The sequence below is a fragment of the Embleya sp. NPDC050493 genome (genome assembly GCF_044458105.1).
Lineage (GTDB): Bacteria > Actinomycetota > Actinomycetes > Streptomycetales > Streptomycetaceae > Embleya.
Map to the genome: position 1 here is coordinate 229,263 of NZ_JBITHP010000008.1, position 90,843 is coordinate 320,105.

The 90,843-nt window shown below is 70.5% G+C and carries 95 protein-coding genes and 1 pseudogene (1 of these 96 cut by a window edge); 48 read left to right on the plus strand and 48 right to left on the minus strand.

Annotated features, from left to right (window positions below; genetic code table 11):
- Positions 1–295 carry the final stretch of an MFS transporter gene (locus tag ACIBM5_RS18540; protein ID WP_396007948.1) on the plus strand. Its footprint begins 1,082 nt before the window's first position, so the window shows 295 of its 1,377 coding nt (coding positions 1,083–1,377); its start codon lies off the left edge, out of view; the stop codon is at positions 293–295.
- A gap of 131 nt (positions 296–426) precedes the next feature.
- Here ACIBM5_RS18540 and ACIBM5_RS18545 read toward each other — a convergent pair whose 3' ends face one another.
- From ACIBM5_RS18545 to ACIBM5_RS18565, 5 genes are all read right to left on the minus strand, one after another.
- Complete coding sequence (locus ACIBM5_RS18545) at positions 427–1,203, minus strand: ABC transporter ATP-binding protein (protein ID WP_396007849.1); 777 nt, start codon at positions 1,201–1,203, stop codon at positions 427–429.
- A complete protein-coding gene (locus ACIBM5_RS18550; RefSeq protein WP_396007949.1) occupies positions 1,200–2,177 on the minus strand; it encodes a FecCD family ABC transporter permease in 978 nt (325 codons plus the stop codon). The genes ACIBM5_RS18545 and ACIBM5_RS18550 overlap by 4 nt, the downstream gene beginning before the upstream one ends.
- 107 nt (positions 2,178–2,284) lie before the next feature.
- On the minus strand, positions 2,285–3,283 hold the full coding sequence (locus ACIBM5_RS18555) for a FecCD family ABC transporter permease (RefSeq protein WP_396007850.1): 999 nt from the start codon (positions 3,281–3,283) through the stop codon (positions 2,285–2,287).
- Entirely contained in the window at positions 3,261–4,076 is an 816-nt protein-coding gene (locus tag ACIBM5_RS18560; RefSeq protein WP_396007851.1) for a siderophore-interacting protein, read from the minus strand. The genes ACIBM5_RS18555 and ACIBM5_RS18560 overlap by 23 nt, the downstream gene beginning before the upstream one ends.
- Positions 4,077–4,087: 11 nt before the next feature.
- The gene (locus tag ACIBM5_RS18565; protein ID WP_396007852.1) at positions 4,088–5,095 is read right to left on the minus strand and encodes an ABC transporter substrate-binding protein; all 1,008 of its coding nucleotides are present in this window, start codon (positions 5,093–5,095) and stop codon (positions 4,088–4,090) included.
- Between the two features lie 106 nt (positions 5,096–5,201).
- Between ACIBM5_RS18565 and ACIBM5_RS18570 the strand changes: the two genes are divergently transcribed.
- The gene (locus ACIBM5_RS18570; protein WP_396007853.1) at positions 5,202–6,011 is read left to right on the plus strand and encodes a helix-turn-helix domain-containing protein; all 810 of its coding nucleotides are present in this window, start codon (positions 5,202–5,204) and stop codon (positions 6,009–6,011) included.
- Between the two features lie 54 nt (positions 6,012–6,065).
- Here the strand turns inward: ACIBM5_RS18570 and ACIBM5_RS18575 are convergent, their stop codons facing one another.
- Entirely contained in the window at positions 6,066–6,551 is a 486-nt protein-coding gene (locus ACIBM5_RS18575) for a YdeI/OmpD-associated family protein (RefSeq protein WP_396007854.1), read from the minus strand.
- A gap of 266 nt (positions 6,552–6,817) precedes the next feature.
- Entirely contained in the window at positions 6,818–7,216 is a 399-nt protein-coding gene (locus ACIBM5_RS18580; protein ID WP_396007855.1) for a VOC family protein, read from the minus strand.
- A gap of 124 nt (positions 7,217–7,340) precedes the next feature.
- Between ACIBM5_RS18580 and ACIBM5_RS18585 the strand changes: the two genes are divergently transcribed.
- The gene (locus ACIBM5_RS18585) at positions 7,341–8,213 is read left to right on the plus strand and encodes a sigma-70 family RNA polymerase sigma factor (protein WP_396007856.1); all 873 of its coding nucleotides are present in this window, start codon (positions 7,341–7,343) and stop codon (positions 8,211–8,213) included.
- Positions 8,210–8,674 (plus strand): VOC family protein, encoded by a 465-nt coding sequence (locus tag ACIBM5_RS18590; RefSeq protein WP_396007857.1) that lies wholly within the window; start codon positions 8,210–8,212, stop codon positions 8,672–8,674. Before ACIBM5_RS18585 ends, ACIBM5_RS18590 begins: the two co-directional genes overlap by 4 nt.
- A 235-nt stretch (positions 8,675–8,909) precedes the next feature.
- Here the strand turns inward: ACIBM5_RS18590 and ACIBM5_RS18595 are convergent, their stop codons facing one another.
- Both ACIBM5_RS18595 and ACIBM5_RS18600 read right to left on the minus strand, forming a co-directional pair.
- Positions 8,910–9,575, minus strand: a complete 666-nt coding sequence (locus ACIBM5_RS18595; protein ID WP_396007950.1) for an SRPBCC domain-containing protein — start codon at positions 9,573–9,575, stop codon at positions 8,910–8,912.
- Positions 9,576–9,577: 2 nt separating this feature from the next.
- Positions 9,578–9,973, minus strand: coding sequence for an ArsR/SmtB family transcription factor (locus ACIBM5_RS18600; protein WP_396007858.1), 396 nt, complete (start codon positions 9,971–9,973; stop codon positions 9,578–9,580).
- Positions 9,974–10,139: 166 nt separating this feature from the next.
- On the opposite strand from ACIBM5_RS18600, the gene ACIBM5_RS18605 reads away from it, so the two are divergent.
- On the plus strand, positions 10,140–10,811 hold the full coding sequence (locus ACIBM5_RS18605) for a DNA alkylation repair protein (RefSeq protein WP_396007859.1): 672 nt from the start codon (positions 10,140–10,142) through the stop codon (positions 10,809–10,811).
- A 473-nt stretch (positions 10,812–11,284) separates the two neighbouring features.
- On the opposite strand, the gene ACIBM5_RS18610 is transcribed toward ACIBM5_RS18605, so the two are convergent.
- Positions 11,285–12,136, minus strand: a complete 852-nt coding sequence (locus ACIBM5_RS18610) for an SAM-dependent methyltransferase (protein ID WP_396007860.1) — start codon at positions 12,134–12,136, stop codon at positions 11,285–11,287.
- A 231-nt stretch (positions 12,137–12,367) separates the two neighbouring features.
- Between ACIBM5_RS18610 and ACIBM5_RS18615 the strand changes: the two genes are divergently transcribed.
- Together ACIBM5_RS18615 and ACIBM5_RS18620 are read left to right on the plus strand one after the other, a co-directional pair.
- Entirely contained in the window at positions 12,368–12,508 is a 141-nt protein-coding gene (locus ACIBM5_RS18615; protein WP_396007861.1) for a hypothetical protein, read from the plus strand.
- Complete coding sequence (locus ACIBM5_RS18620) at positions 12,505–13,689, plus strand: methyltransferase domain-containing protein (protein WP_396007862.1); 1,185 nt, start codon at positions 12,505–12,507, stop codon at positions 13,687–13,689. Before ACIBM5_RS18615 ends, ACIBM5_RS18620 begins: the two co-directional genes overlap by 4 nt.
- A gap of 307 nt (positions 13,690–13,996) precedes the next feature.
- Here ACIBM5_RS18620 and ACIBM5_RS18625 read toward each other — a convergent pair whose 3' ends face one another.
- Positions 13,997–14,464, minus strand: a complete 468-nt coding sequence (locus ACIBM5_RS18625; RefSeq protein WP_396007863.1) for a MarR family winged helix-turn-helix transcriptional regulator — start codon at positions 14,462–14,464, stop codon at positions 13,997–13,999.
- Positions 14,465–14,548: 84 nt separating this feature from the next.
- Between ACIBM5_RS18625 and ACIBM5_RS18630 the strand changes: the two genes are divergently transcribed.
- Positions 14,549–15,475: a zinc-binding alcohol dehydrogenase family protein gene (locus tag ACIBM5_RS18630; RefSeq protein ID WP_396007864.1), complete on the plus strand. Its 927-nt coding sequence runs from the start codon at positions 14,549–14,551 to the stop codon at positions 15,473–15,475.
- A gap of 183 nt (positions 15,476–15,658) precedes the next feature.
- On the opposite strand, the gene ACIBM5_RS18635 is transcribed toward ACIBM5_RS18630, so the two are convergent.
- Positions 15,659–15,817, minus strand: coding sequence for a cupin domain-containing protein (locus ACIBM5_RS18635; RefSeq protein ID WP_396007865.1), 159 nt, complete (start codon positions 15,815–15,817; stop codon positions 15,659–15,661).
- 149 nt (positions 15,818–15,966) lie between these two features.
- On the opposite strand from ACIBM5_RS18635, the gene ACIBM5_RS18640 reads away from it, so the two are divergent.
- The 3 genes from ACIBM5_RS18640 to ACIBM5_RS18650 are packed head-to-tail and all read left to right on the plus strand — an operon-like array spanning position 15,967 to position 20,421.
- Positions 15,967–17,118 (plus strand): hypothetical protein, encoded by a 1,152-nt coding sequence (locus ACIBM5_RS18640; protein ID WP_396007866.1) that lies wholly within the window; start codon positions 15,967–15,969, stop codon positions 17,116–17,118.
- A gap of 1 nt (position 17,119) precedes the next feature.
- Positions 17,120–19,918 carry a CHAT domain-containing protein gene (locus ACIBM5_RS18645; RefSeq protein ID WP_396007867.1) on the plus strand — a complete coding sequence of 933 codons (2,799 nt, stop codon included), beginning with the start codon at positions 17,120–17,122 and terminating at the stop codon, positions 19,916–19,918.
- Positions 19,915–20,421 (plus strand): hypothetical protein, encoded by a 507-nt coding sequence (locus ACIBM5_RS18650; protein WP_396007868.1) that lies wholly within the window; start codon positions 19,915–19,917, stop codon positions 20,419–20,421. Before ACIBM5_RS18645 ends, ACIBM5_RS18650 begins: the two co-directional genes overlap by 4 nt.
- A 278-nt stretch (positions 20,422–20,699) precedes the next feature.
- Here the strand turns inward: ACIBM5_RS18650 and ACIBM5_RS18655 are convergent, their stop codons facing one another.
- The gene (locus ACIBM5_RS18655) at positions 20,700–21,152 is read right to left on the minus strand and encodes an ATP-binding protein (protein WP_396007869.1); all 453 of its coding nucleotides are present in this window, start codon (positions 21,150–21,152) and stop codon (positions 20,700–20,702) included.
- A 335-nt stretch (positions 21,153–21,487) separates the two neighbouring features.
- Between ACIBM5_RS18655 and ACIBM5_RS18660 the strand changes: the two genes are divergently transcribed.
- Positions 21,488–21,817, plus strand: coding sequence for a hypothetical protein (locus tag ACIBM5_RS18660; protein ID WP_396007870.1), 330 nt, complete (start codon positions 21,488–21,490; stop codon positions 21,815–21,817).
- On the opposite strand, the gene ACIBM5_RS18665 is transcribed toward ACIBM5_RS18660, so the two are convergent.
- From ACIBM5_RS18665 to ACIBM5_RS18690, 6 genes are all read right to left on the minus strand, one after another.
- Complete coding sequence (locus ACIBM5_RS18665; RefSeq protein WP_396007871.1) at positions 21,733–22,185, minus strand: DUF5709 domain-containing protein; 453 nt, start codon at positions 22,183–22,185, stop codon at positions 21,733–21,735. The two genes, ACIBM5_RS18660 and ACIBM5_RS18665, sit on opposite strands and share 85 nt — an antisense overlap.
- Before the next feature lie 252 nt (positions 22,186–22,437).
- Positions 22,438–24,096: a catalase gene (locus ACIBM5_RS18670; protein WP_396007872.1), complete on the minus strand. Its 1,659-nt coding sequence runs from the start codon at positions 24,094–24,096 to the stop codon at positions 22,438–22,440.
- Positions 24,097–24,358: 262 nt separating this feature from the next.
- Positions 24,359–25,333 (minus strand): MSMEG_6728 family protein, encoded by a 975-nt coding sequence (locus tag ACIBM5_RS18675; RefSeq protein WP_396007873.1) that lies wholly within the window; start codon positions 25,331–25,333, stop codon positions 24,359–24,361.
- 200 nt (positions 25,334–25,533) lie between these two features.
- Complete coding sequence (locus ACIBM5_RS18680; protein ID WP_396007874.1) at positions 25,534–25,827, minus strand: DUF2795 domain-containing protein; 294 nt, start codon at positions 25,825–25,827, stop codon at positions 25,534–25,536.
- 198 nt (positions 25,828–26,025) lie between these two features.
- Complete coding sequence (locus ACIBM5_RS18685) at positions 26,026–26,829, minus strand: sigma-70 family RNA polymerase sigma factor (RefSeq protein WP_396007875.1); 804 nt, start codon at positions 26,827–26,829, stop codon at positions 26,026–26,028.
- Positions 26,830–27,217: 388 nt separating this feature from the next.
- Positions 27,218–28,462 (minus strand): PP2C family protein-serine/threonine phosphatase, encoded by a 1,245-nt coding sequence (locus ACIBM5_RS18690; protein WP_396007876.1) that lies wholly within the window; start codon positions 28,460–28,462, stop codon positions 27,218–27,220.
- A gap of 536 nt (positions 28,463–28,998) precedes the next feature.
- Between ACIBM5_RS18690 and ACIBM5_RS18695 the strand changes: the two genes are divergently transcribed.
- Both ACIBM5_RS18695 and ACIBM5_RS18700 read left to right on the plus strand, forming a co-directional pair.
- Positions 28,999–29,298 (plus strand): DUF6342 family protein, encoded by a 300-nt coding sequence (locus tag ACIBM5_RS18695; protein WP_331769545.1) that lies wholly within the window; start codon positions 28,999–29,001, stop codon positions 29,296–29,298.
- Between the two features lie 400 nt (positions 29,299–29,698).
- A complete protein-coding gene (locus ACIBM5_RS18700) occupies positions 29,699–30,796 on the plus strand; it encodes an NUDIX hydrolase (protein ID WP_396007877.1) in 1,098 nt (365 codons plus the stop codon).
- 275 nt (positions 30,797–31,071) lie between these two features.
- On the opposite strand, the gene ACIBM5_RS18705 is transcribed toward ACIBM5_RS18700, so the two are convergent.
- Entirely contained in the window at positions 31,072–31,488 is a 417-nt protein-coding gene (locus ACIBM5_RS18705) for a hypothetical protein (RefSeq protein ID WP_396007878.1), read from the minus strand.
- 612 nt (positions 31,489–32,100) lie between these two features.
- Positions 32,101–32,478 carry a DnaJ domain-containing protein gene (locus tag ACIBM5_RS18710; RefSeq protein WP_396007879.1) on the minus strand — a complete coding sequence of 126 codons (378 nt, stop codon included), beginning with the start codon at positions 32,476–32,478 and terminating at the stop codon, positions 32,101–32,103.
- Positions 32,479–32,690: 212 nt separating this feature from the next.
- On the opposite strand from ACIBM5_RS18710, the gene ACIBM5_RS18715 reads away from it, so the two are divergent.
- Positions 32,691–33,218, plus strand: coding sequence for a DUF488 family protein (locus tag ACIBM5_RS18715; protein WP_396007880.1), 528 nt, complete (start codon positions 32,691–32,693; stop codon positions 33,216–33,218).
- Positions 33,219–33,428: 210 nt separating this feature from the next.
- On the opposite strand, the gene ACIBM5_RS18720 is transcribed toward ACIBM5_RS18715, so the two are convergent.
- From ACIBM5_RS18720 to ACIBM5_RS18730, 3 genes are all read right to left on the minus strand, one after another.
- Positions 33,429–33,869, minus strand: a complete 441-nt coding sequence (locus ACIBM5_RS18720) for a VOC family protein (RefSeq protein WP_396007881.1) — start codon at positions 33,867–33,869, stop codon at positions 33,429–33,431.
- A gap of 163 nt (positions 33,870–34,032) precedes the next feature.
- On the minus strand, positions 34,033–34,485 hold the full coding sequence (locus ACIBM5_RS18725) for a DUF6098 family protein (protein ID WP_396007882.1): 453 nt from the start codon (positions 34,483–34,485) through the stop codon (positions 34,033–34,035).
- Between the two features lie 169 nt (positions 34,486–34,654).
- The gene (locus ACIBM5_RS18730; protein ID WP_396007883.1) at positions 34,655–35,107 is read right to left on the minus strand and encodes a YbhB/YbcL family Raf kinase inhibitor-like protein; all 453 of its coding nucleotides are present in this window, start codon (positions 35,105–35,107) and stop codon (positions 34,655–34,657) included.
- Between the two features lie 292 nt (positions 35,108–35,399).
- Between ACIBM5_RS18730 and ACIBM5_RS18735 the strand changes: the two genes are divergently transcribed.
- The 5 genes from ACIBM5_RS18735 (at position 35,400) to ACIBM5_RS18755 (ending at position 38,275) form a co-directional block, all read left to right on the plus strand.
- Positions 35,400–35,834, plus strand: coding sequence for an Hsp20/alpha crystallin family protein (locus ACIBM5_RS18735; RefSeq protein ID WP_396007884.1), 435 nt, complete (start codon positions 35,400–35,402; stop codon positions 35,832–35,834).
- Between the two features lie 113 nt (positions 35,835–35,947).
- Positions 35,948–36,343, plus strand: a complete 396-nt coding sequence (locus ACIBM5_RS18740) for a DUF2267 domain-containing protein (protein WP_396007885.1) — start codon at positions 35,948–35,950, stop codon at positions 36,341–36,343.
- A gap of 238 nt (positions 36,344–36,581) precedes the next feature.
- Positions 36,582–37,088, plus strand: a complete 507-nt coding sequence (locus ACIBM5_RS18745; protein WP_396007886.1) for a phosphatase PAP2 family protein — start codon at positions 36,582–36,584, stop codon at positions 37,086–37,088.
- A gap of 309 nt (positions 37,089–37,397) precedes the next feature.
- Positions 37,398–37,814, plus strand: a complete 417-nt coding sequence (locus ACIBM5_RS18750) for a phage holin family protein (protein ID WP_396007887.1) — start codon at positions 37,398–37,400, stop codon at positions 37,812–37,814.
- The gene (locus ACIBM5_RS18755; RefSeq protein ID WP_396007888.1) at positions 37,811–38,275 is read left to right on the plus strand and encodes a DUF3618 domain-containing protein; all 465 of its coding nucleotides are present in this window, start codon (positions 37,811–37,813) and stop codon (positions 38,273–38,275) included. Before ACIBM5_RS18750 ends, ACIBM5_RS18755 begins: the two co-directional genes overlap by 4 nt.
- Before the next feature lie 15 nt (positions 38,276–38,290).
- On the opposite strand, the gene ACIBM5_RS18760 is transcribed toward ACIBM5_RS18755, so the two are convergent.
- Positions 38,291–39,223 (minus strand): LysR family transcriptional regulator, encoded by a 933-nt coding sequence (locus tag ACIBM5_RS18760; protein WP_396007889.1) that lies wholly within the window; start codon positions 39,221–39,223, stop codon positions 38,291–38,293.
- Between the two features lie 366 nt (positions 39,224–39,589).
- On the opposite strand from ACIBM5_RS18760, the gene ACIBM5_RS18765 reads away from it, so the two are divergent.
- Positions 39,590–39,829 carry a hypothetical protein gene (locus ACIBM5_RS18765; protein WP_396007890.1) on the plus strand — a complete coding sequence of 80 codons (240 nt, stop codon included), beginning with the start codon at positions 39,590–39,592 and terminating at the stop codon, positions 39,827–39,829.
- 37 nt (positions 39,830–39,866) lie between these two features.
- Here ACIBM5_RS18765 and ACIBM5_RS18770 read toward each other — a convergent pair whose 3' ends face one another.
- Positions 39,867–40,349, minus strand: coding sequence for a MarR family winged helix-turn-helix transcriptional regulator (locus ACIBM5_RS18770; protein ID WP_396007891.1), 483 nt, complete (start codon positions 40,347–40,349; stop codon positions 39,867–39,869).
- A gap of 108 nt (positions 40,350–40,457) precedes the next feature.
- Here ACIBM5_RS18770 and ACIBM5_RS18775 point away from each other — a divergent pair, with 108 nt between their 5' ends.
- Positions 40,458–41,318 (plus strand): alpha/beta fold hydrolase, encoded by an 861-nt coding sequence (locus tag ACIBM5_RS18775; RefSeq protein ID WP_396007892.1) that lies wholly within the window; start codon positions 40,458–40,460, stop codon positions 41,316–41,318.
- A 98-nt stretch (positions 41,319–41,416) separates the two neighbouring features.
- On the opposite strand, the gene ACIBM5_RS18780 is transcribed toward ACIBM5_RS18775, so the two are convergent.
- Together ACIBM5_RS18780 and ACIBM5_RS18785 are read right to left on the minus strand one after the other, a co-directional pair.
- Positions 41,417–44,902, minus strand: a complete 3,486-nt coding sequence (locus tag ACIBM5_RS18780) for a DNA polymerase III subunit alpha (RefSeq protein WP_396007893.1) — start codon at positions 44,900–44,902, stop codon at positions 41,417–41,419.
- Positions 44,903–45,223: 321 nt separating this feature from the next.
- A complete protein-coding gene (locus ACIBM5_RS18785) occupies positions 45,224–45,655 on the minus strand; it encodes a YidB family protein (RefSeq protein ID WP_396007894.1) in 432 nt (143 codons plus the stop codon).
- Here ACIBM5_RS18785 and ACIBM5_RS18790 point away from each other — a divergent pair.
- A complete protein-coding gene (locus ACIBM5_RS18790) occupies positions 45,632–46,474 on the plus strand; it encodes a DsbA family protein (RefSeq protein WP_396007895.1) in 843 nt (280 codons plus the stop codon). The two genes, ACIBM5_RS18785 and ACIBM5_RS18790, sit on opposite strands and share 24 nt — an antisense overlap.
- Here the strand turns inward: ACIBM5_RS18790 and ACIBM5_RS18795 are convergent.
- The 3 genes from ACIBM5_RS18795 to ACIBM5_RS18805 all read right to left on the minus strand — a co-directional run bounded on the left by ACIBM5_RS18795 (position 46,395) and on the right by ACIBM5_RS18805 (position 50,295).
- Positions 46,395–47,831, minus strand: coding sequence for an MFS transporter (locus ACIBM5_RS18795; RefSeq protein ID WP_396007896.1), 1,437 nt, complete (start codon positions 47,829–47,831; stop codon positions 46,395–46,397). The genes ACIBM5_RS18790 and ACIBM5_RS18795 overlap by 80 nt on opposite strands.
- 166 nt (positions 47,832–47,997) lie before the next feature.
- Entirely contained in the window at positions 47,998–48,642 is a 645-nt protein-coding gene (locus ACIBM5_RS18800; RefSeq protein WP_396007897.1) for a TetR/AcrR family transcriptional regulator, read from the minus strand.
- Between the two features lie 24 nt (positions 48,643–48,666).
- The gene (locus ACIBM5_RS18805; protein ID WP_396007898.1) at positions 48,667–50,295 is read right to left on the minus strand and encodes a class I adenylate-forming enzyme family protein; all 1,629 of its coding nucleotides are present in this window, start codon (positions 50,293–50,295) and stop codon (positions 48,667–48,669) included.
- A gap of 238 nt (positions 50,296–50,533) precedes the next feature.
- Here ACIBM5_RS18805 and ACIBM5_RS18810 point away from each other — a divergent pair, with 238 nt between their 5' ends.
- Complete coding sequence (locus ACIBM5_RS18810) at positions 50,534–51,568, plus strand: hypothetical protein (RefSeq protein WP_396007899.1); 1,035 nt, start codon at positions 50,534–50,536, stop codon at positions 51,566–51,568.
- A 349-nt stretch (positions 51,569–51,917) separates the two neighbouring features.
- Here ACIBM5_RS18810 and soxR read toward each other — a convergent pair whose 3' ends face one another.
- Positions 51,918–52,385 carry a redox-sensitive transcriptional activator SoxR gene (gene soxR, locus ACIBM5_RS18815; RefSeq protein WP_396007900.1) on the minus strand — a complete coding sequence of 156 codons (468 nt, stop codon included), beginning with the start codon at positions 52,383–52,385 and terminating at the stop codon, positions 51,918–51,920.
- Positions 52,386–52,479: 94 nt separating this feature from the next.
- On the opposite strand from soxR, the gene fdxA reads away from it, so the two are divergent.
- On the plus strand, positions 52,480–52,833 hold the full coding sequence (fdxA, locus tag ACIBM5_RS18820) for a ferredoxin (protein ID WP_396007901.1): 354 nt from the start codon (positions 52,480–52,482) through the stop codon (positions 52,831–52,833).
- A 125-nt stretch (positions 52,834–52,958) separates the two neighbouring features.
- Here fdxA and ACIBM5_RS18825 read toward each other — a convergent pair whose 3' ends face one another.
- Positions 52,959–53,546, minus strand: coding sequence for an SMI1/KNR4 family protein (locus ACIBM5_RS18825; RefSeq protein WP_396007902.1), 588 nt, complete (start codon positions 53,544–53,546; stop codon positions 52,959–52,961).
- A 328-nt stretch (positions 53,547–53,874) separates the two neighbouring features.
- Here ACIBM5_RS18825 and ACIBM5_RS18830 point away from each other — a divergent pair, with 328 nt between their 5' ends.
- Positions 53,875–54,282, plus strand: a complete 408-nt coding sequence (locus tag ACIBM5_RS18830; protein WP_396007903.1) for a PRC-barrel domain-containing protein — start codon at positions 53,875–53,877, stop codon at positions 54,280–54,282.
- A 193-nt stretch (positions 54,283–54,475) separates the two neighbouring features.
- The gene (locus ACIBM5_RS18835) at positions 54,476–54,658 is read left to right on the plus strand and encodes a YegP family protein (RefSeq protein ID WP_396007904.1); all 183 of its coding nucleotides are present in this window, start codon (positions 54,476–54,478) and stop codon (positions 54,656–54,658) included.
- A gap of 299 nt (positions 54,659–54,957) precedes the next feature.
- On the opposite strand, the gene ACIBM5_RS18840 is transcribed toward ACIBM5_RS18835, so the two are convergent.
- From ACIBM5_RS18840 to ACIBM5_RS18850, 3 genes are read right to left on the minus strand one after another with little or no spacing between them, the layout of a single operon-like run.
- Positions 54,958–56,163: a cytochrome P450 gene (locus ACIBM5_RS18840; protein WP_396007905.1), complete on the minus strand. Its 1,206-nt coding sequence runs from the start codon at positions 56,161–56,163 to the stop codon at positions 54,958–54,960.
- Positions 56,163–56,729: a cupin domain-containing protein gene (locus tag ACIBM5_RS18845; protein ID WP_396007906.1), complete on the minus strand. Its 567-nt coding sequence runs from the start codon at positions 56,727–56,729 to the stop codon at positions 56,163–56,165. The genes ACIBM5_RS18840 and ACIBM5_RS18845 overlap by 1 nt, the downstream gene beginning before the upstream one ends.
- Positions 56,730–56,749: 20 nt before the next feature.
- Positions 56,750–57,802, minus strand: a complete 1,053-nt coding sequence (locus ACIBM5_RS18850) for a type III polyketide synthase (protein ID WP_396007907.1) — start codon at positions 57,800–57,802, stop codon at positions 56,750–56,752.
- A 538-nt stretch (positions 57,803–58,340) separates the two neighbouring features.
- Between ACIBM5_RS18850 and ACIBM5_RS18855 the strand changes: the two genes are divergently transcribed.
- Complete coding sequence (locus ACIBM5_RS18855; protein WP_396007908.1) at positions 58,341–58,982, plus strand: iron-sulfur cluster assembly scaffold protein; 642 nt, start codon at positions 58,341–58,343, stop codon at positions 58,980–58,982.
- 180 nt (positions 58,983–59,162) lie between these two features.
- Here the strand turns inward: ACIBM5_RS18855 and ACIBM5_RS18860 are convergent, their stop codons facing one another.
- The 3 genes from ACIBM5_RS18860 to ACIBM5_RS18870 all read right to left on the minus strand — a co-directional run bounded on the left by ACIBM5_RS18860 (position 59,163) and on the right by ACIBM5_RS18870 (position 62,863).
- Complete coding sequence (locus tag ACIBM5_RS18860) at positions 59,163–60,224, minus strand: GNAT family N-acetyltransferase (RefSeq protein ID WP_396007909.1); 1,062 nt, start codon at positions 60,222–60,224, stop codon at positions 59,163–59,165.
- Positions 60,225–60,526: 302 nt separating this feature from the next.
- Complete coding sequence (locus ACIBM5_RS18865; RefSeq protein WP_396007910.1) at positions 60,527–62,131, minus strand: MFS transporter; 1,605 nt, start codon at positions 62,129–62,131, stop codon at positions 60,527–60,529.
- 258 nt (positions 62,132–62,389) lie between these two features.
- A complete protein-coding gene (locus tag ACIBM5_RS18870) occupies positions 62,390–62,863 on the minus strand; it encodes a MarR family winged helix-turn-helix transcriptional regulator (RefSeq protein ID WP_396007911.1) in 474 nt (157 codons plus the stop codon).
- 164 nt (positions 62,864–63,027) lie between these two features.
- Between ACIBM5_RS18870 and ACIBM5_RS18875 the strand changes: the two genes are divergently transcribed.
- Together ACIBM5_RS18875 and ACIBM5_RS18880 are read left to right on the plus strand one after the other, a co-directional pair.
- On the plus strand, positions 63,028–63,846 hold the full coding sequence (locus ACIBM5_RS18875) for an IclR family transcriptional regulator (RefSeq protein WP_396007912.1): 819 nt from the start codon (positions 63,028–63,030) through the stop codon (positions 63,844–63,846).
- A 10-nt stretch (positions 63,847–63,856) separates the two neighbouring features.
- Positions 63,857–64,507, plus strand: a complete 651-nt coding sequence (locus ACIBM5_RS18880) for a TetR/AcrR family transcriptional regulator (protein WP_396007913.1) — start codon at positions 63,857–63,859, stop codon at positions 64,505–64,507.
- Here ACIBM5_RS18880 and ACIBM5_RS18885 read toward each other — a convergent pair.
- The gene (locus ACIBM5_RS18885; protein ID WP_396007914.1) at positions 64,484–65,920 is read right to left on the minus strand and encodes an MFS transporter; all 1,437 of its coding nucleotides are present in this window, start codon (positions 65,918–65,920) and stop codon (positions 64,484–64,486) included. The genes ACIBM5_RS18880 and ACIBM5_RS18885 overlap by 24 nt on opposite strands.
- A 311-nt stretch (positions 65,921–66,231) precedes the next feature.
- Here ACIBM5_RS18885 and ACIBM5_RS18890 point away from each other — a divergent pair, with 311 nt between their 5' ends.
- From ACIBM5_RS18890 to hcaB, 6 genes and pseudogenes are all read left to right on the plus strand, one after another.
- Entirely contained in the window at positions 66,232–67,080 is an 849-nt protein-coding gene (locus tag ACIBM5_RS18890; RefSeq protein ID WP_396007915.1) for an alpha/beta fold hydrolase, read from the plus strand.
- A 139-nt stretch (positions 67,081–67,219) separates the two neighbouring features.
- Positions 67,220–68,125 (plus strand): VOC family protein, encoded by a 906-nt coding sequence (locus tag ACIBM5_RS18895; RefSeq protein ID WP_396007916.1) that lies wholly within the window; start codon positions 67,220–67,222, stop codon positions 68,123–68,125.
- A 16-nt stretch (positions 68,126–68,141) separates the two neighbouring features.
- Positions 68,142–69,476, plus strand: a complete 1,335-nt coding sequence (locus tag ACIBM5_RS18900) for an aromatic ring-hydroxylating dioxygenase subunit alpha (RefSeq protein ID WP_396007917.1) — start codon at positions 68,142–68,144, stop codon at positions 69,474–69,476.
- Complete coding sequence (locus tag ACIBM5_RS18905; protein ID WP_396007918.1) at positions 69,473–70,021, plus strand: aromatic-ring-hydroxylating dioxygenase subunit beta; 549 nt, start codon at positions 69,473–69,475, stop codon at positions 70,019–70,021. Before ACIBM5_RS18900 ends, ACIBM5_RS18905 begins: the two co-directional genes overlap by 4 nt.
- A gap of 13 nt (positions 70,022–70,034) precedes the next feature.
- A pseudogene (locus ACIBM5_RS18910) lies at positions 70,035–70,355 on the plus strand (bifunctional 3-phenylpropionate/cinnamic acid dioxygenase ferredoxin subunit); the annotation flags it as partial.
- A 115-nt stretch (positions 70,356–70,470) separates the two neighbouring features.
- A complete protein-coding gene (gene hcaB / locus ACIBM5_RS18915) occupies positions 70,471–71,262 on the plus strand; it encodes a 3-(cis-5,6-dihydroxycyclohexa-1,3-dien-1-yl)propanoate dehydrogenase (RefSeq protein WP_396007919.1) in 792 nt (263 codons plus the stop codon).
- Between the two features lie 457 nt (positions 71,263–71,719).
- Here the strand turns inward: hcaB and ACIBM5_RS18920 are convergent, their stop codons facing one another.
- From ACIBM5_RS18920 to ACIBM5_RS18935, 4 genes are all read right to left on the minus strand, one after another.
- Positions 71,720–71,842, minus strand: a complete 123-nt coding sequence (locus tag ACIBM5_RS18920) for a hypothetical protein (RefSeq protein ID WP_396007920.1) — start codon at positions 71,840–71,842, stop codon at positions 71,720–71,722.
- A complete protein-coding gene (locus ACIBM5_RS18925) occupies positions 71,839–73,203 on the minus strand; it encodes an NAD(P)/FAD-dependent oxidoreductase (RefSeq protein ID WP_396007921.1) in 1,365 nt (454 codons plus the stop codon). Before ACIBM5_RS18925 ends, ACIBM5_RS18920 begins: the two co-directional genes overlap by 4 nt.
- A 352-nt stretch (positions 73,204–73,555) precedes the next feature.
- Positions 73,556–74,080, minus strand: a complete 525-nt coding sequence (locus ACIBM5_RS18930) for a hypothetical protein (RefSeq protein ID WP_396007922.1) — start codon at positions 74,078–74,080, stop codon at positions 73,556–73,558.
- An 11-nt stretch (positions 74,081–74,091) separates the two neighbouring features.
- A complete protein-coding gene (locus tag ACIBM5_RS18935; RefSeq protein WP_396007923.1) occupies positions 74,092–74,910 on the minus strand; it encodes a hypothetical protein in 819 nt (272 codons plus the stop codon).
- 285 nt (positions 74,911–75,195) lie between these two features.
- On the opposite strand from ACIBM5_RS18935, the gene ACIBM5_RS18940 reads away from it, so the two are divergent.
- A complete protein-coding gene (locus ACIBM5_RS18940; protein ID WP_396007924.1) occupies positions 75,196–76,158 on the plus strand; it encodes a TAXI family TRAP transporter solute-binding subunit in 963 nt (320 codons plus the stop codon).
- A gap of 74 nt (positions 76,159–76,232) precedes the next feature.
- On the opposite strand, the gene ACIBM5_RS18945 is transcribed toward ACIBM5_RS18940, so the two are convergent.
- Positions 76,233–77,045 (minus strand): IclR family transcriptional regulator, encoded by an 813-nt coding sequence (locus ACIBM5_RS18945; RefSeq protein ID WP_396007925.1) that lies wholly within the window; start codon positions 77,043–77,045, stop codon positions 76,233–76,235.
- 268 nt (positions 77,046–77,313) lie between these two features.
- Here ACIBM5_RS18945 and ACIBM5_RS18950 point away from each other — a divergent pair, with 268 nt between their 5' ends.
- The 6 genes from ACIBM5_RS18950 to ACIBM5_RS18975 all read left to right on the plus strand — a co-directional run bounded on the left by ACIBM5_RS18950 (position 77,314) and on the right by ACIBM5_RS18975 (position 81,410).
- Positions 77,314–78,336, plus strand: a complete 1,023-nt coding sequence (locus tag ACIBM5_RS18950) for an NAD(P)/FAD-dependent oxidoreductase (RefSeq protein ID WP_396007926.1) — start codon at positions 77,314–77,316, stop codon at positions 78,334–78,336.
- Between the two features lie 101 nt (positions 78,337–78,437).
- Positions 78,438–78,776 carry an indolepyruvate ferredoxin oxidoreductase subunit alpha gene (locus ACIBM5_RS18955; RefSeq protein ID WP_396007927.1) on the plus strand — a complete coding sequence of 113 codons (339 nt, stop codon included), beginning with the start codon at positions 78,438–78,440 and terminating at the stop codon, positions 78,774–78,776.
- A 3-nt stretch (positions 78,777–78,779) separates the two neighbouring features.
- Complete coding sequence (locus ACIBM5_RS18960) at positions 78,780–79,082, plus strand: hypothetical protein (protein WP_396007928.1); 303 nt, start codon at positions 78,780–78,782, stop codon at positions 79,080–79,082.
- Positions 79,079–79,798, plus strand: a complete 720-nt coding sequence (locus ACIBM5_RS18965; RefSeq protein ID WP_396007929.1) for a class II aldolase/adducin family protein — start codon at positions 79,079–79,081, stop codon at positions 79,796–79,798. The genes ACIBM5_RS18960 and ACIBM5_RS18965 overlap by 4 nt, the downstream gene beginning before the upstream one ends.
- Positions 79,799–79,836: 38 nt before the next feature.
- The gene (locus ACIBM5_RS18970; RefSeq protein ID WP_396007930.1) at positions 79,837–80,565 is read left to right on the plus strand and encodes a dienelactone hydrolase family protein; all 729 of its coding nucleotides are present in this window, start codon (positions 79,837–79,839) and stop codon (positions 80,563–80,565) included.
- A gap of 95 nt (positions 80,566–80,660) precedes the next feature.
- Positions 80,661–81,410, plus strand: a complete 750-nt coding sequence (locus tag ACIBM5_RS18975; RefSeq protein ID WP_396007931.1) for an IclR family transcriptional regulator — start codon at positions 80,661–80,663, stop codon at positions 81,408–81,410.
- Here ACIBM5_RS18975 and ACIBM5_RS18980 read toward each other — a convergent pair.
- On the minus strand, positions 81,358–82,146 hold the full coding sequence (locus tag ACIBM5_RS18980; RefSeq protein WP_396007932.1) for an IclR family transcriptional regulator: 789 nt from the start codon (positions 82,144–82,146) through the stop codon (positions 81,358–81,360). The two genes, ACIBM5_RS18975 and ACIBM5_RS18980, sit on opposite strands and share 53 nt — an antisense overlap.
- 95 nt (positions 82,147–82,241) lie before the next feature.
- Here ACIBM5_RS18980 and ACIBM5_RS18985 point away from each other — a divergent pair, with 95 nt between their 5' ends.
- From ACIBM5_RS18985 to ACIBM5_RS18995, 3 genes are read left to right on the plus strand one after another with little or no spacing between them, the layout of a single operon-like run.
- On the plus strand, positions 82,242–83,783 hold the full coding sequence (locus ACIBM5_RS18985) for an APC family permease (RefSeq protein WP_396007933.1): 1,542 nt from the start codon (positions 82,242–82,244) through the stop codon (positions 83,781–83,783).
- A 10-nt stretch (positions 83,784–83,793) separates the two neighbouring features.
- Entirely contained in the window at positions 83,794–85,260 is a 1,467-nt protein-coding gene (locus ACIBM5_RS18990) for a GMC family oxidoreductase (RefSeq protein WP_396007934.1), read from the plus strand.
- Positions 85,257–86,603 (plus strand): aldehyde dehydrogenase family protein, encoded by a 1,347-nt coding sequence (locus ACIBM5_RS18995; RefSeq protein WP_396007935.1) that lies wholly within the window; start codon positions 85,257–85,259, stop codon positions 86,601–86,603. The genes ACIBM5_RS18990 and ACIBM5_RS18995 overlap by 4 nt, the downstream gene beginning before the upstream one ends.
- Before the next feature lie 325 nt (positions 86,604–86,928).
- On the opposite strand, the gene speB is transcribed toward ACIBM5_RS18995, so the two are convergent.
- Both speB and ACIBM5_RS19005 read right to left on the minus strand, forming a co-directional pair.
- Positions 86,929–87,996 (minus strand): agmatinase, encoded by a 1,068-nt coding sequence (gene speB / locus ACIBM5_RS19000; RefSeq protein WP_396007936.1) that lies wholly within the window; start codon positions 87,994–87,996, stop codon positions 86,929–86,931.
- A 344-nt stretch (positions 87,997–88,340) separates the two neighbouring features.
- The gene (locus ACIBM5_RS19005) at positions 88,341–89,249 is read right to left on the minus strand and encodes a LysR family transcriptional regulator (RefSeq protein ID WP_396007937.1); all 909 of its coding nucleotides are present in this window, start codon (positions 89,247–89,249) and stop codon (positions 88,341–88,343) included.
- Between the two features lie 567 nt (positions 89,250–89,816).
- Here ACIBM5_RS19005 and ACIBM5_RS19010 point away from each other — a divergent pair.
- Entirely contained in the window at positions 89,817–90,146 is a 330-nt protein-coding gene (locus ACIBM5_RS19010; RefSeq protein WP_396007938.1) for a hypothetical protein, read from the plus strand.
- 26 nt (positions 90,147–90,172) lie between these two features.
- Positions 90,173–90,843 (plus strand): IS630 family transposase (locus tag ACIBM5_RS19015; protein WP_396007939.1); only part of this gene is annotated, 671 nt, incomplete at its 3' end.

The following is a 90,843-nucleotide window of genomic DNA, read 5'->3' on the forward strand; positions in this document are numbered from 1 at the left end:
CGGCCTGGGACTCGGCCTGGGGCTGACCCCGTCGGTCAACGTCGTGCAGTCGAGCTTCCCCGACGAGCAGCAGGGCGAGATCTCCGGCCTGTCGCGCTGCGTGTCCAACCTCGGTTCCTCGCTCGGCACCGCGGTCGCCGGCACCATCCTCGTCGCCGGGCTCTCTGCCCACGCCTACGGCGCCGCGATGATCGCACTGGCGGTTCTCGGGCTCGTCGGCCTCGCCGCCGCGATGTTCCTCCCCCGGGGCACGGCGCCAAGCACCAGCCCTGCTCCGTCGCACGCACCTCCGTGAGCCGTCTGCCATCCGACGCCGCACGGCATGCCCCGGGTCGGCCTCGGCCTGCCGCCGGGCCGGAACTCCGGTCGGGCCTCCGAGTTCGATCGGCCGCGCCCCGACGAGGCGGCGGGGCGGCGGGCGGCGAGTCAGATCGTGGGTACCACGAGGGGTGTCCCGGTCACCGGGTCGGGAACGACGATGCTGGGCAGGCCGAAGACGTCCTCCATCAGGGTGGCGTCCACGATGTCCTCGGGCGATCCGTCGGCGTGGACTCGGCCGTCCTTCATCGCCACGATGTGATCCGCGAACCGACACGCCTGGTTGATGTCGTGGAGCACCGCGACGATGGTCCGCCCGTCGTCGCGCAGCGCGGCGAGCAGGCGGAGCAACTGGTACTGGTGGGCCAGGTCGAGGAAGGTCGTCGGCTCGTCCAGGAGCACGTACGGGGTCTGTTGCGCGAGCACCATGGCGATCCACACGCGCTGGCGCTGTCCGCCGGAGAGCCGGGCGACCTGCCGATCCGCGAGGTCGACCACTCCCGCAGCGGCCATCGCCTCGTCGACCGCCCGGACGTCGGCCGCGGTGCGCACCGAGAGCAGCGAGCGGTGCGGGAAGCGCCCGCGGTCCACGAGTTGACGTACCAGGATGTTTTCCGGTGCCGCCAAGTCCTGGGGCAGGAAAGCCATTTCCTGCGCGATGTCCTTGGGGCGGTACCCGTGGACGTCGCGACCGTCGAGCAGTACCGTCCCCGCGGACGGCCGCAACAGGCGTACGAACGCCCGCAACAGGGTCGACTTCCCCGACGCGTTGGCACCGATGATCGCGGTGAAGGCGCCGTCCGGTATGTCGAGGCTGAGGTTCGCCGACACCGTGCGATCGCCGTACGTGAGGGTGATGTCCTGCGCGGTCAGGCGTGCGGTCACGGTCGTTCGACTTCCTTGAGGAGCAACAGCAGGAGGTACGTGCCGCCGATGGCCGTGGTCACCACGCCGACCGGAAGCGTCACGGGGGCGAGCACGCTCTGTGCGACCAGATCGGCGCTCGTCAGCAGTACGGCGCCGGTGAGCGCCGCCGGGACGAAGTGGATGCCCGGGGACCGGGTGACCGCGCGGCCGAGGTGCGGAGCGGCGAGCGCGACGAAGGCGATCGGCCCGGTGATCGCGGTGACCGTGGCCGTGCAGCCGGCGCCGGCCACCACCGCCGACACGCGGTATCGGTTCAGGCGTACGCCCGACGTCACCGCGATCGCGTCGCCGAGTGCGGCCTGCTGGGTCGCCCGGGCGTTCGGCACGAGCAGCACCGCCAGTATCGCGGCGGCGACGAACGCCACGTTCAGGTCGGACCAGCCCACGCCGTTGAGCGAACCGACGTTCCACATCTCGGCGGCGATCGCCACGTCCAGTTCGGCACGCAGGATGATCCACGAATTGACCGCGGTGAGCATGGCGTTCACGGCGATGCCGATGACGATGAGCCGGTGGCCGCCGAAGCCGGATCGGGTGGAGAGAGTGAGGACCACTCCGGCGGTCAGCAGACCTCCCACGACCGACCCGAGGGCCGTCGGCGTGGTCGATCCGCCGACCACGACCATCACGATCAGCGCTCCGGTGTACGAACCGACGTCGAGGCCGATCACGTCCGGGCTGCCCAGTTCGTTGCGGGTCAGGTTCTGGAACACCGCGCCGGCGCAGCCCAGCAGCGCACCGAACAGGCATGCCGCGACCACGCGCGGCAGGCGCCACTCGCGGACGACGACGGAGAGATCGCCGTGCCCGGCGAGGCCGTCGGCAACCTCCAGCGGGCTGCTCCAGGTGTCGCCCCGGCACAGCCCGGTCCCCGCGCACACCAGGAGCAGCACCAGCAGCACGGCGTTGCCCACCACCGCACGCGGCTCCAGGCCGAGGGCGCGACGGGCGCGGGCGAACGCACTCGCACGGGAGGGCGGATCCGTCTTCGAGGCCGACCCGAGGGTGTCGGTCGGCGGGAGGGTGCCCGTGGGCCCGGTCACAGGGTGGTCCCTTCATAGCGGCGCACGGCCCAGATGAGCACCGGCGCGCCGAAGAAGGCGGTGACGACGGCCACCGGGACCTCGCCGGTGGGCAGCAGCAGTCGACCCGTGATGTCGGAGGCCAGCAGCAGGATCGGCCCCAGGAGTGCGCTGTAGATCAGGAGCCACGGCACCGAACCGCCCGCCGCGCGACGCACGATGTGGGGAACCATCAGGCCCAGGAAGGCGATCGGCCCCGCGACGGCGGTCGCGGTGCCGGCCAGCAGGGTCACGACGGACAACACCGCGACGCGCGTTCGGACCACGTGGGCGCCGAGGCCGTGGGCGACGTCCTCCCCCAGGGAGAGTGTGTTCAGCGCGCCGGTGAGCGTCGACGCGCCGACCAGGGCGAAGAGGATCAGGAGTACCGGCAGCAGCAGGTGGGTCTGTTCCCGGCCCGCGAGGGAACCGACGCTCCAGAACCGGTAGTGGTCGAAGGCGTCCGGGTCCAGGATGCGCAGGGACATCGACACACCCGAGAGCACCGAGGCGAGCGCGACACCGGCCAACACCAGGCGCAGCGGCGCGGTACGACCGACCGCGTACACCAGGATGCCGGCGACCAGCGCGCCGGTGAGGGCGAGGGCCACCTGCGCGCCCTGACCTCCCGCGAGCCCTGTCGTGGCCCCGACGGTGACGGCGAAGCCGGCACCCGACGTGATCCCCAGGAGGCCCGGTTCGGCCAGGGGATTGCGGGTCAAAGTCTGGGTCAGGGCACCGGCTGTCGCCAGGGCCGCGCCCACGCAGATTCCCAGGATCGTGCGTGGTACCCGGATTTCACGGATCGTCAGGTCGGTATCGGCGCCGGAGGGATCGGTCAGTGCCCGCCAGACGTCGGCCGGCGGAATCGCCCTCGCCCCGAGGGCGAGGCTCAGGCCGCCGACCAGGACGAGCAGGGCGACCGCCCCGACGAGCAGGATGACCTTGGGCGCGTCAGTCCTCGAGACCGGCGACACCGCGCCTCCAGTAGCCGGTGAACAGGGAATCGAGGCGGCCTTTGGCCCACGCACGAAGCGGCTTGATGTCGTCGGTCTCGCCGGCGGCGAACAGGAAGCTCCGGCCGGCGGGAAGCGGCAGGGCGCGCACGGTCTCGGCGAGCCGGGACGCGCCGTCCCCTCGCGCCAGCCAGGTCACCCGTACGCCGGCGCGCTCGGCCAGCGGGTAGTGGTGCTCGTCGATGTGCTCCGTTTCGACGACGAGGTGCGCCGAGACGTCCTGCGGCGACTCCTCCAGCCACCGCGCCGCGGCCGGCAGCGCGGTGGTGTCGACCGCGAAGACGTAGTGGTCGTAGGTCTGCGGGAACGCCTTCGCCCCGGGCGGCCCGGCGATGGCCACGTCCGCGCCGGGCGCGGCGGCGACCGCCCAGTCCGAGGCCACGCCACCCGGGTGGATGACGAAGTCGATGTCGAGTTCGCCCGCCCGGGCGTCGTAGCGTCGTGCCGTGTACCTGCGGCTGGTCACCATCGGACGCGGCCAGGTCAGCGACTGCTCGTCGTCGGGCACGGGGAGGCGGAGGGTGCCGTCGGCGTCCGGGAAGACGATCTTGAAGTGGTCGTCGAACTGGTGGCTGTGGAAGCCGTCCAGACCCCGGCCGCCGACCGTCAGGCGCAACACCGACGGGGTCACGTACCGCTTGCGCAGCAGGGTGACGGTACGGATGCGGATCGGGTAGCCGATCCTGGCGATTCCTTCGCCGCCCGCGTGGTGGGCCGCGACGCGGGCGGCGGGGTTGTCTCGGGAGATGTGCACGGCGTTTCCGATCACTTGGCCAGGAGGGGGGCGAGCGCCTGGTCGACGACGTCGAGCGTCCGTTGCGCCTGGGCGTACGTCGCCGCCGCCGTGTAGCGGATCGGGAAGGCCTTGCCGGCCTTGACCGCGGGCAGGTTCTTCCACAGCGGCGAGTCGAGGACGTACCGCACGCTCGCGCTCGGGGTGCCGTCGTCCTGGACGGTGTAGGTGATCGCGTCGGCCTCGCCCAGGCTCGCCGGCAACTCTTCGATGGAGGGCGTCTCCGAGACGTCGGAGGAGCCGCCGCTCTTCTTCTTGACCTCGCCGTAGTAGTGGATGCCCATGTCCTGCGCGATGTTCGTGCCCCACGACCCGCCGAATTCGCGCTGGAAGGTGCCCTGGGAGTTCTCGGTGTAGGCGCCGAGGTGGCCGAAATCGAGGCCGCCGACGGCACCGGCGTACTTGGCCTTCAGCTCGTCGGCCCGCTTCCGGTACGCCTTGCGGGTCTCCTCGGTGTGGCCGGCGCGACCGGCGGCGTCGGCCTGGCGGGCCGACAACTCGCGCCACGCGGACGGCAGGCTCGGGCCGATGGCGACCACGGGCGCGATCGATGCGAGTCGCTTGAGGTCCATCTCGCCGAGAACGGGCTTGGGCACGCCGATGATGATGAGGTCGGGCTTGGCGGCGGCGATGGCCTCGTAGTTGGTCTCCTTGGTGGTCGCGCCGCCGATCTTGTGCAGTTTGTCGTAGGTGGCGCGCTCGGGACCGGTCATCAGTCCCAGGCCGCGCGGCCAGGTGGATATGCCGACCAGGGGAGCGTTCGCCTCGATCAGCACCGGTACCGCGTAGCCGGTCGCGATCACGCGCTTGGGGTTGACCGGGACGGTGATCTGTCCGTTGTCGCCGGTGATCACCCGCGTGGCGCCGCTCTTTCCGCCCTTGCCGCCGTCGGAATCGGAGCCGCAGCCCGCCAGGAGGGCGGTCGCGGTCACGGTGGCCAGCCCGGCGCAGGCGAGGCGGATCAGCGGATGAACGGACATGGGAATTCCTTCGGGTCGAACAGGTCCATGCGCCCCCAATCGGTCGGCGCGGGGAACTTAGGCTAGCCTCACCTGAGTCTCGTTGGTTGTGCGGAAAGGTCATCCGATGTCGATCAGAGGACAGGATGTGCGCGAGGACCCGATCGCCTGCGACTCGTTCGGATATGGGCTCGGGCAGCCCGCGGGCATCCTTCTTCTCCACTACCGCACGGCCGGTCCGCTGGGATTCGGCGCCGTCCGACAGGACCTGCTCCACCAGCTCTACTGGTCGCCCGACGGAATGCTCTCGGCCGTGCACGGCGGCCGGTCCTGCTTCACGGCGCCCGGCGAGGGCTTCTGGGTCGAGCAGGCGGTGAGCCACGAGGTGCGCGCCGCCGATCGGCAGACCGTCTTCCGGATCTGCCTGCGCGAAGTGCCGGAGTCCCTGGCCGGGTTGCGCTCCGGCCATGTGACGATCGGCCCGGAGGCGAAGCGCCTCGTCCAGGAGATCGCCACCCCCGGATACGACGAACGCCGAGCGCTGGAGGCCCGCGCGGGCATCATGCGCGACCTGGCCCCGCTTCCCGCGGACATCGCCGACCAGTGCGCGGACGGCCAGGGCTTCGCCCGCGCGGTCGCCCGGGCGATGTCCCACAACCCCGCGGATCCGACCCGCCTCGACGAATGGGCGGCGCGTCTGCACATCAGCCCCAAGACCCTCCAGCGGGACTTCCTACGCGAGTTCGGCATGTCCTTCAGCCGCCGCCGCACGCTGCTGCGGCTCGGCGTCGCCCGCGCCCTGCTCGCCGGCGAACCGGTCTCCGTGGTGGCCCGCCGGGTCGGCTACGCCAGCGTTTCCGCCTTCGTCCTCGCGTTCGCCAAGGAGTACGGCTGCCCACCCGGCCGGTACGCCCGCACCCGCCTGGTCGCAACCTGAACGTTCGGTCCTGCGCGCGGCGTTGCTCGACCGGCGGAGTCGTGCGTTCGGGTGTCAGCCCCGCAGGTCGGCGACGGCTTTTTCGATGCGTCGCCGGCGTGTCTCGGGTTTCTTCGCGCTCTCGATGGCGCGCACGTGCTCGCGTTTGCGACCGTGCGGAAGGTTGTCGTACGCGGTGCGGGCGAGGGGGTCGTCGTCCAGAGCGCGGGCGAAGTCCGCAGGCTCGACGACGACCCGCGGTTCGGTGTCCAGTTCCACCTCCACCTCGACCTCTTCGCCGATCGTGACACCTGCGGCCTGCCGGTTGGCGTTGGCGAGGCCGAGCAGGTGGCGGCCGCGCATGATCGCGACGCGACTCTTCCAGGAATGCCCGTTGACGGTGATCGTCACCGGCGGCCGCGCGCCCCCGCCGAGCGCGTCCACCACCTCGGGCGGGACTTCCAGCCCCCGCATGGGCTCGGGCGGCTCGACGACGGCGTGAAACTTCACGATTGCTCCTTGCTTGCTGTTCTCGGTCGCCGGCGGACGCGCCGCGGCCATTTGCGGAGGGCCGGGCCGTATCCGGCGGATCCTGGTGGGGTCGCGTCGCCCGACCTCCGCGCTTCGGGCCCCTCGCCGCGTGCGTCCTGCCGCACCGGAGAAACCGTCGGATGGAACCTCTGCGCGGCCGCTTCTCCGGCACGCCGAGCAGCCGGCTCCGGACGACGCGACTCGATCACCGAGGTCTCCCGAGGTCTCCCGAGGTCTCCCGAGGTCCCCGAGCCCCGAGGTCTCCCGAGGCCCACCAGGATCCACCGGACAGCGGTCTAGCCGTTGCCCTGGGCAGTGTGGCCGACGCGCCAGATGTAGCCGTCCAGATCGGCGAAGGTGCCGCCGTAGCCGCCCCACGGCAGGGCGTCGGCGGGCTTGAGGACGGTGGCGCCGGCCTTCGCGGCCTGCGCCATCATCTCGTCCACTCGCGCCTCACTGCCGAGTTCGGAGGTGAGGACCAGGCCGCTGAAGCCGTTGCCTTCCGGGTTCGTGCCCACCAGTTCGGCCAGACCTTCGCGGCCGTAAAGACCGATGGGCGAGGCGCCGTCGGACTCGAAGAACACCGAGATGCCGTAGTCGTTCTTGATCTTCCAGCCGAGCCCGTCGGTGTAGAACCGCTTGGCGGCCTCCATGTCCCGGACGCCGAGCAGGGTCGGGATCTCGTGCGATGTCATGGCGCATCTCCTTGTGTTCGCGGTGTATGTGCTGCCTGAACCGGAAGCCGAACCGCCGGATGTCACATCGGACTGGGTTCGCCGGTCAATTGGTATGACAGGCGCCGACGGAAGAATGTGACCGATGACTGAGCAGGATTGGCTGAGCGCACGGTTCGCCGAGCACCAGGACCGCTTGCGGGCGGTGGCCTACCGGATGCTCGGCTCACCGGCCGAGGCCGAGGACGCGGTCCAGGAGGCCTGGCTGCGTGTCGGCCGTGCCGACACGGACCAGGTGGAGAACCCGGCCGGGTGGCTGACCACCATCGTTGCCCGGGTCTGCCTGAACATGCTCGAGGCGCGCCGGGCCCGGCGCGAGGACTCGGCCGGGGCCCTGCCGCCCGAGCCGGACGCACCGCACCGGAGCTCGCATCCGAACATTCCGGCCACCCCCGAGGACGAGGCACTGATGGCGGATTCGGTCGGCGTCGCGCTCACGGTGGTGCTGGACACGCTCACTCCCGCCGAGCGGCTGGCATTCGTCCTGCACGACGTCTTCGCCGTGTCGTTCACCGAGATCGGCGCCATCATCGACCGTTCCCCGGCTGCGACCCGGCAACTCGCCAGCCGCGCCCGGCGGCGGGTCCAAGGAACGGCAGACGCCTCCGATGCCGCGAGATCCCCCAAGCGCGAAATGGTCGCCGCCTTCCTCACCGCGGCCCGGGACGGAGACTTCACGGGCCTGCTGGAGTTGCTCGATCCGGACGCCGTGGCCCTCGAGATCCGCGGCGCCCACGCGGTGGCGGCCTTCTTCGCCGGACGGGCTCAGGCCGCCCGCATCGCCCTGGTCGACGGCGTCCCGGCGGCCGTGTGGTGGCACCGAGGCCGACCTGAGGCCGTCTTCACGTTCACCATCAACGGCGCGAAGATCACCCGCATCGCCGTCGACACCGACCCGGACCGGCTCCGCGGCCTCGACATCGTCCTCCTTCCCACCGGCGACAAGGAGCGGCGTTGACCGGCACGAAACTCGAACTCTCGTCCTGCGCCCTCGTCGTCCACGACGTCGACGAGGCGCTGCACTTCTACCGGGACGTACTCGGCTTCGAGGCACGCGACAACGTCGGGCCCGAGGGGATGCGGCGAGTGAGCGTCGGCCCGCCGTCACAACCGGACATGCGGATCCTCCTCGAGGCACCCGGCACGGACCCGTGCGTCCCGCCGACCGACCGACAGGCGATCGAGCAGCTCGTGGCCACGGGCCTCCTGAGCCGTCTCGTCTTCACGACCGACGACTGCGACGCCACCTTCCACCGCATCGAGGCCGCGGGCGTCGAAGTCATGCAGGAACCGATCAACCAGCCCGACGGCGCCCGCGACTGCGCCTTCCTCGATCCCTCCGGCAACATCCTGCGATTCACCCAGCCGACGTACGCGGCACCCGTTCCGGGAGGCACGGGTCCGGCTCGGTGCGAGTGAGCCGGCCGGGGTGCCGCTTCCGATCTCGTGCCGGGGTTCTTGCACCGGGGGCGGGGTTCTTGTGCCGGCGTTCGTGTGCCGGGGTTCTCGTGTCGGCGTTCTCGTGCCTGCGTTCCTGTGCCGGGGGCGACCCGGTGTGATCGGCGTCCGTTTCGGGGCAGCGGATCGGAGGCATCGCGCGATATGAAGTGGGAGCGGGGAGGGCGGAGCACGCACGAGTCGAGATTCGCCGCTGTCAGGCGCCAGGAGTTCGGCCCGTGTAGAAACCGAAGGTTGCCTCGGCGGTGCGGGCCGCGACTTCTCGGTCGGCGCCTGCCGCGATGTAGGCGTCGGCCCAGCGATCGGCGGCCGCACGTGCGAACGCCTTGCCTTCGTCGGAGAGAGCCCATTCCTCGGCTTCTTCGGGCGCGATCCTGTCGTCCTGTACGCCGAGGTGCAGGGCGAGACCCAGGAGGCCCTGATCCCATCCCACGCCGGTGGCGCCCGGCCCGAAGGTGTCCCACATCTCGGCGGGCATGTCGGCGACTCGGGAAGTGTGCTCGAGCTCGAACCGCGTGCGTTCCGGCCCCAACGAAGTGAGCCGAACGCGGACCCATGAGACACCGCCCGCGAACTCCCACATCACCCGGTAGCCGGCGGTTCCGTCGGACGGCGGCGTGCAGGAGAGGATCTCACCGCTCGCATTGCCTGTGAGTCGGTACCGACCGCCGATGCGGAGGTCTCCCGATACGGGCAGGAACCAGCGCGCGATGCGCTCGGGGCTCGTCGTGGCGTCCCACACATCGTCGATGCCGGCCGGATACTCCTGGGCGATCGTCTGGATGCGCGCTGGTTCCCCATCGACCTCGCCGGTGTGCAGCGCGCGCGCCACGGCGTCGATCTGCGAAGGTACGTCGACCATGCTCACTCCTCGCCTTGCGGTGTGGGACCGTCGGAACCGACGGTTTCGCCGGAACTCGCCTGCTCGGCGGCCGACCTGCGCGCACGTTCACCACGCGCGAGTTCCGTACCGAGAGCGGCCAACGGGCCGCGCCAGAAGCGCTCGAACGGACTCAGCCATTCGCTCACCTGCCGGAGCCCCTCCGGGGCGACGGCGTACAGCCTTCGGGTGCCTTCGGGACGGACGGTCGCGAAACCCTGCTCTCGCAGCACCCGCAGATGTTGCGAGACGGCGGGCTGGCTGATGCCGAACTCCTCGCCGATGGCGGCTGATATGTGACCCGCCGGCTCTTCCCCGTCCACGAGAAGCTCAAGGATCCGTCGACGAACCGGATCGCTCAGGACCTCGAACGCGTGCATGGCATCCATATTTGCGTCTACACTTATATAAGTCAAGCATGAAGCACTGGGAGGGGGCGGCCGGATCCGGGCGCCCCGCAGGCCCCCGCATCGGTATGGCCGGTGCGCCCGCCGACCGCGCCCGTCGACATGCGCTGGAACGCGCGTGGTGAACAAGGAGACCGAGATGGCCGAGACGACACCGGCCGAGGTGATGACCGAGTTGGCCGCGCTCGACGAGCCGAAGCTACGCGAGGTCAACCGGAGGCACGGTGACGATCACGGCGTGAACCTCGGCAAGCTGCGCGCGCTCGCGAAGAAGTTGAAGACTCGGCACGAACTCGCCCTTCGGCTCTGGGAGACGGACGATTCCGCGGCAAGGCTCCTGGCGATCCTGATCTGCCGCCCGAAGGCGTTCGGGGCAGACGAACTGGACACCATGCTGCGTCAGGCGCGAACCCCCAAGGTGTGCGACTGGCTCATCGATTACGTGGTGAAGAAGAACCCGCATTCCGAAGAACTGCGCTCGGCCTGGTTCGCCGATCCGGATCCCGAGGTGGCGAGTGCCGGATGGGCCCTGACCACCGAGCGCGTGGTGAAGAAGCCCGAGGGGCTCGACCTCGCCGCGCTGCTCGACGTCATCGAGGCACGGATGAAGCACGCTCCGGATCGTCTCCAATGGGCGATGAACGAATGCCTGGGCCACATCGGGATCGAACACGCCGAGCATCGCGCCCGAGCCATCGACATCGGCGAGCGTCTGGAAGTTCTCAAGGACTACCCGACGCCGCCGAACTGCACCTCCCCGTTCGCACCCACCTGGATCACCGAGATGGTGCGCCGAAAGCACGACAGGTAGCCCGAAGAGCGCCTCGCCGGTCCAGGCCGGTTCGCCGGTCCCCGTCGGGTCGGTTGCGTCCGGAGCGCGGCTCGTGGGGACGGTGGCCGTCGTTCCGTTCGTGGCGCCACCGGGGCGGGTGGTGGGGTGCGTCGGGTCGGTGGCTCGTGTCGCGCCGAAGAGCGGTCAGGGCGGTCCGGATTTCGGGGGAGTGACGTCCCGGCCCAGGGCGTCGATGGCTGCGGTGTGCAGGTCCTCGAGGCGCGCCAGGTGGGCGCGGCGGGGCTCACCGGTGAAGGTGGCCAGGCATCGTCACGTACCCCCCGGCAGGTGCATGGCCGCGGCAGGCGCCGGCTGGGTTCACCACAGTTGTTCGGCCACCGCAGTTGTTCGGCCATCGCTCTGCCGGGTCTGCGGGCGCGGTTCCGGCTCGGGCCGTGACCGGCGCCGACGAGTAAGAAATGCTCGTCGGGGCGGGGCCGATCGCGGAGTCGTCAGAGCTTGCGGGCCACGCCGCCGTACAACCAGACCAGGTCGGGATCGTACTCGCCCGCCTCCCGGGAATCGGGGCGCCACCGCGGCAGGTTCACCAGGCCGGGGGCGAGTAACTCGAAGCCCGCGAACAACTGCTCGACCTCCGCGTGCGAGCGCAGTACGACCGGCGCGGTGGCCCGGTCGTACACCTGCGCACCGCTGTTCGCGCGGGCGGGGTCGAAGTCGGCGGAGGCGTGCGAGAGCACCAGGTAGCTACCGGTGGGCAGCGCGTCGCGCAGTTCGGCGACGATCGCCGCCGGGTCGTCGCTGTCGCGGACGAAGTGCAGGATCGCCAACAACATCAAGGCGATCGGTTCGTCGAAGTCCAACACCTCGCGTACTTCGGGGATCCGGGCGAGGGCGCCCCCGTCGCGCAGGTCGCCCTGGATGTAGGTGAGCCGTCCGCGCTCGTCGCCGGTCATCAGGGCGCGCGCGTGGACCAGCACGATCGGGTCGTTGTCGAGGTAGGCGACCCGGGCATCGGGTCGGACGGCCTGGGCGATCTCGTGCGTGTTGCCCGCCGCGGGGATGCCGGTGCCGATGTCGAGGAACTGTCGTACCCCCGACTCGGCGAGCAGCCGCACGGAGCGGCGCAGGAACGCCCGGTTGCCTCGAGCGGAGTCGGCGGCGCCGGGTGCGGCGGCCATCACCTGTTCGGCGGCGATGCGATCCGCGGCGAAGTTGTCCTTGCCGCCGAGGTAGTAGTCGTACATGCGGGCCGGGTGCGGCGTGGAGGTATCGATCTCGGGAGGAAGCACCGCCCCGATCTCGTCGCCGTGCGGAAGCCGCCAGATGTTCCCCCGGACCGACACTGCGTCCCCTTCCGCTCGGATGCGCCGTCCCCGCAGCCAACCTACCCGGCCCGCACCGAGCCTGACACGTCGTCAGTTCGAGTGTGTAGGTGCGGAGTTGCCTCGGGTCGGGGCCGCTCCACTTGTTCCCGCCGCGGGGTGATCGGTCTGCGGTGCTCCGACTTCTGCGACCTTGTATCCGTACAGTGATTTCTCTGCGACACTGAGTGTTGTCGGTTGGGGGGAGGGCGTATGCGTTTCGAGGCAATCGTCGCGAACGGTGACAAGGACCCGGACAAGAAGGATCACCCCGGGCAACCGTGGACGCCGCCGCAGGATCCGCCGTCGCCGGACGGCACGACGCCCGACGGGCCGGGCAAGCACAAGAAGTGACGCTCACCGGACGGCATTCGCGGCCCGGCCGGGCGCGCCTGCAGCGCGCGCTTCTCGACTCCGGTGTGATGCCGGCGGCCTGGTTGCCGGCCTTCGAGGCGGTGGATCGCGCGTGGTTCCTGCCGACCGTGATGTGGCCGTTCGACATGGCCGCCTCGAGCAGCGTCACCCGCGACCGCGCCGCCGACCCCGACGCCTGGTTCGCCGCGGCGGACGCGAACGTACCCGTCACCACCCAATGGGACGACGGGCGGCACACCGGCCCGGAACCCGGTCGCGTGTCGACATCCTCCGCCTCGATGCCCAGCGTGGTGATGGCCATGCTCGACGACCTCGATGTCCGTCCGGGCCACCGGGTGTTGGAGATCGGCACCGGTACGGGATGGAACGCCGCGCTGCTGGCCCACCGCCTCGGTTCCGATCGCGTGATCACCGTCGAGGTCGACCCGACGGTGGCCGCCACCGCGGAGAAGGCCCTGCACGCGCACGGCCTACACCCCACCGTGGTCACCGGCGACGGACTTCTCGGATATCCCCCGGCCGCGCCGTACGACCGGATCCTCGCCACGGCGGGGCTGCGCGAGATTCCCTACGCGTGGGTGGAACAGACCGTCCCGGGCGGGGTGATCGTCGCCCCGTGGGGAACGCGTCTGACGAACGCCGATCACGTCGTGCGCCTGGTGGTGGCCGACGACGGGCGGAGTGCGTCGGGCCGGTTCACCACGCCGGTGGAGTTCATGAAGGTCCGTTCCCAGCGCCCCGATCGCCTGGATCAGGCGGCGTATCTGCCCGACGGCTTCCCGGGCGATGCCGCCGTGTCGGTGACGACGTTGACCGTCCGCGCCGCGGGTTTCGAGGATGCGATTCGCCATCCGTTCATGGCCGTGGCCGCCCTGTCGGTCGGCGACTGCGTGCTGTTGGTGGACCGCAGGGGCGCCGCCGTCAGCGTCTGGCTGTACGGGCTCTCGGATCGCTCCTGGGCTGCGGCGTTGCTGGACGACGCGACACCGGAGAGCGTTGTGTATCAGAGCGGTTCCAGACGTCTGTGGGAGGAACTCGAGGCGGCCTACCGTTGGTGGACCGGGGCAGGTGGCCCGACCGCCGATCGCTTCGGCCTCACGATCGACCGCCGGGGCGAATACACCTGGCTCGACGTTCCGACGAACCGCCTCGGCGGATAGGAACCCGTGAGTTCTCCCTCACGGTGGACCCGGGCGCCACGCTGTCGTCGGCGCCCAACGAGGTCCGCTCAGGCGGTCGTCGGCCTGGAACGGGCCCGCGCTTTCGACGACTTCGTCGCCGACCCCGGTGGCCGATACCCCGGGGATCGTAGAGATCTCCGTGCCGGGTGTGGGCACGGCCGCGCGGTCCCGACCATCACCGAGCCGCCGTTCGGCACCGAGCGCGCGTGCGGGCGTACGTGTGCGTACGTGCGTGCGCGCCTGTCCGCGTCGGTGCGCCGGGCCGGCGCCGGCAACGGTCCCGGACTCAGGGCGTGCCGCGCGCCGGGCGCTCGGGACGCGGCGTTGCCGGCAGGGGTGGGGTGAGGAGCGGCTCGAGCAGCTGAGCGAGCTGCTCGCGCTGTTTCGGATCGAGGCGATCGGTTGCCGGTGCGAGGGTGTCCCGGAATTCCTCGTACAGGCGCTGGGTGAGGTCGCGTCCGGCGTCGGTGATCACGACGACGACGGCGCGCTTGTCGTCGGGGCCGGTATCGCGGGTGAGCAACCCGCGCCGTTCGGCGCGCGCGACGAGGCCGGACAGGGTCGACTTGTCCAGGCCCAGGAAGGCCGCGAGGTCGCTCATACGGGGGCGTCGGTCGCGCACGATGCCGAGTACGCGCAGCTGGGTGAGGGACAGGTCGTGCTCGGCGCCGATGCGGGTGAGAACACCCATGACCTGGAAGGCGCTGCGGACCAGGCCGTCGACCAGGGCGTCCGTGGAGTCGTCGGGATCCATGAGCGTCACCCTACTTGACATTGTTTGCATTACCAACAACTCTGGCAATGATTGGTAATACAAACCAACCTGCGGGAGTTCCTCATGCATGCTGCGGTCATCACGGCGTACGACGCGCCGCCCGTCTACGGCGAGCACCCCGAGCCGGTGGCCCGGGGCGAGCACGAGCTGGTGGTCGACGTCCTCGCGGCGGGCCTGCACCACCTGACCCGGGCCAAGGCGAACGGCACCCATTACTCCGCCACCGGCGTCTTCCCGCTGGTGCCCGGCGTCGACGGCGTCGTGCGCGACTCATCGGGCCGCCTGCGTTACGCGGTACTGGACGACACGAACCTCGGCACCTTCGCCGAGCGCACCGTGATCGACGCTCGCCGAAGCGTCGTCCTGCCCGACGACGTGGATCCGGTCCGGATTGCCGCCGCGATGAACCCGGGCATGTCCTCCTGGGTCGCCCTGCGTCGCCGCATCACCTTCCGCGAGGGGCAGCGCGTTCTCATCCTCGGTGCCACCGGCAGCGCCGGACGCATGGCCGTCCAGATCGCCAAGCGGTTCGGCGCCGCCCAGGTCTTCGCCGTCGGCCGCGACGCCACCGGCCTCGCGGCGCTGCCCGACCTCGGCGCGGACCGGGCGCTCACCTTCGACGAAATCGCCGCCGCAGCCGACGTCGACGTCGTCCTCGACTTCGTGTGGGGGGCTCCCGCCGCCGGCGCCATGCTTGCGATGCTTACCGCCCGTGCCGACCGCTCTGTTCCGCTGACCTGGGTCCAGATCGGCTCCATGGCGGGCGAGTCCGCCCCGATCCCTTCCGCGGCGCTGCGTGCGGCCCGGCTGAAGATCGTGGGCAGCGGCATCGGCTCGGTCTCCGCCCGTGACTTCATCGCCGAACTGCCCGAGCTGGCGAAAGCGGTGACCGAGGGCGCCATCGACGTGCGGGCCCGTGCCGTGCCGCCGGCCCGGATCGCGCAGGCATGGTCCGAGAAGACCAGCGAGCGCTTGGTCTTCGTGCCCTGAACCCTCGGCCCACCTCACGTGTTCCGGCTGCCTGCCGCCGCTCCACGCGGCGGGCGGCCGGGACATCCCGACGGGCCCAAGGACGCCAGGGGTTCGTCGTCCTGCTCCGCCGTCGGGTGGTCGAACGTTCACTTGCGGGGGTCATGCCGCTCCACCGCCCCGGGTTCGGGAACAGGCGGCCGATCAGGTTCTGCGCGAGATGATCATGATGTATTCGCAGGGAGCGTTCGTTCGGTTGGCGAAGCCGTGGTCCGCGTCGGCTTGGAAGAACAGGGAGTCGCCCGAGTTCAGGGTCTCGCTGATCCCGCCGACCGCGACGGTGAGGGCGCCTTCGAGCACCACGAGTTGTCAACCGCTCACCCGGCAGAATGCCTCCCATTTCGCCCTCGCCGACTCTCGGATCGGCATAACCTGAACAAGTCGCCATCGGTTGGTGTCGCTTGCGTTGTCATACGAGGCGCAGTCCGGCCTCGGCCTACGGGGGAGGGCTCATGCACAACGGACTCAACTGGTCGCTGTTACTCGACGGACCGAAGCTGCCCGGAGATCCGATCGCGGCGTTACAGGGCAACCGTCCCGAAGCGGAACGGGCGGAAGCATTGCAGCAGCTGGCCGACGCAGCCGCGCCGGGCGATTCGTCGGCCGTGAATCAATACGCGGCCGCGCTCTTGGCTTTCGGACGCAAAGACGACGCGGAGCGCGTGTGGCGCACATTGATCGAGCGCCGACCCGACTTTGCGTATGCGTATTTGAATCTCGCCACCAGTCATCTGATGGCAGGCCGTGCCGAGGAGTGCGCCCGCACACTGGAGGCGTGCCGCGGCCGGACCGGCATCGACACCCAGGAACGGCAACTGGTCGAGCGGCGGATCGCCGAACTGGAAGATGCTCGACAGGACACGGCCAGGCAGGTGCGATATCTGGAACTACGGGTTGCCGCGATCCGGGAGCGGTTCGAACGGGGTCTGGCGTCCGCGGAAGAACTCAAGGAGTTGGCACGCCTGCTCAGCAGCCTGGTGCAGGTTCCCGGCAGCGGTGTCACCAGCAGGGACTTCCTCGCGGCGGCACGACAAGTGCGCCGTGCGGCCGCCGACGACCCGGACGCGCTCGAGATCCTGGCGGCTGCGCTGATCGCCGCCGAAGGTTTCTCGCCCGAGTTCAACGATGTCCTCCTGGAACTGGAGAGGGTGGCCCCCCATTCGACACTGCTGGCCACCGTCCGGGAGTGGCACACCGATCCCATGCAAGCGCAGCACGCGGAGTCACGGGCGCAGCGGCTGCGTGAGGTCGGACGGCGGGCGTTCGCCGGTGACCGGAATGCCGTGGAGGAACTTCGTCTGGAAGTACAAAGATCTCCCACCAATCACGACTACCGTTTCGATCTTGTCTCCGCCGTCTACCACATGGGCGATTACGCCGAGGCACGCAGATTGACCGACGAGTGGGCCACAGATCCATCGGCAGATCACCTCGTCCACTTCCACGTGGCCCAGTTCTACTGGATCCTGGGCGCGCAGGAACTCAGCCGGCACCACTTCGGGCGCGCCTATGCCACTGCCGCCGACGAGACGGACCGCGAAGACGTGCGGCTCGCCATGCGCACGGTCGGCGCCGGCGATCCGGCGGACCTCGACCGTGGATGAGATGCCGAGGTCCGAGAGTGGCGGGGACCGGGGCGAGCGCGACTTGGCCCGGGCCCTGTTGTCCGCGATGTCGGTCCGGCACGCGGAAGGCCTGCTGACCAGGGCCGCCGGACGTTTCGACCCCGATGTGCTGCTGCGTGAACTGGACAGTCTGTGCGTCGGGTTGAAGGCCGCGGGCCGCCCGGAGGAAGCCGCCCTCGCAGAATTCCACAAAGGTACGGTCGAGGGCCTGCACGCCGCCCTGACGTACGCCTTTGAGCGGATCACCACCATGGCGCGGCGGGGCGACGGACCCCGGCCGTCGGGATACCGGGAGCCAAGCGCTGACCCCCGCGAGCAACTGGAGCGGGAGTCCAGGGAGTTGAGCGAACTCGGCGCACTGGACGCCGCGCTCGCGGTGCTGCGACGGGCCGACGCTATGCCGCCATCCGGTCCGGATGCCGTACCGAGGATCGCGGCACTGCGGATGCACCTGGCCGGCGCCCTTCGGTCGGCGGGGCGGGCCCAGGAAGCATTGGCGCTGCTCGACAAGGTCGCTTTCGGTCCGGGGACCGCGATCGCGTCCGGGGACGACGCGCTCGTCATGCAACTGCAGACCAACCGCCACTTCCTGCGTGGTCTGCTGTGCGACGACAACGCTGCGTACGAGCAAGCCAGATTCTCCTTCGGGCAGGCGATCGAGGCGGCGCGGGCGTGCGGCGACTCGGAGGCCGAATACCAGGCACGCACCGCTCTCGCCGCCTCGTACCAGAAGGCGGGCCTGATTCGGCAAAGTGTGCGCGAGGCCCGCCGGGCACTGTCCCATGTCGAGGTGAACGGAGGTCGGTTGGTCGGTGCGCTGAACAACCTCGGCCATGCCTACGGGGGAGCGGGCGAACCGAAGGCCGCACGAAGTTGCTACGAGCGGGCGCTGCGACTTCTCGAAGAGGAGGGCAGCGAAGGGCTGAGCGCGGTTCACGCCCTGATCGGCATCGGAGACCTGGCCTGCGACGCGGGAAACGAGCACGAGGCCGCCGAGGCATACTTCCAAGCGCTGGTGAAGTCCATGAGCGCCGTGACGTATGTCATGGAGGAGGGCATGTCCCTGGTGGTGACCCGCGCCGAGCGCATGGGCGCGGCCGGGGACCTACTGCTGACCACCGCCGACGCCTTTCGGGACACCCGCCCCGACCTTTTCGCCTCCGGGACCTCACGGCTGCTGTTCGGGCTGGCGCACGCGTCTCGGCACGAGCAAGCCGGACGGCACGCGGACGCAGTCGCGATACTGCGCGAACTCACCGCCCAGGGCTCGCAGCAGTCACCATCCGTGCAGATGGGGCTTCTGGCGACGGAGCGCCTGGCCCGCACTCTGATGCGGTGGACCGAGCACGCCACGGCCCGCCAGGACGCCTTCGATGGACTATGGGAGGCCCGCGAGCGGCTGGTACGGGTGCCGTCGGAACGTCGGAGCACACAGGATTGGCCCGCTCGGGTGGCGCTGCACCGAGGTGTCTACGAATCACTTCTCGACCTGCTTCTCGACCACGGAGACGAACTCCGCCTTCCCGCCGGCACTGCCGAGTCCCCACTGGAACTGGCTTTCGACGTGCACGAGGAATACAAGACTTGGACGGGGGGCACCGGCCGCGAGTCGCCCGTCCCAGCGAGGTTTCATGCGCTGCGCGGATATCTCCGCAACCACCCGGACGCCGCCGAGTGCGCCTTCGTGTCGTACTTCTGCGGCCACCAGGTCGTCACGATCTTCACGTACGTACCGGCGACGGACCGACTCACCGCCGTACGGACCCCATTGACCGAGCAGACACTGCGCCGGGCAGCGGAGCGGCTGCGCCGTGCCTTCGACGGCGATCCGGAGGCGTTCCCGCCGCAGGCGCCGCTGCCGGCCCGTCGGCCGTGGAAACGCAGTCTGGCCTTTTTCGAGGAATTGGCCGAGGGTCTCCTTGCCTTCCTGCCACATGTGGCAGGCAGGCAACTGCTGTGTGTTGCCGCCTGCGGCCCATTGCACAATCTGCCGCTTCACGCGCTGCCGCTACCCGGCGAGGACCGACCGCTGGCGGAGCGACACGCCGTCGTCCAGGTCACCAGCGCCACGATACTGCTCAGACTCGCCGATCTGCCGCCGGCGAAGGGCAGCTCCACGGTGTACGTCGCGGGGACGGCGGACCGTGACGATCCCGAGCCCGGCCGGCTGGAGCACGACGCCGAACTGGTCACGAGCTGCGGCCGGTCTGTCGTCGGCGACACGGGAATCCGGGCGACACCGGACGTGGTGGCCATCGGGCTCCGAGGCGCCTCGATCGCACATCTGGCCGGGCACGGCTGGTTCGACCCGACCGAGCCACTGGACTCGGGACTACTCTTCTCGTACGACGGGCAGCGCCCGGCTCGGCACCCGCACACCGTCGACGTGCAGACCAGGCTGGACCACGTGCTGACGGCCCGCCGGCTGGCGCGGGAGGGCCTGCGGCTCGACCTGCTGACGCTGCGGGCATGTTCGACCGCGCGTTGGGACGCACAGAGCACGGGCTATCTGGAGGGCGTCGTCCAAGCACTCCTGCACTCCGGAGTGCGCACGGTCGTCGCCACGTTGTGGGACGTCGACGACACGAGCTCGCGCCGACTCTTCGCGGACTTCTACCGCCTTCTGCTCTGCGACGACCCGGCCACGCCGGGGCAGCCGCCATGGCGGGCGTTGTGGCAGGCCCAGCGCGCCATGATGCGGCAGCCCGGCGGCCACTGGGAGACCCACCCCTATCACTGGGCCGCACTGGCTCTATTCGGTGTCTGGAGGCACACGTGACCGCAGCTGTGATTGCCGAACTCGATGAGCGCTCGCTGATCCTGGCCCTACAGGAGGTGACCGAGGATCTCACCGCCGATGTGGCACCCGAGGCCCGACCCATGGACAGGGACGAGGCCGAGGCCCTGTTGGCCGCCCTGCTGGAGGCCGGCGGGCACAACGGCACGGAGGCCGCGGACCTGAACGGGGTCGACCAGTACGCGGCCGCACGCAGGCTCCTCGTCCTCCTGGTGGAGGACCCCGCGACCGCCGACGTGGTGCGGGCCGTGGTGGCGGAGCCGCCGTCGGATACCCGGCTTGGTACCGACCTGGCCGTGCCCGCGGTGGTGGTTCTGGCCGGAGTGGTGGGGTGGCTGCAGACGAAGATCGATGTGCGGATCAAACGCAAGGACGGGAAGTCGGAGTTCGAGTTCCGGGCAACGAAGGCGGCCGCGCGCGCCGGCCTTCTGAAGGAACTGGCCGCTACGGTGGTCCGGTTGTGGAACGGGCCGCCTCAGCAGTGACGTTCCGGTCCTTCGTACCGGATCGACGTTGTGGGCGCCCCGGCTCTCTGCTACGCCCGCTACGCCGAGGCCGGGGAGTCGGTCGCCCGGGCCGCGACTCGCCGTGCGGTCAGGGCGTGACGATGGTGAAGCTCGGGTCGGGTCGGTCCAGTACGTCCAGCAGGCGCGCGAACGTCGGCCGACGTCGTCTTCGCGGTGGTGTGGTCGGGGTCGGCGAATACCATCCCGCCCGAATCCGACCGGCCGGCCGCATGGTTGCGGCTTCTTCCTCCGGTCGCTCACCGGGGTCCGTCGGCGTAACGGATGCGGGCGGTGACGGCTTTGCCGTCATGGTGGTCCACGACGAGCAGATGGGTGCTGAGGGATCGCACGAGTTCCAGGCCGTGCCCACTGGGTCGGTACGCGTCGCCTGCTCGTCGCACGGGGTGTTCGGGGCTGGTGTCGTGGACCGTCACGCGCACCTCGCCGTCGACGTCCTCGATTTCCAGGACGCACGGACCGGGGGCGTGCCGTACCGCGTTGGTGACGAGTTCGCTGACGATCAATTCCACCGTGCCGGCCGATGCGCGGATCGCGCCCGCCCGCGGATCCATGAACGCGCGCACCGCCCGACGCGCGCGGGCGGCGGTCCCGGGGCCGCCGTCCAAGGCGATCCGGCCGCTGGACGTGGTCGGAGTCGACGGCGGGGCCATGGGTACCTCGGGCACCGATATGCCGTGGTCTGACTCCATCACCCTCCCCGCACCGGAACGGGACGGCTCCGCCGTCGGGAAGCGCCGGCGCCGTCGTGTTCGTCTTTTGTACCCCGTTCGCGGGTCTGGCGGGGCCGAAGTGGGTGGCGCGATGTCGCCCTCGCCCGTCTGCGACCGGGCCCTTCCACCGGCAGCGCCGGCTTTTCTCGTTCACTCGGCCACCCGTCTCCGCGGTCCATCCGAAATGCCGATTGACGCCGGTGACCGTGGGATGTGCATGAGCGAGGCGGGGGAGGGCAGCCGATCCTTGCCGGCGCGGCGCCCGGGTATGCGCGGGGCCCGCGGATGTCCCGACGAACGCGAAGGCCATTAACGTGGGTGAAGGCACGGGACCGACCTCTCGGCTCAGGCACGTCGATCCGACCGATCCCGGCCTGACTCGGCGCCGTCGCGGACGTGGTTTCACCTACTACGACGCCGACGGCCGTGCCGTGACCGATCCCGTCGTCCGGGACCGCATCCGCGCCCTGGTCCTGCCGCCGGCCTGGACCGGATCGCGCCCGACGTGGGGGCGCCCGTGGGGACCGCGCGGAAGGGGATGGACAAGTCCCGTCGATCCCTATTCCTCATCCCACTCGTCCGGGAGGGTGTGCACGGCCGCCTCCTCGGCGGAAGCCGCGCCGCCGTCGATTCCGACGTCGTGAGCCGAACCGGTGGGTTCGTCGTCCTGGAGGAGGCGGCCGGTTCGGCGCTCTCCGGCAGCGCCGTCGTCCCGCGCCTCTCCGGCGGCGTCCGGCAAGTCGCCGATGCCGTCACCGGCCTCCGGTTCGACATCCGGCCGTTCGCGGGCCAAACGCCGCTCCAACGGCTCGCCCGTCGACTGCTCTTCTGCCGTCGTACCGAATTCTTCGGCCCCGAAGGGGCGTTCCGGCGGCGAATAGCTCGTGTCCATGATGTCGTCGAGGTCCGGTTCGTCGAGCGCGTTCGCCAAGTCGAGCTCGTCGTCGGGTCCGTTGTCGATGTCGGCGTTGTCCGGCTGGTAGACGTCGTCGCCGCGCGCTTCGTCCGACATATGCCATGCTCCTGTCCACGTGCTGTAGTCCGGCCGAGCGATTCCGGGTGCCAGAGGCTGCGGAGCGCTCGCAGAGGAACTTGCCGAGTCTCGGAAATTCACGTGCCGCCCGGCCCGGAACGGACACGTCGAAGCCGAGCCGGCCTCGGGGGTGTTGACGACCGAGTCGTGCCCGGGCCGCCGGCGAGCCCGAAGGGAGGGCTCACCGACAGCCGGGACGCTCCTGCGACGTCGCGGTTTCAGGCGTTCGGCTCAGCGATTCACCGTCGCGCGCTTGTTCGGCACGCAATGTGTCATCGACAGGCCCTCGATGTCGCGCGGACCGTTGCGACCGAGCTTCTCGAGGCGGTTGCGATCCTCTTCGGTCAAGTCCTGACTCGCCAGCGGTTCCAGGGAGGTGACATCGTCCGCGCCGATGCCCAACGCCTCGCCGACACGTCGACCCAGTTCGTCCTCCACCAGCAGGAAGTGCCAGACCATCCGCTCCTGGACGTCGCGTTCACACTGGGCGAGCTGCGTGGACAGGTTGAGCACGAGGTCGTCACGCTCCCACTGCTCCAGCATCAGGAAACGTTGTCCCGCCTGCTTGTAGTCGTTGGTGCGGGGGATCCGCCGGCGCGTCACCCTCCCCGTGATCGTCGGCCCCTGCTCGTCCGTCGTGGGGTACTCGGCTTCGCGTAGACCACCGTGGATGGACGGCTCGAAGTTGATGTGTGGGTTCTCCTGACCACCATCCACGTGGTACGTCATCATCCCGTCGCGCTGATTCGTGCGTACCGCGGCGTTCTTCGCCTGGTTGACGGGCAGTTGGAGGTAGTTCGGGCCGACCCGGTGGCGCTGGGTGTCGCTGTACGAGAAGGTGCGTCCCACCAACATCTTGTCGTCGGAGAAGTCGAGGCCGTCGACGAGGACGCCGGTGCCGAAGGAGATCTGCTCGTTCTCGGCGAAGACGTTCCGCACGTTGCGATCGAGCACCATGCGGCCGACCGGCCGGGGCGGGAAGTCCTCTTCCGGCCAGACCTTCGTGTCGTCGAGCGGATCGAAGTCGAGCTCCGGGTGCTCGTCGTCGGACATCATCTGTACGAGCAGTTCCCACTCGGGGTGGTCACCGCGCTCGATCGCGTCCCGAAGGTCCTTGGTGGCGTGTCCCAGTTCCTCGGCCTGTACGTTCGCGGCATCGGCCCCGGTCATACTGCTGACGCCGACCTTGGGCATCCAGTGGTACTTCACCAGAACCGTTTCGCCCGCCGTGTTCACCCATTTGTAGGTGTTCACGCCGAACCCCTGCATGTGCCGGTAGTCCGCCGGGATTCCGCGGGGGCTGAAGAGGTTGACGAGCATGTGCATGCTCTCGGGTGTCTGCGACATGAAGTCGAAGATGCGGTTCGGTTCCTGGCGGAAAGTCACCGGGTCCGGCTTGAGTGCGTGAATGACGTCAGGGAACTTGATCGCGTCACGGATGAAGAACACCGCGAGGTTGTTGCCGACGAGGTCCCAGTTGCCGTCCTCGGTGTAGAACTTCACCGCGAACCCGCGCGGGTCGCGCGCCGCCTCCGAGGAGTCCCGCCCACCGATGACCGTCGAGAAGCGCACCGCCACGTCGGTGCGCTTGCCGCGTTCCTGGAACAGCTTTGCGCGGGTGAAACGCGAGATCGGCTCGTCACCCCACGCGCCGTAGGCCTCGAAATAGCCGTACGCGGTGGTGCCCCGCGCGTGCACGACCCGCTCGGGGATACGCTCGCGATCGAAGTGGCTGATTTTCTCCAGGAACTGGTAATTCTCCAGTGTCGCCGGCCCGCGCGCTCCGACGGTCCGCTGATTCTGGTTGTCGTATACCGGGTGCCCTTGCCGGTTGGTCAGTACCTCGCGAGGGTCGTCGCCCGTGGACCCCTTGCTCGAGACGTCTGTCATGGTGTCGCCGATCCCCTTCGTGCAGTGTGGACGTTCGCAGTGGGTTCGATCCGCGGAAGGTCGACTGCCGGCCAAGACACGCCCGCACCCATCGTTCGCTCGCGCTACCCGGGAAATGGGTCCTCCAATCACGCCTCGACATCGCCGCCGGTGATCGGCGTGTGGATCGCCGGTGAGGGTCGTAGAGGTGGGCGCCCACGGACGCCGACGCAACGTTCGGCCCGCGTGCGCCCGCCGGTGGGCGCCGTTCGTGGCGTCCGCATCACGTCGGCCGCAGGCGCAGGATCGGTACGCCCTCGGGTCGGGCGACCCGATCCGGAATGTCGACGTGGTCCACGACGAGCAGGCCCGGTCGACCCCACCGGTCGACGATCGGCTGGTCCGGCCGTAGGAAGCGAACGCGTACCGGTGAGCGTGCCTGGGCGCGCATGGCCCGGCGGGTGGCGGCATCCGGGGTGCGGGCGATCGACTTTCGGCCCGCCGCGGTGTCGTCGTCATCGGGGACGGACGCGCCCGACGCGGCTGTGACCGCGTCGGTGTCCGTGGCCCGATCCGCGTCCGGAAGAGGTGCGCCCGTGAACCAGATCGTCGGCCCGGGCCGGGACAGGCCGGCGAGTAGCGCGAGGTCGCGCCCCTGTGCACCGGAGGCGTCCGCCTCGAAGTCGTGGCCTGCGGCGATCGCCTGGAACGCCTCTCGTTCCGGTGTGGTTGCCCGGTCCCGGCCCAGGGCGTGCAGGGCGGGGGTGAACTCGTGCGCGCGTGCGGTCCCGACCGACATCGGCCACCGGGGGTAACGCGGGAGGGGCCAGACGTACGGGAGGTCGGCGGGCGGATCCGGTTCGTATCGTCCCCGGTAGTACTCCTCGTCCTTGGCCACCAGCACGGAGCGGTGGCTCGCGTGGAGGGCCTCCTCGCCCAGCCACGGCGGAAGCAGGCCGTCGCGATACAGATCGGGTCGGTACGGGACGCGTCCACCGGTGAATTCGAGCAGTTGTGCGGACACCGTGTCCCGGAACCCGCGACGGGTCCATTCGGCGCACATCGCCAGCCCGTAGCAGACCAGCGCCGGAACGAATCCCCGCCACATCGCGACCGCCGGATGGTGCTTCCAGCCATAGGTCGGCCACACCAGCGCCCGCAGGATCTGGAAGGTCTCCACCCGCTGCTTGCCGAGCCTGCGGTCGTCGAGTGACCGCGCCGTCGCCTCGAAGCCGGGGACCGGCAGAAACGTCTGCACACGTGCCTCCTTCGCGGGAACCGAGGGTGTGTACCCGCTCCGGCACGGCGAAGCCGGGTCCGGCGCGAACTCCGGTCGACGGTCGGCGAGGTCGGGCGAACCGGAGGCGAGGTCCTCCGGGGCCGTTCCCCCCGGCCGGGAACCGTTCGCGCGAACGGCCTCCCGCCTTTGCGCCGGGTATCGATATCGGGACAAAACGTTCAAAGGACGGCTTCGACTTGGCAGAATCGGCCATACAGTGCCATGCAGACCTGGTTGGGTCCCTCATAGGCGCGCGGAGGCAGGGCCCGCAGGGCCTCGACGATCTCTCGTTCGGCCCGGTTGTGTGCGGCGTGCTCGGCCAGTTGCCCGGGACGGGCCGGATACGAGGCGCCCCTCAAAGCGCACAACACCGCCCCGACCGGAGGCGCTGCCCCTGCGAGGCCTCGAACCTGTACCGACCCATGCGATCGTCGCGCGGACTTGGGCGCGCGGGCTTGTCCGGTCATGATCATCCGACCTCTCGTACCGGCAGATCCGACGATGACCTCTTTTTTTCCCTACCGCCTCCCGGCCGAATCCCACGCGCAGGCGAGCGCCGCATCCGGTGCCGGAAACCGGGTGAGTACCGGTGTCGCCGTGACGGGTGTGGCCGCCGGTTTGCCCTCGGAGGCGCCTTCGCCCTGTCCGGGGGCGGCCGCGGGCACGGGGGTTCAGGTCGGGGCGAGCATGCCCGCGCGCAGGGCGGCGAAGGCCTGGGTGAGCAAACGGGATACGTGCATCTGGGAGAGGCCGAGGGCCTTGCCGATCTCGGCTTGGGTGAGGTCGTCCCAGAAGCGGAGTTTGAGGATGCGCCGGTCGCGTTCGTCCAACGCCGCGATCAGGGGACGCAGTGACTGGAGGTTGTCGACGAGGTCCAGGGCGGGGTCGGACTCCCCGCGCAGGTCGTATCCGGATCCCGGGCGGTCGTCGGGGTTGCCGCCGGGCGGGGGCGCGTCCAGGGAGTCGGCGCGCAGGGCCGCCCCCAGATCCAGGCCCATGCGTACCTCGGTGGTGTCCATGTCGAGGTGGGCGGCGAGTTCGGTGTGGTCGGGTTCGCGCCCGAGTCGGACGGAGAGGTCGTCGCGGGCGCGCACGAGGCGCAGGTACAACTCCTGTTCGCCGCGGCGGGCGTGGACGGCCCAGGTGTGGTCGCGGAAGTAGCGCTTCAACTCGCCGGAGATGGTGGGCATCGCGTAGGCGAGGAACCCGGCGCCGTGGCCGGGGCGGTAGCCGTCGACGGCCTTGATCAGGCCGATCGCGGCGACCTGGCGCAGGTCTTCGCGCAGGTCGGCGCGGTGGGTGTAGCGGTTGCAGGCGTGGGTGACGAGATTGAGGTTGTTCTCGATGATCTCGTTGCGCAGTCGCGCGTGCGCGAACGTGCCCGCTTGCAGGGTGGCGAGGCGGGTGAGGTCTCGGTCGGTGGCCGCGCGCAGGCGGGTGACGTCGGGCTCGGTGTCGGTGCGAGGACCGGTCATGGCTGGGCTGGCCTCCGGGAGTTGTGTGCGCCGGGTGCCGGGGTGCGGACGGGGTCGGACACTGGGGTGGCCCGGGGCGGGGCCACCCTCGATGCCTTCCACGGCCCGGCCCGCCCACACCACCCGTGCCGGGGTGGGCGCTCGCCGGTCACACGAGGGTCGGCGGGGACGCGGCCCTTTACACGGCAGCCCTCGGACGCCGCCGTGTCGCGTTCCCGCCGGCCTCGTGGTCACAGGGACGATGTCAGGGAAACACACATGGATCGGTACTTCTCGGTGGCACGGCCGAGAGGGTGGGCGTCGCATCGAAGGACGCGCGGGGTCGGTCGCCGACGTCCGTCACAAGACGCATCCGAACCGTTGCCCACCTTGGTCGGCGTCGGCCGGGTCACTCGGGGGAGAAGGCGAGATGGCCGGCCGTGCCGCCGCGCCATTCGATCATGAAGAGCGTCGTGTCGTCGCTGGTGCGTCCACCGCGTTGTTGTTTCAGGACGGCGGAGAGCCGGAGTGCGCCGGCGCGCAATCCGCCTTCGACGTCCGCGCACCGGTTGACGCAGTCGATGAGCCGTTCCTCGCCGAACGGCTCTCCCTCGGCGTCTCTTTCCTCGACCACGCCGTCGGTGTAGCACAGCACCCGATCGCCGCGTCGGAGCCGGATCTCGCTCACCACAGGCGGCTCGCCGCCGAGGCCGACCGGCAGGGTGGTCGGGCCCTCCAAACGCTCGATCACCCGGTTTCCACGCATCAACAGGGGAGGGGGATGGCCGGCGTTGACCCAGCGCAGCAAGCCGGTGGTGACATCCAGGGTCACCATCTGCGCGGTGACGAAGTGGTCGATCCCGAACTGTTCGGTGATGGCCCGGTCCATGAACGCGTACATCCGATCCAGCCCGATGTCGGCGCGGCGGGCGTGCCGGTAGGCGCCGATGGCGACCGTTGCCATGGTGGCGGCGTCCAGACCGTGGCCCATCGCGTCGATCACGGCCGCGTGCAGGATGTTGTCGTCGAGGGCGTAGTCGAAGCTGTCGCCGGCGATTCCGTACGCGGGCTCGACGGCCGCGCCCACCGCGACCTGGGGCACGGACATCGTCAGCGGCGGCAACAGGGACCACTGCATCTCCGCGGCCACACTCATCGCCTCGCGGCGCCGGGCCTGGAAGAACAGATCGGTGTAGGCATGCTTGGTGACCAGCATGTCGGCGACCAGACCGGCGAGCCGCCGCAGCAGCCGCCGGTCGTCTTCGTCGACGGTGTCCAGGGTCAGCGCCATCACTCCCACCTCGTCGCTGCCGTCGAGGAGCGGAAGGTACATCCGTACGCCGTCGCTCTGCTCGACCTCCAGCGCCGAGGCACGCAGGAAGGCCGTACCGGCAGGCGAGTCACCGATCTCCTCCGGATCGCCCATCAGCAGTCCGCGGCCCGGCAGCGGCACCAGCAGCTCCCGGGCGTAATCCTGCAACAGGATCGAGACGTCGCGGCCACCGACACCGGCGACCTCCTCCGCGATCAAAGGAGCGATCAACTGCGGCGGCATCTCGTGCGCCCGGTCGAGCAGCTTGCCCAGCAGCCGTTCCCCGAATCCTTCCGAGCGGTCCACCCCGCCCTTCCCGGGCCGCTGGTCACCTTCCGGCACGGTCGCCCCCTCCGTCGTCTTCGCCCACGCGCGTTCCTCGCGCAATCTTCGCCGCCTCCACCCGGCCCGACCCGCCTACGGGCTACCGCTTCCCGGCGGACCACTCCAACGGAGTAACGGGTGTCTGCCGGGCCATGGCGATCGAGCAGGCCGCGGCTCGACCCGACGAGGAACGCCGCGCGAGGTGCCGCCGCCCGTGGGCGTGAGCCGCCGGGGCGGGTGTCGTGGCGGCGCGGGGCGCGGTACGGCCGGCGTGGGGCGCGGTACGGCCGGCGTCCGTATGCGACACGTGTCAATACACGTTGAGTTGACCAAAAAGCAGCCTATATCAAGCAATTGAGCCAAACATGTGCAGTCCGGTACCGCGCGGGAACCCGCATGGGTACGTTCGTGCTCGGCCCGGGAGCGCAACGGCTTTGCCCGGGCCCGGCAAGGCTCTTCACTGGAGGGCGGGCGCGTCCCGTCGGGCTTCGCATGTGGAACGATCGCAGCCCGCGAGAGGGGACACGGCCGCCGGGGACATGAGAGGAAGCCTCATGACGGACATCGATCTCGGACAGGCATCGGACTGGGACGAGGGCGACACCCACGCCCGGATCAAACTGCGGGAGAACCAGGTCTACCCGGGTACGGACAAGAAGGACGTGCTCATCAGCTCGCCGGTGAGCATCGAACTGTCGGTGAACACGAACTACTCCTCCTCCCAGGAGGCGGACAAGATCTACTTCACCACCCACCACGGTTCCGCGAAGAAGATCATCGCGGTCCTCGACTCCGAGGGAAACCTGCACATCCGCGGCAAGGTGTTCACGGACCAGACGGACCTGTCGTACTAGGAAACGACACGTCCGCCCCGAGCCGGCAACACCGAGCGCGACGGCCGGAGCGACCCACCGGGTCGGTCGTCGTCACGCGGCGACCTCGCCGGCGATGAGGCCCGGAAGGGCATGAACCAAGCGAGGGTGTTCCAACGCACCCGAAGGCGCGTGGGGGTGGCGGCAGCAACGCTCGCCGCCACCCCCACCGTCCGCCCTCGTCCCTTCGTGTGTGACGAAGTCGCCTGCGAAAGGCGGGTGTTCGCAGAGTGGATCGATTCCTTGACGGGACGTCCGGTCGGTCCACGGCGAACCCACCCGGGGCGGCAGGGATCGTGTCCCGGGCGAGACAACGAACCGACTCACGAAGGGTCGTCACCTGAAACCCGTCGCCCGCCCCGGAACCGGATGTCCGGTCGACGTGCACGTCCTGCTGCACCGCGGACCGAGACTGCTGCTGCTGCGCCGAAGCCGAAACTCGCCCTACGCACCCGGCCTGCTGTGCCTCCCCTCCGGCAAGGTCGAACCCGGCGAGGACGTCGTCACCGCAGCCGTGCGCGAAGTCGCCGAGGAAACCGGCGTCGTCCTGCACCCCTCCATGCTCCGCTGCGACCTCGTGCTGCAACACCGGCCACCTCGCGGACCGTTGCGGATCGGTTGGTTCTTCACCGCGGAGGGATGGCCCGGCGCACGCCATCCCGACGCACCGGACACCGTACGCAACGCCGAACCGCACAAGCACGACGAACTCGTCTGGGCCGACCCCGACGACCCACCCCACGACCTCGTCGCCTACACCCGGGCCGCCCTGGACGCCATCCGTGCCGGCACCCCCTACGCCCTCCACCTGCAACAACCCCACGACACCGTCCACGACGACGGCCACGCCGCACAACGCCTTGCCGCGATCCGCGCAGCCGACCACGGCAACGAACCGCTGCGCCGTGAACTCGGCCTTCGGGCCGCGCCGAGGATGGGCAGGCCGTGGGTCTGGCACCCGGACGAGCCCGTGCCCGGATCGCTGCGCGTCGCCCAGGCGGCGGGTTGGCTGTTCGCCGACGACGGGCGCATTCTCCTGGTCGCGGACCAGGGCATGCTCGCGCTGCCCGGGGGCGGCACCGAGGACGAGGACACCGACGCGCTGGGGACGTTGACCCGCGAGGCGTACGAGGAGGCCGGCGCCGAGCTGGGCGCGAGCACCTATCTCGGCTATCTCCACGACCACGACGCGCTCATCCACGGCGGCACGCCGGTTGCCCGGGCACGGTACGCGGCCCGACTCGCCCGGCTCGGCCCGGCCCGTGCGGATCCGGCGACCGGCCGGGAATGGCGCCGGTTCCTGGTCGACCCGGCCACCGCCGTCGACCTCCTGGGTTGGGGCCGGGACGGCCTGCGCGAGGCCCGGTCGGCGCAACACCGCGCACACGAGGTCCTCGGCGTACCCATCGCGGGGGACCGGTCGGTCGTCGAGGTTCCGCGCCACCGGGCATCGTCGTGGCCGAAGAAGACCAACGGCTGAGTCGCGCCCTCGTCAGCGCGTGGGCCTCCGGCGATCACCCACGCGAACAATTGGCCCGAGAGCGGGAAGGGTGCGAAGCGACAACGTGATCGGGGTGCCCAGGGCGCGCGGTGGCGGTACCGGTGGCGCGGTGGCGAGCCCGGTGTGGGCGTGAGTGTTCCGGGCGGTCGCGCCACCCGGAACACTCACGTGGCCGGAGCGGTGGTGGGCTCGCTCACCCGGTGAGTCGGGCACCATGCCGGCTCGCCGGTCTCGCGTCCCGGGTCGGGACCGGATCAATACGCGAGCGAGACCTGTGGACCCGTCAGAACGCAATAGACGTAGTGCCCCGGCATGCCGGAGACCGCCGAGAAGTCGACCCGCAGGCTCCAATTGGTCGGCCCGGGAATCGTCGGTGTCGGGCCTGTCGCGAACGGGGTGCTGAGGATCGCCCCAGGGGAGATCGTGCCGGAGGTCTTGGGCAGCGGCCCCATCTCGACGGGTGAATCGGTGTTCAAACCCCCTGCGAATACCACCGGCCCGCCCGCCGAGTCCAGCCTCGCGGTGGTGTAGAGCTGGTTCTGAACGTGGACGGGGACGTTCCAAGTGGTCTGGATCCGGAGTTTGTGGGTCGCGGAGGTCGTCAGGACGCCGGTGATACCGGGATACGAGACGCCCAAGGTCGTGTCGAGGCAGGTGTAGGTCGTGGACACGGGTCCGCCCGCAGAGGCGGTGCCTGCGAAGGCGAGAACAGCGGTGGTCGCCGCCGCCGCGCCGAGCGCGCCGATGGCTCGAAGTCTGGTCGCGAACAAAACGTACCTCCCGCGGGTCGGTGGGGTGCCCCGTGTGTGGGTCATAGCCGAGGTGGATGGGGATACCCCCGACACGGGGTTGATCGTGAATATCGGTCGACGCGTCGCGGTACTGCTCGCCATGACATCGGACAGGTTTCGCCATTGAAGGTTCGATGCCCCGAATAGCGGTTACGCGTTCCGCTGTCGCCGGAGCCAGAGTGAACCAAGTCTCTCGGTGATAGTCAATGCCGATCCGATGTTTCTGTTTTTCCGATCGAACGATGCCGATATCACCGGGCGCCGGCGATCTTCGAACTCCCGACAATCGAAGTCAAGAATTCGATCATGGCAGATCGCGGTGACACGTGTCGGCTATTCGGCGGCCGGACAATGCGCAGCCCCGGCAACCCAGCGATTATGTGGCCTGTTTTCGCCGGAAGGTCGTACACGGAGTCCTGAAGCGCCAGGCATCGCGCACGCCCACTCTGCTGCCTACACGTGGTGTCGCGTCCGCGCCGCTCATTCAGCCGCTCATTCAGGGGTCCACCGCACCGGGCCCGCGCGCAGTAGTGGCGTCCGTGTCCAGGAACGGGACGCGAGACCGTACAGCACAGGGCGTCGATCACCGTCGACGGTGCGGACGAATCCCGGCGCGACGGGTGGCCCGGGCGGGGGCGCGGCCGGGACCGTCGTGTCCCGCACCAGGTGTGCGGTGCGACGCCGGGACTTCCGGAGGGCGTGGTAGGCGGTCAGCACGGCCTGCAACCGCTCACGGGCCTCGGGCCGATCCGGTCGGGAGTCGGGATGCAACGCCCGGACCAGTGCCCTGAACGCGGCCGTGATCTCGACGTCCGACGCGGTCCGCGAAACCCCGAGTACGACATAGGGATCCTGCTGTTCCACTGCCACCGTTCTCATCTCCCGATCGACGAGAAAAGTACGTGCTCACCAACAAGATATGCGGCCTTCACGGCCCACTCAATCCCAGTCGTGCTCTGCCCAGCGGGGGGATCCGGCGACGCCAGGGGTCGGTCGCGCCCCCGGTGTTTCGCGAGGTCCGAAGGGTCTTCGGGGCGGCCCGAACGGGAAGGCCAACCGAGTGAGACGAGTGGGGAGGTCGGATGAGGAACCGCATCTGCACGGTGGGGCATTCGACGCGTGACTTCGGCGAGGTGCTGGACATGTTGCGCAATTACGAGATCACCTGCCTGGTCGACGTGCGCTCGTTCCCCTCCTCGAAAAGATTCCCGCAATGGAGCCGAGAGGCGATCGTCAAGGCTCTTCCTCCCGATATCGGATACCGGTGGATTCCGAAGCTGGGCGGCCGGCGGCACACCCCCAAGGGCGTCCCGAGCGTGAACGGTGCCTGGCGCGTCAAGGCCTTCCGTGACTACGCCGACTACATGGCGGGCGACGACTTCAGGGAAGGGCTCAACGAACTACTCGACCTCGCCGGACACGAACGGCCGGCGATGATGTGCAGCGAGGCCGTGCCGTGGCGCTGCCATCGCAGACTGATCACCGATGCACTGCTTGTCGAGGGCGTGCAGGTGGTGGACATCATGTCGCCCACGACGGCGAGGCCGGCCGTACTGAACCAGCACGCCGTCGTCCGGGACGGACACCTGACCTACCCGCCACAGTCCTGAGACCGGCACGCGCCCGGAGAGCGCGGCCGGGACGGGAGAGGGGTGCCGCGGTTGCGTGGCCACGACCTGGACGACCGTCACCGACCTGGCGGCCGCACCCACGGAGCGAACCGCCGGCCGGGGGGCGCATCCTCCCGCCAGTACCTCGAGACGGTCTCGTGCGCCGCGGTGATCTCGTTCGGCCGGATGGTTCGTTCGGGTTTCTCCGTCTCAGTTCAGTTGCTGGGCCAGTCCGACGATGATGCCCTCCGGGCCGCGGAGATAGCAGAGCAGATAGCTGTCCTCGAACCGGGCGAGCTCACCGACGAGTTCGGCGCCGTGCGGGCGCAGGCGGGCGACGGTGTCCTCGATGTCGTCCACGGCGAACATGACGCGGTGCGTGCCCAGGATGTTGTGCGGCTGGTTGCGCGGCCCCGCGCTGATCGCCGCGGGGCTGCGGTACTTCGCGAGTTCGAGCCGGCTGTGGCCGTCCGGGGTCCGGACCATTGCGATGTCACAGTGGACGCCGTCGAGTCCGGTGCACTGGTCGGCGACCGGGCCCTGGACCTCGGCCCTGCCCTCCAGCTCCATACCGAGTTCCACGAAGAACGCGATGGCGGCATCCAAGTCCTCGACGACGATGCCGACGTTGTCCATCCGCTGAATCCCCACGTCCGTTTCTCCTTCTTCCTCGTGCGGCCGGTGGTGGCCGCTGATGTCCCTGGGACGGAGCCGGTGGCACGTTCTCGACATCCGCAGACCGCCGACTTCGAAAAATTTTGATCGTGCCTCGGCATCGCTGCAGCAGGCCCCCGAGCCAGGTGCCGCCACCGAGTCACGGATGCCGGTCCAGTGGTCCCCAGGGGCCCTGTTGGGCGTCGACCAGTTCGCGCGCCTCGCGCAGGGCCGATCGGCTGATCCAGCCGACGGCCCGCTCCGCGATCACCAGGGGTTCGTTGTCGGGGCCGCGTCCGACGCAGCGCCCGCGCAGCAGCCACGGGCGCACCCCGGGGCCGCGCCGTTTGGGGAGGTGGGCGTAGTCGTACAGGCGCCGGGCCACCCACAGGCGGACGGGGCGTCGGCCCCACCACGGTTCGACGTCCAGTGCGGACGCCGACAGCCCCGGTAGCGGTACACCGGTCAACTCGTCGCGGCTGTGGCCGCCGGCATCCACCTCCGGCCCGCGCGACCAGCGCACGTACAGGTCGCGATGACGCTCGACCAGCGCGGCGATCTCGTCCACTCCCATGAACTCCGCCAGATCCCGGTCCGCGTCCCGCGCTCCCATGAGTGGACTCTCCTTCCGGCCCGGTCCGGCCCGTCGACCGGAACCCGAACCATCCATCAGGACGAGTTCAAACGGCTTGAATGGCGTTGCGACCGCGACCGGGAACGCGGCCGGCCGTGGATCCTTGCTGCTCCGAGTGGGTGGGAGCCGCTCCGCGTGGTGTGCGCGGTCAGCGTTGGTACAGGCCGACGATGGTGCCGCTCGCCAGTTGCCGTTCGTCGACGGCCTGGTGGATGTCGTCGGCCGACGGATCCTCGGGCAGGAATACCGGCTCGGGAAGGGCGTACAACCGGAAGCAGTAGCGGTGTTCGGGGTCGCCGATCGGGGGTTGTGGGCCACCCCAGCCGGCGTCGCCGTAGCCGTTCTTGTGCGGTGTGCCACCGGACGGTGTCTCGCCGGCGTCCACGGAGCCGTCCGTGGGTGCGATCCCGGTGACGAGCCAGTGGACGAACGTCCCGCCGGGGGCGTCCGGGTCCTCGCACAGGAGCACCAACTCCGCGGTGCCGTCCGGTACTCCCGACCAGGTCAGCGGCGGCGACACGTTCTCGCCGTCCTTCGCGTACCTGCGGGCGATGCGGGTGTGGTCCGTGAAAGCGGCGCTTCCGAGCGCGATACCAGCCATGGGCGGTGCGGTACCCGCTTTCCGGCGTGACAACGGTCGACTGGCCCGTTCGGGCGCACACCCCGGGGCCGACGTTCGGGACCGCCAGGCTCGTTTCCACACGGGGATGTGCGGTCGGCGCCCACACGGTGTCCGAGCGGAGCAGACAACCGGCCGTCGGGCGCGGCCCGTCGACGCGCATATCGTCATCCCTTCGATGACATCCTGCTTGTCATCGTTTGGATGACGTGTTACAAAGGTGTCGTACGAAACGGATCGGCGGTTCCCGCCGGACCCGTGGAGGTGTTCCGAGATGTTGATGCGTACCGATCCCTTCCGTGAACTCGATCGGCTCGCCCAGCAGTTGACCGGGATGTCCGGTACCTGGTCCACGCCCTCGGCGATGCCGATGGATGCCTATCGCGAGGGCGGGGAGTACGTGATCGCCCTCGATCTGCCCGGCGTCGCGAAGGACGCGATCGATATCGACGTGGAGCGGAACATGCTCACCGTCAGGGCCGAGCGCCGACCGGTGGCCAAGGCGGACGACGCGCAGATGGAGCTGTCCGAGCGGCCCCTGGGCGTCTTCTCCCGCCAACTGGTCCTGGCCGACACCCTGGACACCGAGCGCATCACGGCCGACTACGAGGCCGGGGTGCTGACGCTGCGCATCCCGATCGCCGAGCGCGCGAAGCCTCGCAGGATCGCCATCGGCGGGGAATCCGAGCGTCGTCGGCTCGAGGGCTGAGGAGTCGGCTCCCCGGCCGCGCGAACGGCGGGGGACGGTATCCACCGCCCCTCGGGTTCCGTCCCCCGCTTGATCATGCCCCGTTCTTCGTGCCACGACATGGAAGGACCGAAGTGGCCATGCGATGGGATGCGTTCATCGACCGGGTACAGGAACGCGGCGAGTACGCCACACCGCGCGAAGCCGAGCGAGCCGCGCGGACCGTGCTGGCGTTGCTCGGCGCGCACCTGGTGGGCGGGGTGCGGGCCGAGTTGGCCGCCCGGCTCCCGGAAACCTTCGCCCTGGTTCTTCTCAACCCGCTGCAGGCCGCGGAACCACTCCCGCCGGAGCGCTTCGTACGGGCCACCGCGGCCTGGATCGAGGGAGCCACCGAACGCACCGCGGCCTGGGACGTCAGTGCCGTCCTGAGCGTGGCCGCCGACGCCGCGGGCGAGGAGCTCACCCGCCGGATCCTGCTTCAACTCCCGCCGGGCTACGACCTGCTCTTCGGCCGCCCCGAACACACCTGAGCGGCCCGGGGCAGGGCTTCGACTCGGGAGGAGAATCGGCCACGCGGCTGCCGCGCGATGGGGACGACCGGCGAGGAGACGCATTCCCGGGCGGGGAGCGAGGCGTGGCCGCAAGGAGGAAGGAGGACTGCCGCGAGAAGGAGTAGGGCGGCGTGCCGGGGACATGCGCATGGTCATGAGGATGCCGTGCGGGTTGGGTGGTGCCGATCGCGTCTGGACCCGGCGGGTGGCGTCGCGGGTGCCTGCGAAGGTGGGCCGGATTCTGTCCGGGGTGGAGGAGGCGGCGGAGAGTTCGAAGTTGTGGTGCGCCGCCGCGGTGGTGATGGCGGCGGTGGGCGGGTCGCGCGGGCGTGTCTCGGCGGCGGCGGGGTTGTCCGCGCTGGTGGTGGCGCAGGTGCTGGCGAACGGCGTGGCCAAGCGTGTGGTCGACCGTCCGCGCCCTCCGAAGGAGTTGATTCCCCACGACGAGGTCGAGGACCGTCCCGATTCCTCCTCGTTCCCCTCGGGGCATACGGCCGCCGCCGTCGCGTTCACCGCCGCCGTCGCCCCGTCATGGCCGCGCGCGGCCGCCGTGTGCGCGCTGCCGGCCGCCATGGTCGCCGCCGAACGAGTGCAATCCGGCGCCCACTATCCCAGCGACGTCGCCGCCGGTGCCGCCATCGGCCTCGCCGGCGCCTGGCTCGTCCGCCACACCCCGCGCATGCTGCTGCGCCGATGGGTTCCGGGGACGGCGTGGTGGGGGTGAGCGCTGAACGCCCGCGGTACGGATCGACCGGGCCGTGGACGTGGGGACGTGTGGACGGGGGCCGGGACTCCGCCCCCCGATCCGTGGCTCGGCGATGAGACGGCCGCCGGTGAGTGACCGGCGGGTTGCGGGGTAGCTGCCGTGCTTGAACGGCATCGACTCCGCGAAACGTAACGCGGAGGCGCCCATTGGGGGTACGACCGGTACTCACCTGGGCCGCCGGGCCGGCGCGGTGATCCGAGGACGAGGCCGTTGGTCGCCATCGCGCTGAAAATTTCCACCAGGCACGAGGAAGAAGGTGAGGATGCCATGAGTACCGTTGGACAGCCGGGCCGCAGCGGCACCGACGAGTCGGTGGGCAGTCTCGTGTCACGAGCGTCGCAGCAAATCTCCGAGTTGGTCCGCGAAGAGATGCAGCTGGCCCGGGCGGAGATGACCCAGAAGGGCAAACGCTTCGGAGTGGGCGGCGGCCTGTTCGGCGGCGCCGGTTTGGTCGGCATCCTGGCCGCGCAGGCCCTCGTCGTCACCGTGATCGCAGCCCTTGCCCTGCTCCTGCCGGTGTGGGCTTCGGCCCTGATCACCGCCGCCCTCTTGGCGGCCGTCGCCGCGGCAATGGCCGCCGCCGGGAAGAAGCAGATCGCCAAGGCCGGCACTCCCGTACCCGAACGGACCATCGACAGCGTCAAGGCCGATGTCGCCGAGATCAAGGAGAAGGCACACCGATGACTCACCAGCCCCAGGACGAGAACTCCGCGCCCACACCCGAACGACTGCGCGAGCAGGTCGAGCACACCCGCGAGGAACTCGGCCGGACGGTGGAGGCGCTGGCAGCCAAGACCGACGTCAAGGCCCAGGCCAAGACGAAGGCGGCCGATATCAAGGAACAAACCGCCGAGAAGGCCACACACGTCACCGACCGGCTCCGGGAGAAGGCGGCGCAGGCCACCGAACTGGTCAAGGACAAGACCCCCGATCCGGTCCTCGACAAGGCGGCGCACGCGGCCACCCACGTTCGCAGCAGTGTGGCCCGCGCCGGACACGTCGCCGCCGAGAAGACTCCCGACCCGGTCCGGGAGAAGGCCGAAACGGCCGCGACCATGGCAAAGGCCAACCGCACCGCTCTGATCGCGGCAGCGGCCGTGTCCGTCGCCTTCGTGCTGCTGCGCCGCAGCCGGAGGCGCCGGTAAGGCACTCGAAGTCGCTTACGGGCGGATCGGGCTCGGCGCTCGGCGCTCGATGTCGACAACGGGTCGGGTCACGGCTTCGCGGAGCAGGTCCCGCAGTTTCAGTGCTGTCGGCAGGGGCGCGGTGGGCAGCGCCACGTGTACGGTCCGGCGCAGGGCCGGGTCGGTGAGGCGGCGCAGGACGAGTTCGTCGGGGACGGCCCGGGCGGCCAGCGAGGGGACCAGTGCCACCCCCAGCCCGGCGGCCGCGTAACCGAACTTCCCGGCCCACTCCGCGACCCGGATGATCTTCCTGGGGCTGAAGCCCGCCCGGCCGCAGGCGTCGGCGAGCATCGTGGGACGGTCTCCGTAGGCGTTCTGGAGCCATGCCGCGTCGTGCAGTTCACGCAGATCGACCGTCTCGGCTCCGGCCAGGCGGTGCCCGCGCGGGAGGGCGACGAACAGCTCGTCCTCGCACAGCACTGTCGTGGTGACGCCGTCGGCCGACGGCAGACCGGACGGGTAGTCGCTGACGACGGCGAGGTCCAGAGTCCCGTCCGCGAGGCGTTCGATCAGTGTGTCGGTCGGCCCTTCGACGGCGACGATCTCGACACTCGGCTCGGCGTCCTGTAGTGCCCGCAGGGCGGTGGGGACGAGCGAGATGTTGGCGGTGGCGAACGCGCCCACGTGCAGCAGGCCGCCGTGTCCGGCGTGCAGCGCGGCCAGTTCCCGCTCCGCCCGCGACAGGCGGTCGAGCACCTCGACGGCGTGGCGGTGCAGTGTACGGCCGGCGGGGTTGAGCCGGACGCCCCGAGGGAGTCGTTCGAACAGCGGTCCACCGGCCCGCTGTTCCAGGGTGGCGATCCGGCGGGACACCGCGGACTGCGTGTAGTTGAGCCGGGCTGCCGCCTTCGTGAACGACCCGCTCTCGGCCACGGTCACGAGCAACCGCAGCGCGTCGATCTCGAACATGTCCGTCCCGCCCGGGTGATCGTCTTCAGGGTCGTCGCCATCTTCCTCGATACATTCCCGGGACGCATGGGTTCCATGAGATCCGGTCGCTGGTGGTATGCCCGGCCTCGCCCTAACGTCGTTCGGGCGGCGGCGCTCGGAGGGGACGGGCGCCACCGCTTCCGCGGTTGCCCACGAGTTCCGGGAAGTCTGAGGCGAAATGTCATGCGTCAGGGCATGGACAGGCTCAATGTTGTTCAGGCGTACGAGAGTTGTGCCCTCGTGAAGGAGGAACGCAGCCTTTCGCGGGGTGTGCGGCGGCTCGTGGTGGGGCCGCCGGGGCCGCATATCGGCCGGTCGCCTGTCGCGGCCGTGGCGATCACGCGGGTGGGGTGGCGTGTTCGCGCACTGGTGATCGCGCTGGTGTTCGTGAGCGTGGCCGGATGTGGAGGTGAGGACGACGAACGCAATCGCGTGACCGACCAATACGCCCGCCAGTCGCGTGCGGCGCTGACCGGGTCCGGCATCCAGCCCACCACCGATCGGTGTGCTCGCATGTGGGGTGCGATACCGAGCACGTCGCACCTGAGCGAGGCGCGATTCCTGCGCACCTGCGTGAACGGGTAGGGCGCACCCGATGGCGGTTGCGTGATGGTGTGGCCGTTCAGTCGACGAGGTGATCGGGCGCGGTCATCGTGTGTCGCATTCGCTCGAGGTACCGGCGCACCGTTGCCACTTCCTCGGCGCTGAATTCCTCCCGCAGGATTCGGGTGGCCTCGTCGATGAGCGGGCCGAACGCGGTGCGTCCCAGGCGCATCGCCTGCGGGGACACCCGAAGCAGTACGCGCCGGCGATCCTCGGGGTCCCGTTCACGGGTGACGTGGCCGAGCCGTTCCAGTCGGTCGATGGCCGATGTGGTTCCCGCCGAGTTCAGGCCGGTCCGCGCCCCGACCCAGCCGGGTGTGGCCCGCACGCCGGCGCGCTCGGCGTCGAGCAGGCAGATGAGCGTCCGCAGATCGGTCGGGTGCATGCCGTTGCGTTCGGCGAATTCCATCTGCCGACGCCCGTATTCGACGGTGACCGCCCGCAACAGGTGGAACACCTCGACGCCGGGGTCGTTCCCCTCGGTTTCGTCCGACTCCCGCATCGGTCCTCCACATCCGTCCACCGGGCAACCCCCGGCGGACATATCTCGTTCGGCGAGACTATCGTTCATCGAGAGAAATCTGAAACGGAGAGACGAGGAGGAGCCCTGATGGACGGTCGGAAACTGTTTCGGCAGGCCTATGACGAAGCACTCTCCACCTGGCCGGCGGCCACCGAGCACCTCACCGTCCCGACGCCCCAAGGTCCCACCCGGGTGTACGCCCTCGGGCCCCGGGACGCTCCGCCGCTGCTCCTGCTTCCCGGCGGCGGCGCCACATCCCTGGTGTGGCGAGACCGTGCCACGGAATGGGCCCGAGAGCACCGGGTCTACGCCGTCGACCTGCTGGGGCAGCCGGGGCGCAGCCGGGTGACGGGCCGCCCCCCACGTACGACGCAGGACCTGTGCCGTTGGCTCGACGCGGTACTCGACGGGCTCGGCGTGGCGCGGTCCGCCCTGGGGGGTCACTCCTACGGTGGGTGGATCGCCCTGCACTACGCCCTGTGGGCGCCGGAGCGTGTGGAGCGACTCGTCCTCGTCGACCCCACCCTGTGCTTCGCGCGTTTTCGGCTCGGCTACCTTCTGCGCGCCCTGCCCGGCCTCGTCCGCCCGACCCCTGCCCGTCGTCGTGCCTTCACCGAGTGGGAGACACGGCGGGCCGGAGCCGAGAACGTCTGGCGCACCCTCGACGCGCTTGCGGCGGCCGTCCCCACCGAACGCCCGGTCATCGGGCCCCGCCCGGCGGCGAAGGCGCTGCGTTCGCTGCGCGTTCCCGTCCTGGTCCTGCTTGCCGAGGCAGGACGCGCGCAGGCCGCGGACGAGGCACTGCGCAACGTGCGTCTGCTGATCCCGCACGCCCGCGCCTCGCTCCTTCCGGGCACCACCCACCACGGCCTGCCACAGGACGTACCGCAGGGCACGGACCAACTGGTGCGCGAGTTCCTGGCCGGCGATCCGACCGTGGATGCCTGACGCTGCGGTGCAATCCGGCGGCGGAGGAGCCGGGTCGGGAGCAACCGCGCGGCCGGGTGGAGGTGTTCCGGGACGAGGAGGAACGCCACACCGTGTCGTCAGCCGGGGCTTCCGGGGCTGCGGTGGCCGTAGCGGGTGAGGTCGGCGGAGCGTTGGCCGGGGGGTTGGAGGTCGGCGTAGGGGTGTTGGAGTGCTCCGGTGCCGTGGACGAGGATGCGCCGTGGTTGGGCGGGGGTGGGGTGTGCGGTGGGGGCGCCGAGGAGGTCGAGGGCGGCCTGGGGGCCGTGGTCGCGGCGGAGGGTGGCGATCTCGTCCAGGTCCCAGGCCATGCTGCCGACGACGGTGCGCCGCCGTCCGCGGACCTGGATCTTGCCCCGTACCAGGAGCAGTCCGGAGTGGAAGACGGTGTGCGCGCAGGCGGGGTGGGAGTCCTCGAAGAAGGCGAGGTCGACGAGGCCGGAGCCGTCCTCCAGGGTGACGAAGATGACGCGTTTGCCGGAGGCGATGGGCGGGGTCTGGGTGGAGGCGCGGACGCCGGCGACCAGGACCTGTCGGCCGGCCGGCTGTTCGGCGAGGTGGGCGGCGTCGACGGCGCCGATCTCGCGGAGCAGTCGGTGGTGGTGTTCCATCAGGTGCCGGGAGAGGTCGATGCCCAGGACGTGGAGTTCCGCGCCGACGGCTTCCCGCATGGTCATCTCCGGTAGGCCGCTGGGGGCGGTGGCGTCGAGTCGGCTGTCGGCGAGGGGCAGTTGGCCGTCGCCGACCCTGCGGGTGCGGCGGTGGAGTTCGGGCAGTTGCAGGAGCAGGTCCCGGCGGGTGAGGCGTCCGTCGTGGAGGCCGTCGAGGGCGCCGATGCGGGCGAGGTGTTCGGCGGTGGGCAGGGCGGGGCGGGCGCGTTGCCACAGGTCGGACAGGGAGGTGTAGGGGCGGCCGGCGTCGATGCGGGCGCATTCCTCGTCGGTGATGCCGCGCACCGCGGACAGCGCCAACCGCACCCCCCACGTGCCGTCGCCGGTCTGCTCGATGGTGTGGCCGGGGCGGGAGTGGTTGACGTCGACGGGCAGGATCGGGACCCGGTGGCGGCGGGCGTCGGCGACGATCACCCGACGCGGCCACATCCCCGGATCGTGCTCGAGGAGCCCGGCGTACAGCGCGGCGGGGTGGTGGGCCTTGAGCCACGCGCTCTGCAACGCGGGCACCGCGAACGCGACCGCGTGCGCGCGGCAGAAGCCGTACGCACCGAAGCTCTCGACGATGCGCCACACCTCCTCGCGCACTTCGGGGGTGTAGCCGCGGGCGGCGGCGTGCGCGTGGAACCAGGTCCGGAGCGAGGGCAGGCGGTCACGGTCGCCGAGCGCGCGGCGGGCGACGTCGGCGAGTGCCAGGTCGCAACCGGTCATGACGGACAGCAGGCCCATGATCTGCTCGTGCCAGATGGTGACGCCGTAGGTGTCGGCGAGGACGGGTTCCAGGTCGGGGTGGGGGTAGGAGGGGGCGGCGCCGTGGCGGGCGGCGATGTACCGCTCGGGCATGCCGCCCGCGACCGGTCCGGGCCGGAAGAGGGAGATGTCGGCGATGACGTCCTGGACGCCGCGCGGTTGCAGGCGGCTGAGCAGGTCCTGTTGTCCGGGGCTCTCGAGCTGGAACATGCCGATGGTGTCGGAGGCCTGGATCAGCTTGAACGCGAAGAAGTCGTCGAGCGGTACCTGGCGCGGGTCGTCGAGGTCGATGTGTTCGCCGGTGGTGCGTTCGACCTCGGCGACCGCGTGCGTCATCGCGGACTGCATCCGCACCCCGAGCACGTCCAACTTGATCAGGCCGAGGGCTTCGACCTCCTCCTTCGCGGCCTGGACCATGGGGAAGGCGTCGCCGGGCGTGGGCTGCACCGGCAGTCGGTCCAGCAGGGTGGCGTCGGTGATGATCACCCCGCAGGGGTGCATCGCCATCCCGCGCGGCAACGCGTCCAATTTCTCGGCCAGTTCGAACAGCGGCCCATATCGCCCCGCCTCGGCCGCCAGCGACCGCAATTCGGGCAACTCGGCCAGCGCGGTGGTGATCCCGCGGGCGCGGATGTGGGGGAAGGATTTGGCGATGCGGTCGATGTCGGGTGCGGCCAGGCCCAGGGCGAGGCCGACGTCGCGCAGCGCGTGGCGGGCCCGGTAGGTCTCCGGCATCGACGTCACCGCGACGCGCTCGCTGCCGAACCGTTCGAAGATCCTGCGGTAGACGTCCAGGCGCCGGGCGGACTCCACGTCGATGTCCACGTCCGGCAGCGACGACCGGCGCTCGGACAGGAACCGTTCGAACAGCAGGCCGTGGTCCAGCGGATTGGCGGTGGCGATGTCCAGCGCGTGGCACACCATCGACCCCGCCCCGGACCCGCGCGCCGCCACTCGCACCCCCATCTCCCGCACGTCCGCGACCACCTGGCCGACCGTGAGGAAGTAGGTGTCCACCCGCAGCCGGCCGATCACCTCCAGCTCCCGCGCCAACCGCCCCATCGCGGCCTCGTCGCGGTCCAGACCGCGGCGGACCATCCCGGCTTGGCAACGCTCGCGCAACACCCGTGCTGCCGACTCGGCCGTGGCACCGACCACGGTCGGCTCGGGGAAGAACGTGCCGCCCAGACCCAGGTCCGCCACCGGATCCACCCGGCACTCGTCGGCGGTGGCCGCGGTCCGCGCGAGCAGTGTTCGAGCGCGGTCGGGCCCGGCCCCGGCGGCGTCCGCGATGCGTGCCGCGGTCGCGGCCATCGCCGCCGGGTCCTTCAACCAGCGCTCGCGCGGATCGAGGTAGTCCGGGCGATGGAAACGGATCGGGCGCAGCAGGCGGGCCGCGTCCAGGACGTCGGCGATCCTGTGCTGGTCGGGATCGGCGTAGCGCACGGCGTTGGTCAACACCGCCGCCACCTTGACCCGGTCGGCCAAGTGCACGGTGCGGGCGGCCAGACGCGGCGAACCCGGCCCGGTTCCCGACGACCCGTGGGACGACCCGTAGGACGACCCGTGGAACGACCCGTGGGACCCGTAGTACAGACACTCCAGGCGCAGCGCGTCGCCGAACAATTCACGCCACGGCGTCAGCAGGTGTTCGGCGGTGTCGGGGCGGCCGTCGGACAGCGCCCTGACCGGTTCCGAGGTCGGGCCGAGCAGCACGGTCAGCCCGGGTCCCGCGTGCTCGCGCAGCGCCGACCACGGCACCTCCGGGGGCCCTTCGACGGTGTGTGCGGCCGAGACCAGGCGGCACAGCCGCGCCCAGCCCTCCCGGTTTCGGGCGAGGAGGGTCACGCGCAGCGGGGGTTGTTCGACGTGGGCTCCACCGCGGACCGGTGTTCGGCGCCGCCGCGCGCGGGGCGTGTCGGGCGCGGCGGGGGCGACGGCGAGGTCGACGCCGAAGATCGGGCGCACGCGGTGGGCCGTGCACGCCTCGGCGAAGCGCACCGCGCCGCCGACGGTGTCGCGGTCCGTCAGCGCCAGCGTGGTCATGCCGCGCTCGGCGGCCCGCGCCACCAGGTCCTCGGGGTGCGAGGCGCCGTACCGGGCCGAGTAGCCCGACGCGACATGCAGGTGCGCAAAACCGTCCACCGCGCACCTCCGTCGGCGTCCACCCCCAAGTCCGAAAACTGCCTCTCATTCGGACAATAGTTCGAACGGACCGACTTCGCCAACCGCCACCCCGTGCGACGGTCAGCGATAGTTGGCCATGGGCAGCGATTGTTGGCCACTCGGCTCGAACATGCCGCGTCCCGCCACCCGTTTGCTCGATGGCGGGACGTTCGCTCTTCGGCCCGCGGCTGCCGGGTTCGCCGCGGTGGCCGTGGCGGAAGCGACGGCGGTTTCGGCGCGATCGGGCAGCCCGGTGCGGCACCTTCCCGGACCCGCGGCCCCTCACGACCGCACGCTCCGTCAGGCGCGCGGGACGGCGTCGAAGATCACCGTGAAGTTGGCCGCGTGGTTCCCGACCTGGTCGGACACCGGGCGGGAGGCGGCGACCACGAGGCGGGCCGTCATCGTGGTGGAGAAATCCACCTCGTCCCGGTCGTGGTCCGGTTCGATGCGGCCGTCGGGGGAGGCGGCGTCGACCAGGCGGGGAAGGTCGACGGCGAGACCCGCCGCGAGATCGCCGGGCGCGCGGCCGACGGATGCGGCGGCCCGGGCGAGTTCGTCCTCCCCGACGAGGTCGGTGATTTGCCCGGCGGTCACGGGCTCGTTGGCGCCGGTGCCGATCCAGGACCGCAACTGCGGCTCCAGCCCGGCGTCCGCCAGGTCCTGCGCCGAGATCGACAAGGTGGTCGGCGCCGGGGCGCTGTCGGTGTGGAACATCGCGGGGTCGGTCATGGACCGGATCCTTCCACCGTCTGGGCGCCGGGGGGATCATCGGCGGTCCCATCCGGACGAGGCGCCCTCCGTGCTGCCGCGGACCGGGGAGGGGGCTCGGCTGACCCTCGCGACCGTGCGCACCCGGGTCGCGGTGTTCCGGCTGCGGCCCGCTGTCCGGACCTCTACGCCGACCCGCGCTGCCCGTTCTGCCGACGCATGGAGGTGGGGCTCGGGCCGGTGTTCCGGCGACTGGCGGACGAGGGCCGGTTCGTCCTGCGGTACCACTTCGCCACCTTCCTGGACGGACGGCTGGGCGGCGAGGGTTCGCAGCGGGCGGTGAACGCCCTGCGCGGCGCGGCGGACGTCGGTCAGGGGGCGTTCCTGGACTACCTGCACGTGCTGTACCCACGGCAGCCGGACGAGGCGACGGACACCTTCGCCGACCCCGATTTCCTGCTGGACGCCGCCGGCGAGGCGCCGGCGCTGCGCGGCGCCGATTTCGACCACGTCGTGCGCCGATTCAGCCACCGGGCCTGGGTGGACCGGGTACAGGCGGACTTCGGCAACTCCGGGGTGACCGGCACCCCGACCGTGCTGCGCGACGACACCCCGCTGACCGTCCTGGACGCCTCGGGCAAGGCACTGCGCCCGAAGGTGTTCCTGGCCCGACTGCACTGGCCGCACACGGTGTCCGACCGGCCTCGTGGGCGCGGCCTCCGGAGAGGGCGCGCCCACGAGGTGTCGGTGGTGGGGGAGGTCAGACACCGATCGGGGCCTTCGGGGCCGGGGCCTCCGTCGCCGACTCCGCGCGGGCGTGCGGGATCAGCGCGGCGGTGACCGAGCCGACGCCGGCGAGGGCGACGCCGACCCACAGCGCCGGGACGAGGCCGTCGACGAAGCTCTGGGGCGAGGCGAAGCCGCCGTTGGAGCTGAACACCGACGCGAGCACCGCCACGCCGAGGACGCCGCCGAGTTCGCGCATCGCGTTGTTGGCGCCGGAGGCGACGCCCTGCTGGTCCGTGCGGACCACGGACATCAGCAGGCTCGCGGTGGGGATGAAGTACAGCGACATGCCCAGCCCGCACAGGATCAGGGCCGGGATCTGCTGCGCGTAGGTGACGTCGGTCGACGCGGTGAGCGCGAACCAGGCCAGACCCGCCGCGCTCAGGGCGAGACCCGCGACGACCAGCGGCCGGCCGCCGATCCGGGCGGACAGCGGGCCGGCGAGCGGGGCGATGACCACGGGCATCATCGTCCACGGCAGGATCCGCAGACCCGCGTCGAGCGGCGAATAGCCCTGGACGCCCTGGAGGTACTGGGTGAGCAGGAAGATCGAGCCGAAGACGCCGGCGAACATGAGCAGCCCGGAGAAGGTCAGGGCGGTGAAGGCGCGGTTGCGGAACATCGTCATGGGCAGCATTGGCTGTGCGGCGCGGCGCTCGTAGCCGACGAAGGCGGCGATCAGGGCGGCACCGACGGCGATCGGGGCGGTGACGCCGACGCTGGACCAGCCGTGGCCCTCACCGCGGACCAGCCCGAAGACGAGGCCGAGCAGGCCGAGGCTGACCAGGACGGTGCCGACCAGGTCGAGGCGGCTGTTGGGGCCGTGGCTCTCGTCGACCTTGCGCAGCGTGAGCGGGACCAGGATGAGGCCGAGCGGGACGTTCAGCCAGAAGATCCACTGCCAGGAGCCGTGTTCGACGACGGCGCCGCCGACCAGCGGGCCCAGGGCCACCGCGAGCCCGTTGATGCCGCCCCACAGTCCCAGGGCCATCGGGCGCTTCTCGGGGGCGACCGCGCGGGTCAGGATGGTGAGACTGAGCGGCAGGATCGCGGCGGCCCCGGCACCCTGGAGGGCGCGGGCGACGATCAGCGTCTCGGAGTTCGGGGCGATCGCGGCGATCGCGGAGGCGACCGTGAAGATCCCGATGCCGGTCGCGAAGATCCGACGGCGGCCGAACCGGTCGCCCAGCGCGGCGCCCAGCATGAGCAGCACCGCGAAGCTGAGGGTGTAGGCGTTCACGGTCCATTCGAGCTCGGATATCCCGGCGTCGAGGTCCTCGCGGATGGACGGCAGCGCGGTGGTGACGACGAGGTTGTCGAGCGAGGCCATGAACAGGGCGAAGCTCGAGGCGAGGAAGGTCCACAGGACGGTGCGCGATCCGGTCGCGGGTCGCGCCTGCTGCTGGCTCATGGGATTCCTTGGGTCGAGGTCCGGATGTAGTGATCGATGACTAACTTTGGCGCGCCGAATTAGTTATTGATTACTAACTATTGCGGGCAGGGCTCTGCCCTCGGCGGCCGGGCGGGCGGAGAGGGCCCGAGAGTGGCGCGGGTGGGGCGGGTGGGGCGGGTCGGGCTCAGTCGGACGGCGCGGGTGCGGGCGCGTCGGGCGTGGGCGGGTCGCCGAACCGCTCGGAGTCCTCGCACAGGTCACAGCGGAGCAACGTGCCATCCGCGGAGAGGATGTCGTCGAAGTACCGCTCACGGGGCAGGTCGAGCGAGGCGACGACGTTGCAGAGCATGCCGCGTGCGAAGAAGTTGGTCAGCTCCTCGCCGTCGACTCCGGTGACCTCACGCGCGAACGTGTCCAGCCGCATCCAGAACCCGCGGATGTCGGACCGCAGTTCGGCGTCCTCGGCCGCGGCGTAGGCCTGCAACTGGATGCGCAGCAGATCGGTGTCGCTGTCGAGGTAGTCGTGGTAGGCGTGTGCCATCGCATGCATCGCCGGGTAGCCGGTGAGGCCTTCGGTGGCACGGCGGAAGCGCTCCTCGACCCGGTCGAAGGCGTACTCCACGGTGGCGAGGAAGAGCGCCTTCTTGTCGTCGAACAGGCGGAACAGGTACGGCTGCGAGACGCCGACGCGCTTCGCGATCGCCGCGGTGGAGGTGCCGTTCAGGCCGCCCTTGGCGAACTCGGTGATCGCGGCGCGGATGACCGCGACACGACGCTCGTCGGCGCTCATCCGGACGGTGCCGGGTGTGCGGCTGGTGGGGGCTGCCATGAGAAGTAAGTTATTACTCAATAACTACGCCGTCAAGCCCGCGCCCCGGCCGCCATCCCGTCGAGGGCCGGCAGCCGGGGCCGGGGCGGCCGGACGTCGGATGGCGGGCCGGTTGTCGGCCAGCTCGCGGAGCGACTTCTTCAGGACCTTGTCGAGGGTGCCGAGCGGGAACGCGTCGACGAAGTACACCGCGCGCGGCACCTTGTAGTCGGACAACCGCTCACGGCAGGCCGCCAGGATGTTCTTCTCCAGGGTGTCCTCGTCCGGCGCGTTCGCCGCGCGGATCACGAAGGCCACCACGACCTCGCTGAGAAAGTCGTGCTGCTTGCCGACCACGGCGACCGACGCGACGCCGGGGATCGCGCCGATCACGTCCTCGACCTCGCGGGCCGAGACGTTCTCGCCGCCGACCTTGAGCAGGTCCTTGTCCCGCTCGCGGTAGAACACGTTCCCGCCGGCGCCGAGCAGGACCATGTCGCCGGTGCGGAACCAGTCGCCGACGAACGCGGCCTCGGTGGCCTGCGGATCGCCGTGGTACTCCAGGAACAGCTGTACGCCGCGTTGTCCGCGCAGCCACAACTCGCCCACCTCGCCCTCGGCGCACTCCCGGCCGGTATCGGGGTCGACCACGGCGCAGGCGTACCCGGGGGCGGGGCGGCCCATCGAGCGGGCGGGCAGGTACTCGGTGGGTTTGCCGGTGATCGCGTGGGTGACCGTCTCGGTCATTCCGAACGCGGCGTACACGCGCAGCCCGAGCATCGTGTCCAGGGCCGGGGCGACCTGGCCGAACACGCCCACCCGCAGGGCGGTTTCCGGGCGGTTCGGGGCGGCGAGTACGCCGAAGCAGAACGGCATCAGCGACATGTGGGTGATCCCGTGCCGGGCGACCACGTCCCAGAACCGGCTGGTCGACCACTTGGGCGTCAGTACGGCGGTCGCGCCCGCGCCGAGCACCGAGAAGAACGACCAACTCTGCGCGTTGACATGGAAGAAGGGCAGGTGGATCAGGTAGCGGTCGTCGGGACCCAGGTCGATGCTGCGCGGACCGGACCGGCTCGCCCAGATCGCGTTGGCGTGCGTGTGTACGACGGCCTTGGGGCGGCTGGTGGTGCCGGAGGTGAACATGATCCCGAACGGGAGCAGCGGTTCGATCGGCCGGCCGGTCCAGGTCGAGGCGTCGCCGTACAGGTCGGCGAAGGGGACCGTGTCCGGGGCGGTGCCGTCGATGACCGCGACCCAGTCCAACGCGGCGCCGGACTTGGCCAGGGGGTCGGCGAGGTGGGGTTGGGTGACGGCAGCCACGCAGCCGGCGCGTTCGACGAAGTAGGCGATCTCGGCGGGGGTGGCCCGGGTGTTCGTGGTCACCGCCACCGCGCCGACGGTCGCGCAGGCCAGCCAGGCCAGCACCATCTCGGGGCAGTTCTCGCTGTGTACCAGGACCTTGGCGCCGCGGCCGATGCCGCGCCCGGTCAGGCCGGCGGCCAATCGTTCGGTGTCGCGCAGCAGTTCGGCGTAGGTCCAGGTGCGGCCGGTGCCCTCGGCCGGCTCCCAGACCAGGGCCGGATGTTCGGGGCGGTGCTCGGCCCAGTGCCGGAGCAGCCAGGGGATGTCCTGTCCGTGCACCTGGAATCCGTCGATCGTGCCGCCCGCCATGGTGATCCCCTCGTGCTCGTCGTCCGCGCGACCCGCGTCGGCACGGGAACGATAGGCAAGGGTTTTTGACGACGTCAAGGATGTGGCGAAAACAGGTTCTCGCGGGGATCGTGTGCGGGTGCTTCTTTCGGGAGGATTTACCGACCCTCCTTCGCCCGTACGCAGATCCGCGAAGTCGTCCCCTGGGTCGCGTCACGCCGGCATGCCGACTGGTGCCGAGGGTGGGGAGCGGGTCCCGATGGAGGCTGACGCGCGTGCCGTGGTGGTGGGGATCGGCCCGTTCGACGCGGTCGGTTCGGATCTCGCGTACATTCCCGTGGGCGTCGTCCTCGACGATTCCGACCGTGCTTTGAGCCTCTTTTTCAAGGTCGGCTACCGGCGACATGCGACAGCGGGTTACCAACGGCCCGGGCAAATCCGATGGCCACGACAGCCTTCCGGCGACGAGACTGCACCGGTGAATACCGTGTCACCGCCGCCCGACCCGCGCCCCCTGCCGGTACGGGACTCGCGCGCCCGCGACCTCGTTCTCGACTATGCGGACATGCACGCCCTGGTTGCCGACCTGGTTCTGCCCGGCGACGCGTCGATGTACGTCATGAGCGCGATGGAGACCTCCCGCGAGCTCATCCGGCACTCGTACTACCGGTACGAGTTCGCGACCGTGGCCGTCACGCATTCCCTGTTCGCCCTGGAGCAGGTCCTCGCCGAGTGTCTGGCCACGAACGAACCGCTCCACGTCCTCATCGAGCGGGCCACCGACGCAGGGCTCATCACGGCCGGACTTGCCGCCGAACTCGACCGCAGTCGACTGCTGCGCGACAAGCTCACGCAGGGCGCCGAGTCGAGTGCCGCCCTCCGCCCGCTTCGGGCCGTCGCAATGGTGCGTGCCGTCTTCGATGCCGTTTCCCTACTCCTTCGCCCACCGTCCACGGCAGAGGCGACAGCCGCCGACGTGGGCGGAGCACAGCCGGAAGGGGGACTCGCCCGGCTGTGGGAGGACCACCTGCGCGCACCGTTCCCGGACGGCTTCCGCGGCGTGGACTTCGACGGCGTGGATCTGGTCCTCCTGGACGCCGACATCGCCGGTCTCGTGCAGAGGGAGCTGAAGGGTGGACTCGACGACAGTGGCATCGCCTACCTCTGGGGCTGCATCGCCGACCTCGACAAGATCATTCCTCTGCTCAACGAGGAGTACTGTGCCTCCTACTTCACGAAACTTCGGACGATCGCCCAGGTCGCGGCTGCGCCCCACCTCCCCACCGCAACCTGACCACGGGGGTTGAAACAGACGCGGGGTCCGAACCCTCGTCGTACATCGCCTCGGCGTATGCGGGCATCCGATCCGGTGGCAAGGACGGTCGACACCGACGCCGAAGCCGCCGGTGCTCACGCACCGGACAGGTACCCAGCCCGGTCCGAGCGACCCCCGATCCGGTGGTACAGGGTCCCTCCCTTGTCGAAGGCCGCCGGATCCGACAGGACTCGACGCGTCGGACCCGCATCGCACACCAGGACCACCCGGTGCGGGCCGAGACCGACCCCGACCGGATCCCCGTATGCGGGCAGCGACGACAAGAATGCCGGAGGCAACGGCTCCCTCTGCTACGGCAGTTCGTCTCTCATAGTCGTCGGGGCCCGGCGCCATCACCGGCGAGCGCGTCGCCGGGGTTCAGCAGAGCGCATGCCTTCATCGAGAGACATCCGCAGCCGATACACCCGGTGAGTTCGGCCTCGAGTTTTTCGATGGTCTGCCGACGCTCCTCCAGCCGACGCCTCCAGCCGCGCGAGGCGCGCTGCCACTCCTGGTGACTGGGCGGACGGTCGAGCGGCACGTCGGCGAAGGCCTCTCGGAGGTCGAGCAACGGGATGCCGATGCGTTTCGCCACCGAGATCAGCGCGACTCGGCGAAGCATGTGCCGCGGATAACGGCGTTGGTTGCGATCGTCGCGTTCGGACGCGATCAGGCCGAACTCCTCGTAGAACCGCAGAGCCGAGACGGCCGCCCCGGTCCGGGCGCTCACCTCGCCGATGCTCAGCCAGTCGTCCGGGCCTGCTCGAACCTCACCTGAACGGTAACTACTCGTCATGCGCAGCCTCCTCTTGACCTCAACATTACTTGAGGCCCTACGGTCGGCCGTGTCGGAACGGCAAGCAGGAACACCCCGGAGAGGACGGCATTCGATGACGTTTGTGATCGCTGCGCCCTGTGTGGACGTCAAGGACAAGGCATGCATCGAGGCGTGCCCCGTCGAGTGCATCTACGAGGGGGAACGCATGCTCTACATCCACCCGGACGAGTGCATCGACTGCGGCGCCTGCGAGCCGGTGTGCCCCGTCGAAGCGATCTTCTTCGAAGACGACACCCCGCACGAATGGCGCGACTTCAACACCGTGAACGCCGAGGTCTTCTCCGACCTCGGTGCTCCCGGCGGCAGTTCGAAGGTCGGTTTGATCGCACGGGACCATCCGATCGTGGCGCAACTGCCGTTCCAGGGGGCCGTCGCCTCAGCCACGGGGATCCAGCCCAAGTCCTGACGGGCCAGGGGGCGTTCACACGGCGCCGTCGCCGTCCCCGACGACGCCCGACGGCACCGACCACGCGCGACACCACCGACGGCCCCGACGCCACCGAGGGCCCCGCCGGCCGCCGCGCCCGGGTGTCACAGGAGCGGGGCCATTCGGTGTCGGCCCGGGTGGGTTCGGAGGGCAGGCGAGGTGAGTTCCAGGGCCCTGTTGTCCTTGCCGGCGGCAATGTGGTCCAGCCAACGTTCGTACCAGGCCAGGAAATCGGCGGCCGACGAGACGTTCGGTCCCCACCACCCGGAACTGTTGCCCATCACGATGCGGCCGGTCATGGGTCCTTCGAGACCGAGGAGGACCATGTCCAGGCATCCCCTCTCGGCGATGGACAGGAATCTGTCGCGTGTGGTGCCGGAGGTGGGAACACGGTTGAACCCCCGGGCCGCGCCGGGCGGATCCATCGTGTGGATCGATGCCTCGGCGCCGACTGTGGGATCGACGAGGCCGTAGAACGGCCCGGCGCCCGATCTTCCGAGGTGCAGGAGGAACTGCCGGTAGGCGGGCGGGAGAAGCACGTCGTTCTCGGTCTCGAAGGCGTCCAGTCGCGCAGCGGTCGACGGGGCGTTCAGGCGGAACCGGTGCCGCTCTTCGCCGAAGGAGTGGCTGCGGCGCGGATGAAAGGGAATGGCGGCCAACTTGCGGCGGATCCGGGGAACGCGGTTGTCCACGGCGGTTCTTCTTTCGTCCACGGCAGCCTATCGCCACACCGGACAGTCAGCGGAGCAGCACCCGCGTCCGCCGTCGGCACGGGCCCGCGCGACGTGCGCGCGACGGGCTGGGCTCGTGTCGAGACGGAGTTCGACCCACGGGCTTGCGTTCCGGGTGGAGGCGACCAAGCCGCCGAATACCGTCGTTTCCTCGGACCCATGGGTGTGGAGGGGGAGTGGTGGGGCAGGCGTGCGCAGAACCATGGCAACGACGAATCCCGGGCGCAGGGCGGCAGTTCGCCGCCGGCCGCGGGGTCGTCGATAGTCGTCGATATCCGAGGAGGTTCCTGTGAGCACCGGCGACAACGTGTGGGGTCACCGTCCCGAGTCCGGCTACATCGTGGGTACGAGCCTGGTCGGCTACAAGGTCGAAGCCACCGACGGTCATATCGGCAAGGTCGACAAGCACAACGACGAGGTCGACGCGTCCTACCTGGTGGTGGACACCGGTGTGTGGATCTTCGGCAAGCACGTACTGCTCCCGGCGGGCACGATCGCGAGCATCGACCTCGAGAACAAGGTCGTGCACGTCTCGCGCACCAAGGAAGAGATCAAGAACGCGCCCGAGTTCGACAAGGACAAGCACCTCGGCAACCACGACCACCGGACCCGTACCGGCGACTACTACGGCAACCCAGCGCCGGGCGCCCCGGGCACTCCGGGCACCCCGGGCACCGGCCCCGCCGGCACGCCGTAACCGGCGGGCGGATCCGGACCCGGATCCGGATCCGACGCCGACTCCGCGAGGCTGCCCCCGCCGCCGGCGTGGGCCGATTTTCCGCCCCACGATCGCGGTCGGCGCGGCGGCGTCGCACCCACGAATCACATCCGCGGGTACCCGAGACCCATCGGTTCGGCACCCGCACGTATCGAGAGGTTGGGTGAACTCCATGGCAGGCAAGTTCGAGGTGTACACCGACAAGAACGGCAAGTTCAGGTTCCGACTCAAGGCGGGCAACGGCGAGATCATCGCCACCGGCGAGGCCTACGAGACCAAGGCCGCCTGTCTCAAGGGCGTCGAATCGGTGAAGACCAACGCGGCCGACGCCAAGGTCGAGACTCTCGACTCGTGACCCCGACCGGGCCCGCCGCCCTCGCGAGCGCGGCGGGCCCGGGTCCGGGTCCGGATCCGGCCGCAAGAGGGCCCCGCGGTAGACCGTCTCCGCGTTCTCCACGGATCGGCCCCGCCGACTGACGACAACAACCGCATCGGCCTGCGAAACAGTTCCGAGCGTGCCCGCCGATCATGCCGACCCACCGGGAAACTCCAGGATCCGCGGCGGAGTCGAGCCGAGGTCCGGGCTTCGCGTGTTGTGGACCGGTGGTGTCTGCCTGGTGCGGGTTTGCCGGGTCGGCCGGTCCGCCGGTTGCGTTACCAGGTGATCGGTAGTGCCACGGGGCCTCGGATGAGTACGTCCTTCTGCCAGGCCACGTCGTCGGGATCGACGGCCGACCGCAGGCCGGGGAAGCGTGTGAGGAGGGTGGTCAGCAGCAGTTCGGCTTCCATGCGGGCCAACAGGGGTGCCAGGCAGTGGTGGGGGCCGTGGCCGAAGGCCAGATGGGGTGGTCCCTGGCGGTCGATGTCGATCCTGGACGGCTCGGGGTAGTGCCGTTCGTCCCAGTTCGCCGCCACGTAGGAGACGTAGGCGGCCTCGCCGCGGCGGATCAGGACGCCTGCCACCTCGACGTCCTCGGTGGCGATGCGGGCCTGTCCCACACCGTGCTTGTGCGGGATCCAGCGCAGCAGTTCCTCCACGGCCGCCGGTACCGCGCGGGGATCGGACCGCAGCCGGTTCAGCAGGGTGTCGTCGGTGAGCAGGACGTGGACCATGTTGGAGGTGTGGTTGCGGACCGCGTGCCAGCCGTTGATGCCCATCAGCACGGCCAGGGCCAGGAGTTCCTCCTCCTCGATCCTGCCGCTCGCGACGGCGGCCGCCAGGTCGCTGATGAGGTCGTCCCGCGGTCGGAGGCCGCGTTCGCGGGCCAGCTCGCGGAAGAAGGCGCGGGCCTCCTCCTTGGCCTGCCGGGCGCGCTCGACTCCCGCCTCGTCCTTCGCCCGGGTCAGGATGTCGGCCGCCCACGAGCACAGGCGCGGCCGGTCGGCCGTCGGCACACCCAACAGGCCCCCGATGACGTGCATGGGGAAGGGGGAGGTCACGTGTCGGACCAGGTCGGCCGGCGGTCCGACCGCGACCATGGCGTCGAGGAGTTCGTCGAGTACGGCCTGGACGCGGGGACGCAGGGCTGCCATGCCGAGGCGGTTGAACGTCGAGGAGACCACGGAACGCACGCGTGTGTGGTCGGGCGGGTCGACGAAGCTGACCGCGCGGTCGAGCGGAACCAGGTATCGATTCATGGTGGGCAGCGGACGGCCGACGATGTCGCGACTGAACCGGGGATCGGAGGTGACGAACCGTACCGCGTCGTGCCCGGTCACCAGCCAGCACTCGCCGGGGGCTCCGTGCGGCAGCCGGATCCGCATGACCGGTTCGCCCTGCAGCGCCTCGCGGAGAAAGGGGTCGAAGTCGAGCGCGGGAAGGTCCGACACTTCGTACAGGGGGGCGTTTGCGTCCGGCATCATTCGCTCCTCGCCGGCTGGTCGTGGCGCAGCGGTGTGAGTTGTTCGATGTCGTAGCGGCCGCGCAGTGCGGCGATGGCGTCGTGATCCACGGGCCCGTCGGAGGACAGGATTTCCAGGAGTTCCTCGAAGTAGCGCTCGTGGTCCGGGGGCGGGGACGACTGGAAGAACATTCGAGCCGGGACGTCGGTGGGATTGGCGAAGGCGTGGGGGCAGCCGGGCGGGACCGCGATGACCGTGCCGGGCGTGGCGCGGGTCACCCGCTCACCCTCGGGCGACTGCCAACCGCGCCAGCCGTGCGGGGTGCGCACGCGTGGCTCGAACGCGAAGATGTCGATCTCGCCTTCGAGGACGTAGAACAGTTCCTCGCTGCGCGCGTGCACGTGCGCGCCGACGTCGAAGCCCGGTGGCACGAGTACCTCGAAGCTCGATGCCAGGCGCGACTGCGCGCCGGTCACCTTGAAGGTCACGTGCTGAGCCGCGGCGCGTAGGGTGCGGCCCTCGCCAGGGGGCACGATCAGGCCGCCGGTCGCCGCGGGGGCGGTGGTGTGGGGGTGTCCGGTCATCGGGGTTCCTTCCGTGCGGGTCAGGGCGTGCGGTTCCATCGGCCCAGTGCCATCTCGGCGGTGATGCCCGGGCCGAACCCGGCCAGCAGGCCGCGTGCCCGGTCGGCGGCGCCACCGGCGTCGAACAGCCGGCGCAGCGCGTCCAGTACGACGGCGCTCGCGATGTTCCCGTATTCGGTGAGGGTGGCCCGGCTGTGGTCGAACGCCTCCGGCTTGACCTCGAGGAACATGCTCAGGTCGTCGAGGATTCGCGGTCCGCCGGCATGCACGACGTAGAAGTCGAGGTCCGAGACGTCCCAGCCGTGCCTGTCGGCGAGGCCGCGCAGCGCGGGGGCGAGGGGTTCCATCGTGCCCGGCACACGCTTGTCCAGCAGGAAGTGGAAGCCGGTGGCCCGTACGTCGTAGGCGATCCAGTCCTCCGTCCCCGGGACGAGGTACGAGCCGTTGCGCTCCAGACGGATGCCGTGGCCACCCGTCCCGCGGACGACCGCGGCGGCGACGCCGTCGCCGAACAGGCCGTTGGACAGCAGTGATCCGATGCCGATGTCGGTGGGCTGGTAGCACAGTGAGCAGAACTCGCACGACACGATCAGCGCGTTCGCCCCCGGGTAGGCCGTGCAGAAGTCGTGCGCCCGGTTGATCGCCGCCCCACCTGCCGCGCAACCCAGCTGGGCGATCGGCAACTGTCGTGTATCGGAGCCGAATCCCATCGTGTTGATCAGCCAGGCGGTGAGCGAAGGCATCATGAACCCGGTGCAGGACACATAGATGATCACGTCGATATCCGCGGCCCGCAGCTCGCCGTCCTCCAGCGCGCGTCGCACGACCAGCGGGACACGGGCCTTCGCCTCGGCCGCGTACCGCCTGTTGCGTTCCTCGAACCCCGGATGCGCGAGCGTGTCACCGATCGGCTGCACGAGATGCCGGGTCCGAACTCCGGTATTCGCGATCAGACGCAACGCCAGGCCCAGTTGGGGATGACCGGCATGGAGCGAGCGGGCGAGTTCGAGCGTCTCCTCCATGGTGATCACGTACTCCGGAACCGACACGGCCGGCCGACACAAGGTCGCCATGCACCACCCCAACCTCGCCGGCACGCGTGTGCCTCGGTTCGTCCTGACGCGTCCTTAACGATCACCATCCCTGCGGGACACCCATGCGTGGCCACGACGACCCTTGCGGCGCGAGTTGCGGTGTCATGGGCGGGGACGTGGACGTGGGTGGCGGTCTCGGCCGGCGATCGGGGCGGGCGTTGCTCGGTCGGGGCCTGTGAGCAGGGGATATGGGCACCATGTCTTGGTTCGGGCGTCTGCGGCGGGGCTTTCGCCGATGGTCATCCCTCGACGTGATCTCCGAGGGCCCGCTCCGGGAACCGCCGCCGGTGCGGTGCCGTCCATCCGGACATCGACGTCGATGCGGCTTCGGCCCGGGTCGACGCGAATACCCCACACAAGTCACACAGGGGTCGGGGCGGGGGGCCCGGTCCAGTCGGCGGTTTCCGCGAGGGGGGTCCTGCGGACGACTGGGCGGGATCCGGCACGGCCTGAAGTCCGCCCGGCGCACGTGCGCGGGGCATCGAAGCTTTGGGAAACGCGGGGATCCGGAGACAGAATGCGTTATCGACAGGAACAGCCCTATCAGTCGTATCCGCAGCAGATGCCGCCGCCCGGTGGCGAGCGCGGACGCGAGGAGGGACACGGCAGGCTCATGCTGGTCCTCACACTGGTGGGTACGGTCGCGACCGTGCTCAGCGTGCTGGTCGCGCTGGGCATCGGCCCGCTCGACGTGACCAGCGACGGCGGGAGCGGGGGAGGGGCCAACCACCCGCGTGCCGGCGGGGATTCGAGTCCCAGGGACAACGGCGGGCCGGCGCAGACGGGTGCGGCGTACGTCGAGACGGTGAACAGGATCTGTGGCGACAAGATCGACGACATCACGCGACGGGTCACCGAACTCAACCAGGCCGTCGCCGATCAGGACCTGAACGCGGTCGGTCTGAGCCTGTCCCAGGCGAGTACGGAACTTGCCGCGTTGACGACGCGCATCAAGGGCGTCGCCTTGCCGACCGACCCGAACGAGGCGCGCCCGCTGCGGGAATGGCGGGACCTGTACCAAGCCAACGCCGAGGCGATGAGCAAGGCCTCCAGCGAATGGCAGGACGGCAGCTACGAAGTCGCGAGCGCCACGTTGGAGAGCGCGCCGAGCGCCGCGGCGGACGCGAAGGGGGACGAGGTGCGCATCTCCTGCCCGTGACGCCGGCGCGGGTGGCGCGGACGATCGGCGAGTACGGCCCTGGTGCCGTCCGGTTGGCGTGGTCGGCTGGACGGGCGCCGTGCCGCGGCGTGGCGCCGGTCGCCCGGTGAGGCGTTGTCGGCGGCGGCGCGGACGGCGCCCGGGGCGGGTGGAGACCGAAGAGCCCTGTCCCGGGAGGGATCAGAAGTGTTTGACGAAACTCATCGAGCGGTCGGTGACGGTGAAGCCGAAGCTCTGGTAGAGGCCGAGGGCGCCGGTGGGGCTGTCGGCGTCGACTTCGAGTACGGCGTGGCGCAGGCCGTCGGCTCGCATCGCCCGCAGGACGTGGGCGAGCAGGGTGCGGGCAAGTCCCCGTCCGCGTGCTTGCCGTCGTGTGCCGACGGTGGTGATGTAGCCGAATGGGCCGCCGCGCAGCGGCCATTCGTCCCGTTCCACGTCGACGAAGACGAAGCCGTCGACGCGTTCGACGTCGTGCGCGTCCGGGGCGACGGCGAGGAGGGACAGGTCCGGGCGCGATGCCGCCAGTCGGTCGGCGGAGGCCCAGTCGGCGGCGGTGATCGGTTGGCTGCCCCAATGGTCGCGGAAGGCATCGTTCCTGGCGGACCTGGCCCTCTCCTGCCACTCCGGCCCGTAGGGCACGAGACGTACTCCCGGGACGGTCGGCGGCTCGGCGACCGGGGTGTCGAGGTCGAGTTCCAGTTCCAACCACCATCGGGCCCGTTCGTAACCGTGTTTCTCGAGGAGCCGGATCGCGGGGATGGCGTGTTCGTGGGCGCTCGAGGCGAGCCGGCCGGGCAGGGCGGCGTCGCTCGCCGCGAGATGCTGGAGCCCGCGCGCCTCCTGCCATGCCAGCAGCGCGCTGCCGATACCTTCACGGCGGCGGTCCGGGGCGACGGTTCCGTCGAGTTCGACGTCGACGATCGTCTCCGGACTTTCCGGGGCTGCGGCCGAACCGTAGGCGACGGCCCGCCCGGCGGAGTCGACGGCGATGACCGCGTCACGTTCGAGGTCGAAGGTCTCGCTCGCGAATTCCTCCTCGAGCTCGTCTCTCATCTCCAGGTAGCGGGGGTGATCGATGGTTCCGGCGGCGCGCTTGAGGTCGAGTATCAGGTCGATGTCGGCGGCCGTGACAGGTCGCCAGGTGAGGTCGGCGCCGGCCTTGGGCAGGTCGACGGTCGGCGGTGCGGTCACCCGGTCGCGCAATGCTCGGAGTCGGGGGTTGTGATCTGCTGTCCCGGTCACGGGAACCTGCCTTTCGAAGTGATTGCTCCGGTCGTCGTTCGTGGCGATCGCAGGCCCCCGGATGGCGAGTTCGGCCGCCACGGGGCGGCCGGCCTCTCGACCGTTCGGGGCCTCACGACGATTCGACCGTCGGTCGGGAGAGGCGGCGGCGCGGTCGGGGGACGAAGCCGGCGGCACCCGCAGGCGTGCCGCGGCTCGTCGTCCATCCACGTCGAGGACGCCGTGCCTTCGCTCGTGCCGAGGGGATGTGCCGGCCCGCGCCGCGCGGCCTCTCCGCGGCGGGGCGGGCCGGCACGGCCGGGTCAGTGCATCGCGGGCGCGACCGGGCCTCGGGAGGGGTCGCGTCGGCCCAGGCCCGCGGCGGAGAGGGCGGCACCGGCCAGGCACGCGACCGCGGCGATGATCGCCGCGGTGTGTACGCCGTTCATGAACGCCTGACCGCTGCCCTCGACGATCTGGGCGTGCAACCGGGCGGGCATGTCGGGGGAAACGGGTGCGACGCCCATCGCCACCGCGTCCTCGGCGGCGCGCATGCCCTCGGCGGTCGGCGCCGGGATTCCGGCGGAGACGAATTCGTCGACCATCGTCGAGCCGGCGCGACTGCCGATGACGGACATCAGTACGGACGTGCCCAGGGCGCCGCCGACCTGTAGGGCGGTGGCCTGAAGGCCACCGGCCACGCCGCCGTCCTGGACGGGTGCGTTGCCGACGATCGCGTCCGAGGACGCCGCCATGACCATGCCGGTACCGAGGCCGAGCGCGACGAACGGCGGCCACATCATCGTGTACGAGGAGTCGATGTCCCACCCGAGCATGCCCAGTGCGGCCGCGGCCTGGAGCAGCATGCCGGTCGGCATGCTCACCCGTGCGCCGAGGCGTTCGGTGATCGCCGCGCCGAGCGGGGCGGACACGACCGAGGCGAGACTGAGCGGCAGGGTCCGCACGCCGGCTTCCACCGGAGTGAAGCCGCGCACGTTCTGCAGGTAGAGCATGACGAAGAAGATCACGCCGAGCAGGACGAAGAAGTTCACGGCGGTGACGATCGTGCCGACGGTCAGTGCCCGGCTGCGGAACAGTCGCATCGGCAGCAGCGGGTGCGCGATGCGCGTCTCGTACCAGCCGAACACGATCAACACGGCGATCCCCGCCGCGATCACGCCGATCGTGGAGACCTCGCCCCAGCCCCATGCCTCGCCCTTGACCACGCCGAAGACGAGCAGCAGCAGTCCGAGGGCGAGGATCAGCACGCCGGGGATGTCGAACCGGTGGTGGCCGGTGGAGTTCTTGCTCTGCGGCAGCACCGCGAGGCTGAAGGCGAGGGCGATCACGCCGATCGGGGCGTTGATGTAGAACACCGACTCCCAGTTGACGTGTTCGACGAGCAGTCCGCCCACGATCGGGCCGATCGCCGTGGACACGGACGAGACCATCGCCCAGATGCCCACCGCCATACCGAACTTCTTCGGGGGAAAGACCGCGCGCAGCAGGCCGAGCGTGTTGGGCATCAGCAGAGCGCCGAAGAACCCCTGCGCCGCGCGGAAGGCGATCACGCCTTCGATCGAGCCGGCCAGTCCGATCGCCACCGACGCGAGGGTGAAGCCGGCCACGCCGATCAGGTAGAACGTTCGGCGGCCGAAGCGGTCACCGAGCTTGCCGCCCAGGATCAGGGCGGCGGCCAGTGCCAGGAGGTAGGAGTTGGTGACCCATTGCAGGTCGGCGGTCGAGGCCTGTAGATCGCGGCCGATCTCCGGGTTGGCGATCGCCACGACCGAGCTGTCCAGGCCGACCATGAACAGGCCGAAGGCCACGGCTATCAGCGTCAACCAAGGATTGGCGCGCGGGCCGCGTGTGGTCGGTGCCGGGCTGGGAGAGGGCACGACGGAGCGGCCCACGTCGGTTGAAGACATGCGAAGGGGAGACTTCCTGATCGGGTGGGTACGTGTGCGCCGGATCAGGGCACGCACACGTCGGAAGATCACATCGAGGAAAGGGGGGTGCGTCGGCGGGCGCGATGACGCGCGGTGCGCCGTGGCACGGAACAGCCGTCCTGTGGCCGGGGCCCGACGGGCTTGGACCGCGCGGTGCGCCGTGGCACCGAACAGCGGTCCTGCGGCCGGGGTCCGACGCGTCCGCAGACTCCGGTCGTCGGCTGGACGCAGCCGGGATCAGGTGGTGCCGGGCTGGACCTGTCGGGTGAGTTCGGCCAGCGCGCCGACCGCGGATCCCAGGGCGGCGACCTCGCCGTCGGTCATCGTGCGCAGCGCGCCCACGACGTAGTCGATCACGAGTGCGTCCACGTCCGCGGAACGACGACGGGCCATGGCCGTCAGGCGCAGGCGCACGACACGCTTGTCGCCGGGATCGACGTGCCGCTCCATCATGCCCTCGCCGACGAGTTTCGTGACCAGCGCGCTCACGTTGTTGGCCTTCATCAGCAGGGCCTCGGCCGCCTCGCGGACCGTGATGCCCTCGCGTTCGCCGACCACCCGCAGCAGCGCCAGGTGCGCCTCCGGCGGCTTGGGCCGGCCGAGATCCGCCACCAGCCTTCGCTCCACGGTCCGATGCAGCACCGGCAGGATCGCAGCCAGTCCGGCCGCGATGCGCCGACGCTCCTCGGGTGCGGGATCCGTCGAAGACACACCGTGACCCTAGGTCACCGGAAATGGCTATGTCAAAGTAGGTATCTCTGTATAGCCATGCTCGGCCGGCCGAACGATCCCGGTTGACCGCGCCCGCCGGCGGATGCCTAGAATATAAATTCTAGAGTCTCCGTTCTAGGGCTGTGCCGAGAGGGAGTCAGGACATGGACATGGATATGACGGACCGGTCGGCGGCGAAGGCCGGACCCGGGTCCGGCGCGGAACCGGCTCCCTCGGTGTTGTGGAAGGCGTTTCGGGTACTGGGGGTGTTCAGTCACAGCCGGCGCGTACTGACGCTCGCGCAGATCGTGCGCCGCAGCGGGCTGCCCAAGTCCACCGCGCACCGCGTGTTGACGATGCTCCTCGAGGTCGGCGCGGTCGAACAGCACAGCGACGGATACCGGATGGGGCTGCGGATGTTCTCCTTCGGCACCCTCCCGCCCGAGGTCGCGCTACGGGACGCCGCCCTGGTGCACCTGGAGGAACTCCACCGGGTGACCGGACAGACGTTGCACCTGGCGATCCTGCGCGACGGCGACGCCGTCTACCTGGAAAAGCTCCGCAGCCGCCGACACGACCGGTCCCCGGCCCTGGTCGGCGGCCGACTCCCGGCGCACTGCACCGCGATCGGCAAGGCCATGCTCGCCTACTCGACGGAGCACACCGTCGCCGAGGCACTGGCCGCGCCGCTGGAACGCCGCACCACCCACTCGCTGACCTCACCCGCGCTCATCCGCCGACACCTGACCGCGATCCGAACCGACGGCTACGCCGTCGATCGCGAGGAGGCCGTCGAGGGAATGGCCTGCGTCGCGGTGCCGGTGCTGTCCGGCGGCCGACCCGTGGCGGCGGTGTCGGTCGGCTTCGCGGCGGCGGCCGGCAGCGGCGCCGTACTGGTGGACCCGCTGCGCCGCACGGCCGCCGCGATCTCCCGCTCGCTGCTGACCGGCTCGGCCGGCCGGTTGATCGCGACCGGTGGGTAGGGTGGCGGCCATGGACAAGACCAGCGCGAACCGGGACCGGATCCTGGACGCGGCCGAGCGTCTGTTCAGCACCCGAGGCTACGCGGACGTCACCGTCAGCCAGGTCTGTCAGGCATCCGGCTTCCCGGTGGGCTCGATCTACCACCACTTCACCAACAAGTACGGCCTGCTCGCGGCGGTGTTCGAACGCTCCTCCGGGCTGTTCTTCGCATCGCTGCCGGCCGTGGACGACCTGCCCGGGGACCCGCTCGACCGACTCGGCGTCTTCTACGACGCGGCCGCGCACGTGATCGGCGACCGGATGCTGTTCATGCGGCTGATGTTCCTGCTGCAACTCCAGGAGGACAAGGACGGGACCATCGCGCCGCTGGTCCGCGAGGCCCGCCACCGGGTGCGGACCGAGCTGATCGCGGTGATCGAGCCGGTCGCACGCAGCTGCGGCGTCCCCGACGCGGAGGAACTCGCTCTGGAACTGGCGGAGTTGACCATGTCGTTCACCGCCGGCCTGGTGGTCTTCACCGACGCCGAGGCGGTCGGAATCCCCGCCGGCATCCGCCGGCTGCGCCAACTGGTCCTGGCCACCATCAGGGACGCCGCGGGCCGGGAGCACGACACCCGAGAAGGCGCCGCCGCAGGATCAGCGACCCCGCACCGACGCTAGCCCCGCCTCGGCGGCCCGCGGCGCGGAAAGGCCGAAGCGGGCCAGGAACACCACGGTCAGCGCCACGACCACGCCGGTTCCGGACAGTACGAGGATCGCCCCCTCGCGCGGCGGCCCACCGTTCGCGGTGAACGCGGCCAGGACCGCCGCGACGAAACTGCTCGCGGCCGCGCCGCCGATCCAACGGGTCAACGCGTTCGCGCTGTTGGCCATGCCGATCCGGGACGCGGGCACGAACTCGGCCAACAGCGACGGGATCGCGGCGTACCCCAGGCTCACCATCACCCCGATCGCGAAGCTCGCCACCACCACCTGGTACGGCCGATCGTGCGCCACGGTCAGCACACCGAACCCGCCCACTCCCGCGAGTCCGGCCGCCACGAGGGTGAAGCGGGCGCCGAAGCGCACGACCGACCGGCCGCCGATCGGCGCGGCGATCATCGACGCGATCGTCATCGGCAACAGGTACACCACCGAGGCGGTCAGCGCCGACGCGCCGAAGCCGTAGCCCGCGGCGTCGGGCCGTCCGCGCACCAGTTGGGTCAGCGCCAGCACCGCCAGGTACATCACCGCCCCGACCAGCGCCGACAACACGTTCGCCACCACGATCGGCCGACGCCGCAACAGGTCCATCGCCAACAGCGGATCGTGGCGACCGCGCTCGACCCGAACGAAGAGTCCCAGGACGACCACCGCTGCGACCGCCATGGCGGGAACGGCCGGTGACGTCCATCCCCAACTGCCGCCCTGCGACAGCGGCAACATCACCAGCACCAATCCAGTCCCCAACACGGCCGCACCCGCGACATCCACCCGCCCGCCCGCGTCGACCCCCGATCCGCGCGGCACGAACAGCACGACCAGGAGCACCGAGCACACCGCCACCGCGGCGCAGCCCCAGAACAACACCCGGTACCCCGGATACGCCCGATTCAACAGGCCGGCGGCCACCGGGCCCAGCCCCCCACCCACCGCCAGGGTTCCCGACACCAACGCCACCGCGGAAGCGAGCCGGTCGCCACCCATCTCGCGATACAGCACCGTCACCGCCAGCGGGAACACCGCCCCCGCGGTGCCCTGGAGAGCACGCCCGAGCAGGAACAGCGGGAACGAGGGGGCGAGCGCGGACAGTACGGCGCCCACGGCGAGCACCGACAGGCAACACACCAGGACACCCCGGCCGGCTCGCAGGTCGGCGATCCGCCCGAACACCGGGACGGTGACCGCCGAGGTGAGCAACCCCGCCGTCACCGCCCAGTTCGCGGCACCGGGCGAGACGCTCAACTCCCGGGCGATGTCCGGAAGTACGGGAACCACGACGGCCGGCACCGCGCCCGCCACCACCCCGGCGAAGCACAACGCGAACATCAGCGGGCCGGAACGAACGGACGGCGGATCCTGAAGGCTTGGCATGGCCGCACCGTGCCATCGGCCGGCCCGCCGACGGGCGATCCGTTCCGCCGGCCGGGACGACCGAACGCCGGCCCCACCGGCCGCACAGCCGTGCCGCCCCGGTGTCCCGGCCACCGGAACGATCCTCCCCGAGCGTGGGCTGCGCGACCGAGACTCGCAGGCGTGGACGCCATCGCCGCCACACCCCGTCCCACGCGGCGCGACCGAGCGGCCCGTCGACGACCTCCCGGCGCAGGCACGCGTGTACGGGCGGCGCCCGCGCGGGGGCATCCACGCGACATCCAGGCGACTCACCGACAGGAGCCCGACACATGAGCAACACGATCGTCACGTGCGATGTGACGGTGGGAGAACACACCCTCCGGGTCAACCGCGCAGGCGAGGGCAACGCCGAGACGATTCTCTTCCTGCACGGCTCGGGCCCCGGCGCCACCGGCATGTCGAACTTCGCCGGCACCATCGAGGCCCTGTCCGACACCTACGACTGCCTGGTCGTGGACCAGGTCGGGTGGGGCGACTCCAGCCACCCCGAGAACACCCCGCCCGGCTCCCGTCTGCGGCAGAACGTCGCGGCCTGCCTCGGCCTGCTCGACGAACTGGGCCTGGAGCGGGTCCACCTCGTCGGCAACTCGCTGGGCGGCGCACTCGCGCTGCACCTGTTGGTCCGCGCTCCCGAGCGGTTCGGCAAGGCGGTGCTGATGGGCGCCGCCGGAGCGGGCAACGCGAGCACACCGCAGCCGGCCATCATGCGGCTGATCACCTTCTACGACGACCCCACCGCGCGGTCGATGGCCGAGTTGATCTCGTTCATGTTGTACGACCCCACGTTGTTCGGCGACCGGCTCGACGCCATCGCCGAGGAACGCCTGGCGGTGGCGATCCGCCCCGAGGTGGAGCGTTCGCACCGGCAGACCTTCGCCATGGCGCCGGGCGCAGGCCCCGGATTGCCCGAGATCGCACTGAAGCGGATCACCAACGACGTGCTGCTGGTGCACGGACGCGAAGACGTGATGGTCCCGCCCGAGGGCAGCGAGTGGTTCGTCCGGCGGATCCCCAACGCCCGCCTGTACCTGATGCCGCAGTGCGGCCACTGGGCGCAGATCGAACAGGCCGACCGCTTCCAAGCCGTGACCCGCGCCTTCCTCGCCGGCGCACTGTAGGCCACCGCACACAACCCCCGTCCCGTCGAAAGCCGCGCGGGCACCGCGCCGTCCCGCCGAAAGCCGTCCCACCGCGCACGCGCCCCGCGGTACCCATCCCCGCACCGCCATCCCCCGAACAAGGGAGCAGGACCAGACCATGAGCATCGTGAGCGCCCTGGGCTACGTCGTCGTACGAGGCCCGTTGGAGGAATGGCGGCGGTTCGGCCCCGAGATCCTGGGGTTGCAGCCCGCCCCCTCGGCCGACCCGGACACCCTCCTGTTCAAGACCGACAGCCGTTCCTGGCGGCTGGCGATCGAGGCCGGCGAGCCCGCCGGCCCGCAGTCCCTGGTGGCCCTCGGCCTGGAGGTCAGGTCGGCCGAGCAGTTGCACGCCCTCGCCGACACGCTGCGCTCGCGTGGTATCGAGGTGCACGAGGCCCCGGATCAGGCCGAACGCCGCCGGGTTCGCGGCCTGATCGCGTTCCGCGACGCGACCGGCAACACCGTCGAGGCGTACTGGGGCCCGACCGTCGACAAGACCGGCTTCACCTCACCGCGCGGCGTCACCTTCGTCGCCGGCGAGACGACAGCCGGCGAGATCGGCATCGGCCACACCTTCCTGCTGGCCGACGACGTCGCCCGGGCCGCGGCCTTCTACACCGAGCACCTCGGCTTCAAGCTCTCCGACACGATCGCGTTCGGCCCGCAGTCCGCCCACTTCCTGCACTGCAATCCCCGGCACCACTCGATCGCCTTCGCCGCGCTCCCGGGCGCACCGGCCTCGGGCCTGGGCCACCTGATGCTCGAAGTCGACACCCTGGAAGCCGTCGGCCGCGCCCTGGACGCCGTCCAGGAACAGGAACTCCCCATCCCGCTGTCCATCGGCGAACACAGCAACGACCGGATGACCTCCTTCTACGTCCGCACCCCCTCCGGCTTCGACATCGAATACGGCTACAACGGCCGGGTCATCGACGACCGGGACTGGACCGTCAGCCACTACGAGTCGCCCAGCACCTGGGGCCACCGCTTCGCCACCCCGCCCGGCCCCGGAACCGACTGACCGAGAAAGGCCCGTCATGTTCGACGTCACCGAACTGGTCCAGCCCGACCAAGGGCTGATCAACCCCAGCATCTACACCGACCCCGAGGTCTACCAGGCCGAGCTGGAACGGGTCTTCGCCCGCAGTTGGCTCTTCCTCGCGCACGATACCCAACTCGCCAAGCCGGGCAGCTTCGTGCAGACCTACATGGCCGAGGACCCGGTCCTGGTGGTCCGCCAACGCGACGGCTCCGTCAAGGCGTTCCTGAACCAGTGTCGGCATCGGGGCATGCGCATCTGCCGCTCCGACGAAGGTGTCGCCCGCGCGTTCACCTGCACCTACCACGGCTGGGGCTACAACCTGGCCGGCGAACTGGTCAACGTACCCATGCAGGACCGCGCCTACCACGACGACATCGACAAGTCCAAGTGGGGCCCCACGCAGGTGCCGCGCCTGCACAACCACAAGGGCTTCATCTTCGGCACCTGGGACGAGAGCGCACCCTCCTTCGAGGACTATCTCGGCGATATGCTCTGGTACTTCGACGCCCTCGCCGACCGCTACGACGCGGGCCTGACCCTGGTACCCGGCGCCACCAAATGGGTCATCGACTGCAACTGGAAATTCGCCGCCGAGCAGTTCGCCAGCGACATGTACCACGTGCCGTCCTCGCACGCCTCCGCCCTGGTGGCGCTGATCGAAGACCCCGCCGTACTCGCCGAGTTCCAGCAACAAAGCGCCGCCGCACCCGGCCGGCAGTACGCCGGCAACGGCCACGGCTCCGGCTTCGGACTGCGCCCCGACCTGGTACCCACCCAGGCCGGCCCCGACTTCGACGCCTGGGTCGTGGCCAACCGCGAACAGATCTACCGCCGCATCGGCGAACAGCGCGCGCTCGCCGTCAACGGACACAACACCGTCTTCCCCAACTTCTCCTGGCTGACCATCAACAACACCATGCGGGTCTGGCACCCGCGCGGACCCGGCCAGATCGAGGTCTGGTCCTGGACCTACCTGCCCAAGGACGCCGACGAGCGGGCCAAGCAGGCGGTCCGCACCAGCACCATCCGCACGTTCAGCGCCGCCGGCGTCTTCGAGACCGACGACGGCGAGAACTGGACCGAGATCCAGCAGGTGCTGCGCGGCCACCAGGCCCGCAAGACCACCTTCAACGCGCAGATGGGCCTGGGCCACGAACGCCACGGCACCGACGGCATGCCCGGCCGGGTCACCGACGACATGTACACCGAGATGGCCGCCCGCGGCATGTACCGGCGCTGGGCCGACCTGATGTCCGGGCTCAGCTGGCCGGAGATCACCGAGCGGGACAAGGCCCGAGCGCAGCGGGAACAGGAGGCGCACCGCGCATGAGCAACACCGCCACCACACCACCACGACGCGCCGGCGTCGACCTCGAGACCCGGTACGAGATCGAGCGCTTCCTCTACCTGGAGGCCGAACTCCTGGACGACCAACGGTTCGAGGACTGGCTGGACCTCTTCGACGACGACATCCACTACTGGCTGCCGACCCGGACCACCCGAACCGTCCGCGAACGCGACCTGGAAATCGCCGGTCCGGACGGCGCGGCCTTCTTCGACGACGACAAGGCCTTCCTGACCGGCCGGGTACGCCGATTGGCCTCCGGCCGCTCGTGGTCCGAGGAACCCCCCTCCAGGACCCGCCGGCTGATCACCAACATCCGACCCACCCGGCTGGACACCGGCGAGTTCGAGGTCCGGGCCAACTTCCACGTACTGCGCAGCCGCGCCGAACGCCACCACGACACCTTCTTCGGCGAACGCACCGACCTGCTGCGCCGCATCCCGCAGGAGCCGGGATTCCACATCGCCCGACGCCGGATCGTGCTGGACACCACCACGCTTTTGGCCCCGAGCATCAGCATCTTCCTGTGAGCGGACTCTTCCTATGAGCGAATACATCCGGGAGCCGTGGATCCGAGCCGGTCGGGTCGACGAGATCCCCGAGGACCAGGCCCTGCGGCTGGAGACCACCCCGCCGGTGTCGGTGTTCCGGTCCGGCGGCGAGCTGTTCTGCGTCGACGACACCTGCACCCACGAGGACTTCTCCCTCGCGGACGGCTGGGTGGAGGACGGCGCGGTGGAATGCCCGCTGCACCTGGCCAAGTTCTGCCTGCGTACCGGCGCGGCGCTCGCCGCGCCCGCGTACCGTCCGCTGGCCACGCACGAGGTGCGGGTCGAGGGGACGGAGGTGTACGTGCGCATCGCGCGGGGCGACGACACCTCGAGCGAGCGGCGATGCCCGGGCACCATCGGCTCCGACGCCGGCGGCTCGCCCACGGTCGGTGCGGACACGGGCGGCCGGGACGCGGAAGGGGCCGGACATGGGGTGGCTTGAGGGTTCGTCGATCCTGGTCACCGGCGGCGGATCCGGCGTCGGTCGGGCCGTGGTCGAGCGCTTCGTCGCCGAAGGCGCACGGGTGGTCGTGCTGGACCGGTCCGCCGAACGACTGCACGAACTCACCACCGCGTTCGGCGATTCGATCCGCACCGTGGTCGGCGACGTGACCCGCTACGCGGACCACGAGCGCGCGTGCGCGTGCGCCGAGGAAGCGTTCGGCGGCCTGGACACCCTCGTCGGCAACGCCGGACTGTGGGACTTCGCCCGCTCGTTGACCGACACGCCCGCCGACGTCCTGGACGCCGGATTCGACGAGCTGTTCGCGGTCAACGTCAAGGGCTACCTGCTGGGCGCGAAGGCAGCGGTGCCACTGCTGCGCCGTTCGCGCGGCAGCATCGTGTTCACCCTGTCCAATGCCTCCTTCTACCCCGGACCAGGAGGCGGGCCCGTGTACACCGCGGCCAAGCACGCGGGGCTGGGCCTGGTGCGCCAGCTCGCCTACGAACTGGCTCCGGACATCCGGGTGAACGCGGTCGCCCCGGGCCCGATGGCGACCGGCCTCAGCGGTCCGAAGGCGATGGGACTGGCGGACACCACCATTGCCCGGGAGGTGCCCATCGACCGCATCGTGACCGAGCAGTCCGCGCTCGGCGTCGCGGTACGCGCCGAGGACGGCGTCGGCCCCTACGTGCTGCTCGCCGCGCGGGAGTCGGCGACCACGACCGGAGCCGTGATCGACATCAGCACCACCGGCATCCCGCGCCGGCACAGGTAGCCCGGAGCGCGGACCGGGCGAACCGCCACGGAGGAAGGAAACCGAACACGTCGACCAGCGTGCCGAACCGGCACGCTGGTCGACGCACGTGCGCGGTCGGTCGGCCCGAGGTCGGCCCCGCACGGGCGGTGACGTGAGTGTTCGGGCAACCGGGCAGGACGGGCCGCACCCACGTCCGGAATCGTGCTGCCCGATCCACGTATCGCCGATCGCCGCCCGTCCGTCGGTTCACCGGGTCCGCGGCGGTTCGGGGTGGCCTCGGGCTCCGGTCCGCCGAGCCGTCGGGTGGCCCGGCACGGTGCGGCCCGGAGGGCGGTGGCCGGGCGGTCCGCCGCGCGCCGTGCACGCGAAGGCCGCCCGACCGCGAATGTCTCGTCGCGGTCGGGCGGCCTTCGCCGGGCCCGGAGAGTGCGGCCGCAGCCGGTTCCCGGGGCGGTGTCGTGCGGTGGCGTGCCTGCTATGCCGTCGTGGCCGAGCGGGCGTCGACCGGGTCGAGGGCGACGTCGGCGATCAGGTCTTCCCGGCCGCCGACCGGGCCGCGCCGCCCCACTTCGACCGGCACGGCCGACTGCCCGGTCACGGTGCCTCCCTGCCGCTCGTGCCGACCGCGCGTGGGGATGGGGCCTCGGGGTGGGATCGAAGCCGAGCCGCCGATGGGCCCGGTGCCGCGGCGGTCCTGGCCAGGGCCCGCAGATCGGTCGTGGGGGATGCCAGCGCGGCGGCGTGCACCGGCACCCGGCGCTCGATGAGCGTGCGTGCGGCGCGCAGTTCGCGTGCACGGTCCAGGCCGGCGGCGGCGACCGGGATGCCGTCGCGGGTCCAGAAGCCGAGGAAACCGCCGTCGGCCGGCTCGCCTGCCTCGGCCGGGTCCACCGGGTCCACCGCGTTCGCGGTTTCGGTGCGTAGGACGAACTCGTCGCCGGGGGCCGGGCGTCCGTACATCTGTAGCGTCCGGCCGTACTGTTCGGAGTAGAAGTAGGGCAGTGCGGTGTGGCTTTCCGGGATGCCCGCGAGCACGGCGCCGGCGACCGCGCCCTGCTGCACGGCGTTGTCCCAGTGTTCGATCCGGCCTCGGGTGGGCAGGTGCGGATGCGGCTGGTTGGTGGCGTCGCCGGCGGCGAGGATCCACGGCACGCTGGTGCGGCAGTGCCGATCGACGACGATGCCGTCGTCGCACAACACCCCGGCGGCCTCGGCGAGCGCGGTGTCGGGGCGTACCCCAACACCGACCACCACGGTCGCGGCGGGCAACAGTCGTCCGTCGGTGAGGCGGACCCCGGTGACGTGGGTCTCGCCGGTGAACGCGGTCACCGACACCCCGGTCCGCAGCCGTACTCCGGCCCGTTCGTGCAGCGCGGTCATCCGCGTGGCCAACACCGGGCCGAGGGGCCCCTCCAGCGGCCGGGCGCCCATCTCGACCACGGTGACGTCCAGGCCGGCCTCGCGGGCGACCGCGGCGACCTCCAGACCGATGAAGCCGCCACCCACCACGACCACCGGCCCGCCCGCGCGCAGCCGGGCGGCGAGCGCCCGGGCGTCGCGGACGTCGCGCAGGGTCAGCACGCCGGCCAGTTCGGCGCCGGGTACCGGCAGGGTGCGCGGGAGCATGCCGGTGGCGAGCAGGACTCGATCGGCGTACAGGGTCTGCCCGTCGTCCAGTTCGACGGCCCGGCGTTCGGGGTCCAGGGACAGGACGCGGGTGGCGGGCAGCAGGGTGATGCGCTGCTCGGCGTATGCCTGCCGGGGCAGGATCGCATGCAGGAACGCGTGTTCGCCGCCGGCCAGTGCCTTCGACAACGGTGGTCGCTCGTACGGGAGTTCGCCGCCCGCCTCGACGACGGTGACGCGCCCGGCGAAGCCGTGCCGGCGCAGTGCGAGTGCGGCGGAGATGCCGGCCGCGCTCCCTCCGACGATGACATGGTGGTGCGTCTCGTCGCCCATGTGTGTCTCCGTTCTCCCCGTCCCCCACGGGACGGAAGGCCGCAAGGCTACGAACGGACCGGCCCGCGCACGGCTGACCGTTCCGGCGACCGGGACACAGCCTTGGGCCGGCGAAGTCGCGTGTGACGGCCACGGCGTCGGCGCCGGCGATCGCCCGGGACGGTGCGGGCCGTGACGAACAGGCTCGCGTCGGCGGGCGAGTGCGTCCCGGGGTCGGTCCCCGCGAGGAAGCGAGGTCGTACGCGATCGCGCGCGAGTGGGTCGGGCATTCGGCGATGCCATTGCTCAAGCCGGGCGGCGCCGTCCCGTTCGGGAACACGCGTGCGTGACGGCGCCGCCCACCGGTCGGGGGTCAGGCCGGGGTCGGAACGGCCCAGGGGAAGGGGGTGAGGTCGAGTTCGGGGTGCACGGTGGAGCACGTGTCGCAGGTGCGGGCGTCCTCGTCGGCGGTGAAGCGGGCGCACGCGGTGGCGTAGAAGTGCGACATGGGTGTGTCGTTGTCGTGTGGCCATTCGTAGCGGTGCAGTTCCCGGTCGCAGCCCGGGCAGTACCAGGCCGCTCCCAGGCGTCCCGCACGCAGCGGCAGGTAGCGGATGGTTGCGCCCGCGGCGCGAGGGACGATCCGGTGCGGGGTGCCGGCCGGTACGTAGACGTGGTCGCCCACGCTCATCCGGAACCGGTTGACCGAGCTTTCCCGCAGGAGCACGTCGGCGGCGCCGGACATCTGGGCGAGCACCGTGTCCTTTTGGCAGATCAGGTGGAACGGTTGCGGCACTCGGTTGTGCGACAGGTGTAGTTGTGGGTCGGTGTCGTCGGGCAGGACCGCGGCGTCGGCGTAGTCGCCGAGTTCGGGTGCGACCTCGAGGGCGTGAAGCATGCGTCGCCGGTTCACGGTCGGCCGACCTCCTGGGGCTGCGCAGGGGACTGTGACGCGGACGGCGCCCCGGACGGCGTAGGCATATTCGCCTCGGGGCCGGCCGCGGCTCGGCCGTCGCCGGCCGAACGCAGCGCGTGGTAGGCGGCGTTGGCGGCCCGGGTCTGCTCGACCTGTCGGGCCCAGCCCCACCGCGCGGCGGGGAAGCCGTCGTTGACGTGGCCGCACTGCGCGCAGACGCGGCCCGGTTCGGTGTTGCGCAGAGCCGCGAACTCGGCCGAGCCGACGGCGGTGGGGAACTGGTGTACGACGTCCTCCTCGCGGCCGTAGCGCTCGGTGTCGTAGCCGGGCAGGCCCACCGGCGTCGCGTCGTAGGCGTGCCGGACGGTCTCGGCCTTGCACTTTCGGCACCGGGCGATCATCGCCTCGGACTGGTCGCCCTCCTCGGACTGGTGCTGGGTGACCACCACGACGGCGTACGACGTCGGGTCCTTCTCGTCGCGCAGGAAGGAGTTCACGCCGTGCAGGTTCTGGGTCGCCATGATGTGGCCCGAGGACAACATCGACCCTTGTGAGCCGAAGCCCACGACCACTTCACTGACCGTGTTCCAGTGGAAGAAGTGGCCGTATTCCCGGTCGGGTCCGCCGATCATCACGCTGCCGCACGGGACGATCGCGCCCGCGTGGTCGTAGGGGAACAACGGCATCAGTTGGGACGCGGCCTTGGCCATGCGCTCGTAGACGTTGGCCTTCAGCGGCTCGAAGTCCGGATCCGGCGGGGGGATGTACCTGGTCTCCTCGACCGGGGCCGAGGCGTGTTCGACGACGCTCATCACAACTCCTTTGACAAGAATGTTGCACGATGCGGAACAGCGAGCCTGATTGTGGTACTTGAATTCGCTCGCCGGCAAGGCCGATTCGGCTGTGATTCGTGTGCTCCGCGGGATCGCGTCCGAGGGGTTCCGGGGTGGAGAGCAGAGTCCCGACGGGAAGTCCAGCCTTGTATCGGCCGAGGAATCAGCAGCATAGTACGGGTCAGTGTTCTGCACAGTGACACATGAATCCGGAAAGAGGATCGTATGCCGTCGAACTCGCGGACCCGGTCGGCGCCTTCCGAGGTGGGGGACGAACCGGCCCTGAACGAACCGGTCACCCTGCACCTGCGCGGCGACTGGGGGCAGGCCAACATGCACCGGATCTGCGGCTGGATCGCCCAGGAGATCGGCGACCGGGCACCTGCGGGCTCCCGTTTCGCCGTCTGGTCCGGCCGCGGCGGCGCGGACGCGATCACCGCGCTGCGCGAGCGCGAGGCGGACATCGCCATCATCACGCCCACCGCCGCGGTGCGGATGCTCGCCCGGACGGGCGGGCTGGACGGGCTCCGCAGTCTGGGAGTGATCGGCCAGTGGGACCGTCTGGTGGTCGCGGTGGACGCCGGGCTGCCGGTGCACAGCGTTGCGGAACTCGCGGAGTTCACCGGCAAATTGACCGTGGCGACATCACCCGACGACGGGGTCAACCTGGTCGGGTTGGCCGCGCACAAGGCGCTCGCCGTGGCCGGCGTGGATGTGCGAAGGCTCGACTTCGTCTACGACGAGCGGCCGTTCCCGTGCATCGAACGATTTGCCGACGCGCACGCGGACGTGCTCGTGCACGAGGCGGTCATGACGCCCCGATGGCAACACATCGATCGGCTGCGGCCGGTGAAGTACCTGCCGTGGGGCGACGAGGTGGTGCGGGCCTTCGCGGCCGAGGGCTGGGGTGCGGCGGTGGTGCCCGCCGGATTCCTCCCCGGGCTGACCGAGGACCTGCACACGCTGGACTTCTCCGACTTCGTGGTGCTGTGCCGCGAGGATCTCCCGGAGGAGGTCGCCTACCTCGCCACGTGGTGCATGGTGCGCACCCGGCGGGCGCTGGAGGCGCAGTACGCCCACCTCCCGGCCGATCGTTCGCCGGTGACGTATCCGCTCGTGCCCGCGGACATGGCCCGCACGCCGATCGCACTGCACCCCGCGGCGGCGCGCGCGTACACGGATCTGGGCGCCGACGACGCGCCCGACGATCCGCTCATGTGGGGCTGAACCCCCGCGCACTCGTCGCGACCACCGTGACCGGACCCCGCGTCGTCGGTCCGGTCACGGGCCCCGAACAGGGATCAGCCGATTCGTCCGCCGAGTTCGGCGGCCGCGTGCCGGGCCGCCCGCGCGGTGTCGCCCATCCACTCCCGGCCCGCCCGGGAACCGGGTGCGGTCACCGTGATCGCGGCCCGGGCCCGACCCCGCTTGTCCCGGACGACCACGGCGACGGCGCACACGTCGTCCTCGCTCTCGCCGTCGTTGGTCGCGTACCCGCGCTCGCGGACCCGGTCCAGATGGGCACGGAGCCGGTCGAGCGAATCGAGGGTGTTCGGGGTGGGCGTGTCCAGCGGATCCGACGGGTAGAGCGCGGCCACCGCCTCGGCGGGCAGTTCCGCCAACAGCACCTTGCCCGCCGCGGTGGCGTGTGCGGGCAACGTCCAGCCGATCCGACCACCGGTGCGCAACGTCTGGGTGCTTTCCACGCTGTCCAGGAAGAGCACCTCGGTGCCGCGCAGATGGGCGAGGTGGACCGTTTCGCCGGTCTCGTCGCGCAGTCGGACCAGGGTGCCGTGGGCGAGTGTGCGGATGTCGATGTTGTGTACCACCGAGAGGCCGATGTCGATCAGCGCGGGACCGGCCCGGTAGGCGCGAGAGAGGGTGTCCTGTTCGACGAAGCCGTGGTGGGCGAGCGTGGCCAGCATGCGGTGCACCGTGGAACGGGACAGTCCCATGTCCCGCGCGACCTGGTTGACCCGGAGCATCTCGCTGTCCTCGAACATGCGCAGCAGGCGCAGCACGTTGTCGACGGCGCCGATGAGTCCGGCCGGGCGTTCCGCCCGGGCTGCTTCCTTCTTGGTCGCTTCCTCGCGATGACCGCTGTCTTCTTCCACGCGGTGCACAGTAGCGCAGCGATTTCAACCCCCGTTCGGTCTCGCTCGATTCCAACCGGGCACTCCGTCCGGGCTGCTTCCTTCCCGGTCGCTTCCGTGCGACCACCGCCGTCCCGGGCAGCCGGCGGCGCACTGTGACGCAGCGATTCCAACCCTTGCCCCTGTTCCGCACAATGGTGCATCCTGTGGATCACTGTTCCGTATGATGCGTCATCCGATATTGACGCGGAGGAGCCCCAATGCCCACTCGGCCCTCGGGGAGCTGACCATGTACCCACCCGTCCCGCGGACGCCGCCCGAAGCGACACAGGTCACGGATCTGCTGATCGTCGGAGCCGGCCCGGCCGGACTCTTCGCGTGCCACTACGCGGGGATGCGCGATCTGGACGTGACCCTGCTCGACTCGCTGCCCCACCTCGGCGGTCAGGTCGCGGCGCTGTACCCGGACAAGGAGATCTTCGATCTGGCCGGCTTCCCGGCAGTGCAGGGACGGGAGTTGGTGGCGCGGCTGACCGAACAGGCGCTGACCGCCGAGCCCTCGATCCTGCTCGGCGACGGCGCGGCCGAACTGCGCCACGAGACCGACGCGGTGGTGGTCACGACGACCGGCGGCCGACGGATCCACGCCGGCGCGGTGCTGATCACCGCCGGCATCGGCCGCTTCACCCCCCGACCGCTGCCCGCCCTCGAGGGCTTTCGCGGGTCCGGCGTGCACCACGTGGTCTCCGCGCCGCACGAGTACGCCGGTCACGACGTGGTCGTCGTCGGTGGCGGCGACAGCGCCGTCGACTGGGCCAACACCCTCGCCCCGCACGCCCGCACGGTCACCCTCGTGCACCGCCGGGCCCGGTTCCGCGCGCACGAGCACGCGGTCGCCCGGCTGCTGGACTCGCCGGTACGGGTGCACACCGACAGCGAGATCGCCCAGGTGCACGGCGACCGGGCGATCCACGCGGTGACCGTGCGCCACTGCGATGACGACCGACTCGAACGGTGCGCCGCAGACGTGCTGATCCCGGCCCTGGGACACGTCGCCTCGCTCGGCCCGCTCACCGGGTGGGGTCTGCGGATCGACCGGCAACAGATCGGTGTGGACACCGACATGTCCACCGGCATCGACCGGGTCTACGCCGCCGGGGACATCACCACCTATCCCGGAAAGGTGCGGCTGATGGCGGTGGGCTTCGGTGAGGCCGCGACCGCCGTCAACAACATCGCGGTACGGATCCGCCCCGACGAGGACCTGTTCCCGGGTCACTCCAGCGACCGCGTCCCCGCGCACGCGCGCTGACGCTGCCGCAGCCCCGAGCCGGAGGTTCCGGGTGCTCGGAGGTTTTCGAAATTCCGATGTCCCGCAGCCGGATGTCACCGAACCCGAAGAGAGGAGACGGCATGACGTATGTGATCAACGAGAGGTGCATCGGCGAGCTCGACGGGTCGTGTGTCGACGTGTGCCCCGTGGACTGCATCTACGAGGGCCTGACCAAGCGCTACATCAACCCCGTCGAGTGCATCGAGTGCGGTGCCTGCCTGCCGGAATGTCCGGTGGACGCGATCGTCGCCCCGGCCGGCGGTCCCGACCCCGCGTGGGTCGCCGACAACGCCGCGTTCTTCGCCCTGCCGCTGCCCGGCAGGAGCACCCCGCTCGAGAATCCCGGCGGGGCCTACGGGACCGGGGCGATCGGGGTCGACACCCCCCTCGTCGCCGGTTGGACCAAGGAGTCGAAGTAGCCCATGCAGCACATTCCACTCCTCGTCGTCGGCGGTGGCATCGGGGGCACGGCCGCCGGCCCGGTCCGGCACCCGGCCGAGCAGGTCGGTGACATCGACGATGCGTTCGCCGGGTATCGGGCCGAACGCATCCCCCGGACCGCGCTCGTCCGGCACGTCGCCCGCGGATGGGGGCAGGCCCGGCACGACGACGGCGAGGTCGTTCCCGCCCTGCGCGACCGCGTGTTCGCCCGCCGTGCCACCGACGACCACACCGACCCGGACCGGCTCTACCGGCCGGTCGCCTCCGGAACGGAACAAGCGTGAACGACAGGATCGACGAGACGGTACGGGCGAGCCGCGCGCTCGCCGCCGCCGGACTGACCGACATGGTCTGGGGCCACGCCGCCGTGCGCGACGACGCCGGCCGAGGCGTGTGGATGAAGGCCGCGGGCTGGGGCTTCGAGGAGATCGACGCCGACCGCGTCCTGCTGGTGGACCGCGCGGGCGACGTACGCCACGGGAGCGGCGGACGGCACATCGAATTCCCCATCCACACCGAGATCATGGCCGCGCGACCGGACGTGGGCTGTGTGGTGCACACGCACGCCCCCGCGCTGGCCGCGTTCGCCTCCCTGGACACCCCGCTCCGGCCGATCTCGCACGACGGTGTGCTCTTCTGCGACCCGCAACTCCCGCGCTTCACCGACACCGGCGCACTGATCTCGACCGCCGACCTGGGCGCGGCGCTCGCCACGACCCTCGGGGACGGCATCGCGTGTCTGATGCCCCAACACGGCGCGGTCACCGTCGGACCCGACGCGGCCACCGCGGTGATGTACGCGGTACTGCTGGAACGAGCCTGCCGCACCCAACTGATGGCGATGGCCGCCGGCGGCCCCAGGATCTGGTCCGACGACGCCGAGGCCGCCTTCAAACGCGACCAGGTCTGGAACCCCGCCCAGCGCGAGGCCGGTTGGAACTACCTCGAGCGCCTGGGCCGGAGCCGGGCATTGCCCCCTGGTCCCGACCGCCGGCCGTGACCGGTCCAATTCCACCTCGTAGCGAAGGAACTTCCCCGATGAGCGAGCAATGGATTACCGTCCCGACCGCCGACGGCCCGATGCGGGTGTTCACCGTGCGCCCCGATGCCGTGACCACCCATGCGGGGGCCGTCGTGGTGTTGCAGGAGGCGTTCGGGGTCAATGAACACATCCGTACGGTCGCCCGCCGGATCGCCGAGCGCGGATACCTCGCGGTGGCCCCCGACCTGTTCCACCGCACCGGCGTCGCCGAGCTGCCCTACGACCGGCACACCGACGCGATGGGGCTGATCGACGCGATCGACCCGGGCGCGGTCGCGGCGGACGTCGGCGCCCTCCTGGCCCATCTCGTGGAGAACGAGGAGGTGCCCGCGGCCCGTACCGCGATCGTCGGCTTCTGCTTCGGCGGTCGGGCCGCGTTCACCGCGGCCACGTGTTGCCCGGGACTGGCCGGTGTGGCGGTCTTCTACGGCCCCGGGATCGCCGCGGGACCGCACGCCGTGCTGGACCGGGCGGCGAAGATCGACGCGCCGCTGCTGCTGCACACCGGCGAGCAGGACCCGACCATCCCGGCCGAGCACGTGGCCGCGATCGACGCCGCACTGACCGGGGCCAAAGTGGCGTTCGAGCAGCACACCTACCCGGGTGTCGGACACGCCTTCGCGTGCGACGCCCGCCCGGACAAGTACGTCCCGGACGCGGCGACGACGGCGTGGACGCGCACGTACGACTTCCTGGCGCGGGTGCTGCCGAGCGGCGCGGGCTGAGTGATCGGCGGCCCCGGGAGTTCGCGGAAGTCGCACGCCGGCCCCCAAGGCGGCGGGTCCGGATGCCGCTGCCCGTGTGTCGATATCATCGCCGGGTGAACACCGGAGCCGTCAGGAGTCTGGGCCGTGGGCTCGACGTGCTGCTTGCCGTGGCCGCCGGCGGCGGTCCGGCGACGTCGACGGAGATCGCCGAGCGTCTCGGACGCAACCGGGTCCAGGTGTCCCGCACGCTGCACAGCCTGGAGGCGGCCCGTGTGCTCACCCGGGATCCCGACACGCTCGCCTATTCACTGAGTTGGCAGCTGTACAGCCGGGCGACGCGCGCGGTCAGGGCGCGCCTGCTCACCGAGGGGCCGCCGATCCTGCGGGCGGCGGTGGAGGCGACCGGGGCGAGTGCGTTCCTGGCCGAGGTGCGCGGGGACGGCTCGGTGGCCTTTCTCGAGGACGTGCCGTCGGGCCTGTCGTGGGTGGGCCGTTCGTATCCGCTGTACTGCGACGACGCGGGCCAGGCGCTGCTGTGGGACTGCGGCCGCGAGGAGCTGGAGATCGTGTTCGCCGACACCGAGTTCATCGCCTACGGACCCGCCGCACCGAGCGGAGTGGCCGAGTTCGAGGCACGGTTGATCGCGGCTCGCGAGCGTGGCTACGCGGTCGTGGACGGGGAGTCGGAGCCGGGCGTGTTCGCCGTCGCCGCGCCGGTGCGGGACTTCTCCGGCGAGGTCGTCTGCGCGCTGCACACACAAGGACCCTCGACGCGGCTGGCCCCGCTGGCGGATCGGCACGGTGCGGTGATCAGGGATCTGGCCGATCGGCTCTCCACCCTGCTCGGCCGGCCGCGGCCCTGACCTCCAGTGCGGCGACCGCCGCCTTCACCGACGCCGCGATCTCGGTCGACCGGTCGGCCAGCCTGAATCGCGGAACGGCCAGACTCAGCGCGGCCACGATGGCTCCGGATTCGTCCCGTACGGGTGCCGAGAAGTCCACCACGTCGTGCTCGAATTCGCGGTCCGCGACAACGATTCCCGCCGCGCGGGCGGTCGTGTTGTAGGCGGCCAGCGTGGCGATGTCGCGGGCCGCCCGCGGCCCGCCGCCGACGAATTCGACGGCACCGAGCAACGCGGCGAGTTCCTGCTCGGAGTGATCGAGCAGCAGTGCCCGCCCGGGCCCGGTACACCAGATCGGTGTCAGGGCGCCGGGCGCGGCCGCCACGTACGACGACCAGTGGCTGAGCTGGCTCTCCACCGTGAGCACCATGCCCTGTGACGGCACCGCGAGCCAGGCCGGTTCGTGCCAGCGCGCCACCAGGCCGCGCAGCGGCGGTCGGGCGGCGACCAACAGGTGCGTGTCGGCCGCCGCTCGAGCCAGCGCGAAGAAGCCGGGACCGATGCGCCAGCCGCGTCCTTGCTCGTCGCGCTCGACGAGGTCCAACGCGGCCAGGTCCTTGAGCATGCGGGACGCCTGGGCCGCGTCCACGCCGATCAGTTCGGCGAGTCGGACATTGCCCTGGTAGCCGGCCGAGCCCAGTTCCGCGGCGAGGACCGCGTGCAGGAGGGCGAGGCCCTTGTCGAAGGTCGTGGTCACCACACCACCCTAGCGCGATCAATTTACGCATGGGTCATTGACGATTATGAACGCGACTCTCCATGATTGCGGCACCCCACCACGAAGGAGGCCGCATGACGACGGCCGACCCACCCCACACGCGCCGCGCACTGCGGCGCTTCCACGTGCTGGCCATGCTGCTGTGCGCGATCGTCGGCCTGGACACCCTGGGCTCGGTGGCCGCGAACGGCCCCGAGGGACTGACCTGGCTGGCCATCCTCGGGCTGTTGTTCTTCGCGCCCTACGGGCTCCTGATCGCCGAACTCGGGGCGACCTTCCCGGACGAAGGCGGACCCTACGTCTGGACCAAACTGGCCTTCGGCCGCTTCACCGCGGGCCTCAACCAGGTCTTCTACTGGATCTCCAACCCGGTCTGGATCGGCGGCTCGCTGTGCGTGACGGCCATCGCCACGTTCGAGAGCTTCTTCCACCCGCTGCCGGGCGCCTGGCAATACCTGGCGGGAGCGGTCTTCGTCGGGTCGGCCGGTCTCGCCGTCCACGCGTCCGTCGTGGTCGGCCGCCGGCTGCTCGTGGCCGGAGCGATCGCCAGGATCGTGCTCCTCGGCTTCTTCGTCGTCTCACTGACCGTCTTCGCGCTCCGCAACGGCGTCCAGCCGCTGTCGCCCGGCGACTACACCCCCACCTATCTGGGCCTGGTCGCGCTCGCCCCGGTCATCGCCTTCAACTACATGGGTTTCGAGGTGCCCAGCGCGGCCGCCGGCGAGATGGCCGACCCCAAACGGGACGTGCCCGCGGCGCTGTTGCGCGGCGGCCTGCTCTCCCTGTTGCTGTACGGGATCCCGATCCTGGGCACGCTGCTGGTGCTGCCCCGCGAGCAACTCGGCTCCCTGACCGGATTCATCGACGCCTGCCGCGCGGTCTTCACCGTGTACGGCGGTCACGTCACCCCCGACGGCACGGTCGTACTCACCGGCGCCGGAGCCGCACTCGCCAAAGTGGCGGCGGCGGGCCTGATCGTCGGCCTGCTCACCAGCGGCACCGCGTGGGCCATGGGTCTGAGCCGGGCCCAGGCGGTGGCCTGCGCCGACGGCGCCGGACCACAGTGGCTGGGCACGATCTCCCCCCGACACGGCACTCCCACGCGCGTCAATCTGCTGTCCACCGCGATCGCCGCCGTCGTGATGCTCGCCGCGCTCGGCCTGAGCGACGGCGACGCGCAGAAGTACTTCACCGCCGGCATCGGCCTGGCGATCTCGGCAACCGCGATCTCCTACCTGCTGACGTTCTCCTCCTTCCTGATGCTGCGCCGCAAGTACCCCGACGTGCACCGCCCCTACCGGATACCGGGCGGCCGCCCGGGGGCGTGGACGGTCACCGTCCTGACCGTCGGCACGATGCTGTTCACCGTGGTCGCCCTGGTCTGGCCGGGACTGGGCGTCGGGTGGTTCGGCACCTCGGGCGACGCGGCCGACTACCTGCCCGCCGGCTTCGAGGGGCACCGAGCGGCCTACACCGCCACGCAACTCGTCCCGATCGCGCTGATCGTCGGCCTCGGCTGCCTTCTTCATGCCCTCGGCACACGCCATCGCCGCGCCCTGGCCTCGGCGTTCCCGCCTTCGTGCACTTCCCCCGCCACAACCGCCCCCTCCGGCTGAGGAGCCATCGTTGAAATTCCCCGACCACGCCGAGATCATCGTCCTGGGCGGCGGTACGGCGGGCTGCGTCGTCGCCGCCCGGCTCGCCCGCCGGCATCGGGTCCTCGTCCTGGAGGCGGGCCCCGACTACGGGCCCGACCGCGCCTCCTGGCCTGCCGACCTGCTGGACGCCACCACCCTGCCGACCTCGCACGACTGGGGTTATCGCGGAACTCGCCACGTCTACGAGCGCTGCCGCGCGATCGGGGGCTGCTCCACCCACAACGGCTGCACGCAAAGCAGCGGATGGGCCGGCGACTACGACGCGTGGGCGGCAGCCGGCTCTCCCGGCTGGGACTCGGCCACACTGCGACCGTTGTTCGACCAGGCGTCCGCGGCCATGCGGTTGCGGGCCTACCGCGAAGACGAGATCCAACCGTTCCAGCAACACTTCATCGCCGCGGGCGCGGGGCTGGGCCTGCCCGTCCGCAACGACTTCGACGACCTCGCCGGCGGGCTCGGCATCGGCTGCGCGCCGGTCAACATCACCCCCGACGGGGTGCGCGTCAACACGGCCTTCGCCTACCTCGACCCCGTTCGCGCACAGGGCAACCTCACCGTGCTCGGCGGCGTGCACGTCAATCGGATCGTGCTGGACAACGGCCGGGCGGTGGCGGTGGACGTGCTCGCCGACGACCGCCGGCACCGGATCCGCGCCGACCTCGTGGTGCTGAGCGCCGGCGCCTACGGCAGCCCCGAAGTACTGCTGCGCTCCGGCATCGGTCCGGCCGCCCACCTCGCCGAGGTCGGCGTCGACGTGCTGCACGATCTCCCGGGAGTGGGGGAGAACCTGCACGATCATCCGTCCGTCCAGCTGGAGTTCGCCGCCTCCGCGGAACTCGCCGCGGACCTGGCCGACTTCGCCCGGGCCCGCATGCTGCCCGACGAACAGGCCCTGGCCAAACTCCGCTCGCCCCACGCCGGAGACGCCCCCTACGACCTGCACGTCTACCCGTGGGTCGAGCGCGACACGACGACGCGGTACGGCTGGCGCTGCATCGTGCCGGTCGCACTGCTGCGTCCCCGGGCCCGGGGCACGGTACGGCTGCGTTCCGCCGACCCGTACGCCCTCGCCCACGTCGACCACGCCTACCTCACCCACCCGGACGACCTCGAGGCCCTCGCCCACGGCCTGGGCTGGATACGGGAACTGGACCTGTCCCCCTACCTGGGACCGGCGCTGCTCACTCCCGAAGGCGACACCCACGCCTGGATCGAGGCGAACCACCAGCACTACTGGCATCCGGCGGGCAGTTGCCGAATGGGGCCGGCCGACGACCCGTCGGCCGTCGTCGACCACACCGGCAAGGTGCACGGCCTGGAGGGCCTCCATGTCGCCGACGCCTCCCTCTTCCCCGACATTCCCCGCAGTACCCCCGCCCTGCCGACCACGGTGGTCGGCGAACGGGTGGCCGCCTTCATCGAGGAGACCCTGTGACTCACCAGGACATCGTCGACCCGCGCACCGGCGAGGTCTACGACCGCGTTCCCCACGCCTCGTCCACGCAATTGCACGACGCGGTCCGCGCGGCCGCCACCGCCTTCGACGCCTGGCGGTCCGTCACCCCCGGGGAACGACAGGACGCGCTCCTGGCCCTGGCCGCCGCGATCGCCGAGCAGGCGCCGAGGCTGGCCGCAGCCGAGTGCCGCAACACGGGCAAGGACTACACCGAGGTGCTGGAGGCGGAGATCCCGGCCGCCGTCGACGTGCTTCGCTTCATGGCCGGCGCGGCGCGCGGCGTCCACGGGCCGACGGCCGGCGAGTACGTGCGCGGACACTCGTCGCTCGTGACCCGCGAACCGGTGGGAGTCTGCGCCCTGATCACGCCGTGGAACCACCCGCTGGGATCGGCGGTCGACAAGCTCGCGCCGGCACTGGCGGCGGGAAACACCGTCGTGCTCAAGCCTGCGGAAACCACCCCGATGAGCGCCCTCGTCCTCGGCGAGATCTGCGACCGAGTGCTGCCGCCCGGCGTCGTCAACGTCGTCTGCGGTGATCGCGACACCGGCCGAGCCCTGGTCGTCAACCCGTTCACCGCCCTGGTCTCCCTCACCGGAAGCACCCGTGCGGGCGCCGAGGTCACCACCGCGGCCGGACTCGCCGGCATCAAACGGCTGCACCTGGAACTGGGCGGTGACGCACCCGCGATCGTGCTCGCCGACGCCGACCCGGCCGAGGCGGCGGACGGCATCGTGGAAGCCGCCTTCTACAACGCGGGTCAGGACTGCACCGCCGCATGCCGAGTACTGGTCGCCGCCGAGGTCCACGATCGACTGGTCGCGATGCTGGCCGAACGCGCGGCCCGGACCGCGGTCGGCCCGCTGAACAACCGGACCCACCTGTCCCGAGTGAGCGCCTACCTCGAGGGCCTGCCCGAGCACGCCACCGTCGTCACCGGCGGCACACCCGCCCCCGGGCCCGGTTTCTTCTTCGAACCGACCGTGGTGACCGGTGTACGCCAGGACGACGCCATCGTGCAGGACGAGGTGTTCGGCCCGGTTCTCACCGTCCAGCCCTTCACCGACGAAGACGACGCGATCCGGCTGGCCAACGACGTGCCTTTCGGTCTGGCGGCATCCGTGTGGAGCCGCGGCGCGGGGACAGGCGAGCGACTGGCCCGGCGCATCGACGCGGGCACCGTGTGGATCAACTGCCACGGCGTGTACGCGACCGAGATGCCACACGGTGGCTTCAAGCACTCCGGGTACGGAAAGGACCTGTCGGTCTACGCGCTGGACTCCTACTCCCGGATCAAGCACGTGATGAGCAAGACCACCTGACGCCCCCGACCGGGCCCACCGAGTGGTTCCCGACTCACGGCGACCGGCGACCGGCGGGCGCGACCGCGGGCCGCGCTGCGCCGATCGCCGTGAGCGGGGCCGGGGGCCGTCAGGGTGGCCGGGGTCGTCGGGGTGGCCGCGGCCGACAGGGTGGCCGGGGTCGTCAGGGTGGCCGCGGCCGACAGTATGGCTGACACGGCGAGGGTGTTCCCCCCCGGGACGTCGTCCCGAAGAGGACCGGCAGGAAGACCATGCCCGGCTATTCCTTCGGGTGCGCGGCGACGACCGAGCCGGGGCCGGTCGCGCGGGGGGCTCGCCCGCCGGTTCATCCCTGCGGTGCTTCGCGGTGCCGGCGGTTCGAGTCGCGGTGGAGGGTGTCGTATTGCTCGAGGAGGGGTCGGCCACGGTCCCACGACGCCAAGTGGCCGTTCTTCTCGGCCTGTCGGCGGGCGATGCCGGACAGTGCTTCGAGGGCGATGCGGCTGCCGAGCATCGCGGTGATGTCGGCGTGGTCGTGGTCGGGGGCGACCTCGACGACCTCGACGCCGACGATGGGCAGTTCGTAGGCCAGGCGGCGCACCGCGTCCAGGAGTTGGCGGGACGTCAGGCCTCCGGGCTCCGGGGTCCCGGTTCCGGGGGCCATACCGGGGTCGACGACATCGACGTCCACCGAGAGATGGACGCCGTCGCAGTCGTCCAGTGCCGTGCGTGACGCCTCGGCAAGGCAGGCCTCCAGGCCACGTTCCACGATCTCGGTCATCTCGTACGAGCGCATGCCCTGTCCGGCCATCCATTCCAGAGTCTCGGGGCCGGGCCAGTAGCCGCGCAGGCCCAGTTGCAGGAAACGGTCGCCGCGGGCCGCGCCCGATTCGAGGAGGCGGCGCATCGGCTGGCCGTGGGCGACGAGGGAACCGTGGCAGTTGTCGCCGGTGTCGGCGTGGGCGTCGAAGTGGACGACCGAGACCCGGCCCCATCCGATCGCGCGGGCGATGCCGGTGACGTTGGGGAGGGCTATCGAGTGGTCGCCGCCGAGTACGAGGGGAATCCTGCCGGCGGCCGAGACGGTGTTCACCGCCTGTTCCAACGCGGCGTGTGCCTCTTGCGCGTTGCCGCTGAACATCATGACGTCGCCGGCGTCCTTGACGCGCAGGTCGAGAAGTCCGTCCACGCCCAGCGCGAGGGAGGGCCGGCTGCCCTCGTGTTCGAGGTAGCAGGCCTGCCGGATGGCCTTGGGCCCGAACCGGGCGCCCGAGCGGTACGAGGTTCCGCCGTCGTAGGGCGCGCCGAGGATGACCACCTGGGCGTCATCCCACGTCGAGTGTTCGTCCAGGTCGCACGGCGGGACGCCCAGGAATGTGACGTCGGGGCCGTACATTGCGCCGTAGCGGGTCATGGGGGAAGTCCTTTGCATCGTGCGGAACGGGCCGCCGGGCCGACTTGTCGCGGTGTGGCGCGATGCGGGCGCTCGGTGAGCAGGGTCCGGTGCTCGGCGAACGATCCGCCTGCCGTGGCGGCTGCACCGGACCCACCCACATCACGTTTCGCCGGGTCTGCCCGGCCGCCTCCGCGCACGCCCATCGCGCAGGCTCAAATCCTCACAGCCTTGCGGCTGGTACAGGTATGGACGAGCTTTCGACGACGCTCCATATGGTCTATGGAAGCTGCGCGACGCCGGCCCGAGTAACGCGCGAGGCCTGCCCGGGTGTTGGGCGACGCACGCAGGGTGGGGCGATTCCGTCAGGGCATTTTCCGGACTGCCGCCGCGCGGTGCAGTTCCTCTCGCAACCGACGCACCAGGGCCGGCTGGGTGCCTTGAGGGGCGAGAAACCGGACGCTGCGCGAGCCCAGGACCTGTACGGCAGGGCGAGCGACGACGTCGTACCCCGCCTCCAAAGCGAGTTCGGGTACGAGCGCGACGGCGGTGCCGGCTGCGACGAAGCCGTGGACCACACCGTAGTCGTCGGTCCTGAGCACGGTCCGGGGTCGGAACCCCAGGGACTGGCAGGTCGCGAAAAGAGTCTGGTCGCTGGGGTCGTACGAGCCGCGAGAGACGATCCACCCGTCGTCGGCCAGCAGTTCGATGTCCACCGGACCCGCCGCCCGGGCCTGGGGGTGCGATGCGGGGAGCAGCACCCGGTACGGATCGTCGAACAAGGTCTCGGCCCGCATGTCCGCGCCGTATCGTGCCCCGGCTCCACCGACGTCGTAGATCACGGCGCAGTGCAGCGATCCGGCTCGTACACGTGCGACCAGATCGAGTGGCTCGGCCTCGATCAACTCGATCCGCACGTCCGAACCGATCGCGGCGTCCCGCACGGCCTGGGGGAGCAAGCGCGAGGCCGCGGAGTGGAAGGCACCGATGCGCAGCGTCGACACGCCGTGCTTCGCCCGAGCCTCGACATCCGCCTCGACCGCGTCGATCCGGTCGAGCACGGCGCCCGCATGCTCCAGGACCATCGTGCCGACATCGGTCAGGACCGCCCCGGTGGGACCGCGCTCCACCAGCTTGACCCCCAAGTGCGCCTCCAGCGCCGCGAGATGGTAGCTGATGGTCGGCTGTCCGTAGTGCAGCTCACGGGCTGCGCCGGCCAACGAACCACTCGAGGCAACGGCGCGGAGCACCTGGAATTGGCGAAGATCGAGCATCCATACATGCTATGTATCCCGGCCGAGCAGCCACCTCGCCCCGTCACCTCCGTCCGTGCCCGACACCAAGGCGCCGCAGTACGTGACCACCCTGCGGAGCGACACGCCCGTGACGGCCGCTCGATGTCCCGCGCCGGTCCCGGCCGGCGCGTTCACCGCACCATGCGGCTGCGTCGTCGGCGGTCCGTGTGGGCGTGTGGTGGCCGTTGCGTGTCGACGTCCGAACCGGATCCGGCGAGTGGGCCGGGCCGCACTTCCGTATCCGGGCATGTAGATCAGGATGGCCGGGATCTACAGGCCCAATCTCGCGGTGAACGCCGAGAAAGTGGGTCCTACGACCCGCCACCGGCACGGATGGGGGTTCGTCCAGAAGTCACTGCCGACAACGCGGGGATCCGACGGATCGGTCCGGTAGTCGAGTGCCAGGGCGACGTCGTCACCAGGGTTGCGATTGACGCGCGCAGGCCGCGCCCTTCTGGAATCCCGTCGCCGCGGATCCGCGGCCACGAGAAGATCACGACAGCAGGAGCAGGAGCAGGAGCAGGAGCAGGACGGAGCGGAGCCCAGGTGACTGGCCAGACAGCGAAGATCGCATCGCTTTGTGAGTGCGGCAGCGCGGCGGTGCGGCAGGTGAACCAGTTCATCGACAACGGTGAGCTGTGGTGGGATACCGAGTTCTCTTGCGACGGCTGCGGCACCTATCTGTGTGAAGATTCCGGGCGGGGGACGGCTCCTGATGATGTGCGGGAGGCCCTGCTTGCGGTGCATGGCCCAGCCAGACTGCGGTTGGTCCATCCGGTGCCAAGCCTTCTCCCGGCTCTGAAGGTTTTCCGTGAGGTCTCGGCCGTGTCGTTGTCGCAGGCCATGGGTTGTCGTCGGGCGGTTCTAGTGTCCTGAGTCGCAATTTCGCATAGAGTTCTGGGATGACACGTCCTGGACCGAAGCTTGCGCCGTTGGACCTGACCGCCGGGGAGCGGGCGGAGTTGGAGCGGTGGGTTCGGCGGCGAAAGGGTGCTCAGGACATGGCTGTTCGGGCGCGGTTGATCCTGGCGTGCGAGGCGGTCGGCGAGGACGGATTCCCGGTGTCCACGAAGACGGTCGCCGAGGCGTTGGGCCTTTCGCGGGAGACGGTGTCGAAGTGGCGGAGGCGGTTCCTGGCGGATCGGGTCGCGGGCCTGTCGGACGAGCCCCGTCCGGGTCGTCCCCGCACGGTCCGCGACGAGCAGGTCGCCGACCTGATCGCGCGGACCCTGGAGACGAAACCGGCGAACGCCACCCACTGGTCGACGCGATCGATGGCCGCCCGCACGGGCCTGTCCCAGTCGACGGTCTCGCGCGTCTGGCGGGCGTTCGGGCTGCAACCGCACCGATCGGGGACGTTCAAGCTCTCGACGGACCCGTTCTTCGTCGACAAGGTGCACGACGTGGTGGGGTTGTATCTCGACCCGCCCGAGCGGGCGTTGGTGCTGTGTGTCGACGAGAAGTCGCAGATCCAGGCGCTGGACCGATCCCAGCCGGTCCTGCCGATGATGCCCGGGGTGCCCGAGCGCCGCAGTCACGACTACGTGCGCTCGGGCACCACCACGCTGTTCGC

Excerpts from the sequence above, each read along its gene's own strand:
- ACIBM5_RS18680 (WP_396007874.1), bottom strand. The coding sequence starts at position 25,827 with ATGATCATGACCGGACAAGCCCGCGCGCCCAAGTCCGCGCGACGATCG.
- ACIBM5_RS18890 (WP_396007915.1), top strand. The coding sequence starts at position 66,232 with ATGAGCAACACGATCGTCACGTGCGATGTGACGGTGGGAGAACACACC.
- ACIBM5_RS18880 (WP_396007913.1), top strand. The coding sequence starts at position 63,857 with ATGGACAAGACCAGCGCGAACCGGGACCGGATCCTGGACGCGGCCGAG.
- ACIBM5_RS18605 (WP_396007859.1), top strand. The coding sequence starts at position 10,140 with ATGGCCGAGACGACACCGGCCGAGGTGATGACCGAGTTGGCCGCGCTC.
- ACIBM5_RS18575 (WP_396007854.1), bottom strand. The coding sequence starts at position 6,551 with ATGGCCGCGGCGCGTCCGCCGGCGACCGAGAACAGCAAGCAAGGAGCA.
- ACIBM5_RS18585 (WP_396007856.1), top strand. The coding sequence starts at position 7,341 with ATGACTGAGCAGGATTGGCTGAGCGCACGGTTCGCCGAGCACCAGGAC.
- ACIBM5_RS18905 (WP_396007918.1), top strand. The coding sequence starts at position 69,473 with ATGAGCAACACCGCCACCACACCACCACGACGCGCCGGCGTCGACCTC.
- ACIBM5_RS18805 (WP_396007898.1), bottom strand. The coding sequence starts at position 50,295 with ATGGCGGGCGGCACGATCGACGGATTCCAGGTGCACGGACAGGACATC.
- ACIBM5_RS18730 (WP_396007883.1), bottom strand. The coding sequence starts at position 35,107 with ATGGCTGGTATCGCGCTCGGAAGCGCCGCTTTCACGGACCACACCCGC.
- ACIBM5_RS18785 (WP_396007894.1), bottom strand. The coding sequence starts at position 45,655 with ATGACCGACCCCGCGATGTTCCACACCGACAGCGCCCCGGCGCCGACC.
- ACIBM5_RS18900 (WP_396007917.1), top strand. The coding sequence starts at position 68,142 with ATGTTCGACGTCACCGAACTGGTCCAGCCCGACCAAGGGCTGATCAAC.
- ACIBM5_RS18685 (WP_396007875.1), bottom strand. The coding sequence starts at position 26,829 with ATGACCGGTCCTCGCACCGACACCGAGCCCGACGTCACCCGCCTGCGC.
- ACIBM5_RS18770 (WP_396007891.1), bottom strand. The coding sequence starts at position 40,349 with ATGCGGGAGTCGGACGAAACCGAGGGGAACGACCCCGGCGTCGAGGTG.
- ACIBM5_RS18725 (WP_396007882.1), bottom strand. The coding sequence starts at position 34,485 with ATGGGAGCGCGGGACGCGGACCGGGATCTGGCGGAGTTCATGGGAGTG.
- ACIBM5_RS18645 (WP_396007867.1), top strand. The coding sequence starts at position 17,120 with ATGCCGAGGTCCGAGAGTGGCGGGGACCGGGGCGAGCGCGACTTGGCC.
- ACIBM5_RS18715 (WP_396007880.1), top strand. The coding sequence starts at position 32,691 with ATGAGGAACCGCATCTGCACGGTGGGGCATTCGACGCGTGACTTCGGC.
- ACIBM5_RS18895 (WP_396007916.1), top strand. The coding sequence starts at position 67,220 with ATGAGCATCGTGAGCGCCCTGGGCTACGTCGTCGTACGAGGCCCGTTG.
- ACIBM5_RS18615 (WP_396007861.1), top strand. The coding sequence starts at position 12,368 with ATGCGTTTCGAGGCAATCGTCGCGAACGGTGACAAGGACCCGGACAAG.
- ACIBM5_RS18970 (WP_396007930.1), top strand. The coding sequence starts at position 79,837 with ATGAGCGAGCAATGGATTACCGTCCCGACCGCCGACGGCCCGATGCGG.
- ACIBM5_RS18930 (WP_396007922.1), bottom strand. The coding sequence starts at position 74,080 with ATGCTTCACGCCCTCGAGGTCGCACCCGAACTCGGCGACTACGCCGAC.
- ACIBM5_RS18630 (WP_396007864.1), top strand. The coding sequence starts at position 14,549 with ATGCATGCTGCGGTCATCACGGCGTACGACGCGCCGCCCGTCTACGGC.
- ACIBM5_RS18800 (WP_396007897.1), bottom strand. The coding sequence starts at position 48,642 with ATGGCAGCCCCCACCAGCCGCACACCCGGCACCGTCCGGATGAGCGCC.
- ACIBM5_RS18950 (WP_396007926.1), top strand. The coding sequence starts at position 77,314 with ATGTACCCACCCGTCCCGCGGACGCCGCCCGAAGCGACACAGGTCACG.
- ACIBM5_RS18640 (WP_396007866.1), top strand. The coding sequence starts at position 15,967 with ATGCACAACGGACTCAACTGGTCGCTGTTACTCGACGGACCGAAGCTG.
- ACIBM5_RS18985 (WP_396007933.1), top strand. The coding sequence starts at position 82,242 with ATGACGACGGCCGACCCACCCCACACGCGCCGCGCACTGCGGCGCTTC.
- ACIBM5_RS18840 (WP_396007905.1), bottom strand. The coding sequence starts at position 56,163 with ATGCCGGACGCAAACGCCCCCCTGTACGAAGTGTCGGACCTTCCCGCG.
- ACIBM5_RS18960 (WP_396007928.1), top strand. The coding sequence starts at position 78,780 with ATGCAGCACATTCCACTCCTCGTCGTCGGCGGTGGCATCGGGGGCACG.
- ACIBM5_RS18695 (WP_331769545.1), top strand. The coding sequence starts at position 28,999 with ATGACGGACATCGATCTCGGACAGGCATCGGACTGGGACGAGGGCGAC.
- ACIBM5_RS18760 (WP_396007889.1), bottom strand. The coding sequence starts at position 39,223 with ATGTTCGAGATCGACGCGCTGCGGTTGCTCGTGACCGTGGCCGAGAGC.
- speB (WP_396007936.1), bottom strand. The coding sequence starts at position 87,996 with ATGACCCGCTACGGCGCAATGTACGGCCCCGACGTCACATTCCTGGGC.
- ACIBM5_RS18955 (WP_396007927.1), top strand. The coding sequence starts at position 78,438 with ATGACGTATGTGATCAACGAGAGGTGCATCGGCGAGCTCGACGGGTCG.
- ACIBM5_RS19005 (WP_396007937.1), bottom strand. The coding sequence starts at position 89,249 with ATGCTCGATCTTCGCCAATTCCAGGTGCTCCGCGCCGTTGCCTCGAGT.
- ACIBM5_RS18570 (WP_396007853.1), top strand. The coding sequence starts at position 5,202 with ATGTCGATCAGAGGACAGGATGTGCGCGAGGACCCGATCGCCTGCGAC.
- ACIBM5_RS18595 (WP_396007950.1), bottom strand. The coding sequence starts at position 9,575 with ATGGTCGACGTACCTTCGCAGATCGACGCCGTGGCGCGCGCGCTGCAC.
- ACIBM5_RS18845 (WP_396007906.1), bottom strand. The coding sequence starts at position 56,729 with ATGACCGGACACCCCCACACCACCGCCCCCGCGGCGACCGGCGGCCTG.
- ACIBM5_RS18565 (WP_396007852.1), bottom strand. The coding sequence starts at position 5,095 with ATGTCCGTTCATCCGCTGATCCGCCTCGCCTGCGCCGGGCTGGCCACC.
- hcaB (WP_396007919.1), top strand. The coding sequence starts at position 70,471 with ATGGGGTGGCTTGAGGGTTCGTCGATCCTGGTCACCGGCGGCGGATCC.
- ACIBM5_RS18625 (WP_396007863.1), bottom strand. The coding sequence starts at position 14,464 with ATGGATCCCGACGACTCCACGGACGCCCTGGTCGACGGCCTGGTCCGC.
- ACIBM5_RS18775 (WP_396007892.1), top strand. The coding sequence starts at position 40,458 with ATGGACGGTCGGAAACTGTTTCGGCAGGCCTATGACGAAGCACTCTCC.
- ACIBM5_RS18580 (WP_396007855.1), bottom strand. The coding sequence starts at position 7,216 with ATGACATCGCACGAGATCCCGACCCTGCTCGGCGTCCGGGACATGGAG.
- ACIBM5_RS18875 (WP_396007912.1), top strand. The coding sequence starts at position 63,028 with ATGGACATGGATATGACGGACCGGTCGGCGGCGAAGGCCGGACCCGGG.
- ACIBM5_RS18925 (WP_396007921.1), bottom strand. The coding sequence starts at position 73,203 with ATGGGCGACGAGACGCACCACCATGTCATCGTCGGAGGGAGCGCGGCC.
- ACIBM5_RS18735 (WP_396007884.1), top strand. The coding sequence starts at position 35,400 with ATGTTGATGCGTACCGATCCCTTCCGTGAACTCGATCGGCTCGCCCAG.
- ACIBM5_RS18835 (WP_396007904.1), top strand. The coding sequence starts at position 54,476 with ATGGCAGGCAAGTTCGAGGTGTACACCGACAAGAACGGCAAGTTCAGG.
- ACIBM5_RS18665 (WP_396007871.1), bottom strand. The coding sequence starts at position 22,185 with ATGTCGGACGAAGCGCGCGGCGACGACGTCTACCAGCCGGACAACGCC.
- ACIBM5_RS18885 (WP_396007914.1), bottom strand. The coding sequence starts at position 65,920 with ATGCCAAGCCTTCAGGATCCGCCGTCCGTTCGTTCCGGCCCGCTGATG.
- ACIBM5_RS18670 (WP_396007872.1), bottom strand. The coding sequence starts at position 24,096 with ATGACAGACGTCTCGAGCAAGGGGTCCACGGGCGACGACCCTCGCGAG.
- ACIBM5_RS18935 (WP_396007923.1), bottom strand. The coding sequence starts at position 74,910 with ATGAGCGTCGTCGAACACGCCTCGGCCCCGGTCGAGGAGACCAGGTAC.
- ACIBM5_RS18600 (WP_396007858.1), bottom strand. The coding sequence starts at position 9,973 with ATGCACGCGTTCGAGGTCCTGAGCGATCCGGTTCGTCGACGGATCCTT.
- ACIBM5_RS18795 (WP_396007896.1), bottom strand. The coding sequence starts at position 47,831 with ATGAGCCAGCAGCAGGCGCGACCCGCGACCGGATCGCGCACCGTCCTG.
- ACIBM5_RS18810 (WP_396007899.1), top strand. The coding sequence starts at position 50,534 with ATGGAGGCTGACGCGCGTGCCGTGGTGGTGGGGATCGGCCCGTTCGAC.
- soxR (WP_396007900.1), bottom strand. The coding sequence starts at position 52,385 with ATGACGAGTAGTTACCGTTCAGGTGAGGTTCGAGCAGGCCCGGACGAC.
- fdxA (WP_396007901.1), top strand. The coding sequence starts at position 52,480 with ATGACGTTTGTGATCGCTGCGCCCTGTGTGGACGTCAAGGACAAGGCA.
- ACIBM5_RS18655 (WP_396007869.1), bottom strand. The coding sequence starts at position 21,152 with ATGGAGTCAGACCACGGCATATCGGTGCCCGAGGTACCCATGGCCCCG.
- ACIBM5_RS18750 (WP_396007887.1), top strand. The coding sequence starts at position 37,398 with ATGAGTACCGTTGGACAGCCGGGCCGCAGCGGCACCGACGAGTCGGTG.
- ACIBM5_RS18865 (WP_396007910.1), bottom strand. The coding sequence starts at position 62,131 with ATGTCTTCAACCGACGTGGGCCGCTCCGTCGTGCCCTCTCCCAGCCCG.
- ACIBM5_RS18850 (WP_396007907.1), bottom strand. The coding sequence starts at position 57,802 with ATGGCGACCTTGTGTCGGCCGGCCGTGTCGGTTCCGGAGTACGTGATC.
- ACIBM5_RS18855 (WP_396007908.1), top strand. The coding sequence starts at position 58,341 with ATGCGTTATCGACAGGAACAGCCCTATCAGTCGTATCCGCAGCAGATG.
- ACIBM5_RS18755 (WP_396007888.1), top strand. The coding sequence starts at position 37,811 with ATGACTCACCAGCCCCAGGACGAGAACTCCGCGCCCACACCCGAACGA.